The sequence below is a fragment of the Kocuria turfanensis genome, from assembly GCF_001580365.1.
In the GTDB taxonomy this organism is placed as follows: domain Bacteria; phylum Actinomycetota; class Actinomycetes; order Actinomycetales; family Micrococcaceae; genus Kocuria; species Kocuria turfanensis.
The window spans coordinates 3,490,337-3,605,679 of the sequence record NZ_CP014480.1 but is presented as its reverse complement, the minus strand read 5'-3'; the positions used below and the strand labels follow the sequence as shown (position 1 = coordinate 3,605,679).

The following is a 115,343-nucleotide window of genomic DNA, read 5'->3' as shown; positions in this document are numbered from 1 at the left end:
GTCTTGGCCATCCAGGCCGTGAGCTCGTCGATGGAGAAGACGTCCTCCAGGGAGTACATCCGGGCGAGGTGGGTCACGGGCGTGAACGCCGCGGAGACCTCACCGCCGACCTCCTGGGTGGGCGAGTCGTTGGCCACCAGCTCGGGGTTCAGCGCCTCGACCTCCTCGAGCCGCCGGTAGAGCTCGTCGTACTCGGCGTCCGAGATCGTCGGGGCGTCCTCCACGTAGTACGCGGTGCGCGCGGCGCGCACCCGGTCCACGAGCTCCGCGTACTGCTCCTTGAGGTCCTCGCTCGGCGGGGCCGGGTTGAGGTCCTGGCCGGTGGCGTCGACGGGGCGGGCGTCTGTCCTCTGCTGTGGGCTCACCCGACCATTGTGGCCCACGGGCCGGACAGGCCCGGCGCGGCGCGGCGGTGCCGGTGCGCCACGGGAGTGCCGGCCCGGCGGCGCCGGCCCGGCGCGAGGCCGGGTCAGCGCGGGTCGTCCAGGCGCAGCGGGAGCCCGAAGCCGGTGCGCACGCCCGGGGAGCACAGGACGCTGTCCGGGGGGCGGGCGGCGAGCTGCCCGAGACCCGTGGCCCGCACCAGGTCGTCCTCCAGCGCCAGGAGCCCGCCCCGGTGCAGCGGCCACGGCCCGTGCGTGTTGGGCACCCACAGGGGGCGGCCCCACCACGGGGTGTGCAGGCCGAAGCGGGCGGTGAGGAACACCTCGAGCGGGCCGGGGCGCTCGATCCGCTCCCCCACGGCCACCCGCAGTCGGCTCGCCGGCCGGGGGCGCCCGGGCAGGCCGCGGCGCCGGCTGCGGTACTCCAGCACGGTGCGGCCGGCGCCGTCCCGCTCCCGGGCGCAGCGCATCCGGGCCCAGCGGTAGGGCACCCGCAGCAGAGCCCGGGCACCCAGCACGACCGCCGCGCGTTCGGCCTCGAGGGTGAGGAACACCACGCCGCGGCGGCCCTGCTCGTCCACGGAGTAGGTGCGGACGTTGAGCTCGAGGAAGCTGCCCAGCCACGGGACGCCGCCGCGGCCGAGCAGCCCCGCCCCCTCCATCCGGAACGGGATCAGGCCCACCCAGGTGGAGCCGTCGTACAGGTCCGGCCGGACCCCGCGCGGCAGCAGCGGGGCCACCAGGGCCGGATCGGTGCGCCAGTGCACGAAGCAGGCGTCCCGCCACTGCTGCTCCGAGACCCGGGGCGTGGGCAGGGGCGGGCCCTGGGGACTCAGTGGGCGGGCCGTCACGGTCCGAGCCGCTCGACCGCCCCCGTGAAGTGCGGGCGGCCGCGGCGGGGGTCCCAGCCGGCGTAGTCCGAGCGCCGCCACTGCGGGCCGCGCCCGGCGTCGCCGACCGCGACCGCCACCGTGCCCGGGAGCAGGACCGGGGCGGCGAACTCGACCGTCCAGCGGAAGCCCGTCCCGGCCGGCACCCCGACCTCGGCCAGCGCGCGGGAGGCGCAGTACATCCCGTGCGCGATCGCCCCCTTCATCCCCAGCGCCCGCGCGGAGGGCCCGGAGAGGTGGATGGGGTTCCAGTCCCCGCTCACGGCCGCGTAGTCCCGTCCCGTCCGGGCCGGCAGCCGCCAGCGCCCGGTCGGCGCCGGGGGCACGAACTCCCGGCGCGGCCCGTCCTCGACCGGCCCCGGCACCCGCGCCCCCTTGGCGAGGTAGGTGGAGCGGCCCGTCCAGACGAGCTCGCCGTCCTCCCGGGCCAGCCGGACGACGAGGTCGACCTGCGCCCCGGCCCGGTGCGGGCGCAGCCGCTCGGCGTGCGCCGTGACCGTGAGGTCCTCCCCCACCGTGACGGCACCGCGGTGCTCCACCTCGTTGGCCAGGTGCACCATGCCCAGCACCGGCAGCGGGAAGTCGCCGCGGGTGAGCACGCTCATCGCCACGGGGAACGCCAGGGCGTGCAGGTAGCCGGAGAAGGCCTCCGTCCCGCGGGCCCCCTCCCGCAGGGGCGCCCCGACCGTGCGGGAGAACGCCTCGTGCGCGGGGGCGTCGACGGCCACGCCCTCGACGACGTGCTCCACCGCGGGCAGCACCGGCTCGACCCCGCTCCGGCGCCCGGGCCGGCCCGGGAGCCGGCGGGTCAGGGTGCGGCCGGCGGCCCCGGCGGCCGCACCGGCGGCGGCGCGCGCGTAGAGCCCGCCGAGGGAGGGGACGTCGGTGAGGACCACCTGCTCGCGCGCCGCGCCGTCCATGCTCACGCCCCCACCAGGTTCTGCCCGCACACCCGCAGCGTCTGGCCGTTGACCCCGCCGGCGGCGTCCGAGGCGAGGAAGAGCACGGCCTGGGCGACGTCCTCCGGCAGCCCGCCCTGCTGCAGGGAGTTCAGCCGGCGGGCGACCTGCCGGCGGGCGGCGGGGATCCGGGCGGTCATCTCCGTCTCGATGAACCCGGGGGCCACGGCGTTGACGGTGCCGCCGCGGGCGGCGAGCAGCGGTGCCGTGGCCGCGACCATCCCGATCACCCCGGCCTTGGAGGCGGCGTAGTTGGTCTGTCCGCGGTTGCCGGCCACCCCGCTGGTGGAGGCCAGGCAGACGATCCGCGGGGCCTCCCCGAGCCCCTCGCCGGCCAGGAGCTGCTCGTTCATCCGCAGCTGGGACTCGAGGTTGACGGCCAGCACCGAGGACCAGCGGGACGCGTCCATGTTGGCCAGCAGCTTGTCCCGGGTGATCCCGGCGTTGTGCACCACCACGTCCAGCCGCCCGAAGCGCTCCCGGGCGAGCCCGAGGATCCGCTCCCCGGCGCGCGGATCCGTGACGTCGAGCTGGAGGGCCACGGCGCGCAGCTCGTTGGCCAGGGCGGCCAGGGGCTCGCCGGCGGCCGGGACGTCGACGACGACGACGCGGGCCCCGGCCTCGGTGAGCGTGCGGGCGATCTGGGCGCCGATGCCCCGCGCCGCGCCGGTGACGGCGGCCACCTTGCCCCGCAGCGGGGCCTCCCAGTCGGCCGGGAGCCGCCCGGCGTCGTCGCCGACCGTCACGAACTGTCCGGACACGAAGGCGCTGCGCCCGGAGAGCAGGAACCGCAGGGCCCCCAGCGCGCTCGGGGCCTCCGGGGCCACGCCCTCCGCGAGCAGCACGCCGTTGGCGGTCGCCCCGCCGCGCAGCTCCTGGGCCACGGAGCGCAGCAGGCCCACCACCGCCTGCCGGGCCGCGGCCACGGCCGGGGCGATCGGCTCGGCCGCCGCCGGGGTGGCCGAGGCCGCGCCCGTGCCGATCCCCGGTGCGGGCCGGGACACCGTGACCACGCGCCCGCCGGGGGCGAGGGAGCGCAGCACCGCGCCGAGTCCGAGGGCCGGCTCGGCCAGCTCCCCCGGCTCCGCGAGCTCGGTCAGAGCGAGCACGACCGCCCCGAACCGGTGGACGTCCTCGGGGTGGCGGCGCACGTCGAGGTCCCAGCCGAGCAGGGCGGCCGCGATCCGGTCGGCCTCCTCCCCGCGGCCCAGCACGAGGACGGGGCCCGGGACCAGCGGGGCGCCGGGCCGGTGCCGGCGCAGCCGGGCCGGGGCCGGCAGGCCGAGCTGCCGGGCGAGCTTCCCGCCGGGGGCGGAGCTGACGAGGTCGAGATAGGTGTCTGCCATGGGGTGGGTCCTTGCTGTGCGGGTCGGTGGAGGGAGTGAGTCAGCGGGCTTCGAGGACCGCGGTGACGCCCAGACCGCCGGCGGCGCACACCGAGATGAGCCCGCGCGCCGGGCGCCCGGTCTCGTCGGCGCGCTCGCGCAGCAGCTTGGCGAGGGTGCCCACGATGCGCCCGCCGGTCGCGGCGAAGGGGTGCCCGGCGGCCAGCGACGAGCCGGTGACGTTGAGCCGGCTGCGGTCCACGGTGCCGAAGGCGCCGGCCAGGCCGAGGCGCTCGCGGCCGAACTGCTCGTCCTCCCACGCCGCGAGGGTGGCGAGCACGGTGGCGGCGAAGGCCTCGTGGACCTCCACGAAATCGAAGTCGGCCAGGGCCAGGCCCTGGCGGGCCAGCAGCCGGGGCACGGCGTAGGCGCCGGCCATGAGCAGCCCCTCGTCCCCGTGCACGAAGTCGACCGCGGCGGCCTCGACGTCCACGATGTCGGCGAGCACGGGCAGGGAGCGCTCGGCCGCCCACTCCTCGGAGGCGAGCAGCACGGTGGAGGCGCCGTCGGTGAGCGGGGTGGAGTTGCCGGCCGTCATCGTCGCCTCGGCGTCGAGGGACTTCCCGAAGACGGGCTTGAGCCCGGCGAGCTTCTCGACCGTGCTGTCCGGGCGCAGGTTGTTGTCCCGGGACAGCCCCCGGAAGGGGGTGACGAGGTCGTCGAAGAACCCGCGGTCGTAGGCGGCGGCGAGGTGGCGGTGGCTCGCGGCGGCGAGCTCGTCCTGGGCCTCGCGGGAGATGCCCCAGCGAGCGGTGGTGAGCGCCTGGTGCTCGCCCATGGACAGGCCCGTGCGCGGCTCCCCGGTGCCGGGGGCCACCGGCTTGAGGTCGGCCGGGCGCAGTGCGGCCAGGGCCTTGAGCTTCTGCTGGGTGGTCTTCGCCCGGTTGAGCTGGAGCAGGGTCCGGCGCAGCCACTCGCTCACCACGATCGGGGCGTCCGAGGCGGAGTCCACGCCTCCGGCGACCGCGGAGTCGATCTGGCCCAGCCGGATCTTGTTGGCCAGGGTGGAGACGGCCTCCATGCCGGTGGCACAGGCCTGCTGCACGTCGAAGGCGGGGGTGCGCGGGTCCAGGACGGAGCCGAGCACGGACTCGCGCGTGAGGTTGAAGTCCTTGGGGTGCTTGAGCACGGCGCCGGCGGCCACCTCGCCGATCCGCTCCCCGGCCAGGCCGTAGCGGGCGGCCAGGCCGTCGAGGGCGGCGGTGAGCATGTCCTGGTTGCCGGCGCTGGCGTAGGCGCCGTGGGCGCGGGCGAAGGGGATGCGGTTGGCCCCGACGACGACGGCGCGCCGGGCCACGCCGGTGCGCCCGGCGCCGCTGGGGGTGGTGTGCTCGGCGGTGGGGTCGGCGGTCTGCTCGGGGGTGGACTCGGTCACAGGGAACTCCTCGGTGGTGGTGTGATGATGATCACGTCATGGACGATATTACCTGATACCCTGGGTATCGTGAAACACCTCGACACACCCGAACCGGCCCCGGAGGGTCCCGCCCCGGGGCCGGCCCCGGCCGTGGACGGCCGCTCCTCCCGCTGGGCCCGGCACCGCGCCCAGCGGCGGATCGAGCTGATCCGCACGGCCCGCAGCGCCGTGGACGAGCTCGGTGCGCAGGCCTCCATGGAGGAGATCGCGTCCGCGTGCAAGACCTCCAAGTCCGTGTACTACCGGTACTTCGGGGACAAGGCCGGGCTGCAGCGGGCCGTCGGCGAGTACACGGTGACCCGGATGCGGGACCGGCTCGAGGAGGCGGCCCGCGCGGCCGGCAGCTTCGAGGACACGGTCGAGGCGATGGTCGCGGAGTACCTGCTCAGCATCGAGCGCTCCGCCGCCGTCTACCGCTTCGTCGTCGCCCTGCCCCCCGACACCGGACGCTCCCGCCACGAGCGCCACCGCGCCGAGCGCGGCCGCGGCGACCGGGCCCGCGGCGAGCGCCCCGGCACGGAGGAGACCCCGGCCGAGGCGGCCGGGGAGCGCTACGTCATCCAGGAGTTCGTGGAGTCCGTCACCGCCCTGCTGGCGCAGGCGCACGTGCGCCACTCCCCCGCCGACCGGCGCCTGGCCGAACCGGTGCTCGGCTACTGGGCGGCGTCCACGATCGGCATGGTCCGCGGCGCCGGGGAGGCCTGGATGAGCACCCCCGCCGGGACGGGGCGCCCGTCCCGCGAGCGGATGACCGAGCTGATCGTGGGCTGGGCCGTCAACGGCCTGCGCCCGCCGGGGGCCCCCGTGCCGCCCTCCACCTGACCACCGTCCCGGGCCGGGCGGACCCCGGCCGGCCCCACCACCCCGTGACCGCACCGGCCACCGCCGGTCACCCACGACAGGAGCGAGCATGACCACCACCGTCGACCGACCCGCCGACACCGACCGCACCGATCACCCGGCACCCGCCGTGGACGTCGCCGCCCTGGGCGAGGTCCTGCTCGGGCGCTGGGCCGACATCCGGCGGCAGACCCGCCGGATGCTGCTGGACGAGCGGCTGCACCAGCAGGAGAACCTCACCTACCAGGAGCACCGCGAGCGCGTGCTGGGCCAGCTGCACCTGCTGGTCGAGCACGGCGCCATGAGCCGCGGGCTGCCGGAGGAGTACGGCGGGCACAACGACCCCGGCGGCAACGTCTCCGGCTTCGAGGAGCTTCTGCTCGGCGACCCGTCCATGCAGATCAAGGCCGGGGTGCAGTGGGGCCTGTTCGGCTCCGCCGTGCTGAACCTGGGCACCGAGGAGCACCACCGCCGGTGGCTGGCGGACATCCGCGACCTGCGGACCCCGGGGGTCTTCGCCATGACCGAGATCGGCCACGGCTCCGACGTCGCCTCGATCGGCACCACCGCGACCTACGACCCCGCCACCGAGGAGTTCGAGATCCACACGCCCTTCGCGGCCGCGTGGAAGGACTACCTCGGCAACGCCGCGGTGCACGGGCGTGCCGCCGTGGTGTTCGCGCAGCTGGTGACGCTGGGCGTCAACCACGGGGTGCACGCCTTCTACGTGGACATCCGCGACGAGGACGGCCGGTTCCTGCCGGGCGTCGGCGGCGAGGACGACGGCCACAAGGGCGGGCTCAACGGCATCGACAACGGCCGGCTGCACTTCACCCGGGTCCGGGTCCCGCGCACCCACCTGCTCGACAAGTACGGCCACGTGGCCGCCGACGGCTCCTACAGCTCGCCGATCGCGAGCCCGGGGCGCCGGTTCTTCACGATGATCGGCACCCTGGTGCAGGGCCGGGTCTCCCTCGACGGAGCCGCGGTGCTGGCCAACAAGGCCGCGCTGACCATCGCGGTGCGCTACGGCAGCGAGCGGCGGCAGTTCAACGCCTCCTCCGACGTCCAGGAGGAGGTGCTGCTGGACTACCAGCAGCACCAGCGCCGGCTGCTGCCCCGCCTCGCCGAGACCTACGCCATGAACTTCGCCCACCAGGAGCTGCTGGACAAGTACGACGCCGTGTTCTCCGGGCGGGAGGACACCGACGAGAACCGCCAGGACCTCGAGACCCTCGCCGCGGCGCTCAAGGCGCTGTCCACGTGGAGCGCCCTCGAGACCGTGCAGGAGTGCCGCGAGGCCTGCGGCGGGGCGGGCTTCCTGACGAAGAACCGCCTGACGTCCCTGCGGCACGACCTCGACATCTACGCCACGTTCGAGGGCGACAACACGGTGCTGCTCCAGCTCGTGGCCAAGCGGCTGCTCTCCGACTGGGCGGACGAGTTCAAGCAGGTGGACGTGGGGGTGATGGCCCGCTACGTGGCGGGCCGGGCCACCGAGGCCACCTTCCACCGCTCGGGCCTGCGCAAGCTGGGGCAGGCGTTCCGCGACACCGGGGACGTGCGCCGCTCTGTCAACGCCCTGCGCGAGGAGTCGGCCCAGCACGCGCTGCTGACGGACCGGGTGGAGACCATGGTCGCCGAGATCGCGGAGAACCTGCGGCCCAGCGCCAAGCTGCCCCGCGCGGAGGCCGCGGCGCTGTTCAACGAGAACCAGCACCGGATCATCGCCACGGCCCGGGCGCACGCGGAGCTGCTGCAGTGGGAGGCGTTCACCCGGGGGCTGGCCCAGGTCGAGGACCCGGGCACCCGCACGGTGCTGACCTGGCTGCGCGACGTGTTCGGGCTGCGTCTGATCGAGAAGAACCTCGCCTGGTACCTCTCCTACGGCCGGCTGTCCATGCGGCGCGGGCGCAGCCTCGACGAGTACATCGACCGCCTGCTGGCCCGGCTGCGCCCCCACGCGCTCGACCTCGTGGCGGCGTTCGAGCTCGCTCCGGAGCACCTGCGGGCCGAGATCGCCACGGGCATCGAGGCACGGCGCCAGGAGGAGGCCGCCGAGCACTACCGCCGGCTGCGCGCCTCGGGCGACGCCCCGGTCAAGGAGCGGGCCCCGCGCCGGGAGGCCGTCACCACCGGGGCCGGGGCCGCCGGCGAGAAGACGGCGGAGGAGGCCAAGGACGAGCGGCGGAAGGAGCGCCGCGCCGAGAAGCAGGCGGAGCGGCGGACCGAGCGCAAGCACGAGCGCCGGCTCGAGCTCAAGCCGCGGAAGGTCGCGGCGAAGCGGGCCGCGGGCGCCGGGCCCGCCGAGGACGAGGCGCCCCCGGTCCCGGAGGACCGGTCCCCGGCGGACGTGCCGGCGGCCGGGGGTCCTGAGTCCGCCGCCGAGGTGCCGCAGCAGGCCTGAGCCGGGCGCCCGGGTCCCGGCGACGGAGCTCAGCGGCGGGTCGCGTCGCTGCCGCTCCGCGCCGCCCCGGCGAGGAGGCCGTCGATCTGGCCCATGGCCTGGCGCATGCCCTCCTCCATGCCCATGGCGAGCATCTGCTCGAGCTGCCCGGCGCTCTCGAAGGTGGAGCGCGTGGTCATGCGGGTGCGTCCGCCGACGTCCTCGAGCGTGACGACCGCATGGGTGGCACCCAGGGCCGGGTCGGGCTCGCCGTGCTCGTCGGCGAAGCCGTCGTCGAACTCGAGCCGCCGCGGGGCGTCCACGGCGGTGACCGTCCACCAGCCGGCGGCCTTCTCCCCGTCGGGGCCGGTCATGTAGTACCGGCACCGCCCGCCCTCCCGCAGCTCGTGCTCGACGAAGGTGGCGGGCCACTCGGGCGGCCCCCACCAGCGCTCCAGCCGGCGCGGGTCCTCCCACACCTGCCAGACCTGCTCGACACTCGCGTCGAACTCGGCCACGAAGGTGAGGGCCAGCGCCTCCACGTCCTTGTGCACGTCGATGACCGGCATGTCCTGGTTCCTTCCTACTCGGCCCCCCGGTCCCCGGGGGGCACCTCCTCGGCGAGGAGGTCGTCGATGCGGCGTGCGCGCCCGCGCCAGAGCTCCTCGTAGGACTCCAGCAGCCGGGCCGCCCGGCGGAGGGTGTCCGGCGCGGCGTGCACCACCTGCTCGCGGCCGCGCCGCTGCTTGGTGACCAGCGAGGCCCTCTCGAGCACCGCCACGTGCTTCTGCACCGCGGCGAAGCTCATCGCGTAGTGCCCCGCCAGCGCGGAGACCGACTGCTCCTGCCGCAGCACCCGCGTCACGATGTCCCGCCGGGTGGCATCCGCCAGGGCCTGGAAGAGGCGGTCGACCTCGTCGTCCGTCAGCTCATGTTCTACAACCATTTGGTTGTAGGTTAGGCCGGGTCTCCCCGGCGGGCAAGGGGTCCTGCGTCACGGTTCGGGAACGGCGGCCCGGCGCAGAGGCCCGGAACAGGGACCCGGAAGGGTGGCGCGGATCGGTGGCTCAGAACAGTCCCGCCGCTCCGGTGAGGTGGCGGTGCAGGCCGTGGGCCACGAGCGTGTTGCCCAGGGCGTTGAGGTGCTTCCGGTCGCCGGCGACCACCGAGCACGGCGGCAGGCCCAGGGCCAGCCACCGCCGGTCCTCCGGCGACTCGCCGATCCGGTAGGGGCGCAGCGCGGGCAGCGCCCACAGCCGCGGGTCGCGCAGGTCCGTCATCGTGTCGTGGTAGGCCGGGCCGTACTCCGCCCGGTAGGCGGCGTTGACGGTGCGCACCTGCTCCCAGCCGGCCGTGCCGCGGCGGTCCCGCCAGGTGTGCCAGTGGCCCATCACCACCGACTGCGCCGGCTCCACCGCCCAGGCCGCCCGGGTGTCGGCGAGCACCCGTCCGGGGTCCTCGATGTTGTTCTTGCCCGTCCAGAAGAGGTGCACCTGTCCGCGGTGGCGGTTCTCCAGGTCGGTGTGCCACCAGCTGCGGGGGCCGGGACCGAGCTCGACGGCGGGCCCGGGCACGTGCCGCCGCAGGACCACCGAGCCCTCCCGGCCCGGCACGGCCCGGATCGAGCAGGCCACCCCGTCGACGGTGCCGGGCAGCGGGGGCGCTCCCCGGGGCCCCCGCCCGTCCGCGGTGGGGACGATCAGCTGCCCCTGGACCGGCAGCCGCCAGCCCTCGGCGCTGAGGTCCGGGCGGTAGGGGTGGTCGTAGCTGCGCATCGCCAGGGTGTGCCAGGACTCGTCCCCGCCCACCGCCCGGCAGGTCCCGGGCACGCCCAGCAGGCGCGACAGGAGCGCGTCGATCCGCACCGGCCCGTAGCCGGGCGGGTGCTCGCGGTGGAGCGCGCTGGCGGCCGAGGACGAGCCCCAGAGCACGAAGCCGGGACCCTGCGCCCCCGGCCGGACCAGCGCGCCCCCCAGCGCCCCGGAGACGGCCAGCAGCGCCCCGGAGCGGACGAGGGAACGGCGGGAGACGACCATGTTCCCCAATGTAAAGAGTGTTCCCGGCCGGGTGGCCCGGTGTGACGGTTCGTGATCGCCCCCACTTCCGGGGATGCGCCGGGGATGCGCCGGAGACCGGCCGGGCAGGTGCCCGGGACGTTCCGGGGGCACGGTGCCCGCGGCCGCTCAGCGGTCGGCGGCGCTCAGACCCAGGCGGCGTACTCCTCCGGGGACACCGCGTCGGCGACGATGACGGTGACGTTGTCCCGCCCGCCGGTCCGCAGCGCGGCCTGCAGCAGCACGTCGGCGGCCTCCTTGGGGTGCGGCACCGAGCCCAGCACCCGGGCCATGTGGGCGGGGCTGAGCTCGTTGGTCAGCCCGTCCGAGCACAGCATCAGCCGCTCCCCCGGCTGGGCGGGCAGCACCCACACGTCCGGCTCCCACACCTGGCCGGTGCCCAGGGCGCGGGTGATCACGTTGCGCCGCGGGTGCACCAGCGCCTGGGCGGAGGTCAGCTGGCCGATCGAGACCAGGTACTGCACCTCGGAGTGGTCCACGGTGAGCTGCGCCAGCCCGGGGGTGCCGTCGCCCTGGCCGGTCCCGTCCGGGGGCGGCAGGAGCCGGTAGGTGCGGGAGTCGCCCGTGTTGAAGACGATCCAGAACATCCGCCCGTCCAGCTGCGCCAGCCACACCCCGGTCACCGTGGTCCCGGCCCGGCCCTCGCACGCGCTCTGGATGTGCTGGTCCGCCTGCCACAGCACCGAGCGCACCCGCCGCACGGCCTCGATCGCGTCGTCGGGGATCTCCGGGTCCAGCCGCAGCTCCCGCTCCACGGTGGCGCGGAACCGGGCGATGTCCAGGGGCGGGTCCGGCTCCGACACCTCGAGCTCCCGGAAGTCCTCCAGCCGGAACAGCGGGGACGCCCCGAGCGTGCGCACGCACAGGGCGCTCGCGACCTCACCGGCCTCGTGCCCGCCCATCCCGTCCGCCACGGCGCACATCGTGGCGGTGACCACCAGGGCGTCCTCGTTGGACTCCCGGCGCAGACCGCGGTCGGTGGCCGCCCCGGCCCGGATGACGAGGGGTGCGCTCATTCGAAGTCGACCTCCAGCCCGGGGCCGGCGCCCTGGGCGAGCGCGACGGGCTGGACGTCGCCGAAGCCCCGGACGTTGCGCGTGGACTGCGGGAGGAGGATGAACCGGTCGTCGCCGGAGAGCACGGCGGCGGTCGAGGCGTCCACGAGCACGGAGCCCGGCTCGGTGAGGGCCACGAGCCGGGAGGCCAGGTTCACCGTGGGTCCGTAGATGTCGCCCAGCCGCGGCAGCACCCGGCCCCAGACGAAGGCCACCCGCGCCTGCGGGAGCTCGGGGTCGTCGCGGATGGCGCGCGAGAGGGCCAGGGAGATCTGTGCTCCGCCCTGCGGGGTCTCGGCCAGGAACATGACCTCGTCCCCGATGGTCTTGATCAGCCGGCCCCCGCCCACGGCGATCACCTCGGCGCAGCGCTGCTCGAAGCGCTGCACGAGGTTGGCCAGGGTGCGCTCGTTCATCTGCCGGGACAGGGAGGTGTAGGAGACGAGGTCGGCGAAGCCGACCCCACGGGCGAGCGGGAGGATGGAGGAGGGCCCGTCCTCGTCGACCGCACCGGTGGCGGTGGAGCCGTCCGGGCGCTCCACGCGCATCGCCAGCCGCTGCACGGCGGCGTTCATCTGGCGCCGCCACGAGTAGACGAGCAGGTTCTCGATCGCGTCGATCAGGTCCGGGAGCAGGTGCAGCAGCTGCCGGCGCGCGGCGGCGTCGGTCATGCCGCCGTGCACCACCATGTCCTCGACCAGGGCCTCGACCTGCCACACCACCATGCGGTCGGTCATCTGCCCGATCGAGCGCACCAGGGACAGGGCCGCCTCCTCGGTGACCTTCTCCTCGAGCACCATGGTGGAGAGCACCCGCAGCGCCTCGGAGTCCTGCTCGGTGAACCACACGTCGTCGTCGGTGAGGTTCGGGAAGCCCAGGGCCCGCCACACCTTGCGCGAGGACAGCAGGGACAGCCCGCCCCGGCGCGCGGCCTCGCGGCGGCGCAGGACGCGCTCGGAGCCCAGGAGGGTGCGCTCCAGGGCCTGGACGGCCGCCTTGGACTCGTCCGAGCGGTAGAGGTTGGCCTGCACCGGGTTGTGCAGGTTGAGGTTCAGCTGCTCGGTCTGGGGGCCGAGCGCCGGCTCGCCCCGGTCCTCCGGGTCCTCATTGGCCACGCGTCACTCCTGTTCCTGGGGGACGGTCCGCCGGCCCCACGGCCGGCGCGAAAGGACGGACGGGCCCGGGCGTGGTGCCACGACCTCGTCCTGCCCCACTCTAGTGGGACGCCGGTCCCCCGCGCCCCCGCCGGATCCGCCCGCGCGCTGGTCGTCCGCGGCCCGCCGGATCAGCTCGGCCAGCCGGTCGGCCTCCGGGGCGTGCTCCAGGCGCAGCCCGCCCAGGGGACCGAAGTCGGCCACGACGCGCCCGTCGCGCCGGCCCAGCGACGGGCCCCGGGGCCGCTCCACGGCCGCCCGGCGCAGCTGCTCCAGCGGCAGGGCCACGTCCCGCCGCGGTCCGCCCGGGCGCACCAGCACCAGATGCCGGGTGGTGAGCACGTAGCGCGTGCGCCACCAGCGCAGCAGCGGGCGCAGGCACCAGCGCAGCAGCCCGGCGGCCGCGGCCACCAGCAGGACGAGGTCCAGGGCGGCGTGCACCGTGATCCACGGCTCCGCCACGGGGCGCCAGCGCAGCTCGAGCGCCCGCTGCGCCAGCGAGAGCGCGAAGACGACGAGCAGCAGCACGAGGAAGGGGCGCAGCAGCCGCGCGCCGTGGGCCCGGGTGGCGACGAGCACCCGCTCGCCGGGCTGCAGGGCGGGCCGGGCGGGCACGGTCAGGCCTTCCCGGGGGCGGCCGGGCGCAGGTGCACGACGTCGCCGGCGGTCACCTCGTGCTCCGCGCCGGCGTCGTCGCGCAGCAGCAGCCCGCCGTGGGCGCCGAGACCCACGGCGGTGCCCGTGACGGGCTCGGCGCCGCCGGGCAGCTCGGCGCGCACCGAGCGCCCGAGGGTCTCCATCCGGTCCTCGACCAGGCGGCGCAGCGGCCCGCCGGGCCCCGTGGCGGCGGCCGGGTCCGCGCAGAACTGCCGGTAGCGGGGCACGAAGGCGGCCAGCACGGCCTCGAGGACGGCCGCGCGCGCCACGTCCCGGCCGGTGGCCCGGCGCACGGACGTGGCCGTGGCCACGGGCAGCTCCTCCTGGGAGACGTTGATCCCGGTGCCCAGGACCACGGCCGGGGCCCGGTGCGGGTCCAGGACCAGGCCCGCCAGCAGGCCCGCGACCTTGCGGCCGTCGACGAGCACGTCGTTGGGCCACTTGATCCGCGCCCCGGCGCCCGCCACGCCCGCCAGGGCCTCGACCACGGCGGCGGCCATCAGCAGGGTCAGCCACGGGAAGTACTGGGTGGGCAGCGGCCTCCCGCCCGCACCGGCCGGGCGCAGCAGGACGCTGAAGGTCAGGGCGGTGCCGGGTTCGGTGGTCCACACCCGGTCCAGCCGGCCGCGCCCGGCGCTCTGGTGGCCGGTCAGCAGGAGGGAGAGGTCCGTCCACGGCCGGGCGGGGGCCGCTCCGCGCGCCTGCCGGGCGACGGCCGCCGTCAGCTGCTCGTTGGTGGAGCCGACCTCGTCGAGGACGTCGATCCGCCCCGCGCCCAGGGCCTGCAGGGCGGCGAGCACGGCGGGGTCGCGCAGATCGGCGGCAAGGGGGTCGGGCACGGCGCTCCTCGGGTCGGCGGTCTCCGGCGACGCGGGCGGCCCGGTGCTGTCCGCCCGGGCGCGCTCCGCGTAGTGTCGGGTTCCGTCCACACTAATAGCCGCGTTCCCCGGGAGCCGCCTGGGCGCTTCCCCGCCCGGTGGCGGAGAGCCGCGGCACGTCCCGCAGGAGTCATCGTGAGCGCAGCCGAGAACCCCACGACGTTCGCCGTCACCTACGTCTACGGCGGCCCGGCCGACGTCCTGGCCGCCCGCCGGCCAGAGCACCGGGAGTACCTCGGCGGGCTGGTGGCGCAGGGCCTCCTCCTGGCGTCCGGGCCGTACGACGACGACGGCCCGGCCGGGGCGCTGCTGGTCTTCGCCGCCGAGGACGCGGCCGCGGTCGAGCGGCTCACCGACGAGGACCCGCTGGTGCGCCACGGGGTGGTCACCGAGCGGACGGTCCGGCCCTGGAAGGTGGTCCTCGGCCGCGTGGGCTGAGGACCCGGCGTCCCGGACCGGATTTTGTAGGACTCCTACAACAGGGGGTGCCCCGGCCGCGGACTAGAGTGAGCAGGTCCCCTGGCCGCCCCGACCGGGCCGCTCGGCCCGCCGGCTCGGCCGCGTACCAGACCACGAGGTGCTTGTGATCCACGACCTGACGACCACCGCCGGCAAGATCGCCGACTTCCACGACCGCCGGGCCCGCTCCGAGGCCCCCGCGGGGCAGGCGGCGATCGACAAGCAGCACGCGCGGGGGAAGAACACCGCCCGCGAGCGCGTCGAGCTGCTCCTGGACGAGGGCTCCTTCGTGGAGTTCGACGCGCTGGCCACCCACCGCTCGACCGCCTTCGGGATGGACGCCAAGAAGCTGCCCGGGGACGGTGTGGTCAGCGGCTACGGCACGGTGGACGGGCGCCTGGTGGCCGTCTACTCCCAGGACTTCGCGGTCTTCGGCGGGTCGCTGTCCCAGGTCAACGGCGAGAAGATCGTCAAGGTGCAGAAATTCGCCCTGCGCAACGGCTGCCCGGTGATCGGCATCAACGACGGCGGCGGGGCGCGGATCCAGGAGGGCGTGGCCTCCCTGGCCATGTTCGCCGACATCTTCAACATGAACGTGCGCTCCTCCGGGGTGGTCCCGCAGATCTCCCTGATCATGGGCCCGTGCGCCGGCGGCGCCGCCTACTCCCCGGCCCTGACCGACTACATCGTGATGGTCGACAAGACCTCGCACATGTTCATCACCGGCCCCGACGTGATCCGCACGGTCACGGGCGAGTCGGTGGACATGGAGACCCTCGGCGGGGCGCGCCAGCACAACTCGACCACGGGCACGGCCACCTACCTCGCCGAGGACGAGCAGGACGCCTTCGACTTCGTGCACGAGCTGCTCGAGTTCCTGCCGGCCAACAACCTGCAGGAGGCCCCCCTGCTGGACCACGACCAGGAGGACGAGGTCACCGACCTCGACGCCGCCCTGGACACCCTGGTCCCGGACTCCGCCAACCAGCCCTACGACATGCGCACGGTGATCGAGGCCGTCGTGGACGACGGGCACTTCCTGGAGATGCAGGCGCTCTACGCCCCCAACGTGATGATCGGCTACGCCCGGGTCGAGGGGCACACCGTGGGCATCGTGGCCAACCAGCCCCTGCAGTTCGCGGGCACCCTGGACATCGCCGCCTCCGAGAAGGCCGCCCGGTTCGTCCGGCACTGCGACGCGTTCAACGTCCCGATCCTCACCCTGGTGGACGTGCCCGGCTTCCTGCCGGGCACCGACCAGGAGTTCAACGGGATCATCCGCCGCGGCGCGAAGCTGCTCTACGCCTACGCCGAGGCGACCGTCCCGCTGGTCACGCTGATCACCCGCAAGGCCTACGGCGGGGCGTACATCGTGATGGGCTCCAAGAAGCTCGGGGCGGACGTCAACCTGGCCTGGCCCACCGCGCAGATCGGCGTGATGGGCGCCCAGGGCGCCGTGGAGATCCTCTACCGCCGCGACCTCAAGGCGGCGGCGGACAGCGGCGAGGACGTCGAGGCGCTGCGCGCCGAGCTGGTGCAGAAGTACGAGGAGAGCCTGCTCAACCCCTACCAGGCGGCCGAGCTCGGCTACGTGGACGCGGTGATCTCCCCCTCCGAGACCCGGGTCCAGGTGCTCAAGGCCCTGCGGGCGCTGCGCGACAAGCGCGCGACGATGCCCGCCAAGAAGCACGGGAACATCCCGCTGTGAGCGCCCCCGAGCCCGTGCAGGGCACCCCGGCGCTGCGCTTCGTGGCCGGCAACCCGACCCCGGAGGAGGTCGCCGCCGTCACGGCGGTGCTGCTCGCCCGCGGCACCGGGAGCGGGTCCTCCGCCGCGGGCTCCCCGGGGCGCCGGGACCAGTTCCGCCGGATGCGGCTGGGGCTGCGCCTGCGCCCGGGCCGCGGCGCGTGGCGGCGGAGCAAGCCGGAGGAGTGAGGGCGGAGCAGTGACGCCGGAGCAGTGGCCCCGGGGGGCCGCTCCCGGGAGCGCGCCCCGGCAGTGAGCCCCGCCGGTGAGCCCTGGCGGTGAGCCCCCTCCCGGCCGGGAGCTGCCCGGACCGTCCGGAACCCGGCGCTACTGTGGCGTGCATGAGCACTTCACGGCCCGACCCCCCGTCCTCCGCCGGCCCGGCCCCGCTCGGCGCCGGGCGCCGTGAGCCCACGGCCGTCGACGCCGTGGCCGAGCGCTGGTTCGGGCGCGCCATGGAGCTGGACCCGGCCCAGGCCACCGTGCACGGCTTCCCCGGCCGCGAGACCGAGTACCGCGACTACGGCCCCGAGGGTCTCGAGGCCCGCGCCGAGGCCGTGCGCGAGACGCTGGCGGAGCTGACCGGCGCGGTCCCCGCCGACGACGTCGACCGGGTGACCGTGCACGCCCTGCGCGAGCGGCTGGGCCTGGAGCTGCTCCTGCACGAGGAGGGCCTGCGGGGCGGGGAGGTCAACAACATCTCCTCCCCCGTGCAGGAGATCCGGGACGTGTTCGACGACCTGCCCCGGCGCACCCCCGAGGACTGGGCCCACATCGCCGGGCGGCTGCGCAACGTGCCCGCGGCCGTGGACTCCTACGTGGCGGGTCTGCGCCAGGCCCGCGCCCGGGGCCGCTGCGCCTCCGTGCTCCAGCTGCGCAACGCCGCCCGCCAGTGCGAGGGCTACGCCGCCGACCGGGGCTTCTTCGCCCGGCTCGCCGGCGGCCCGCACGTGCCCGAGGGGATGCACCGGGAGCTCGCCGAGGCGGCCGCGCAGGCCCGGCAGGCCTACCACCGCCTGGCCCGGGTGCTGGGCGAGGAGCTCGCCGCGCACGCCCCGCACGCGGACGCGGCGGGCCCGGACGTCTACACCCTGCGCCTGCAGGAGTTCCTCGGCGCCGTCGTGGACCCGGCGGCGGTCTACGCGTGGGGGGTGGAGCAGCTGCGCACGGTCGTGGCGGAGCAGGAGGCGCTGGCCCGGCGGATCGCCCCCGGGGCCACCCCCGCCCAGGCCATGGCGGCCCTCGACGCGGACCCGGACCGGCAGCTGCACGGCACCGACGCCCTGCAGGCGTGGATGCAGGACCTCTCCGACGCCGCCGTGGACGCGCTCGCGGGCACCCACTTCGAGATCACCGCGCCGATGCGCCGGCTGGAGTGCCGGATCGCCCCCACCCACGACGGCGGCATCTGGTACTCGATGCCCAGCGCGGACTTCTCCCGCCCGGGGCGCATGTGGTGGTCGGTGCCCGAGGGCACCGGGACGTTCACCACGTGGGAGCAGACCACCACCGTCTACCACGAGGGCGTCCCGGGCCACCACCTGCAGTTCGCCACGGCGCTGGCCAACTCCGGGGAGCTCAACCGGTGGCGGCGGATGGGCGTGTGGGTCTCCGGCCACGGGGAGGGGTGGGCGCTGTACGCCGAGCGGCTGATGGACGAGCTCGGCCACCTCCAGGACCCCGGGGACCGGATGGGCATGCTCGACGCGCAGCGGCTGCGCGCCGCGCGGGTGGTCTTCGACGTCGGGTTCCACTGCGGGTACCGGATCCCCCGGGAGCTCGGCGACGCCCTGGGCGGCGCCCGCGCCGGTGAGGTGTGGACGCCCGAGGACGGCTGGCGGTTCCTGCGCTCGAACATCGTGATGCAGGACCCCATGCTGCGCTTCGAGTGGATGCGCTACATGGGCTGGCCCGGCCAGGCCCCCTCCTACAAGGTCGGCCAGCAGCTGTGGGAGCAGGCCCGGGACGCCGCCCGGGCCGCCGCGGGCCCCGGCTTCCGGCTCAAGGACTTCCACTCGCGGGCCCTCCGGCTCGGCTCCGTGGGCCTGGACACGCTGGCCTACGCCCTGGACCTGTGAGGTCCGTCATAAGGACGTCATATTTCGTCATCGTCATTCGGTGTTGTATATTCCGCGGGCCTATCGTGGGCACATGATTTCCGCAGAAAGCAATCGACGCCTGCCCCGGTGGCTGACCTCCTTCGGGCCGCAGATCGTGATCGCCCTCCTCCTGGGCGTGGTGCTGGGTACCGTCGCCGACACCCTCGGCGGCGACCCCGACACGGACCCGAACTGGCTCATGACCGCCCTGGACACCATCGGCACGAGCTACGTGAGCCTGCTCAAGGCCGCCGTGGTCCCTCTCATCGTGACCGCGGTGATCTCCTCGATCGCCAACCTGCGGGAGGTCTCCAACGCCGCGCGCCTGGCCTGGAAGACCCTGCTGTGGTTCGGCATCACCGCCCTGATCGCGGTGACGGTCGGGCTGGCGCTCGGCCTCGTCGTCGAGCCCGGCGCGGGCACGGGCGCCACCGCCCCCGCCGAGCAGTACTCCGGGACCCAGGGCTCGTGGCTGGCCTTCCTCACCGGCCTGGTCCCCGCCAACTTCCTGGGCCTGCAGGTCTCCTCCTCCGTGGTGGACCCGGAGACCGTGCAGACCGCCCTGAGCTTCAACGTGCTGCAGGTCCTCGTGGTCTCGGCCGCCGTGGGCATCGCCGCCCTCAAGGTGGGCGAGCCCGCCGAGCCGTTCCTCGCCGTGGTCCGCGCCGCGCTGGCCGTGGTGCAGAAGGTCGTCTGGTGGATCATCCGCCTGGCCCCGCTGGGCACCCTGGGCCTGATCGGCCGGGCCGTGTTCGAGTACGGCTGGACCTCGATGGGCGGGCTGCTGAGCTTCGTCGCCACCGTCTACGCCGGCCTGCTGATCGTGGCCTTCGTGGTCTACCCGGTGCTGGTCAAGGCGCACGGGCTCTCCGTCCGGCAGTACTTCTCCGGTGTGTGGCCGGCCGTGCAGCTGGGCTTCGTCTCCCGCTCCTCGGTGGGCACCATGCCCCTGACGCAGCGCATCACCGAGCGCAGCCTCGGCGTGCCCCGCGCCTACGCCTCCTTCGCCGTGCCGCTCGGGGCGACCACCAAGATGGACGGCTGCGCCGCGGTCTACCCCGCGATCGCCGCCCTGTTCGTCGCGCAGTTCTACGGGATCGAGCTGGACGTCACGCACTACGTGCTCATCGCGCTCGTGTCCGTGCTGGGCTCCGCGGCGACCGCCGGCACCACGGGCGCCACCGTGATGCTCACCCTGACGCTGTCCACGCTGGGCCTGCCGCTGGACGGCGTGGGGCTCCTGCTGGCCGTGGACCCGATCATCGACATGGGCCGCACCGCGCTCAACGTGGCCGGCCAGGCCCTGGTGCCCACGATCGTCGCCCACCGCGAGGGGCTGCTGGACCGGGAGCTCTACGACGCCCCGCGCTCCGGCGACCCCTTCGTCCCCGAGGACGCCGCCCCCGAGAACGCGGCTCCCGAGGACGCCACCCCCGAGGAGGCCGCGGCGACCGGGGCCCGCTGAGCCCCGGCGCCGCCGTCCCCACCGCGAGGGGCGGGGAACTGCGAGAATGCTCGACGCATTCCGGCAGTTCCCCGCCCCTCGTTGTTCCTGGACGCGTCACGGGCTACCCTGGGACGGGCATGAGAGCTGGGTCACAGCACGGGACAGGAGGCGGCGCGTGGGCGCACCGGCGGACGGACCGACGACGACGGACCCGCTGCTGCGACTGTCCTGGGCCCGGTCGCTGGACCACCTCTCGGCGCCCGAGCGCTGCACCCCGCGGGTCGTGCTGGACGGCTCCGACGTCCGGGAGGCCCGCTCCCCGCTGCGGCTGCTGATGCCCGTGCTCGACGAGCTGCTCACCCCGCTGGCCGAGGACACCGGGCTGGTCGTGGCCGTCACGGACCCCGGCGGCGTGATCCTGCGGGTCCGGGGCAGCGCCGCGACCCGGCGGCGGGCCGAGTCCATGGGCTTCGTCGAGGGCGCCGACTGGTCCGAGCCGGCCGTGGGCACCAACGCCCCGGGCACCGCCCTGGTTCTGCGCCGGCCCGTGACCGTGCACCGCGAGCAGCACTTCTACCCCGAGGCCCGGCCCTGGACCTGCACCGCCGCCCCGCTGCTGCACCCCGTCACGGGGGCGCTGCTGGGAGCCGTGGACCTGACGGGCGGGGACGCCGCCGCGGCCCCCGCCACCCGGGCGCTGGTCGGCGCGGCGGTGCGCGCCGCCCGGGCCGAGCTCGCCCTCGCCCTGCGCTCCGCGCGCCGCTCCGAGGCCGCCGCGGCGGCACCGCCCGCCGCCCCCGCCCACGGCGCGTTCCTGCGCGTGCTCGGCGACGCCCCGCCGGCGCTGGTGCTGGACGGGCAGGCCCTGGAGCTCACCGAGCGCCACGCCGAGATCCTCCTGGCCCTGTCCCGCGCCGGCAACGGCCTGTGCACCGCGGAGCTGTCGGAGCAGCTGTGGGCCGGCCGGGCACAGGAGACCACGGTGCGCGCCGAGGTGCTGCGGCTGCGCCGGCTGCTCGAGTCCCGGGGCGGGCCGGCGATCGCCTCCCGCCCCTACCGGCTCGAGACCCCGCTGCCCTCGGACGCGGGCCGGGTGCTCGAGCTGCTCGCCCGGGGCTCGCACCGGCGGGCGCTGCGCGAGTACACGGGGGCGCTGCTGCCCCACTCCGAGGCGCCGTCCCTCGTGGCCCTGCGCCACCGCCTCACCGGGCTCCTGCGCGAGGCCGTCCTGACCGACGGCTCGGCCGAGGCGGTGCGCGAGTACCTCACCCTGCCGGAGGCCGCCGACGACGCCGAGGCGTGGGCGCTGCTGCTGCGCCTCCTGCCGGCCCGCTCCCCCGCCCGCGCCGAGGCCGTGCTCGAGCTGGAGCGGCTCCGCCGCTGACCTGCCCCGTCGCCCGCCGCACCGTGCGTGCAACGTGCGTGCAACGTGGCCCCCCGTAGCGTGATCCGCATCACACGATGGTGCGGACGAGGCGGTCCGCACCCGTGCCACACGCACCGTCACGCACCAGGAGCAGGTCACCATGAGCGTTGAAACCCAGTCCCTCACCACCGTCTACGCGCAGCCGGGCACCGAGGGCTCGCAGGTCACCTTCAAGCCCCGCTACGAGCACTGGATCGGCGGGCAGTGGGTCCCGCCCGTGCAGGGCCGCTATTTCGAGAACATCTCCCCGGTCAACGGCAAGCCCTTCACGGAGGTGGCCCGCGGCACCGCCGAGGACATCGACGCCGCGCTCGACGCCGCGTGGGCCGCCGCCCCGGCCTGGGGCAAGACCCCGGTCGCCGAGCGGGCGCTGGTGCTGCACCGGGTCGCCGACCGGATGGAGCAGAACCTCGAGATGCTCGCCGTGGCCGAGACCTGGGACAACGGCAAGCCCGTGCGCGAGACCATCAACGCGGACATCGCCCTGGCCATCGACCACTTCCGCTACTTCGCCGGGGCCATCCGCGCCCAGGAGGGCACCCTCTCCCAGCTCGACGACAACACCACGTCCTACCACTTCCACGAGCCCCTCGGCGTGGTCGGGCAGATCATCCCCTGGAACTTCCCGATCCTCATGGGCGTGTGGAAGCTGGCCCCGGCCCTGGCCGCGGGCAACGCCGTGGTGCTCAAGCCGGCCGAGCAGACCCCGGCCTCGATCATGGTGCTCATGGAGCTGCTCGCGGACATCCTGCCCCCGGGCGTGGTCAACGTGGTCAACGGCTTCGGCGTGGAGGCCGGCAAGCCGCTGGCCTCGAGCCCGCGGATCCGCAAGATCGCCTTCACCGGGGAGACCACCACCGGCCGGCTCATCATGCAGTACGCGTCCCAGAACATCATCCCGGTGACCCTCGAGCTGGGCGGGAAGTCCCCGAACATCTTCTTCGAGGACGTCGCCGCGGCCCAGGACTCCTTCTACGACAAGGCGCTGGAGGGCTTCGCGTTCTTCGCCCTCAACCAGGGCGAGGTCTGCACCTGCCCCTCGCGGGCCCTGATCCAGGGCTCGATCTACGACCGGCTGCTGGCGGACGGCGTCGAGCGGGTCAAGGGAATGGTCCAGGGCAACCCGCTGGACCTCGACACCCAGGTCGGGGCGCAGGCCTCCAACGACCAGCTGCAGAAGATCCTCTCCTACATCGACATCGGCCGGCAGGAGGGCGCGAAGGTCCTCGTGGGCGGCGAGCGCAACGTCCTGGACGGGGACCTCGCCGAGGGCTTCTACGTCTCCCCCACGGTGTTCGAGGGCGAGAACTCGATGCGCATCTTCCAGGAGGAGATCTTCGGGCCCGTCCTGTCGGTCACCCGCTTCGCCGACTACGCCGACGCCATGGCCACCGCCAACGACACCCTCTACGGCCTCGGCGCCGGGGTCTGGGCCCGCAACGGAAACCTGGCCTACCGCGCCGGCCGCGACATCCAGGCCGGGCGCGTGTGGGTGAACCAGTACCACAACTACCCCGCCCACTCCGCGTTCGGCGGCTACAAGTCCTCGGGCATCGGCCGCGAGAACCACCTCATGATGCTGGACCACTACCAGCAAACCAAGAACCTGCTGGTCTCCTACTCCGAGGATGCCCAGGGCTTCTTCTAAACCGCCCTCACCCGTCCCGACCGTCCGTCCCGTTCCAGGAGGAGCACAATGAACGCCCAGCAAGCCCCGACCGTCCAGGAGTCCGCGGCCACCGCGGTCCCCGGCACCATGACCGCCGCCGTCGTCACCGCCTTCGGGCAGCCCCTGGAGGTCAAGGACCTCCCGGTCCCCGAACCCGGCCCCGGCCAGGTCCTCGTCAAGCTGATCTCGACCGGTGTGTGCCACACCGACCTGCACGCCGCCCACGGCGACTGGCCGGTCCAGCCCACCCCGCCCTTCGTCCCGGGCCACGAGGGCGTGGGCACGGTCGTGGCCCTCGGCCCGGGCGTCACGGAGGTGCAGGAGGGCGACCTCGTGGGCAACGCCTGGCTGGCCTCGGCGTGCGGGCACTGCCGCAACTGCCGCACCGGCTGGGAGACGCTGTGCGAGGAGCAGGTCAACGGCGGCTACAGCATCGACGGGTCCTTCGGCCAGTACATGCTGGTCGACGCCCGCTTCGCCGCGCAGATCCCCGCGGGCGCCGACCCGTACGAGGTGGCGCCGGTGCTGTGCGCCGGGGTCACCGTCTACAAGGGCCTGAAGATGACCGAGGCGCGGCCTGGGGAGTGGGTGGTGATCTCCGGCATCGGCGGCCTGGGGCACCTGGCCGTGCAGTACGCGGTGGCCATGGGCCTGCGGGTCGCGGCGGTCGACGTCGCCGACGACAAGCTGGCCCTCGCCCGCAAGCACGGGGCGGAGATCACCGTCAACGCGTTCGCGGAGGACCCGGCTGAGGCCGTGCTCGCGCAGATCCCGGGCGGCGCGGACGCCGTGCTGGTGACCGCCGTGCACCCGGCCGCGTTCGGCCAGGCGATCGGCATGGTCCGCCGCGGCGGGACGATCGTGTTCAACGGCCTGCCGCCCGGGGACTTCCCGGCGCCGATCTTCGACATCGTGCTCAAGGGCCTGACCATCCGCGGGTCCATCGTGGGCACGCGCCAGGACATGGTCGAGGCCCTCGACTTCTACGCGCGCGGTCTGATCCACCCGACCTACAGCACCCGTCCGCTCGAGGACGTCAACGCCGTCCTCGACGAGATGGAGAAGGGCAAGATCGAGGGCCGCGTGGTCGTCGAGTACTGAGCCGGGCGGACGCGAGGGGTCGCGTCCTGTCCCGGGCGATCGTGAGGGGTCGCGTCCTGTCGGTGGGAGAACGTCTCATCAGCAGGACGCGGCCCCTCGCGCGTGGGCGAGGGGCGCAGCGCGGCCCCTCGCGCGCACGGCCTGCGTATCCTGGGACGGTGACTCCCCGCCTCGTCCTCGCCTCCCGCTCCCCCGCCCGCACCAAGCTGCTGGCCGACGCCGGGATCGGCCACGACCGGCTCGTCTCCGACGTGGACGAGGACGCCGTGGTCCGGGAGCGCGGGGTGACCGGCGCCGAGGAGACCGCGATGGTCCTGGCCCGGGCCAAGGCGGAGGCCGTGGCGGCGCTGCCCGAGGCCGCCGGCGCCCTCGTGGTGGGCTGCGACTCGGTCTTCGAGCTCGACGGCGAGGTGCACGGCAAGCCCTTGGACGCCGCGACGGCGACCGCCCGGATCCGGGCCATGCGCGGGCGCTCGGGGGTGCTCCACACGGGCCACTGGCTCGTGGACACGCGGAGCCCGGCGGACGGCGGGAGCGGCTGGAGCGGCGGCGCGCCCGCCAGCGCCGAGGTGTTCTTCGCGCAGATGTCCGACGACGAGGTCGCGGCCTACGTGGCCACCGGCGAGCCCCTGGAGGTGGCCGGGTCCTTCACCATCGACTCGCTCGGCGCGGCATTCGTGGAGCGGGTGGAGGGCGACGTGCACGCCGTCGTCGGCCTGAGCCTCAGTACCCTGCGCACGCTGCTCGGCCGGGCGGGCGTCGGCGTGCCCGAGCTGTGGACCGCCGGCCGCTGAGAACCGCTCCCCGCCGGAACCGGTCTGCGCTTTGTAGGACTCCTACAGAAACGGCGTCGCATTTCCGGTCCGCCGCCGGGTGGTTGGGCGATTGCTCACGACGGGGAATACAGTGCATCGGAGGATTCGACAAGGAGTGAGACGTGACCGGTAAGAACCCCGCGGACGGCGCCATCCGCCCCATCACCAAGGTGCTCGTCGCCAACCGCGGCGAGATCGCGGTGCGCGTGATCCGCGCCGCCCGCGACGAGGGCATCGCCTCCGTGGCCGTGTACGCCGACCCCGACCGCGACGCCGTGCACGTGCGGATGGCCGACGAGGCCTACGGGCTGGGCGGGTCCACCGCCGCGGACTCCTATCTCGTGGTCGAGAAGATCCTCGACGCCGCCGCCCGCTCCGGCGCCGACGCCGTGCACCCGGGCTACGGCTTCCTCTCCGAGAACGCCGACTTCGCGCTGGCCGTGCTCGAGGCCGGCCTGACCTGGATCGGCCCGCCGCCGGCGGCGATCGCCAAGCTCGGGGACAAGGTGGCCGCCCGGCACATCGCCGAGAAGGTGAACGCCCCGCAGGTCCCCGGCACCACCGACCCCGTCGGCTCCGCCGAGGAGGTGCTCGCCTTCGCCGACGAGCACGGGCTGCCCCTGGCCATCAAGGCCGCGTTCGGCGGCGGCGGCCGCGGGATCAAGGTCGTGCGCGACCGCGCCGACATCCCGGAGCTCTACGAGTCCGCCGTGCGCGAGGCCACGGCCGCGTTCGGGCGCGGCGAGTGCTTCGTGGAGCGCTTCCTGGACGCCCCGCGGCACGTGGAGACCCAGTGCCTCGCCGACGCCCACGGCAACGTGGTGGTCGTCTCCACCCGCGACTGCTCCCTGCAGCGGCGCAACCAGAAGCTCGTGGAGGAGGCGCCCGCCCCGTTCCTGTCCGAGGAGCAGAACCGGCTGCTCTACGAGTCCTCCAAGGCCATCCTCCGGGAGGCCGGCTACCAGGGCGCGGGCACCTGCGAGTTCCTCGTGGGCCGCGACGGCACCATCACGTTCCTGGAGGTCAACACCCGCCTGCAGGTCGAGCACCCCGTCTCCGAGGAGGTCACCGGCATCGACCTGGTCCGGGAGCAGTTCCGGCTGGCCCGCGGGGAGGTCCTCGGCTACGACGACCCGCCGGTCCGGGGCCACTCCATCGAGTTCCGGATCAACGGCGAGGACCCGGGCCGGCACTTCATGCCCTCCCCGGGCAGCATCACCGCCCTCGCCCTGCCGGGCGGGCCCGGGGTGCGCGTGGACTCCGGTGTGCAGGCCGGCGAGACCGTGGGCGGGAACTTCGACTCCATGCTCGCCAAGCTGATCGTCACCGGGGCCACCCGGCAGCAGGCGCTCGAGCGCTCCCGCCGCGCCCTGGCGGAGCTGCAGATCGAGGGGATGCCCACCGTGGTGCCCTTCCACCGCGCGGTGGTGGCCGACCCCGCATTCGCCCCGGCCGGTGACTCCCCCTTCAGCGTGCACACGCGCTGGATCGAGACCGAGTTCCACAACACCGTCCCGCCGTTCGAGGGGGTCCCGCTGGCCGGGCCCGAGGCCGAGGAGCGCCAGGCGATCGTCGTGGAGGTCTCGGGCAAGCGCCTCGAGGTCGTGCTGCCCGCGCTGCCCGGCACGGCCAAGCCCAACGGCACCGCGGCCAAGCCCCGCAAGTCGCGGTCCTCGCGCGGGGGCTCCGCCGCCGCGGGCGGGGACAGCCTGAGCTCCCCGATGCAGGGGACCATCGTGAAGATCGCGGTGGACAACGGGGACGAGGTGGCCGAGGGCGATCTCGTGCTGGTGCTCGAGGCCATGAAGATGGAGCAGCCGCTGACCGCCCACAAGTCGGGCACGGTCTCGGGGCTCTCCGTGAGCCCCGGCGACACCGTCTCCGCCGGCGCCGTCCTGGCGACCATCTCCTGATCCGGGCGGCCCGGCCCCGATGAGCACCCGACCGACCGGCGCCCCCGGGCGCTGCCTCGTGGACCTCTCCGCGCAGGACCGGCTGCGCAGCGGCGCCCCCGCCAGGACGCCCCGGCTGCGGGTGCTCTGCTGCCCGCCCTCGGGCGCGGCCGCCGGGTACTGGCGGTTCCTGGTCCGCGAGGACGTGCACGTCCTCGGCGTCCAGTACCCCGGCCGGGAGAGCCGCTTCCGGGAGCCGCCGGCGCCCTCGGTCGCCGCCCTCGCCGCGGAGGCGGCCGAGGCCGTCGCCGGCGCGCCGTGGGCGGCCTCGGACGTCCCGCTCGTGGTCCTGGGCCACAGCATGGGCGCCTGCGTCGCGGCCGAGCTCGCCTCCCTCCTCGAGCACCGGGAGGGGATCCGGGTGTCGCTGCTCGCGCTGTCCGCGAAGACCGCCCCGGGCGCCGCAGACGCGGCGGACGACGGGGACGAAGACCTGCGGGCCGGGCTCGACCCGCAGGACCCGGGCGCGGACGAGGCGCTCGCCCGGTGGCTGCGGCGGCTGGGCGGCACCCCCGAGGCGGTGCTGGCGAACCCCGAGCTGCTGGCCCTGCAGCTGCCCGCCCTGCGCGCGGACCTGCGGGTCTCGATGGCCCACGACCGGCTCCCCGCCCCGGTCGGGGCGCCCCTGCTGCTGCTGCGCGGCAGCGAGGACCACACGGTGGACGCCGCCGGCATGGACGCCTGGCGTCCCGTCAGCACCGGGACCGTGCAGCGGCGCGAGTACCCCGGCGGCCACCACCCGCTGGCGGAGAACCGGCACCGCCTGCTCGAGGACCTCGAGGCGTGCGCCGTTCCCGGCGGAGCCTCGCGCCCGGCCCGGTGAGCGAGCCGTTGTGAGCGGTCGACTGTGACGGAGGTCCCGGCGTGGTCCTGGGGTCCGCTCCCTTCGCCCTGGACCGCGCTGCCCGCGCCCCGCCGGGCCGGTGACGTGGCCGTGGTCCAGGCCCACCTGCCCGACCTCGTGCCGTGGGCGCGCACAGTCGAGGCGTTCTGGCTGGACCCAGCGGAACAGGCCCGTCGGGACAGGTTCCTGCGCGAGGCGGACCGCGACGCGTTCCTCGCCCGCCGCTGCCTGCTGCGCGCCGCGCTGGCCGAGCGGCTGGGCATCGAGCCGGCCGCGGTGCCGCTGGCACCCGCCCCTGGGGCCGCCGGGCGGCATGGCAAGCCAGCCGTGCCCGGTTTGCACTTCTCGCTCTCCTCCAGCGGTGGGCACATCCTGATCGCCATGGGCCCGCGGGATCTCGGGATCGACGTCGAGCGCGTCCCCGACTTCGTCGGCGGCGAGCAGATGTCCGCGATCCTGCACCCGGCCGAGCGGCGCCGTCTCGCCTGGACGAGCCGACGGCGCCGGCCCGCCGCGGTCGCCAGGGTATGGGCGCGCAAGGAGTCCCTGCTCAAGGCCATGGGCGTCGGGCTCTCCCGCGACCCCTCAGTGGACCGGGTGGGCGCCGGCCGGTTCCCCGGGCACCCGCTGCCGGGCTGGCGGATCCTGGACCTCCCGCTGGGGTCCGGCGGCGAGGACGCCCGGGCGGCGCTCACCGTCAGCGAGCCCTGGACCGACCGGCGTTCCAAGATGTGAGACGAGCCACCCGCCATGCGGACGGCCCGGCGTACTATCGGGATCTTGTCCCCACCCACTGCTACGACCGAGGTTTCCCCATGTCCTCTCCGGTGACCGGGCAGGACGCCACCGGCGCGTCCTCCCCCTCGCTCCCCCTGTCCGACCGCGTGCCCCGCAGCCGGGTGATCCTGGCCTCCCTCGTGGGCACCACGATCGAGTTCTACGACTTCTACGTCTACGCCACCGCGGCCGTGGCCGTGTTCCCCGCCCTGTTCTTCACGGGCGAGGACGAGACGGCCAAGCTGCTCGCCTCCATGGCGACCTTCGCCGCGGCCTTCGTGGCCCGCCCGATCGGCTCCGTGATCTTCGGGCACTTCGGCGACCGGATCGGCCGCAAGGCCACCCTGATCGGCGCCCTGCTGACCATGGGCGTCGCCACGTTCCTCATCGGCCTGCTGCCCACCTACTACTCGATCGGCATCTGGGCCCCGCTCATCCTGACGATCCTGCGCTTCTGCCAGGGCCTGGGCCTGGGCGGCGAGTGGTCCGGCGCGGCCCTGCTGGCCACCGAGTACGCCGAGGAGGGCAAGCGGGCGCGCGCCGCCATGTGGCCGCAGCTCGGCGCCCCGTTCGGCTTCATCCTGGCCAACGGCTTCTTCCTGGTGCTGACCATCGTGATGGGCTTCGTCTCGGTCGCCGAGCAGGGCACCGACCACCCGTTCCTCACGTGGGGCTGGCGCGTGCCGTTCCTCGCCTCCGTGGTGATGGTGGTCGTCGGCCTGTACGTACGGTTCAAGCTCGAGGAGACCCCGGTCTTCCAGAAGGCGCTGGACCAGGGGCAGAAGGTCCAGACCCCGCTCGTCGAGGCGTTCCGGGGCTCGTGGCTGCAGATGGTCCAGGGCACGTTCATCATGCTCGCCACCTACATGCTCTTCTACCTGATGACCGCGTGGATCCTCTCCTACGGCATCGGCAGCCCCGCCAACGGCGGCCTCGGCATCCCCTACCGGGACTTCCTGGTGCTGCAGCTGCTCGCCGTGCTGCTGTTCGCCGCCATGGTGCCCGTCTCCGGGTGGGTCGCGGACCGCTTCGGCCGGCGCAGCTCGCAGCTGGTCATCACCTCGGTGATCCTGCTCTTCGGGCTGAGCTTCGGCCTGCTCATGGACCCGGCCGCGGTCGGCACCGGTGCGGACGTCAGCACGGGCCGCGTGCTGTTCTTCCTCGTGGTCGGCATGACCCTGATGGGCCTGACCTTCGGCTCGATGTCGGCGATCCTGCCCGAGCTGTTCCCCACGAACGTGCGCTACACCGGCTCCGGCGTCGCGTACAACACGGCGTCGATCCTCGGTGCCGCCATCACCCCGTACGTCGCCGTCACCCTCAACGCGAGCTACGGCGTGGGCTCCGTCGGCCTCTACCTGGCGTTCGGCGCCGTGCTGACCCTCGTGGCCCTCTGGTTCTCCCCGGAGACCAAGGACGTCGACATGGAGAACGTCGTCACCCGCCGCTGACCCGCTCCCGTCGGCGCCGGCACGCGCAACGGCCGCATCCCCTGCAGCGGGGGATGCGGCCGTTGTGCGTGCCGGCGGGGATCAGACGTGCACGTGCAGGCGCCGGGCCGCCTCCGAGATCGACCCGGTGAGGGACGGGTAGATCGTGAAGGTGTCGGCGAGGTCGTCGACGTGCAGCTTGTGGGTCACGGCCAGGGAGATCGGGAAGATCAGCTCGGACGCGCGGGGACCCACCACCACTCCCCCGATCACCGTGCCGGAGCCCTTGCGGGAGAAGATCTTCACGAACCCGTCCTCGACCGCCATCATCTTGGCGCGCGGGTTGGTGGAGAGCTTCAGCATGATGGTGTCCGCCTGGTAGGTGCCGTCCTCGATGGACTTCTCGCTCACGCCCACGGACGCGATCTCCGGCGAGGTGAAGATGTTGGAGGCCACCAGGTGGGTGCGCAGCGGCTTGACGGCGTCGCCCATGAGGTGCGCCACGGCGATCCGGCCCTGCATGGCCGCCACCGAGGCGAGCGGGAGCACGCCCGTGCAGTCGCCCACGGCGTAGACGCCCGGCACGGTGGTGCGGGAGACGCCGTCCACCTTGATGTGCCCGGACTCGGCGCGGGCCACCCCGACCTCCTCCAGCCCGAGGTCGTCGGTGGCCGGGATCGCGCCGACCGCGACCAGGCAGTGCGAGCCGGCGATCTTGCGCCCGTCGGAGAGCGTGACGACCACCCCGTTCTCGCTGCGCTCCACCGAGTCGGCGCGGGAGCGGCTGAGCACGTTCATGCCGCGGCGCTCGAAGACGCTCTCGAGCACGGCCGCGGCATCCTCGTCCTCGCCGGGCAGCACCTGGTCCCGGGAGGAGACGAGCGTGACCTCGGCCCCGAGACCCCGGTAGGCCGAGGCGAACTCCGCGCCGGTCACGCCGGAGCCCACCACGATCATGTGCTCGGGGACCTCGGTGAGGTGGTAGACCTGCTTCCAGTTGAAGATCCGCTCCCCGTCCGGCTTCGCGGACGGCAGCTCCCGAGGGTAGGCCCCGACGGCGAGCAGCACGGCCTGCGCGTCGAGGGTGTACTCCAGCCCGTCGTCGGTGGTGACCTGCACGCAGGTGGGGCTGAGCAGCCGGCCGGTGCCCGCGATCACGCGCACCCCCACCCGCTCGAGCCCGCGCTTGATGTCCCGGGACTGGGACGCCGCGAGGCGCAGGAGACGGGTGTTGACCTTCTCCAGGTCCACGGCGAGGTCGTTGATCTCGTCCCCGTCCTTGCTGCCCCCGCGCACGTGCACCCCCAGGTCCGCGGCCTCGGCGAAGCGGGTCATCGCGTCGGCGGAGGCGATGAGCGTCTTGGAGGGGACCACGTCCGTCAGCACCGCGGAGCCGCCCAGGCCCTGGCGCTCGACGACGGTCACGTCCGCCCCGAGGCTGGCGGCGACCAGGGCGGCCTCGTAGCCGCCCGGACCGCCCCCGATGATGACGAGCTTCTGGATGGAGAATTCGCTGTGTGCAGTCACCCGGCCATTCTTGCAGGTGCCGCTCCGGCGGCGGAACCGGCCCGGCCGCACCGGACGGCTCGGGACCATGCGGTAGCTTGGGGCGGGTGGACACAGAGCACAGCGCTGACCGGGCCGACCCCTTCGAGCTCGCCCAGGAGGCCGCGGACGCCCTCCGCCGGGCCACCGGGGTCGACACGCACGAGATCGCCCTGACCCTCGGCTCCGGCTGGGGCCAGGCCGCCGATTTGATCGGCGAGACCGTCGCCGAGATCCCGGCCGCGGAGATCCCCGGCTTCACTCCGCCCGCCCTCGAGGGCCACGTGGGCACGCTGCGCTCCGTGCGCACCGCCGCGGGCCGGCACGCGCTGGTGATCGGCGCCCGCACCCACTACTACGAGGGCCGGGGCGTGCGCCCTGTGGTCCACGGCGTGCGCACCGCGGCCGCCGCCGGGGCGCGCACCATGATCCTCACCAACGGCTGCGGCGGGCTGAACCCGTCCTGGGGCCCCGGCACCCCGGTGCTCATCAGCGACCACCTCAACCTCACGGGCCGGTCCCCGCTCGAGGGTGCCACGTTCGTGGACCTCACCGACCTGTACTCCCCGCGGCTGCGCGAGCTGGCCCGCGGGGTGGACCCCACCCTCGACGAGGGGGTCTACGCGCAGTTCCCCGGCCCGCACTACGAGACGCCGGCGGAGGTGCGGATGGCCGGGGTGCTCGGCGCCGACCTCGTCGGGATGTCGACCGCCCTGGAGGCCATCGCCGCCCGGCACGCCGGCATGGAGGTCTTCGGGATCTCCCTCGTGACCAACCAGGCGGCCGGGATCTCCGCGACCCCGCTCTCCCACGAGGAGGTCCTCGAGGCCGGGCGCGCCGCGGGCGCCCGGATCTCCGGACTGCTCGCCCGCATCGTCGCCCAGCTCTGACCGGCCCCGGGCCGGGACGGGTTCCCGGCCCGGCACCCCGGCGCACCGGACGCCCCCAGGAGGCCGCGCCATGACCACCGCCCACCGCACCGACCCGCAGCTGCTCGACGCCGCGCGCGCGTGGGGCGCCGCCGACCCGGACCCCGCCACCCGCGCCGAGCTGGCAGCCCTCGTCGAGGCGGCCGCCGCCGGTGACGCCGCAGCACGGGCGGAGCTGGCCGACCGCTTCTCGGGCACCCTCCAGTTCGGCACCGCCGGGCTGCGGGCGGCCCTGGGCGCCGGGCCGATGCGGATGAACCGGGTGGTGGTGCTGCGCGCCGCGGCGGGGCTGGCCGCCCACGTCCTGGCCGTGCAGACCCCGGCGGACCGTGCGGCGGGCTCCGTCCGGCCCCGCGCGGTGGTCGGCTACGATGCGCGGCACGGCTCCGAGGTCTTCGCCCGGGACACCGCCGCGGTGTTCACGGCCGCCGGCATCGAGACGCTGCTGCTGCCCGCGCCGCTGCCCACGCCCGTCCTGGCGTGGTCGGTGCGGGCCCTCGAGGCGGAGGTGGGCGTCATGGTCACCGCCAGCCACAACCCGCCGGCGGACAACGGCTACAAGGTCTACCTCGGCGGCCGGGCCGTGGAGCCGGAGGCCCGCGGCTGCCAGATCGTGGCCCCGCACGACCGGATGATCGCCGAGCGGATCGCGGCCGTCGGGCCCGTCGAGGACATCCCCCGGGCGCAGGACGGGTGGACCGTCCTGCCCGCGAGCGTCGAGCAGGACTACCTCGACGCCGTGCTCCCCGCCGTGGTCCCCGCCGTCGCGGGCGCCGGACGTCCCCTGCGGGTCGTCCTCACCCCGCTGCACGGGGTGGGCGGGCGCACGACGACGGAGGCCCTGCGGCGGGCCGGTCTCGCCGACGTGCACATGGTCCCGGAGCAGGCGGAGCCGGACCCGGACTTCCCCACGGTCGCGTTCCCCAATCCCGAGGAGCCCGGCGCCCTGGACCTGGCCCTGACCACCGCCCGCGCCGTGGGCGCGGACCTCGTCCTGGCCAACGACCCCGACGCGGACCGGGTGGCCGTGGCGGTCCCGGTGCCCGGGGCCGACATCGAGGATTCGGCGCAGGGCTGGCGGATGCTGCGCGGCGACGAGGTCGGCGCGCTGCTCGGCCACGCCGCGGCGGCCCGGTGCGCGGGCCGCGAAGGCGCCGTGTTCGCGAACTCCGTCGTCTCCTCCCGCCTGCTGGGGCGGATCGCCGCCGCGGCGGGGATCGCGCACCAGGAGACCCTGACCGGCTTCAAGTGGATCGCCCGCGTCCCGGGGCTCGCGTTCGGCTACGAAGAGGCGCTGGGCTACTGCGTGGCGCCGGAGGTGGTCAGGGACAAGGACGGGATCAGTGCGGCCGTGGCGGTGGCGGTGCTCGCCGACGAGCTGCGCGCGCAGGGCCGGACCCTGCTGGACGTGCTGGACGACCTCGCCCTGGCCCACGGGCTGTACGCGACCGACCAGCTGAGCATCCGCGTGGCGGACCTGAGCCGCATCCCGGTCATGGCGGCCGCGCTGCGGGACGCCCCGCCCGCGGCGCTGGGCGGCTCCGAGGTGGTCGAGGTCGCGGACCTCGCCGCCCCGGGGACGGGGCGGCCGCCCACCGAGGGCCTGCGCCTGCTGACCGCGGACGGCACCCGGGTGATCGTGCGCCCCTCCGGGACGGAGCCGAAGCTCAAGTGCTACCTCGAGGTGGTCGCCCCGGTGGCCGGCCGGGCCGCGCTGCCCGCCGCCCGCGCCGAGGCGCAGGAGCGGCTCGAGCGGATCCGCGCCGAGCTCGAGGCCGCACTGGGTCTCTGACGGCGCACGGGCTCAGGTGGCCGGCGGCCGTGCCCCGTCCCCGCCCCGGGCGAGGACCCGGCCCGAGACGGCCTTGGTCGACCGGGTGACCACCTTCTCCAAGGGGCCCTGGCCCAGGGTCCGCCGCCACAGCAGGGCGAACACCGTGAACGCCACGATCTGGCCCGCGGTCCACGCGGCGGGCGCGAGGTCGTAGTACTCGGGCCAGAGGATGAGCAGGTGTGCCGTGTAGAGCGTGAACGTCATCGCACCCGCCGCGGCGAGCGGCGCGAGGACCCGGCCGGCCACGCGCTCCAGGAGCAGGCAGACGCCGAGGACGGACAGTGCCAGGCCCACGTTGAGCGCCAGGAAGAACGGGGTGTTCGTGTGCGGGGTCGAGATCAGCAGCCACCACAGGGTGTCGGTGGGCAGCGTGGGGTCCCCGCCGAAGACGAGCACCTCGTCGATCTCCGACTCGTCCATCCAGGGCGTGCCCTCGGCGATGGCCTCGTAGCCGCCGAGCACCCGCAGCGCGAGGGCGGAGGACGACCACACGAGCAGTGCGACCGCCGCCCCGACCGAAGCGAGCAGGGTCTGGACCCTCCGACTGGTGAGGTCCGTGCGTCCCACGGCGAGTCCGGCCAGCAGGAACGCCATCCAGGGCAGTGCGGGGTAGACGCCCGTCAGGAGCAGCTGGGAGAGCACGGTGCCCGGGTTGACGACCAGGTCCACGAGGCTCGGGTTCTCGTACTCGAGGCCGGGCAGCACGTCGATGGACCACTGCATGAGGAAGGGCGCGACGAGCGCGAAGAGCGCGGCGCACACCAGGAGGGACCGGGTCCGCAGGCGCAGGAAGGGCACGGCGAGCAGGAAGAGCATCCCGTAGTAGATGAGGATGTTGCTCACCGGCAGCTCGAGGAAGCCGAGGAGGAAGCCGACCAGGGCGATCACCCCCGCCCGTGCGGCCAGGGCCCACCGGGAGGCCGTCATCCGCAGCCCGGCACGGGGGGTGCGCCCGCCGGAGGCGAAGGCCAGGCTCACGCCGGCCAGGGTGGCGAACAGCGCGGCCGAGTGGCCGGCGAACAGGGTCCAGGACAGGTTCGCCTCGCCCGTCTGCTCGTCCCACGAGGGCAGCGTGTGCACGGCGACCATCCCGAACAGGGCCAGGCCGCGGGCGGCGTCGACGCCGAGGAGGCGGCGGGTCGTCCGGGGGGCCCCGGCGACGTCGCGCCCGGGTCCTTCCGTCGGGACACCGGTGGCGGTGGCCGTCCCGGCCGGCGGCGTGCGTTCTGCGGACATGCGGTTCCCCCAGGGATCGATCGGCTCGTGCACCCGTGCCGCTCCCGGCCCCGTCCGCGCCCCCCGGCACGGCGCCCGGCGCGCGCCCGCCTGTCGTGGACGACGGGCTCGCGGCGCACTGGTGCACGCCTGAGCTTACTAGAGCAAACGCGGAGCGGGCCTCCGGCCGGGGAAGAACTCAGGATCCGGGGCGAAGGGCACGTCAGGACTGCTCCTGGGAGTCCTCCTCGGCGGCGTTCAGCGCGCGCTGGAGGATGCGGGCGTACGGCAGCCCGAAGTGGTCCACGCCGTCCCGGTACCGGATGCGGGCACGCTCGAAGCCCTGTTCCTCGTACCAGTGGTGCCCGTCCCACGCCGCGGACAGGGCGTCGAAGTCTGCCTGCGGGCCGGTCCCGTCGTCCTCCGTGCCCACGTCCCAGCGCAGGCGCAGCTCCTGCAGCTGCTCGGAGGTGGGCTCCGCGGAGGGCCGGTCCGGGGCCTGTCCGCCGCCCATCATGATCGCGCCGCCGCCCGGGACGAGGTCCACGTGGTCCGCCAGCAGCTCCTGGCTGATGAACTGGGCCCCGCCGGAGTACCCGGTCAGCCAGGTGCGGGAGCGGTCGATGTCGTACTCGGGCTCGAGCCGCTCCTCGACGAGCGAGAGGAACCACTGCGCGTTGAGGTCCCGCTCCTCCCACCAGGTGATCTCCCCCGCACGATCGGGGGTCCGCGGGACCACCAGCAGCATGTTGTGCTCCCGCGCGACCTCCGCCAGGCAGGAGGCGGTGTACTCGGGGCTCTCGTACTCGAAGGCGCCGTCCCCGTGGAAGTGGTACACGACGCCCACCGGCCGGTCCCAGTCCAGGTCCTCGGCGAAGACGTGGTAGGAGCTGGTGATCCCGTCGTGCTCGTGCTCGAGCTGGAAGCGGTCCTCCCGCTCCTCCCCCGGGCCGAACACGCGTGCGTCCAGCACGGCCCCGTCCGTGGGCCCGCCGGGACCGCGGGCCGTGACCCGGACGCCGTCGAGGCCGTAGCGGGCGCACGAGACCGTCTCGGGGGCCTCGGCCTCCGGGGTCACCTCGTCCCGGCCGACCAGGAGCGCCACGGTCGTGACGAGCAGGAGCACCAGCGCCAGGGCGCCGGCCCCGAGCAGGCGCAGCCGCCGCCGGGCGCCCCGGGACGTCGCGCCGCGGTGGCGGTGCCCATGCGGCAGCCAGGACCAGGTCCACCGGGGACCGCTCCGAGGGTGTTGTCGTGTCACCCGGTCATCTTACGAAGGAGTACCTGGGAGAACCCCGGCGACGTGCCGTCAGCGGGGCAGCCCGACGAGCACCCGCCCGTCGCGCACCTCGGCCGGGTGCACCGGCAGGGCGGGACCGTCCCCGCTGAGGCACCGCCCGGTCGCGAGGTCGTAGACCTCCTTGTGCAGCGGCGAGGCGACCGTGACGGCCGAGCCGCGGGAGCCGAGGATGCCGCGCGCCATGACGCAGGCCCCGGTGCGGGGATCGCGGTGGTCGGCCGCGAGCACGGTGGTGGCGTCCACCCGGTACAGCGCCACCTGGCGGCCCGCCACCCGGGCGGCCTCGCCCCACAGGGGCTCGAGGTCCGTCAGGGCGCACACGTCGTGCCACTCGGTGCCGGCGGCACGGCTCGCCGCGTCCACCGCGGTCGTGGTCGCGGTCGCGGTCGGGGTCGTCATGAGGGGCCTCCTGCGGCTCGGCGGAACGTCGTGCTCGACGTTAGGCGGGGCGGATGACGGGCGCGCTCCGGGGCCGTTTCGCCCCGGTCAAAGCCCGCTCACACGGAGCCGGGGTCCCGGTGAGGGAAGCGAAAGACGACCGGAACGGCCGGGCAACGGCGGGGCAATCCCGTCTCCCTAGAGTCGGAGCAACGCCCCAGCCGCCCGCCAGCTCCCGGAGGTCCCCGTGCCGCGCTCCCCCTTCTCCCCGCAGTCCCCCCAGCACGTCGTCGTGGTCGGCGGCGGCCCCGCCGCCCACCGCTTCGCGGAGGCGGTGCTGTCCGCGGAGGACCACCACGTGCGCCTCACCGTGTTCGCCGACGAGCCGTGGGTCCCCTACGACCGCGTCCAGCTGTCCAAGGCGCTGACGGGCCCCGCGGGCGCGGTCGACCTCACCCTGGGCGGGGGCACGGTGTGGCAGGACCCGCGGGTGGACCTGCGCCAGGGCGTGAAGGCCCGGGAGATCGACCCTGCGGCCCGCACGGTCGCCGCGGCGGACGGGACCGTGACCGGCTACGACGAGCTCGTCCTCGCCACCGGCTCCGACGCCGCGCGCCTGGACGTCCCCGGCGCCCACCACGCCTTCGTCTACCGCACCCTCGACGACGTCGCGGCCATCCGCGCCGAGGTCGAGCGGCTGCGCGCCCGCTACGGGCGCACCCCGCGCGGCGTGGTCATCGGCGGCGGTCTGCTGGGCCTCGAGGCCGCGGGCGGGCTCCAGGAGCTCGGTGCGGAGGCCACGGTGGTGCACTCCCGCAAGTGGCTGATGAACGCGCAGCTCGACGAGGGCGCCGGCCGCTCCCTCAACGCCCTCATCACCGCGCGCGGCGTGCGCCTGCACCTGGGCGAGCGCCCCTCCGGCGTGGGGCTGCGCAAGTCCGACGGCGAGGTGTGCGCCGTCGAGTTCCGGGACTCCGCCGACCTCGAGGCGGACCTGGTCATCGTGGCCACCGGCATCCGGGCGCGGGACCGGCTGGCCTTCAACGCGGGCGTCGCGACGGCCCCGCGCGGCGGCGTGGTCATCGACGAGGCCTGCCGCACCTCCGCGGAGCACGTGTGGGCGATCGGCGAGGTCGCCTCCTGGAACGGGGAGTGCCTGGGGCTCGTGGCCCCCGCGAACACCATGGCGGAGATCGTCGCCGACCGGCTGGCCGGCGGGCGCTCCACGTTCGACGGCTTCGACACCGCGACCAAGCTCAAGCTCTCCGGCGTGGACGTGGCGTCCTTCGGCGACGCCTACGGCGAGACCGAGGACTGCCTCGAGGTCGTCTACGCGGATCCCGCCCGCGGGATGTACCAGAAGGTCGTGGTCACCCAGGACGCGCGGACCCTGCTGGGCGGGGTGTTCGTGGGGGACGCCGAGCCGTACAACGCCCTTCGCCCGCTGCTGGGCCGGGAGCTGCCCGGTGAGCCCGGCGCCTACCTCTCCGCCTCCGGCGTGGACGCCCCGGCCGGGGACCTGCCCGACGACGCCGTGATCTGCTCCTGCAACAACGTCACGACCGGGGCCGTGCGGGAGCAGATCTCCTGCGGCGTGCACGAGATCGGCGAGCTCAAGAAGTGCTCCCGGGCCGGCACACAGTGCGGGTCCTGCGTCCCGATGCTCAAGAAGACCCTGGACCTCGAGCTGGCGAAGGCCGGCGTGGAGGTCTCCAGGGCGCTGTGCGAGCACTTCGAGCTCTCCCGCGCCGAGCTCTTCGAGGCCGTGCGCGCCCTGGACCTGTCCTCCTGGGACGAGGTGGTGGCCCGCTTCGGCACGGGCCTGGGCTGCGACATCTGCAAGCCCGTGGTCGCCTCCGTGCTCGCCTCCCAGCGGGACGAGTACGTGCTCGACTCCGGCCGGGGCGCCCTGCAGGACACCAACGACCGGGCGCTGGCCAACATGCAGAAGGACGGCACGTACTCCGTGGTCCCGCGCGTGCCGGCCGGGGAGATCACCCCGGAGAAGCTCATCGTGCTCGGCGAGGTGGCCCGGAAGTACGGGCTCTACACCAAGATCACCGGGGCCCTGCGCGTGGACATGTTCGGGGCCCGGCTCGAGCAGCTGCCGGAGATCTGGCGGGAGCTCGTGGACGCCGGCTTCGAGTCCGGGCAGGCCTACGGCAAGGCGCTGCGCAACGTGAAGTCCTGCGTGGGCTCCACGTGGTGCCGCTACGGGGTGCAGGACTCCGTGGGCATGGCCGTGCGGCTGGAGCTGCGCTACCGGGGGCTGCGCTCGCCCCACAAGTTCAAGATGGGCGTCTCGGGCTGCGCCCGCGAGTGCGCCGAGGCCCGCGGCAAGGACGTGGGCATCATCTCCACGACCGACGGCTGGAACCTCTACACCGGCGGCAACGGCGGCGCGAACCCCGCCCACGCCCAGCTGCTGGCCCAGGGTCTGGACGACGAGACCCTGGTCCGATACATCGACCGGTACCTCATGTACTACATCCGCACCGCGGACCGGATGCAGCGCACGGCCCGGTGGCAGGAGGAGCTCGACGGCGGGATCGACCACGCGCGCGCCGTCGTCGTCGAGGACTCCCTGGGCATCGGCGAGGAGCTCGAGGCCGCGATGGCCCGGCACGTGGACCGCTACGAGGACGAGTGGGCCGCGACGCTGAAGGACCCCGAGCGGCTGCGCCGCTTCCGCTCCTTCGTCAACGACGCCGCCCCGGACGACTCCCAGGACTACGTGCTCGAGCGCGGCCAGCGCCGCCCCGCGACCGACGCCGAGCGCGCGGCCGCCGAGGCCGGCGCCGGGCCGGTGCTGCTGACCGGTCCGCGCATCCCGGTGCGCGAGGGCGCCGCGGGCGGGACCCCGGCCGGGGTGTGAGCGCGGCGGGCCGGAGACGGCCGGACGGAGGTGCGCCGGTGGAAACACGCGGAAACACGGCGGTCACAGGGCGGCCATATCCTCGGGCCATGACCGCTGCCCCCTCCGCCCCCGCGCTCGGCGAGCTGACCGGGTTCCGCGTGGGCGTGACCGCCCACCGCCGGGCCACGGACTTCATCTCGGCCCTGGAGCGCCGCGGCGCGCAGGTGGTGCACGCACCCGCCCTGATGATCTCCCCCGTGGCCGAGGACACCCGGGTGGTCGAGGACACGCGCACGCTGCTGGCCCACCGCCCGGAGGTCTTCGTGGTGACCACGGCCTACGGGCTCCGCCGGTGGTTCGAGGCCGCCGACGCCGCCGGCCTGGGCGAGGAGCTGCGCGACGCGTTTCGGGCCGCCCGCGTGCTCACCCGCGGCGCGAAGGCCCGCGGCCAGGTGCTCTCCCTGGAGCTCGACGACCCCGAGGTCTCCGCCGACGAGCGGACCTCCTCCGTGGTGGACCGGCTGCTGGCCGACGGCGTGGCCGGGACCCGCGTGGCCGTGCAGCTGCACGGGCTGACCGACGAGCTGCAGCTCGAGCGGCTCGTGGCCGCCGGCGCGCACGTGGACACCGTGGCCCCCTACCGCTGGCTCTCCGCCGACGACGGCGAGCGCCTGCCCTCCCTCATCCGGGACGTGTGCGAACGCCGCCTCGACGTCCTGACCTTCACGGCCGCCCCGGCGGTGGACTCGCTGTTCAGCACCGCGCAGGAGACCGGGCACTACGACGAGCTCGTGGACGCCCTGCGCACCGACGTCACGGCCGCCGCGGTCGGCCCGGTGTGCGCCGGGCCCCTGCTGGAGGCCGGGGTGGAGCCGCTGGTGCCCGAGCGGTTCCGGCTGGGCGCCCTGGTCCGGGCCGTGTGCACCCACGCCGTGGAGGAGCGCACCGTGGTGCTGCCCACCCGGTACGGGACCCTGCGGCTGATGAGCACCGGCACCGCGCTGGACGGCGTGTTCGTCCCGCTCTCCGACGCGCAGGTGGCGGTGCTGCGGGCGCTGGCGGCGAGCCCCGGCGCGGTGGTGTCCCGGGCGCGGCTGCTCTCCGCGGTGCCGGGCCTGGACACCGAGCACGCCCTGGAGATGGTGATCTCGCGGCTGCGCAAGGCCCTGCCCGCCCCGGTGGTGGAGACGGTGATCAAGCGCGGCTACCGGCTCTCCCCCTGACCCGCCCCGCCGCTCCCCACACCCGCACCGCCCCCCCCTCCCCCCAGCGCCGCCGAATCCCCCATGTGCTGCCAGTTTCCCCCGATCGATCAAGGGGGATTGCGAGCGCAGAGGGGACTCACCGGGACGAAGGGGGACTCGACGTTCCCGGGGCCGGCACGGGACGGGGGACTCGACAGAGGGGTTGGGGGCTCGGCGGAGTGGGTGGGGCCCGGGCCGCCGGGGGGCCGCGGTGGGGTCAGGCCGGGGCGGGGGTGTGGGCGTCGATGATCCGGGCGACCGCGGCCTTGCAGCCCCCGCAGCCCGTGGCGGCCCGGGTGGCGCGGCCGACCTCCTCGACGGTGGCGGCGCCCTCGGCCACGGCGTCGGTGATGCGGCCCCTGCTCACGCCCGCGCAGTGGCAGACGGTCGTCTCGGGGGTCGCGGGCCGCTCGCCGGCCCCGGCGTCGGGTCCGTCCAGGCGCAGCAGGACGCTGGGGTCCTCCGGCACGGCCTCACCGCGGTCGTGGAGCAGGCCGATCTCCGCCGCGGCCCGGGGCAGGCCGAGCACGACGTAGCCGGCGAGGGTCCGGTCCGGGCTCAGCACGAGCTGGGCGTAGGTCCCGGCCGACCCGTCGGCCCACTGCACCACGGACCCGCCGTCGGTCCGCGGCTCCCACGGCGGTCCGCCGACCGCTCCGGCGCAGGCGAGCTCCACCTGGTGCGCCTTGAGCCGCACCGCCCCGGCGGGGCCCTCGGTCAGCGGCGCGAGCACGGTGGTGCCGCCCTCGGCCACGGCTTCCAGCTCGGCGCGCACGCGGGCGGCCAGCCACTCCGCCTGCCGCCACCCGGGGCCCACGAGCCCGGAGGGACCCCGGCCGGCCCGGCCGGGGCAGACCTGGCAGGACGGGTCCGGGCAGAGCACCTCGGCGCAGTCCCCGATGGCGAAGACGCGCTGCTCGACGTCGGCCTCCAGCTCGTGGTCGACCACGATGCCGCGGGCGGTGCGCAGCCCGGCGCCCTCGGCGAGCTCGGTGCGGGGTGTGACCCCGACCGAGAGCAGCAGCAGCTCGCCGGGCACCTCCCGGCCGTCCTGCAGGAGCAGGCCGCGGAAGCGCCGGTCCTCGTCCAGCAGCACCTCGCGCGCCTGGGCCCCGGAGACCACCTCCACCCCGGCCTCGGCGAGTGCCCTCCCCAGCAGCGCCCCGCCGGCGGCGTCCAGGGAGCGGGTCATCACCCACGGGGCGTGGTGGACGACCGTCACCGGGCAGCCGACCTCGCTCGCCGCGAGCGCGGCCTCGAGTCCGAGCACTCCCCCGCCCAGCACCACCACGCGGCCGCGGCGCTCGACGACGGCGCGCACGGTCCGGGCGTCGCGCAGGTCCCGCAGCGCGGTGACCCCGGCGGGCAGGTGCTCGTAGGCCTGCGGATCGGGGTTGAGCCCGCGCAGCACCGGCAGGTTGGGGCGGGCGCCGGTGGCCAGGACGAGGCGGTCGTAGCCCAGCCGCCCGGAGCCGCCGGTGGCCCGGTCGGCGACGTGCAGCAGCCGGCGGGCGCGGTCGATGCGGGTCACCTCCGTGCCGAGCAGGACGTCGATCCCGCTCCGCGCCAGGAGCTCCGGGTCGGCCAGGCCCATGGTGGCGAGCTCGGCCCGGCCCATGGCGTGCTCGCCCACGAGCACCCGGTTGTAGGCGGGCTCGGCCTCCCCGCCGATCACGGTCAGGCGGATGGTGCCCGCGGCGGCGAGGTCGGCGACGTCGTCGACGAACCGGGCGGCCACCGGGCCGAAGCCGATCACGACCACGTGCTCGCCGGGGCGCATCGGGGTGCCGGTGGAACGGGTGGAGCGGGTGGGACGGTGCGCGCTCATCGGGTCCTCTCCTCGGGGTCGACCGCCCGGACGGTGACCGCGCCGGCCTTGAACTCGGGCATGGACGAGACCGGGTCCACGGCGTCCGAGGCCACGAGCCGGTTGGCGGTCCGGTCCCCGGCGTAGTGGAAGGGCAGGAACACGGTGTCGGGGCGGATGTCGGTGCTCAGCCGGGCCAGGGCCACGGCGCGGCCGCGGGCGCTGGTCAGCTCGACCGCCGCGCCGTCGCGGATGCCGAGGGCGGCCGCGGTGGCGGGGTGGATCTGCAGCCGGGACTCGGGGCGGGCCCCGTGCAGGGAGGCCACGCGGCGGGTCTGGTTGCCGGACTGGTAGTGCTCCAGGTACCGCCCGGTGGTCAGGGTCAGCGTGCTGGGCCCGTGCAGCGGTTCCCGGCGGTGTGCCCGCGGGCTCGGGTCGACCGCCCGGCCGGCGGCGCGGGCCCGGACCGGGACGAGCCGGGCCCGGCCGTCCGGGTGGCCGAAGCGGTCGAGGAAGGCCCGGGGCGTGCCTGTGGCGCTGCCGGCGGGACAGGGCCAGTAGCAGGCCTCGCCGGCGTCCAGGGCGGCCCAGTTGATCCCGGAGTAGTCGGCCGTGCCGCCGGCCGAGGCCCGGGCCAGCTCCGCGAAGACCTCCTGCGGGTCGGGGCTGAAGCGGCCCGGCGCCTCCAGCCGCCGGGCGAGCTCGGCCATGATCCACAGCTCGTCCCGGGCCCCGGGCGGCGGGTCCACCGCCCGGCGGCGGCGCAGCACCCGGCCCTCGAGGTTGGTCATGGTGCCGTCCTCCTCGGCCCACTGCGGCACCGGCAGGACGAGGTCGGCGTACTCGGCGGTCTCGGAGAGGAAGAGGTCGCAGACCACCAGGAAGTCCAGGGCCTGCAGCCCCCGGGTCACGGCGGCGGTGTCCGGGGCCCCGATCACCACGTTGGAGCCGTTGACCCACAGGCAGCGCACGCCGCCCTCGGTGCCCAAAGTGGTCAGCAGCTGGACCGCGGGGATCCCCGCGCCGGGCAGCTCCGCCGGGTCGACGCCCCACACCCCCGCCACGTGCGCCCGGGCGGCGGGGTCCGTGATCGAGCGGTAGCCGGGCAGCTGGTCGGCCTTCTGGCCGTGCTCGCGCCCGCCCTGGCCGTTGCCCTGGCCGGTGAGCGTGCCCCAGCCGGAGCCGGGAGCACCCGGCAGCCCGAGCAGCAGGGCCAGGTTGATCGCCGCGGTGGCGGTGTCCGTGCCGTCCACGTGCTGCTCCACCCCGCGCCCGGTGAGCACGTAGGTGCCGCGCCGCTCGCGGGCCAGCCGGCGGGCGGCGCGGCGCAGCTGCTCGGCCGGGACGCCGGTGACCTGCTCGACCCGTTCGGGCCACCACGCGGCGACGCTCGCGCGGAAGGCCTCGACGCCGGTGGTGCGCCGCTCGAGGTAGTCCAGGTCGGCCAGGCCCTCGTGCAGCACCACGTGGGCCAGGCCCAGCAGCAGCACCAGGTCGGCGCCGGGGGTGGGCTGCAGGTGGATCCCGCCGTCGTCGTCGGTCATCCGGGCCGTGGCGGAGCGGCGGGGGTCCACCACGATCAGGCCGCCGTGCTCCCGGGCGCGCTCCAGGTGCTGGACGAACGGCGGCATGGTCTCGGCGGGGTTGCTGCCGAGCAGCAGCACGGTGTGGGCGTCGTCGAGGTCGGTCACCGGGAACGGCAGGCCGCGGTCCGCCCCCAGGGAGCGGTTGGCCGCCGCGGCGGCGGAGGACATGCAGAACCGGCCGTTGTAGTCGATCCGGGAGGTCCGCAGGGCCACCCGGGCGAACTTCCCCAGCTGGTAGGCCTTCTCGTTGGTCAGCCCGCCGCCGCCGAAGATCCCGACCCCGTCCCGGCCGTACCGCTGCTGGGCGGTGCGGAACTCCTCGGCCATCCGGTCCAGCGCCGTGTCCCAGGAGACCTCCTGGAACACCCCGTCCGGTCCGCGCAGCAGCGGCGCGGTGAGCCGTGAGGGGTGGGCCAGCAGCTCCGCCGAGGTCCAGCCCTTCCGGCACATCCCGCCCCCGTTGACCGGGAACTGCCGGGGACGCACCTCGGGGAAGCCCTGCGCGGCGGCGGCGGCCGAGCCGGTGTCGAGGGTCATGGCGCACTGCAGCGCGCAGTAGGGGCAGTGGGTGGCCGTGGTGCTCATGGGGGTGGCTCCTTCCGGGAGGGCGGGGTGCCGGCTCAGATGTGGCTGTCGCCCATCTCCGTGCCCGGGCGCAGGTAGCAGGCCCAGGTCACCGCCAGGGCCACCACGTAGAAGACGACGAAGCCGTGGAACGCGGCGCTGTAGGCCCCGGTGGTGGTGTTCGAGAGGTTCAGCGCCTGCGGGATGAGGAACCCGCCGTACGCGCCGACCGCCCCGATCAGCCCCAGGGCGGCCGAGGCCTTGCGCTCGGTGGAGACCGCGACGTCCTGCTGCTGCCGCAGCCCCAGCACCCGGTAGATGGAGGGGATCATCCGGTAGGTGGAGCCGTTGCCCATGCCGGCCGCGGTGAACAGCAGCAGGAACAGGCCCAGGAAGAGCCAGAAGTCGGCCAGCGGCAGGGTCAGCACCACGGCCAGGGCGAGCAGCGCCATGACCGCGAACACGGCCACTGTCACCGGGGCGCCGCCGAAGCGGTCCGCGAGCCTCCCGCCGTAGGGGCGGGACACGGAGCCCACCAGCGGCCCGAGGAACGCCAGGGACAGCGCCGCCGCGCCCACGGTGAAGGAGGAGAAGCCGGGGAAGGTGTCCGCGATGAGCTTGGGGAACACGCTGGAGAAGCCGATGAAGGACCCGAAGGTGCCCACGTAGAGGAAGGACATCACCCAGAAGTGCGGCTCCCGCACCGTGGCCAGGGACCCGACCAGGTCGCCCTTGGCGTGGGAGAGGTTGTGCATGTACGTCCGGGCGCCCCACGCGGCGAAGAGGATGAACGGCACCCACAGCCACCCCGCGACCGAGAGCCCGGTCGCCCCGAGGGCGACGAGCGAGACGGCGATCGGGACGACCAGCTGCGCCACGGCCGTGCCGAGGTTGCCGCCGGCCGCGTTGAGCCCCAGCGCCCAGCCCTTCTCCCGCACCGGGTAGAAGAAGGTGATGTTGGCCATCGAGGACGCGAAGTTGCCGCCGCCGAAGCCGGCCGTGGCCGCCAGCAGCAGCATGACCCCGAAGGGCGTGCCGGGGTCGCCGACCGCCAGCGCCAGGCCCACGGTGGGCACGAGCAGCAGCAGCGCCGAGACCACGGTCCAGTTCCGGCCGCCGAAGCGGCCGACCATGAAGGTGTACGGGATCCGCAGCGTGGCCCCCACCAGCGAGGGGATGGAGATCAGCCAGAAGATCTGCGAGTCGCTGAAGGGGAAGCCCGCGCCCGGCAGGAACACGACCGTGATCGCCCACAGCTGCCAGACGGCGAAGCCGAGGAACTCCGCGAGGATCGACCACGTGAGGTTGGTGCGGGCGATCGGGCGGCCGGCGCTCTCCCAGAAGGCGGGGTCCTCGGGGCGGTAGCCGTCCAGCCAGCGGCCGGGCCGCTCGCGCAGCGCCGGCGGCGGCGGGACCGGCGCGGACGACCGTGCCGTCGTCGGGGACGGGTCGATGTGCAGCTCTGAACTCACGGGGACCTCCTGGCAGTGCGGGGGCGTGCGATGCCCCCACCGTAGGAATCCCGTGTTTCGCCCCCCGACGGCCGGGGTAACGCCCCGGTGCACATCTGCTCACGGCGCGCCCACCCCCCTGTGAGCCTGGGGCGCGCGGAGCCCCCAAGTCGGCCCCACCAAGCGCCGAGTCCCCCATGGGCTCGCAAGTCCCCCCGATCGATCCGGGGGAATTGCGAGCCCACGGGGGACTCGGTGATCAGACGGGCTGGGCCTGGGGGGCAGACTTTCAGCGGGCTCGGTCTGTCGGGGGGCGGGCCACCACCCGGCGGGTGATGCCCTTGGAGACGCGGGCCACGAGCTTCTCGAGCGGGCCCTGGCCCACCGCCCGCTGCCAGGCCACGGCCAGCAGCCCGAAGACCACCAGCTGCATCCAGAACCAGAACCCGGGCGCGAGGTCGTAGACCCCCGTGGCCAGGAACAGCAGGTGCAGCGTGTACAGCGTGAAGGTCATGGACCCGGCGGCCGCCAGCGGCGTGAGGGCCTTGCCGATCAGCCGGGCCAGCAGCAGGAAGGCGCCGAGGGCGAAGACCGCCATGCCCAGGCTGACGAACAGCGCCGCGGGGGTGTTGCTGTGCGGGGCCGGGACGGTCAGCCACCACAGGGTGGTGGTCGGCAGGGACGGCTCGGGGCCGAAGACCAGGATCGAGTCGATCTGCTCCTCGGACATCCACGGGGTGGCGGACCAGATCCGCTCGTAGACCCCGAAGACCAGCAGCGCGGCCGTGGACACCGTCCAGGCCAGCAGGGCGGTCGCCGCGCCCACGCCCACCAGCCACTGCTGCACCCGCCGGCTGGTGAGGTTCATCCGGCCCAGGGCCAGGCCCGCGAGCAGGTAGCTCATGTAGGGCAGGGCCGGGTAGGTCCCGGTGAGCAGCAGCTGGGAGAGGACGGTGACCGGCTCGGCGACCAGGTTCCACAGCGTGGGGTTGCCGTAGACGTGGGCGGGCAGGACGTCCAGGGACCACTGCATGAGGAACGGGGAGAGCACGGCGAACAGCACCGAGGCCGCCAGCAGGTGGCGGATCCGCAGGCCCAGGAACGGGATCGCCAGCAGGAAGAACATCCCGTAGTAGATGAGGATGTTGTTCACCGGCGGGGCCACGAAGCCCACGAGGAAGCCGACGAGGGCGATCACCGCGGCGCGGCCCACGAGCCCGGCCCGGTCCCCGGCCAGCCGCCGGCGCGTGTGCGGGGTGCGGCCGCCGGAGAGGAAGGCCAGGCTCACGCCGGCCAGGGTGGCGAACAGCGCCGCCGAGTGCCCGGCGAACAGGGACCAGCTCAGCGAGGCCCGCCCGGCCTCCTCGTCCCACACCGGCAGGGTGTGCACGGCGACCATGCCCAGCAGCGCGAAGCCGCGGGCGGCGTCCACGCCGATCAGCCGGCGCTTGGTGCGCCGCCCGGCGGGGCCGGGGACGTTGAGCACCGCGGTGCCCCCGCCCCGGGTGGCGGTGGGGTCGACGGCGCTCATCGGGCCGACTCCCCGCTGCCCACGAGCTCCCCGGCCGTCACATGCAGCGGCCGGATCGGGTTCCCGCCCCAGGTGCTGCCGGCGGGCACGGTCTCCTGGGCCATCACCAGGGAGCCGGGGCCCACGGTCGCCCCGGCCTCCACGGTGCTGCCGGGGAGGATGAAGCTGTTCGGGCCCAGGGTGGACCCGGCCTCCATGGACACCGGCTGCAGCCGCATGATGCGGTCGTGGAACAGGTGCGTCTGGAGCACGGTGCCGCGGTTCACGGACACGCCGCGGCCCAGGTGGACCAGGTCGAACTCCGGCAGCCACCAGGTCTCGCACCACACGCCGCGCTCGATCCGCGCGCCCATCAGCCGCGCCCAGACGTTGAACACCGGGGAGCCCACGGCCAGGCGGATCAGCCCGGGCACCGCCAGCGACTCGGCGAAGGTGTCGGCGAGCTCGTTGCGCCACACGAAGGAGCTGAACAGCGGGCGCTCGCCCTCGCGGAAGCGGCCCATGAGCGCCCACTTGACCATCACGGGCACCAGCGCGGCCAGCACGCCGGCGGCCAGCACCACGGGCGTGGCCCACAGCAGGGCCGCGACGATGCCGTCGAGCCCGCCCCCGGCGCGCATGTACACGGTGGTGAGGACGTAGACGATGGCCAGGTCGATCCACGCGGTGACCATGAACGGCACGGCCCGCAGGGACTCCACGAGCGCGCGGGCCACCAGCAGGCGCCGGCGCGGCCGGTAGGTGACGTCCTCGTCCGCGGCGTCGCTGACCCGGCTGATCGGCGCGGGCGTCCGGCCGAGCCAGGAGGTGCCGGCCTCGGCGTGCTCCGGGGCGGAGGACAGCACGGCGATCAGGGAGTCCGCCGGGACGTCGCGCCCGGGGCCCACGATCCCGGAGTTGCCCACGAAGGAGCGCTCCCCCACGGTGGAGCGACCCACGTGCACCCAGCCGAAGCCGGTGCGCGCGGAGCTGACCAGGGAGTGGTCGGCCATGAAGGAGCCGGACTCGAACGTGGTCAGGTGCGGCAGGGTCTCCACGGTGGAGATCTCCACCTGGTTGCCCACGCGGGCGCCCAGCAGCCGCAGGAAGAACGGGGTGGCGATCGAGGCGTAGACCGGGTAGGTCGACACGAGGCTCTTCTGCAGCAGCACCCCGGTCAGCCACACGGCCCAGGCCACGGTGCCGTCGGCGCGGTGGTGACCGGGCGTGATCAGCCCGGCGAGCAGGCGCACCACGGCCACGAGCAGCGCGAGGTAGACGAGGGCCGTGAGCACGGCGAAGACCGGCACCCACAGGGCCAGGACGGGGAAGACGCGCTCGTAGAGCTCGAGGCCCTGCACCTGGGAGAACACGATCAGGGCGCCGGGGACCACGGCCAGCACGGGCAGGAACCCGACGGTGCCGAGGCCCAGGGCGTAGAGCAGCCCGCTGCGGATCCCGTGGGCGTGCCCGGGGGCCGGCTCGGGCCAGGTCCCGCCGGCGGGGCCGAGGTCCTCGAGCGGGGAGCCGCCCTGCAGCCGCCCGGCGGGGACGGTGCCGGTGACGTGGGAGCCGGGGTCGACCTCCGCGCCGTCCTCGACCACCGCGCCGGGGCTGAGCAGCGTGCGGGTGCCGATCCGGGCGTGCGCGCCCACGGTGACCCCGTCGAGGTGGAGGACGTCGCCCTCGAGCCAGTAGCCGGCGAGGTCGACCTCGTGCTCCACGGCCGCGCCGGCACCGATCGAGGCGAGCCCGCTGACCGGCGGCAGGGTGTCGAGGTGGGCGCCGCGGCCCACCCGGTTGCCGAGCAGGCGGAAGAACAGCACCATCACGGGGGTGCCCATGAGGGGCTCGAACTTGTTGAAGATCAGCACGCGCTCGGCCATCCAGACCCGCAGGTGGGTCCAGGAGCCGCGGGCGTGGGCGCCGGGGCGCAGGCGGAAGGTCAGCAGCCGGATGAACAGGGCGGTGAGCACCAGGCGGCCGGGCAGGGCGAAGAGCAGCAGCCAGCCGACCACGAGCGGCAGCAGCGGCGGGTTCGGCACCCAGGTGGCGCCGAGCAGGTTGAACAGCAGCCACACCACGATCGCGGAGCCCAGCACGTAGCGCAGCCCCGAGACGGCGTAGAGGCCCGCGAGGAAGGGGACCTGCACGAGCCCGTTCCAGCGCGGGGTGTCGGCCACCAGCCGGGTGCGCGCGGCGTCCTGGGCGGCGGCGTCGACCGGGGCGAGCCCGGCGAGGTACTCGTGCATGCCGGCGAGGGTGGGGTGGCGGTAGATCTCGGCGATCTCCGCGTCCGGGTAGCTGCGGCGGATCTCGGAGACGAGCTTGGCCACGGCCACGGACGTGCCGCCGAGGGCGAAGAAGTCGCTGTCCTCGTCGATGGGCAGCGGGCCCAGCTGATCGGCCCACAGGGCGGCGAGCCACTCGAGCTCGGCGTCGACCTGGGCGTCCGCGGCGTCCGCGCCGGCGGCCGGCAGCGGCCAGGGCAGGGCCTTGCGGTCCACCTTGCCGGAGGTCTTCAGCGGCAGCTCGTCCATCAGCGCCAGCGCGGGCACCATCTGGCCCGGGAGGCGGTCGGCGAGCAGGCTGCGGGCCTCCGGGAGGTTCACCGAGCCCGGGGCATCGGCCACCAGGTAGCCGACGAGGATCTGGTTGCCGGCGGGGGTGGTGTGCACCGCCGCGGCGCCGGCCTGCACGCCGGGCAGGCGGCTCATCTGCTCGTCGATCTCGCCCATCTCCACGCGGCGGCCGGAGATCTTGACCTGGTCGTCGGCGCGGCCCACGAAGACGATGCCCTCGGGGTCGGCGCGCACCACGTCACCGGAGCGGTAGGCCCGCGCCCAGCCCAGGGTGTCCATCGGCGCGAACTTCTCGGCGTCCTTGGCGGGGTCCAGGTAGCGGCCCAGTCCCACGCCGCCGATGATCAGCTCGCCCTCCTCGCCCCAGCGCACGGGGTTGCCGGCGGGGTCGACGACGGCGAGCTCCCACCCGGGCAGCGGCAGGCCGATGCGCACGGGCGGCTCTCCGGTGAGCACGGCCCCGGTGGCGATGACCGTGGCCTCGGTGGGCCCGTAGGTGTTCCAGACCTCGCGGCCGGGGTGGACCAGGCGGGCGGCCAGCTCGTTGGGGCAGGCCTCGCCGCCGAAGATCAGCAGGCGGATGCGGCTCAGCGCCTCGGCCGGCCACATGGACGCCAGGGTGGGCACCGTGGAGACGGCGGTGATCCCCCGCTCGACCAGCCAGGGGCCCAGGTCGGTGCCCGAGCGCACGACCGCGCGCGGGGCCGGGACCAGGGCGGCGCCGGAGCGCCAGGCCAGCCACATCTCCTCGCAGGAGGCGTCGAAGGCCACCGAGAGCCCCGCCATGACCCGGTCGCCCGGGCCCAGCGGGCGCCGGGGCAGGTACAGCTCGGCCTCGGCGTCCACGAGGGCGGCGGCCGAGCGGTGGTTGATCGCCACGCCCTTGGGCTTGCCGGTGGAGCCGGAGGTGAAGATGATCCAGGCGTCGTCGCCGGTGCCGGGCTCGCGGCAGTCCGCCCCGGGGCGGACGCCCGTGCGGGCCTCCAGGGACAGGCCGGCGCCGTAGACGGCGCACACCGAGGCCTCCTCCCACACCGTGGCCGCTCGCTCGTCCGGGTCGTCGAAGTCCACCGGCACGTAGGCGGCCCCGGCGAAGATCGTGCCGAGGATCGCGACGTAGAGGTCCACGGACCCGGAGGGCACGCGGATGCCCACCCGGTCCCCGCGCCCGATGTCGAGGTCCCACAGGCGCTGGGCCTGGGCCTCGACGCGCTCGAGGAACTCGGCGTAGCTGAGCACCGTGGTCCCGTCGTCGACCGCCGTGGCGTCGGGGTGCCGGGAGACGGTGTCCATGACGACGTCCACCAGGGTGCGGGGCGCCGGGGCGGACGCGACCGGGAAGACGGCGCGGCCCGGGACCTGCGGCAGCGACTGCGTGTGCAGGGCCGGGTCGAGCAGCTCGGTGTCCTCCTGCGGGCCGTGGTCCGGGTTCCGGTCCTCCAGCACGTGCCGGCCGCCCCCCGTGCGGGTGGAGCCGCTGCGCATGGTCGAGCGCACTGTCATTGATGTCCCCCATCGACGTTCACGCCGCTGCGGATCTGGCAGCGGCTGTGTCGGCGGGACGCAAGAACCCACAGGGCCGGTGGAATCGGCGTGGAAGGCGCTCCGGGAGCGGGGCACCGGGTCGGCGCACCGCGAAAGAGTCGTTGTCTCGGCTCGATGCCCCCGCACCGGCCTTCCCCCTGAGTCGGTCCCCGCCGACATATTTCTTCTCTACCGCACCGTACGGGCGCTCATATGCTAATGCAAGCTCACGCCGGCGCCGCGCCCGGTGCGCGGCCGGCCGCACCCGCCCTCGGCCGCGTCGTTGCAGGCCACACCGGAATCGGGGAGAGATGGATCACGCGCCCGGCCGGGCCTGCCGCTCACTCCCCGGCCGCGGCGAGGACCTCGCCGAGCACCCGCGCCTCGGGCAGCTCGAAGTGGTCGACGCCCTCCCGGTAGCGCACGCTGGTCCGGCGGTATCCGGCGTCCTCGTAGCGGGCGTGGCCGGCAGCCGCCGCCGCGAGCGCGTCGAACGGGGCCTTCGGGTCGGAGCCGTCGTCGTCGAGGCCCACGTCCCAGTGCAGCAGCAGGTTCTCGAGCTGGTCCTCCGTGGGCCGGGAGGAGCCGGTGGACGGGGCTCCCCCGCCGCCGGTCAGCAGCGCACCGCCTCCCTGCAGGAAGTCCGCGCGGTCGGCGAGCAGCTCGTAGCTGATGAACTCCGCCCCGCCGGAGTAGCCGTGCAGCCAGGTGCGGGAGCGGTCGATGTCGTAGGCCGGGAAGATCTCCTGCTCGGCCAGGGCCAGGAACCACTCCGCGTTGCCGTCGAGGTCCTCCCACCACGTGGGCTCGCCCTGCCGGTCCGGGGTGCGGGGCGCCACGAGCACCGCGTTGTGGCTGCGCGCCACCTCCGCGAGGCAGGAGACCTTGTGCTGGGGGTTGTGGAACTCGTAGGCGCCGTCGCCGTGGAGGCGGAAGACCACCCCGACCGGCCGGCTCCAGTCCACGCCGTCGGCGAAGACGTGGTAGCTGCTGGTCACCCCCTCGTGCTCGAAGGTCGCGTTCATCCGGTCGGCCGGTCCCTCCTGCAGCCGCACGCCTCCGGAGAGCACCGGCCCGTCGCTCAGCGGTCCCCGCTCGCCGCGGGGCGCGACGCGCACGCCCTCCAGCCCGTAGGGGGCGCAGGAGATCTCGTCCTCGGCCGTCGGCGCGGGATCCCACGCCCAGCGGGCGCCGAGCGTCGCGGCGAGCAGGAGGAGGGCGGAACCGGTGAGAAGGGCCACAACGGCCGCCCAGCGGGACCGGTGGTGTGCCCTCTGCTGCCCCGGCCCGGTCTGCGATTCCACCCGTCCATCGTACGGGGGCGCCCCGCGGTGCGGCCCCGCGCCGATTTCCCCTCTGCAACGCCTGCCCCCATAATCGGCCAGGACCGTTCGGGGGGACGGCGCCACGGAACCTCCTCCTGCCGTGATCCGTCCACCGCACCAGAGGAGAAGATTCCGCGTGACCACCACCGCACGCCCTCGGGCCGAGCAGCACGCGCCTGCGACCCAGGCGCAGCTGCAGTCCCAGGAGAAGCTGCGCCGCAGCCTCAAACCGCGCCACCTGACCATGATCGCGCTGGGCGGGGCCATCGGCACCGGCCTGTTCGTGGCCTCCGGCAACACCATCGCCACGGCCGGGCCGGGCGGGGCGCTGCTGGCCTACGTCGTGATCGGCTTCATGGTCTTCCTGCTGATGCAGAGCCTGGGCGAGATGGCCACGTACCTGCCGGTCTCCGGGGCGTTCGAGGAGTACTCCACCCGCTTCGTCAGCCCCTCCTTCGGCTTCGCCATCGGCTGGAACTACTGGTACAACTGGGCGATCACCGTGGCCGCCGAGCTCGTGGCCGCCGCGCTGATCATGCGCTACTGGCTGCCGGACGTCCCGTCCTGGATCTGGTCCGGGGCGTTCCTGCTGATCCTGTTCCTGCTCAACGCCCTGAGCACCCGCGCCTACGGCGAGAGCGAGTTCTGGTTCTCCCTCGTGAAGGTCGTCACCGTGGTGATCTTCCTGGTGCTGGGCATCCTGATGATCGTGGGCATCCTGGGCGGGGAGTCCCCGGGCTTCGAGAACTGGACCACCGGCGAGGCGCCCTTCGTGGGCGGCGGACTGGGGATCCTGGCGATCTTCATGGTGGCCGGCTTCTCCTTCCAGGGCACCGAGCTGGTCGGTGTGGCCGCCGGTGAGGCGGAGGACCCCGAGAAGAACGTGCCCAAGGCCATCCGCACCGTGTTCGTGCGCATCCTGCTCTTCTACGTGGGCGCGATCACCGTGATCGGCTTCCTCATCCCGCACACCAGCCCCAACCTGCTCACCAGCGACGTCGAGGACATCTCCATCTCCCCGTTCACCCTGGTGTTCGAGAACGCCGGCGTGCTGGCGGCGGCCTCGGTGATGAACGCAGTGATCCTCACCGCCATCCTCTCCGCCGGCAACTCCGGGCTCTACGCCTCCACCCGCATGCTCTGGGCCCTGGCCGACGGCGGCAAGGCCCCGCGCTTCCTGGCCAAGGTCAACCGCCGCGGCGTGCCCATGAACGCGCTGCTCGTCACCACCCTGGTGGGCGGGGCGTCCTTCCTGACCACCTTCATCGGTGACGGGGACGCCTACGTCTGGCTGGTCAGCGCCTCGGGCCTGGCCGGGTTCATCGTGTGGATGGGCATCGCCTGGAGCCACTACCGGTTCCGCAGGGCGTACACCACCCAGGGCCACGACCTCGCGGACCTGCCCTACCGGGCGCGGTTCTTCCCGCTGGGGCCCGTGGTCGCGCTCGTGCTGTGCGCCGTGGTGATCCTGGGTCAGAACTACCAGGCCTTCCTCGGTGAGGTGGACCTGCTGGGCGCCCTCACCGCCTACATCGGCCTGCCGCTGTTCCTGGCCCTGTGGTTCGGCCACAAGCTGGTCACCGGCTCCAAGATGGTGCGCTACGAGGAGGCGGACCTCACCCGCGTGCGCGACTGACCGCAGCGCCGCGCCCTCCGCCGAGTCCCCCGTGGGCTCGCACTTCCCCCAGATCGGATCGGGGGAGATGTGAGCCCACGGGGGACTCGGCACATCGCCCGGGCGTCAGGCACACCGGCGCCTGCAGGGTTGCGCCAGGGGCACCCTGCAGGCCGGCGGCGGCGCCGGTGCAGGCGCAACACGGCGTCATGGATGCGCGAACTCGCCGTGACCTCGTGAGCAGTTGGGGGGACGCCACAGGATCGTGGCGTCCCCCTTTGTACCCACGAGGCGGGTGGATGTGCACTGTCCTGCACGCACCGGCGCGGCGACGTCGCGGAGTTGCAGGCGCGAAGAACATCGCTCTTCATGTTGAGTTCCTGGGTGCGGTGACCACGGTCACTGGTGAGGCCGGTGACGGCCCTGCCAGCATGCAGGCACGGGGTTCTGCACGGACATCAGCCTGGACGTTCGCCGGACAAGCGGATCTTCCGGGGACTGTACGAGCGACTCAAGACTTGGCACTTCGCGTGGCCCGTGGGAGCTGTCGCCCCCCGCGGTCGGAAGCACTGTCCCTTTTCCCGCAGGAGCCCGTCACTCCGTGAACCGCAAACCGCACACGACCGTGGGAGCCCTGAGGACCGAGATGACGTACAAAACGACCCTGCAGGGCCGTCTCTTCCCGCCACCCGACGGACAGAGGGGCGTCCCCTCTGCCACCCGAAGAAGCAACCGGTGACCTACGGCCGGCCAGAAGACCTGTTGGAGGAGACCACATCGTGAGCACGTCACAGATCGCACGGCCAGCTGAACCGCCCACACCGGGGCGCTCGAACGCCCCGCTGTTTCCCGACCACGTGCGGACAACGGCGAGCCGATGGACCGAGCGGCTGGCGCTGCCCTTCCTGGTCCTGCTCCAGGTGCTGCTGTCCTTGCGCCTCAGCAACACGGCGTTCGAGGACGAGGCACTTTACGTGCAGGCCGGCCGGGACCTGCTCGAGCACTGGAGGACCGGTGCCTACGTGGTGGAACTGGGGTCCTACTTCTCGGGCGCGCCGGCAGCCTATCCGGTCCTGGCTGGACTGCTGGACGAGGTCGGCGGACTGGAGCTGGTGCGGGCGTTCAGCCTGGCCTGCATCGTCGTCACGATGCTCTGTGTCCGGGCAATCACTGCGCAGCTGTTCGACCGGACAACCGGCGACCTGGCGGGCTTCGCCTTCGCGGTCACGGGTCCCGTGGTGCTGGTCAGCACCCTGGCGACCTTCGACGCACTCTGCCTGATGCTCCTGGCTGTCGCCCTCTGGCTCGGACTGACCCGGACGTCGGTCACCTCGTCCCTGCTGGCCGGGCTCGCGCTCGCCGGGGCAGCGGTGGTGAAGTACACCGGCGCGGCGTTCATCCCGGTCGTGCTGGGCGTGGCGCTGCTGGCCGCGCGCCGGCAGACCGGGACGAAGGCACTCCTGCGGATGGGGATCGCAGCCCTGGTGACAGTGACCACGCTCATCGTCCTGTACGTCCTGTGGGGCGAGAGAGTGCACGAGGGCATCTTCTTCACCACGACCGGCCGTGAGGCGCTCGATGCTGCCCCGCTCTCGTTGCTGCTCGACTACGTGGTGAAGGACATCGGCCTGCTGGTCGTGCTGGCGCTGCTCGGTGGCGTCTTCGTGACCCAGTCCCTCCGGTCGACCCTCTTCCTCCTGGGTCTTTTCGCCGGTGGTTCCGGGCTGGTGCTGAGCCAGATGTATCTGGGAGAAGCCGTGTCCTTCGAGAAGCACATGGCGTACTCGGCCCTGTTCCTGGCGCCCTTGGCAGGCCGGGCGCTGGCGGCCCTTGCGAAGCCCACGGAGCAGGTGATCCTCCTGGTGATGCTCATGGGCGCGCTGATGGTCTCCGGCGTGACCCGCTCCCACGCCATGTACGAGTGGCCGAACATGGAGCGCGTGCTGGCAGAAGTCGAGGCCCAGGATCTGCGTCCCGGCCAGTACTTCTCCACGCAGTCGTTGACGCTGGGCTACTACACCAAACCGGATCACCCTCAGGTCCAGTGGTCGGGCCACTACGACCTGGCGGCGGCAGATCTCGAGGCCGTGGAGAAAGCCGTGAACGAGCGCACCTACGAGATGATCATCGTGTCGGCGGACAGCTCCGGCAATTCCCGGATCGGCGCGCAGATGGAAGCGATGCGGGAGGCTGCGCTAGACAGCCCCCACTACGAACTCATCGCCGACCCCTTCCCGGTGGAGGGCTGGCTCGACGAGGACTGGTACATCTTCCAGCTGGACCGCTGACGGAGCGAGCCGACCGTGGACCTGCCTCCTGCAGGCCTCGCCCGCAGGAGGCGGGTCCACCACCGAGCGGTAGCGGGAGACCACCACGTCGACGAGCCCGGGCGGGACCTCATGGACCACACCGCTCAAGAGCGACCCCCGCCCCGCATCGGCGATCAGCTCACCCTCGGTCCCGACCGGTCAGCCGCACGGTGTTGCTAAGGTGGCTCGAACATGATGCGAGATCAGCCGCCACGGCAGACCATGTCGACCGGCGCACTGCCCACCCGCCGTTCGTTGCACGTATCGCGTCGCTCCGTCCTGACATGGGCCGCGGCGCTGTCCGTACTCACCGCCTGCGCCGAGCCCAAGTCTCCGAGCACCACGCTGCCCGTCCAGCCCCGGACCCGTCCCCTCGAGCATGGCGTCTACCTGACGGAAGGTCCCGCAGACGAAGCAGCGCTCCGCGCATACGAGGACCTGATCGGGTCCTCACCGCAATGGATCCTGCTCTTCTGCGACTGGACCATCGCTGCGCCACCGCTCCTCGAACTGGATGCAACCTTGGCAGCGGGTGCTGTCCCCGTTCTGACCTGGGAGCCTTGGCATGCTCCACACCCAGGATCTCCTGTGGCGGCCACCGACCAATCACAGTTCAGCCTGGCGCGCATTCTTGCCGGGGACCACGACAACCACATCCGGACATGGGGTGAAGCACTGGCCTCCTGGAACCGCGATGTCGTCCTGCGTTTTGCCCACGAGATGAACGGGAACTGGTACCCCTGGGGATTCGGCGTCCAGGGCAACACGCCGCGCCAGTATGTCCGGGCGTGGCACCACGTGCGCAGCATTTTCGCTGCTGCGGGAGCGTCCAGCGTGCGCTGGTGCTGGGCACCCAACATCCCATGGGCCCCCGACGACACATCAGACCATGCATCCTTCGAGGATTTTTTCCCGGGCCCCGGAGCCGTGGACCTCCTGGGAATCGACGGCTACAACTGGGCGTCCACGAACTCGGGGTGGACCGCGCCCGAAGAACTCTTCGGTGCGGGCCTCAAGGAGCTACGCGACCTCCGGGGTGCGCACCCGATCGTGGTGACGGAGACGGCCAGCTCCGAAGGCCTCGAACCGTGGCAGTCGAAAGCGGAGTGGATCCGCCAACTCTTCGACTATCTGGTGAACCAGCCGGACGTGGAGAGTGCCATCTGGTTCCACACCGACAAGGAACACAACTGGCAGGTCGACTCGTCCCAGGAAGCACTCGCTGCCTACCGAGAGGCAGTCGCATCGTTGCGTCCCTGAGGGAAGAGGCGGCTCGACAGCACCTCGAAGAGGTCGGCTCGAGAGGTGCTGGTGATGTGGGGTGGTACAGGACCACGTTGCGGGGCCCAGCAGAAGTGGCCCCCCTAGCGCAACCGCTCCGTTGACACACTTGGTCACGCACGAAGCACCGAGCGCCGTCCATACCACCATTCGGGGGACAAATTTCGCACTACCCCCACACGACCTGGGCTGATGACGCATCATCATTGCGGCACCCGGCTCGCTCCGGGCCGCGGTCAGCATGCTCGCCGCCGGTACAAATATGTGAGTAATCATAAAAAGCCGAGGTTGTGACAATCTTCACCGTGGCCGAGCACTGCCCTCGCCTGCCACCCTTGCACCTCGGGGGGATTTCATCTGACAGTGCATTCGCGCTCTCAGAGGCACGTCATCCGATCGTCCACGACATCGATGACACCACGCCGAAGGTTCCGGGGGGAACCTTCGCGTCGACCGGCCATGATCAGTGCACGCACGCTCATCGGACTCCGTCACCCTCCTAATCCGCTGTCACCGTTGGACGCGTTAGGACTGATATGACGAGCACTTCGTCCGTCGACATCATTGTGTCGCCACCCGATGATCAAGAGAAGTACAACTACCTCAGGGGCCCACAGCATCGTTGGTTCTTCGTCGCCCATGCAGGCGCATTCGCGGGCCTGGCCGTGAGTCTCGCGGGTTTTGCGACGATGACGTACTGGACATTGATCTTCCTCGTCCCGCTGGCTCTTCTCGCGGTGGAAACACTCGTCGGACTGCGCACTTCGACGTTCCGACGCCGAACGACCGAAGCGGAGCATCGTCGTCGATGCATGAGCTGGCGGCCGGACCGCGTTCCTTCTGTCGACGTCTTCCTGCCCACCGCCGGTGAGCCCTTGGAAATCCTCAACAATACGTACCGCTACGTCGCCCGACTCGAATATCCCGGGCGGGTCGACGTCTACGTGCTGGACGACATGGACCGATCGGAAGTCCGTGCCGCCGCCTCGGCGCATGGCTTCAAGTACATCGCGCGGCCTGGGTCGGAGTTCAAGAAGGCCGGCAATCTGCGTTACGCGTTCGACCGCTCGGACGGCGATCTGATCTTCATTCTCGACGCAGATTTCGTACCGCGCCCGGACGCCTTGACGGAGTTGGCGCCCTACATGGACGATCCGCAGATCGGCATAGTCCAGAGCCCGCAGTACTTCGCAACCCCCTTGTCGAAGAATTGGCTCGAGCGCGGAGCGGGGGCCACGCAGGAGATCTTCTACCGATTCATCCAAGTGAGCCGGGACGCGGTGGATGCGGCGGTCTGCTGCGGCACGTCGGCCCTCTATCGGAGGGCGGCCCTCGAGTGCATCGGAGGTTTCCCGAGGATCGCCCACTCCGAGGACATCTTCACCGGCATCCACATGGACGGCGCGGACTACCGCGTTCGATTCGTGCCGGTCAACGTGACCCAGGGCATCTGCCCCGACGACATCGATGGGTTCATTGCGCAGCAGTACCGCTGGTGCGAGGGATCCATGGAACTTGTCAAGGACTCCGGTTTCCACCGCCAGGAGACGTTGACCCTGCACCAGCGTCTGAGCTTCTGGAGCGGCTTCATCTACTACGTGACCACGGCCATGAACGCTTTGCTCGCTCCGCTGCCAGTGCTGATCATGGCGCTTTTCTTCCCCCAGCACATGCACCCCTGGAACATGTTGCCGCTGTTGGGCACAGCCGTGCTCTGGCTCGTGGTCTACCCGAGACTGATGAACTCGTCGTGGCGCCTCGACGTCCTCCGGGTACAGGCGATCTACAGTTTCGCCCACATCGTCGCCATCATCGACGTCTTCTCCGGCACGGTGTCCGAGTGGGTCCCCTCACATGGCAGGACGAAGGCCGCGCCTCTGGCCGGGCGAGTGCGCCGGCTGATTGTTGCCTACCTCGGCACGACACAGGTACTGGTCATCGCCGCCTTCGTCTGGCGGCTCGGCCAGCCGGAGTTCACGCTGGCAGGATGGTGGGCGGCCGGGCTGTTCCTCCTGGCGAACGTCTACGTTTTCGTTCCCGTGGTCCTCGTGGCTCTTGGAGTCAAGCCCTGGCCGGCCTCTCTCCTTCTGGTTCCCGATGGACAGTCGAGGTCTGACAGCCACGTCGGGCTCGAGAGCCGGCTGGTCAAGGAGAATGCGGCGTGAGCACCTCCACGATCGCCGGGACAGTGGACGCGCCCGTCTGGCGGCTGGCTCTGGCATCCGTACTCCCCACACGCCTCCGCCCACGAGCAGATCGGTGGATCCAACACTTCCCTCTTCTTCTCCTGGTCACTGTCCAGGGGCTGCTGTCCCTCCGACTGGGCAACACGGCGTTCCAGGACGAAGCGCTCTATGTTCTCGCAGGCCAAGAAATCCTTGCGCACTGGCTGACCGGGGCTCCCGTGATCGACTACGGATCCTTCTTCTCGGGAGTTCCGGTGGCCTATCCGGTCCTGGCGGGGCTCCTGCAATATGTCGGGGGCCTCCCCCTGGTCCGTGCGTTCAGCCTGGGCTGCGTCGTGGTGACGATGTTGTGCGTTCGGGACACCTCCAAGTACCTGTACGGCCAGGCGGCCGGCAATCTGGCCGGTTTCACTTTCGCGGTGACGGGTCCGGTCGTGTACACCTCTGCCCTGGCTACCTTCGACGCCCTCTGCCTCTGTCTCCTGTCAGTGGGTATATGGCTCGGAGTGACTCGAAGTTCGCGGAGTTCGGCCGCACTGGCTGGGGTGGCCGTCGCCGCAGCGGCGATCGTCAAGTACACCGGAGCAGCGTTCCTCCCGGTGGTGCTGGCCGCAGTGCTTTTCGGGGATCCGCAGCAGAAGGCCGCGAATCGTCTGCTCCGCACCGTGACCACCGCTCTGGTGGCTGCGGCTGTTCTCGCCGGCCTGTACGCCCTGTGGGGTGAGGAAGTCCGCGAAGGCATCCTCTTCACCACGACCGGACGCGAGGCACTCAGCCCGGCTCCACTGTCACAGCTGCTCGGCTATGTGGCCCAGGACATCGGCCTGTCAGCCGCCCTGGCCGTGCTGGGGGGTCTGCTGGTGGCGCGGTCACTGAGATCGTCGCTCTTCGTCCTTGCGCTTTTCGCCGGCGCTTCCGGTCTGCTGGTGGGTCAACTGCATCTCGGCGAAGCCGTGTCCTTCGAGAAGCACATGGCATATTCGGCGCTCTTCCTTGCCCCGCTGGCGGGCCGGGCGTTGGCCGAACTGGCGAGACCGTCGCTGCGAGGAATTCTGCTGGCGGCCATCATGTGGATCTTGTTGGTCTCCGGGCTGGCCCGCTCCCACACCATGCACTACGAGTGGCCCAATGTGGAACGTGTGGTGTCGCTCATGGCCGAGGACTCGCCTCCCGGCCGGTACCTGTCCACACAATCGCTACCGCTGAGCTTCTACACCCGGGACGAGTTTCCGGACATCCAGTGGGTGGAGCACTACGGCCTGTTCGACAGCGGGCCCGGAGCCATCCGGAATGCCGTGGAGAACCGCGCCTTCGAAATGATCGTGTGGCGCTCGGGCAGCACAGGAAACCCCACCGAGGATGCTCAGCTTGCTGTCCTGCAGGAAGCAGTCATCGGCAGCCCACACTACGACCTCGCGGCCGAGCCTTTCCCCGTTCGGCAGTGGTCAGAGCAGGACTGGTACATCTTCCAGTTGAACCGCTGACGGAGCGAGCCGGCCGTGGACCTGCTTCCTGCAGGCCTCGCCTGCAGGAAGCAGGTCACGCCACCGAGCGGTAGCGGGAGACCACCACGTCGACGAGCTCGGGCGGGACCTCCCCCTCCGGCACGGCCAGCGGCTCGGTGTCCACGTCGGCGCCGGCGGCGCGCGAGAGGTCCAGGAAGTAGCCGGGGGCCAGCAGGTAGTTGGCGACGACGACGCGGCCCCCCTCCGCCAGGCCGGCCCGGGCGGAGACCACCGCTTCTGTCACCCGGGGACGCGCGGCGGCCAGGTAGGACACGGTCACGGGCCGGCCCAGCTCCTCCCCCAGCAGATCCGCCACCGCGGCGCAGTCGACCACCGCGCGGCGGTCCGAGGAACCGGCCGTGGCCAGCACCACGGCGTCGCGCTCCCCCAGCGGGGCGCCGGCGGCCCCGCACGCCTCGTGCACCCGCCGGGCCAGCAGCCGGGCCAGCGCCCGGTCCGGGCCGAGGGCGGCGGAGACCCGGTGGAGCTCGTCGGCGGCCACCGCCTCGGCCACGTCCACGTAGACGTGGTAGCCGGCGGAGAGCAGCAGCGGCACCACCACGGCCGGGCGCCCGGCGTACTCCTCGGTGCGGGCGGCCAGGTCCGGGGCCTGCACGTCCACCCACGTGGGCACCACCTCGGTGCCGGGCAGCTGCGCGGCGACGGCGTCCACGAGACGGTTCACGGCCGTGCGCCCGGCCGGGAACCGGGTGCCGTGGGCGCAGGCCAGCAGGACGGGGGCGTCGGAGGTCGTCATGCTCCCAGCCTATGATCGAGGGGCGGGACGGGCAGGTTCCGTCACGGGACGTCACGGTGCAACGGCGCCGTAACACGGATGTCCCACTCTGGTAGGGGGCCCACCATGGCATGCGTGGTGCCCCGACCCCCGCTCTCCCCCTGGAGGACCCCATGCTCCTGACCGCAGACCTCACCGACGTCCCGGTGCTCGTCCTCGGTGATCCGCACGAGGCCCGCCGCGCCCACCACCGGTACGCCTCGGCCGGCGCCGACGTCCGCGCCGTGGCCGACCCCGCCCGGCTGTCCGCCTCCGACGTCGCCGGGGCCGCTCTCGCCGTGGTCGTCGGCCCCGCCGCCCAGCGCTGGCGGGACGCGCTGCGCGAGGCCGGAGCCCGCGTGCCGGTCGTCCAGGAGCCCTCGGCCCGGACCGGCGGACGGGTGACCCTGGTCGGCGGGGGCCCCGGTGCCGACGACCTGCTCACGGTGCGCGCCGTGACCGCCCTCCAGGACGCCGACGTCGTCTTCGTGGACCGCCTCGCCCCCGCGGGCGCCGTGGCGGCCGCGGCCCCGGGCGCCGAGATCGTCCCGGTGGGCAAGACCCCGGGCCACCACCCGGTCCCGCAGTCCCGGATCCAGGAGCTCATGGTCGAGCACGCCCTGGCCGGCCGGTCCGTGGTGCGGCTCAAGGGCGGCGACCCCTACGTGTTCGGCCGCGGCGGCGAGGAGCTCGCCGCGTGCGCGGCCCACGGCATCCCGGTGGACGTGGTCCCCGGGATCACCAGCGCGGTCTCCGTGCCCGGGGCCGCCGGGATCCCCGTGACCTTCCGCGAGGTCTCCCGGATGTTCACCGTCGCCTCCGGCCACGTCCCGTTCTCCGAGGCCGAGCTCGCCCACTTCGCCGGCCTCGGCGCCTCCGGCGGGACGCTGGTGGTACTCATGGGCGTGGCCACGCTCCCCCACCTCGTGGCCGGCCTCGTCCGCTCCGGCGCGGACCCCGCCACGCCGCTGGCCGTGGTGGAGCGCGGCTTCACCGACCGGCAGCGCTCCACGATCACGACCCTCGCCCGTGCGGTCAAGGACACCGCGGCGGCCGGCTGCGGTTCCCCCGCCGTCGTCGTCATCGGACCCGTGGTGCGGCTCGCGACCGCGGAACGGGACGCGTTCCTCGCCGAGGTGACCGCCCATGGCTGCTGAGGAGCTGCCGCTGGCGGGGCGGGTGGTGGGTGTCACCGCGCACCGCCGCTCCGAGGACCAGATCGCCGCGCTCGAACGGCGCGGCGCCCGGGTGATCCACGCCCCGGCGCTGAAGGTCGAGCCGGTCGGCGAGGACGCCGGGCTCGCGGCGGCCTCGCGGGCGCTGTTCGAGGCCCGCCCGGACCTGGTCCTGCTCACCACCGGCTACGGGCTGCGCCGGTGGCACGACGCCGCCGAGGCCCAGGGCTTCGACGCCGAGCTGCTGCTGTGCCTGCACGAGGCCGCCGTCTACGTGCGCGGGCCGAAGGGCCGCGGCGCGGTGCGCGGGCTGGGTCTCGAGGACGCGGGGATGTCCGCCGACGAGACCACCCAGGGACTCGTGGACCTGGTGCTGGCCGAGCACGACGGCGACCTCTCCGGGCGCACGATCGGCCTGCAGCTGCACGGGATCGCCGACGCCGCCCAGCGGCGTCGGCTCACCGACGCCGGCGCCCGGGTGCTGACCGTGACCCCCTACCGCTGGGCCTCCGCCGACGACGCCGGGCAGGTGCCGGTGCTGGTGCGCGAGGCCGCCGCCGGGCGGGTCGACGCGGTCACGTTCACCGCCGCCCCGGCCGTGGACGCGCTGTTCAGCACCGCAGAGGAGCTCGGGCTGCACGAGGAGCTGCTGGCAGCGTTCCGCCGGGGCATGCTCGCCGCGACCGTCGGCCCCGTCACCGCCGCCCCCCTCGAGGAGCTGGGGCTCTCCCCGCTGGTGCCCGAGCGGTTCCGGATGGGCGCGATGCTCAAGCAGCTCACGGACGCCCTCGCCCGCCCGGCCGATGCGTCCGAGGAGCCCGGTCAGCGCTGACCGTCCCCGGCCGGAGATGCCGGGCAGCAGGACACGGCGGGTGCGGCCGGTAGGCTGGGCGCGACCCGCTCGACCGTCGAAAGGCCGCCCGTGACCACCCCCCAGCTCGCCTCCTACATCGACTCCACGCTGCTCAAGCCCGAGGCGTCGCGGGAGCAGATCGCCGCCCTGTGCGCGGAGGCCAAGCAGTACGGCTTCGCCTCGGTGTGCACCAACCCGCTGTGGGCCGGCTTCGTGCGGGAGCAGCTCGCGGGCAGCGACGTGCTGACGTGCGTCGTCGTCGGCTTCCCCCTGGGCGCGTCCGCCAAGGAGGTCAAGGCCTTCGAGACCGCCACGGCCGTGGCCGCCGGCGCCCAGGAGATCGACATGGTCATCGACATCGCCGCCGCGCGGGCCGGCGAGGCCGAGATCCTCGAGCGGGACATCGCGGCGGTCGCCGAGGCCGCGCACGCGGGCGGGGCCGCGCTGAAGGTCATCATCGAGACGTGCCTGCTGGACGACGAGCAGAAGGTGCTCGCCTGCCGGGCCGCCGTGGCCGCCGGCGCCGACTACGTGAAGACTTCCACCGGCTTCTCGACCGCCGGCGCCACCGTGGAGGACGTCCGGCTCATGCGCGAGACCGTGGGCCCGGACATCGGGGTCAAGGCCTCCGGAGGGATCCGCACCCGCGAGGACGCCCTCGCGCTGATCGAGGCGGGTGCCTCCCGGATCGGCGCCAGCAGCGGTCCCGCGCTCGTCGGCTGAGGACGTCCGCACCGGCCCCCGTCCCGGGACGGGGCGGGGCCCGTCAGCCGCTCCCCGGCCCCGATGACGGGGACGGCGCGGGCAGACGGTGGAGGGCGAGGACGGTGAGGTCGATGGGGTGCCCCTCGGTCACGGCCCACGCCGTGGCCAGGTCCACCGCCTCGTCGGCCCCGATGCCGCCCGGATAGCGCCGGGCGACCGCGTCCAGGCCCCCGGCCGGCTGCGCGTCCGGGCTCAGGCCGAGGAACCCGTCGGTGAGCACCAGCAGGGTCTCCCCCGGGTCCAGCGCGGCCGTGCGCACGTCCCACCCGGAGCCGTAGGCCGGCGACAGCCCCAGGGCCGGCCCCGAGCCGGCCAGCCGTCGCACGCCGCCGTCGGCGCCGAGGACCAGGGCCGCGCCGTACCCCGCCAGGACGTAGACCAGGGTGCCGCCGGCCGCCTCCAGCGTCGCCGCGAAGGCCGTGACGAAGGCCCCGGCGCCGTCGGCCGCGGCCGGCGCCCCTACCGACGACCGCTCGACCGTCCGCTCGACCGGCCGGCGCCGGGGGCGCCCCGGACCCGTGGCCCGCAGCAGCGCGCGCAGACCGGAGGTGACCGCCGCGGACGCGGTCTCGGCGCCGAGGACGTCGGCGGCCTCGAGCTGGACCCGCCCGTCCTCGGCGGCCCAGTCGAAATAGCTCCCGCCGGCGCGCCGGGCCGGTGTGCACCGGCCGGCCAGCTCGTACCCGGGCACCCCCACGGATCCCGCGGGGAGCAGCACCCGCTGCGCGGCCCCGGCGGCCGCGAGCTCGCCGGTGGCGGCCAGCTCCCGCTCCACGAGCTGCCCGAACTGGGCGAGGACCTCCTGCTCGTCCGCGCTGAACGCCCGCGGCACGGCGTCCATGATGCACAGCGACCCGACCCGCTCCCCCGTGCGCGCCCGCAGCGGCTGCCCCGCGTAGAAGCGCATCCCCTGGCGCACCACCGTGGTGTCCACCGCCCGGGTCCCGCGTGCGGTGTCCTCCAGGACCAGGGCACCCGGCTGCTGGACCGTGTAGTGGCACGGCGAGTACCGGAGGGGCACCGAGACCCCGGCATCCAGCCCGGAGGCGGCCTTGACCCACTGCCGGTCCGCGTCGACGAGCGCGATGGCGGCCACGGGCACCTGGAAGACCAGGCGGGCCAGGGACACGATCCGCTCGAAGCGCTCCTCGGGGGCGGTGTCCAGCAGGCCGAGCTCGTGCAGGGCCGCCAGGCGGGCGAGTTCCTGGGCGTCCTGGGCGGGCGGGACGCCGGACGGCCCGCCCACCGGCGGAGTCGCGCCGGGAGAGCCCGTCACGGCGCCGACTCCCCGCCGGCCGGCGACTCCACCGGCGTTCCTGGGCATGCGCTGGACATCCGACCCCCCATGTTGACACCTCTACAAGAGAGTGCCAGCGTAGATCGAAAGCAGTCTTACGATCCAGTTCCGCGGAAGGAATCCCATGTCCGATCAGTACACGATGCAGGATCCCACGAAGCAGTACCCCGGTCCCGACGACAGCTTCGAGCAGCAGCAGGAGGGGCCGGGCCTGCAGCAGCAGATGCGGCCGAAGCCCGACTCCGGTGAGTCCTCCTACCGCGGCTCCGGGCGGCTCGAGGGCCGCAGGGCGGTGGTGACCGGTGCCGACTCCGGCATCGGCCGCGCCACGGCGATCGCCTACGCCCGGGAGGGCGCCGACGTCGTCCTGTCCTACCTCCCGGAGGAGGAGCCGGACGCCCGTGAGGTCGTGGAGCTCGTCGAGGCCGCCGGGCGGCGTGCCGTGGCCGTGCCCGGGGACGTCACCGACAAGGCCTACTGCGAGCAGCTGATCGCCACCGCCGTGGCCGAGCTGGGCGGGATCGACGTCCTGGCCAACATCGCCGGCAAGCAGCAGTACTGCCCGGACATCCTGGAGCTGACCGACGAGCAGTTCGACGAGACCTACAAGACCAACGTCTACGCCATGTTCTGGCTGTGCAAGGCCGCTGTGCCGCACATGCCCCCCGGCGCGGCGATCATCAACACCTCCTCGATCCAGGGCTACCAGCCGGCCCCGATCCTGCTGGACTACGCCTCCACGAAATACGCGATCAACGGCTTCAGCAAGTCCCTGGCCGCCCAGCTGGCGCCCAAGGGCATCCGGGTCAACGTCGTGGCGCCGGGCCCGGTGTGGACGCCGCTGCAGGTCGTGGGCGGACAGCCCCCGGAGAAGCTGCCCGAGTTCGGCGCCTCCGAGTCCCCGCTGGGCAGGCCGGGCCAGCCCGCGGAGATGGCGCCGGCCTACGTGTTCCTGGCCTCCCAGGAGTCCAGCTACGTCAGCGGCGAAACCCTCGCCGCGACCGGCGGGATGCCCACCCCCTGATCGGTCCGCGCGGGCGGGTCCGGCACCGGTCCCGGCTCGCCCGCCCCGCCGCACGGCCCCGCACCGCTTCCCAGCACTGCTTCCCTGACACCGCTTCCCCGACACCGCTTCCCGGCGCTCCGGATCGAGGTCCGGCAGAGGACCGGAGCGCACCCGACCCACCGTCCCCTGTGAGGAGACCCAGCCATGGCACTGTCCTATCCCACCCAGCCCGGTGACATCGACCACCTGATCGCCGACGACCACGCGATCGTCGAGCGCCAGTTCCAGCACCTCGAGGCCGGCCGCGGCGACCGCCGCACCCTCGTGGACCAGATCAGCTTCGAGCTGTCCCTGCACGCCTTCGCCGAGGAGACGGTGATGTACCCCCTCTGGCGCGAGCTCGGGATGGACGAGTTCGACGACGACGCCCGCGAGGAGCACGGCGACATCAAGGAGCTGCTGGTCACCCTCGAGAAGACCGATCCCGGGGAGGCCGAGTTCGAGGCCGCCCTGACCGAGCTGATCTCCGTGACCCGCCACCACGTGGAGGACGAGGAGCAGGAGGAGCTGCCGGCCTTCCGCGCCAAGGTCGGCGCGGAGCGGATGGCCGAGCTGGGCCAGAAGTTCCTGGCCGCCAAGCGCCAGGCTCCCCCGGCTCCGCACCCGCACGCCCCCGACGAGGGCCGGATAGAGAAGGTGGTCGGTGCCGTGGCCAAGCCGGTCGACGCGGCGAAGGCCGCGGTGACGGGCAAGAAGAAGCGCCTGGCCACCGACGCCTCCGGCCTGCTGGACCCCCAGGCCCAGGCGATCGTCGACGCCCACTCCTCGCTGGGCCCGCAGCCCTTCGAGATCCTCGAGCCCGAGCAGGCCCGCGCCCAGCCCGGTCCCGACGACGCCGTCAAGAAGGTCATGGAGGACCAGGGCCTGGAGGGGCCCGAGCCGGTCGGTTCGGTGACCGACCTGAAGATCCCCGACGCCGCCGGCGGCGAGCAGACCCTGCGCGTCTACACCCCCGCCGCTCCCGGTGAGGGCCCGCTGCCGATCATCATGTGGATCCACGGCGGCGGCTGGGTGCTCTTCGACATCGACACCTACGACGCCTTCTGCCGCGGGCTGACCAACAAGACCGGAGCCATCGTGGTCTCCCCCGACTACCGGCGGGCGCCCGAGGCCGTGTTCCCGGCCTCCCACGACGACGTGCTCGCCGCCTGGCGCTGGACCGTGGCCAACGCCGCGCAGATGGGCGGAGACCCGGCCCGGATGGCGATCGGCGGCGAGTCCGTGGGCGGGAACATGGCCCCGGCCACCTGCCTCCAGCTGGCCGAGGCCGGGGAGCCGCTCCCGGCCGCCCAGGTGTGCGTGTACCCGCTGACCACCCCCGAACAGTTCGGGGAGTCCATGGAGGACGCCGCCGACGGCCGCCCGCTCAACCGCGCCCTGCTGTCCTGGATGGCGATGCACGCGTTCGAGGGCGTCCCCGAGGCGGCGCAGGACCGCCGGATCGACCTGCTGAGCTGGCCCCGGGAGTCCCTGGCGCTGATGCCCCCGACGCTGGTGATCACCGACGAGCGGGACGTCCTGCGCAGCCAGGGCCAGCAGTTCGCGGCGAACCTCGAGGCCGCCGGCGTGCCCACCACGGCGACGTACTACGAGGGCGTGATGCACGAGTTCTTCGGCGCCTCCGCTGTGCTCGACAAGGCCGAGGCCGCCCAGCAGGAGGCCGCCGCGCACTTCGCCGCGGCCCTCGGCGGCTCCGCCCGGGGCGCCGGCCTCAGCTGAGCCACCGGCCTCGGCTGAGCCACCGGCACCGGCCGAGGCCCCGGCACCAGTGGCCCGTCCGCCGCGGCCCGCCCGGAACCACCCGGTTCCCGGCGGGCCGCGGCACGCCCGTGTCCTGCCCGCCGACCGCCGGCGGCGAACGACTAGACTGACCGCGAACGTCTCCGCGGCCCCGTCGAGCGGCCGCTCCGAACCGCCAGAAGGGTGCCTCCCATGGACCACCGAGCCCACTCGTCCACCAGCGTTGCCGCGGACGCCTCGACCGGCGGCCGCGGCAACGGCACGCGCTCGCACTCGGGCCAGGGCCGGACCGTCAACAACCTCCTCTTCCTCGCCGCCTGCCTGGCCATCATGGTCGGCAGCTTCTGGGCCTTCGCCAGCTACCCCAACAGCCCGCTGCTGTGGATCGTCGGCCTGGTCCTCTACTCCCTGGCCCTGCTGATCCCCGTGAGCATCCTGCAGAGCAGCACCGCCAAGAAGATCCGCGGCGGCCGCACCCTCGCCATGGCCGTCCCCTCGAGCACCGAGGTGGCCGGTGTGGACATCACCGCGCAGCGCTTCGACGACGGTCCCCGCGACATCGGCGCACGTGACGCCGAGGTCCACTCCGAGCACAAGGACGACAAACTCGGCCGGGCCACCCAGTAGGCCACGACGACGGGCGGCCCCCTTCCCGACCGGGAGGGGGCCGTCCGTTATCGGAACTCCGGTGGGCCAAGGGGTCCGGGCAACCTACTAGAATGGGTTCCGACGTCTCCGCGGCCCCGTGACCGGCCGCCCCGAACCGCCAGAAGGGTGCCATCCATGGCCAACCGAGCCCACTCGTCCACCAGCGTGTCCGCGGACGCCTCGACCGGCGGCGCCAGCGTGCGCTCGCACTCGGGCCAGGGCCGGACCGTCAACAACCTCCTCTTCCTGGCCGCCTGCCTGGCCATCATGGTCGGCAGCTTCTGGGCCTTCGCCAGCTACCCCAACAGCCCGCTGCTGTGGATCGTCGGTCTGCTCCTCTACTCCCTGGCACTGCTGATCCCCGTGAGCGTCCTGCAGAGCAGCACCGCCAAGAAGATCCGCGGCGGCCGCACCCTCGCCATGGACGTCCCCTCGAGCACCGAGGTGGCCGGGGTGGACACCACCGCCGCAGACTTCGGCCAGGGCGCCCGCGACGTCCGCGAGCGCGACGCGCGGACGACGTCCGTGCACCGCGACGACAAGCTCGGCAAGACCGTCGAGTAGGCGCTGCCCGCCTCGCGCAACGACGTCGGCCCCCTCCCGCACCGGGAGGGGGCCGACGTCGTTGCGCAGGGCCGTGCTGCCCGCTCAGGCGGCGGCGGGCTCCCTGGCGAAGACCGCCTCGACCACGCCGCGCGCCCACTCGAGGATCTCGCGGTCGACGAGGTCCTTGCCGCCGATCCGCGCGGTCTTCGGCTTGGGGATGAGCACCTGGGCGGTGTCCGTGCCGGGCACCGCCTTCACCTGGGCGCCGGGGTAGAGGCGGGCGAGGCGCATCTGCCGGGACTCGGGCAGGTCGGCCGGGGCGAAGCGGACCGTGTTGCCCTGCGCCGCGACGTCCGTCAGGCCCGCGGACCGGGCGAGCACCCGGAAGCGGGCGACGTCGAGGAGGTTCTGGACCGGCTCGGGGACGTCGCCGTAGCGGTCCACGAGCTCGTCGGCGACCTCCTGGATCGCCTCCTCCGTCGTGGCGTTGGCGAGGTTGCGGTAGGCCTCCAGGCGCAGCCGCTCCCCCGGGACGTAGTCGTGCGGCAGGTAGGCGTTGACCGGCAGCTCGATCTTCATCTCGGTGGGCCGCTCGTCCTCCTCCCCGCGGTACTCGGCGACGGCCTCGCCCACGAGCCGCAGGTACATGTCGAAGCCCACGCCGGCGATGTGCCCGGACTGCTCCCCGCCCAGCAGGTTGCCGGCCCCGCGGATCTCGAGGTCCTTGACGGCCAGCTGCATGCCTGCGCCGAGCTCGTTGTGCGCGGCGACGGCCTTGAGCCGCTCCAGGGCGGTCTCGGAGAGCGGCTTCTCCGCCTGGTACAGGAAGTAGGCGTAGGCCCGTTCGCGGCCGCGGCCCACGCGCCCGCGCAGCTGGTGCAGCTGGGAGAGCCCGTACCGGTCGGCGCCGTCGACGATGAGCGTGTTGGCGTTGGCGATGTCGAGGCCGGTCTCCACGATCGTGGTGCAGACCAGGACGTCGAACTTCTTCTCCCAGAAGTCCACGATGATCTGCTCCAGCCGGGACTCGGACATCTGCCCGTGGGCCACGGCGATCCGCGCCTCGGGCACGAGCTCGGCGATCTCCTTGGCCGTGCGCTCGATCGAGGACACCCGGTTGTGGATGTAGAAGACCTGGCCCTCGCGCATGAGCTCGCGCCGGACCGCCGCGGAGACCTGCTTGTCCGTGTAGGCGCCCACGTAGGTCAGCACGGGGTGCCGCTCCTCCGGCGGGGTGGCCAGGGTGGAGGTCTCGCGGATCCCGGTCAGGGACATCTCGAGGGTGCGCGGGATCGGGGTCGCGGACATCGCCAGGACGTCCACGTTCGTCCGCATGGCCTTGAGCTTCTCCTTGTGCTCCACGCCGAAGCGCTGCTCCTCGTCGATGACCACGAGGCCCAGGTCCTTGAACTGCACCTCCTTGGACAGCAGCCGGTGGGTGCCGATCACCACGTCGACGGATCCGTCCTTGAGCCCGGCGAGCGCCTCCTTGGTCTCCTTGGCGGTTTGGAACCGGGAGAGGGCGGCCAGGTGCACCGGGAAGCCGGAGAAGCGCTCGCTGAACGTCTCGGCGTGCTGCTGGGCGAGCAGCGTGGTGGGCACGAGCACCGCCACCTGCTTGCCGTCCTGCACGGCCTTGAAGGCGGCGCGCACGGCGACCTCGGTCTTGCCGTAGCCCACGTCCCCGGAGATCAGCCGGTCCATGGGCACCTCCCGCTCCATGTCCGCCTTGACCTCGTCGATGGTGGTCAGCTGGTCGGGGGTCTCGACGTAGGGGAACGCCTCCTCCAGCTCCCGCTGCCACGGGGTGTCGTCCCCGAAGGCGTGGCCCCGGGAGGCCATCCGTGCGGAGTAGAGGCGGATGAGCTCGTTGGCGATGTCCTTGACGGCCCGCTTGGCGGCGCGCTTGGTCTTGTTCCAGTCCGCCCCGCCCATCCTGGACAGGGTCGGCGCCTCGCCGCCCACGTAGTTGGTGACCTGGTCGAGCTGGTCGGTGGGCACGAACAGGCGGTCCCGCGGGCCGTTGCGCTTGGACGCCGCGTACTCGAGCACCAGGTACTCGCGCACGGGCTTCGGCTGCCCCGGCTTGGTCATGGCCCCGGTGATGGGCCGCTGGATGAGCTCCACGAACTGTCCGATGCCGTGCTGCTCGTGCACCACGAAGTCGCCCGGGGACAGCGAGAGCGGGTCCACGGCGTTGCGCTTGCGCCGCACGGGCAGCCGGCGCATGTCCTTGGTGGTGTACGGGCTGGCCCGGCCGAGCAGGTCCGCCTCGGTGAGCAGCACGATCCGCGGGCCGTCGAGGGCGAAGCCCTTGCCGGCCACCGCGGTGGTGAGCTCCACGACCCCGGGCTGCGGCTCCTCCACCAGCGAGTCCCGGCGGGACGCGGGGATGCCGGCGTCGTGCAGCAGCTCCGCGATCCGGGCCAGGGGTCCGGGGCCCTCGGTGACGGCGACGACGCGCCAGCCGTCGGCCACCCGTCCCTGGAGGAACTCCAGCATGGCCTCGACGTCGCCGTGGAAGCCGTGCGGGTCGCGGGCGGCCACCGTGAGGGTGTCGGCGTCGGAGTCGAGCAGCGCGATGTCCTCCGCCGCGGTGTCCGCGTCCACGTCCTGCCCGGCCACGGCGTTGACGTTGAGGGCGGTGACCGACCACCAGCCGAGCCCGGCGTCGAGGGCGGTGGAGCGGGCCTCGGCGAGGGTCTGGAAGGACCCGGAGGCCAGCGTGCGGCCCTCGTCGTCGCCCGTCTGCGCGGCGTGCTCGGCGGAGGTGATGTCGATGGGCGCGGACCGGCCGTCGGAGGCGGAGTCCCACGCGGCGAGGAGGAACTCCTCGTTGGTGGCCACGAGGTCGTGCGCCCGGGTCCGGACCTTCTCCGGCTCCATGACCACCACGAGCGAGCCCGGCGGCAGCAGGGAGAGCACGGGGACCATGCCGTCCACGAGCAGGGGCGCGAGGGACTCCATGCCCTCCACGTAGATGCCGCCGGCGATCCGCTCGAGCATCGACTCGGCGCCGGGCAGCGCGTTGCGCAGCGTCGCGGCCCGGGACATCACCGAGGGCGTGATCAGCACCTCCCGGCACGGCGGGGCCACGAGCCGGTCGGGGTGGTCCGTGCCGGTCAGGGTCCGCTGGTCCGCGACGGCGAACCAGCGCAGCTCGTCCACCTCGTCCCCGAAGAACTCGATGCGCACGGGGTGGTCCTCGACCGGGGAGAAGACGTCGATGATCCCGCCGCGCACGGCGAACTCCCCCCGGCGGGTCACCATGTCCACGCGGGCGTAGGCGGCCTGGGACAGGGCGGTGACGGCGGCGTCGAAGTCGAGCTCCTCCCCGCGGGCGAAGCGCACCGGGGTCATCTCGCCCAGGCCCTCGACGACGGGCTGCAGCACGGAGCGGACCGGGGCCGTGAGCACCCGCAGCGGGCGCTCGGGGTCCTTGCCGGCCAGCCGGCGCAGCACGTCCAGGCGGCGGCCCACGGTGTCCGAGCGGGGTGAGAGCCGCTCGTGCGGCAGCGTCTCCCAGGCCGGGAACTCGGCGATCTCCCCGGCGGGCAAGTAGGCGCCCAGGGCCGCGGCGAGGTCCTCGGACTCGCGGCCGGTGGCGGTGACGGCGAGCAGCACCGGCGCCCGGTCGCCGGCCGCTCCCGGGGCGTCCAGGGCCCCGCGCAGCTGGGCCGTGAGCACCGCGCGCATCCCGTCCGGGGCGCTGATCACGGTCTCGGGGCTGCGCTCCCCCGGCGGGAGGGCGGCCTGGGCGCGGAGGTTGGCGAAGGAGCGCTCCGCCCCGAGGGCGGCGAGCAGTCCGGACAAGGTCATGGGTGCACAGTCTCCTGGGACGCTGTGGGAAGTGCTGGCGGGGCAAAAGGGCTGCAGCAGCCGACGTTCGCGGGTTCCAGCTTACTCCCGGGCCCCGACAGCGCCCGAGGCCCGGAGGCCCGCCCACGAACGGGACCCGACGTCCACCACGTACCGACTTCACACTTCTTCACAAGTGCGAAATCCGCGGAAGGCCACGCCGGGCTCGCAGCTCGAGCTCCTGCCCCCACCACGGCGTCCACACGGCCTCGACGGCGGCCGATTCCCGGCACCAGCCGGCCCCTCCGGGCCCCTGAACGGGCGTCGCACGCGCCTCGGACGAACAGCGCAGAACACCGGGACATCCGCTCGGGCGCGCCTCACGAAAACCTGCCCACCCGCACAACGCCGAGCGCCGGTCAAGGGCGCAGAACGGGGGACAAACGGGAGAATCGAGCGCCGAGGGCTGCCCCGCGTTTTCATATATTTCCCTGACCAGGGGCGACGCTGCGTCTGCCGACCGTGCGCCCCTCTGTGGCCGCGCGTTGTGAATCCCATCACCGAGGTTGCTCCGGCATCCAGTGCGCGGAAATGACTTAGCTTTTGCACATCAGCCAGCTTCCGGGGGGAGGCTGCCGAGGCCGGGGAACATCGCGCATTCCTGGTCACGTCCCGAGCAACCGAGCCGGCCGCATCAGCTTCCACAGTGCTGCCGACGCCTCACGAACTCGTTCCGCACGTCAGGGGGAACCACCATGTCTGCATCGATCACCGGGAACTGGATTCTCCGATGCTCCCGCCGGCCCACGCCGGCCGGCGGAGGACGACGAGACGATCCGGCACGACGCCCGGTCCATGGTGCACCGGGGAGTCGCTCCGCCACGGCCGCAGCCGCGTCGTCCTGCTCGCTGGGGCTCCGGGCAGCACGGCGCCGGCACTGAGCGTCATCCGGTCGCCGCGCGCCCGGCCCATCACACAAGTACGTCATTCAGCAACCCTTGGGGGGGACCGATGGATGCTGTCCTGTACGCAGGTCTGTTTTCCTTGCTCGTCATCTTCGTCGCCGTGGCGCTGTTCGCCATTGCGGCGTCCACGCTCTACCTGAACACCTATGCCTGGTGGGATCCGCACACTCAGCAACGGACGCTCTACGGCGGTCTGCGGGCCCAGGATGCCCACTCGTTCTCGCTGATCATGCCGTGCCGCCACGAGCAGGAGACGGTCATGCGGGCCACTCTCGGGGCTCTGCTCGGGCAGTCGCACCGGCAGCTCGAGGTCATCATCTCGGTGGGCCACGACGACCCGGACACGGTGGCCGTCGCCCAGCGCCTCGCCGCGGAGCACCCGGACCGGGTGCGCGTGAGCGTGGACGAGAACGTGCCCAAGAACAAGCCCCGGCAGCTCAACACGGCCCTGGCCATGTGCCGCAACGACATCGTGGGCGTGTTCGACGCCGAGTCCATCGCCGCCCCGGACCTGCTGCGCAACATCGACAGCTGCTTCGTGAACCGCAACGCGGACGTCGTCCAGGGCGCCGTCCAGCTGATGAACTTCAAGGACACCTGGTACTCCCTGCGCAACTGCCTGGAGTACTTCACCTGGTTCCGCTCCCGCCTGCACGCCCACGCCAGCCGGGGCTTCATCCCCCTCGGCGGCAACACCGTGTTCGTGCGCCGCGACCTGCTGCTGCAGGTCGGGGGCTGGGACGCCGGCTGCCTGGCCGAGGACTGCGACCTGGGGGTGCGGCTCTCCACCCTCGGACGGGAGATCGTGGTGGCCTACTCCCCGGAACTGGTCACCCGGGAGGAGACCCCGGACAGCCTCAAGGGCCTGGTGAAGCAGCGCACCCGCTGGTCCCTGGGATTCATGCAGGTGCTGGCCAAGGGCGACTGGAAGCGGCTGCCCACCCGCCGCCGCCGGTTCATGGCCTGGTGGACGCTGATGCAGCAGCACTTCATGGCCTTCGCCGGGGTGGTCATCCCCTTCGCGATCATCGCGGCGGTGTGGGGCGGGTTCCCGGTCGCCGTCACGCTGATCGCGTTCCTGCCCCTGATCCCCACCGTCGCCACCATCGCCTTCGACGTGTGCATGCTCCACGAGTTCGGCCGTGACCACCGGGTCAGGATCAGCGCCTACGACTACGTGCGGCTCGTGGTGGGCACGCCGTTCTACCAGATGGTGCTGGCCTTCGCCGCGGTCCGCGCCCTGGTGAAGTTCCACCGCGGAGACTTCCGCTGGGAGAAGACCGCCCACTCGGGCGCGCACCTGACCGACGTACACCTGGCCGGAAAGCTGGTGGCAGCATGAACACGATCACCGCACCTCTGCGGGCACCGAAGTCCCACGCCCCGACCGCAGGATCCTCGCCGGCCGAGCCCGAGCACCGCGGGTTCCTGCGCGGCATCCCTGAAGCTTGGTACGACCGGGTGATCCTCGCGGTCCTGGGAACGACCGCGGCCGTGCTGAGCGTGTGGAACGTGAACGGCGCGACCGGCTACCAGGACGACGAGGGCACCTACACCACCCAGGCATTCAGCGTGCTGGGGGGCGAGCTGGCCCCCTACGCCTACGGCTACGACCACCCGCCGCTGGGCTGGGTCATGCTCGGTGCCCTCGTCTGGATCCCGGACCTGCTGGGCCTCGGCGGCGGCACCGACATCGGTGCCGCCCGATATGCCATGGCCCCGTTCTTCGTGGCCACCGCGCTGCTGGTCTACCTGATCGCCCGGCGGCTGCGGATCCGCCGGCCCGTCGCCGCGCTGACCGTGCTCCTCCTGGTCCTCTCCCCGCTCTCCCTGACCATCGGCCGCCAGGTGTACCTGGACAACATCGGGACCCCCTGGCTGCTGCTGGCCTTCTACCTGGCCCTGTCCCACCGGGACGCCCTGTGGCACCACGTCGGCGCCGGCGCGTTCTTCGCCGTCGCCGTCCTGTCCAAGGAGACCCTGGCGATCTTCGGTCCCGCCCTGATGGTCGCCCTGCTCAACCGGCCCTCCTGGTCCAACCGGGCGTTCTCCCTCGTGGGCTTCCTGACCGTGGGGGGACTGGTGCTCGGCTTCTATCCGCTACTGGCCCTGCTGCGCGCCGAGCTGGTGTCCGGTCCGGACCACCTGTCCCTGCAGGACGGACTGGCGTACCAGTTCCTGAACCGCTCGGGCTCGGGCTCGGCCTGGGAGGCCGGTTCCGGTCGCGCCGAGCTGCTGGAGGGCTGGCTGTACTTCGACACGTACCTCATCACGGCCGGCATCATCGCCGCGCTGATCTGTCTGGCCCGGCGCAGGACGGTGTGGATCCCGGTCGCGATCGCCAGCTTCTCCGTGCCGGTGGTGATAGGCAACGGCTACCTGCCGGCCATGTACATCATCGGTGTGGTGCCGTTCCTGGCGCTGGCCGTCGGCGCCGGGCTCAACGCGCTGCTGGACGCGCTCGAGCAGCTCACCACGACGCTCCCGGCGGGCCGGCGCACAGCGTTCCGGCTCCTGGCCGCGGGAGGTGTCGCCGTCGTGCTGCTCCAGACGGCCGTTCCGCACTGGTGGTCCCAGGACAGGGACCTGCTCGGCCGGCAGGTCAACGGCGACTGGGCGTCCGCCCTGGAGTGGGTCGAGGAGAACGTCCCGCGCGACGAGACCGTCCTGGTGCCCTACTCCCTGTGGCAGGACCTGAACCCGGACGGCACGAGGAGCCCCTGGACCGTGGTGGCGACCGAGAAGGCCGATCTCGACCCCCAGTTCCTGCTCGAGCACCCGGAGGGCTGGACGGCGATCGACTGGGTCGTCCAGGGCCCGGACACGGACACGAACATCGAGATCCACGACCTCACCATGGCCGGCGAGGCCCTGGAGAACTCCGTGCCGGTGCAGACCTTCGGCGAGTGGAGCGTGCACCGCGTGCGGACCGGCTAGGCCCCGGAGCGGGCAGGAACCAGGGGTCCCGCCACCCGGGCGGGTACACTGGCCGGTGCCCTCGTCCTCCGGCACCTGTACCGCGCGCACGTGGTCCACCGTCCGGCTCCTCCGCCGCCCTCCCCGCGGCCTCCGTCCCCCTGCTGCGTGCCGAGCCCCTTCGCAATGTCCAGCCGCAACCGATGGGAGTGCTCCGTGCCTGCCGAGCACCAGCCGACACCACGGCCCACCGGCCAGGGACCGGTCGAGCCCGCCCACCGCGCCTCTCCGGCCGCGGGCCTGCCCCGGCCGATCATGACCCGCCGCGGTGTCCTGTCAACAGCGGCCCATCTGGGCGTCGGGGCGCTGCTGGCCGGCTGCGCGACGGACGGCGCAGATGCCACGGTGGACTTCGCGGCTGCCCGCGACGGCTCCGAACTGAGCGAGGTCTCCTTCGGATCGTGCATCTCCACCTACTCCGGGGACGGGGAGAACGTCAACATCGTCAAGGGCTCCGCCGCCGACTCCGCCGCCTGGCGCGCCACGCTGGGCGGGCTGGGTCCGCTGGTCTGGCGCATCCCGCTCGCCTGGCACGGCGGCAGCCCGGGATCGTCCGCCGGGGGCGCGCGCTCCTACGGTGACGCCGGCGACTACGTCTCGGCGATCAGGTCCATCGGCGGCACCCCCGTGGTGGTCGTCGGCGGCACCACCGGGGACAACGACATCCTCGCCGACGACGCCGCCGCGCTCGTCCGCTACTTCAACGACGACGGCGGGCGGCACGGCGGCCCCGTCGACCACTGGATCATCGGCAACGAGCCGGACAACGGAGGGGACGCGGCGTTCGGCATGGCCGCCTACATCCACGGCGGCAAGGGCGGCTCCGGGTTCAGCACCATCGTGGGCGCGATGCGCGCGGCCACGAGCCGGACGCTGGAGATCGCCGGCCCCTCGCTGGTCAGCTACGCCTCCTGGAACAAGGACCTCTACGACGCCTTCCTCGACGCCTGCGGCCACGACGTGGACGTCGTCGACTTCCACCTGTACGAGGGCGCGGACCTCCCCCGCTACTCGGACGCGGTCACGGGGCTCCAGCAGGCCGTCGCCTCCCGGCCCCACACGGCCGGACGGGTGGGGGTGCAGCTGGGTGAGTACAACTGGATGTGGCGCTACGAGGAGCCCCACCACGGAGCCGGCCAGTTCTACACCTCCCGGAACACCGTGGCCGGGGCCTGCACCATCGGCCGCCTCGTGGAGCAGGGCGGCCGGGCCTACCAGTACTCCGACAACAACGGGCCGCTCGGGCTGATCACCCCCGGCGGCGCGAACAACGGCGCGCCCGCCAGCCACCGGCTGCCGACCCCTGCCTACTACGGCCTCAAGATGTGGACCGGCGGCGACCTGTTCCGCCGGCCCACCGGGTCCATGGCCGCGTGCACCACTGCACTGCCGGAGGTGGAGCTGTTCGCCTCCACCGGGCAGAAGAACGTCGTCCTCGTCAACAAGTCGCTGAGCCGGGCCCACGACGTCGTGCTCGCCGTCCGCGGCGTCCCTGCCTCGGGGAGCTACGAGGTGTGGCAGACCGTGCGCGGTATGGACCCCTCCGACAGCGCAGGAGCCCAGTGGCAGGATCCCGTCCGGGTCGACTCCGGCTCCTACCGGAACGGGCGGATCGCGTTCCCGTCCCCCGCGACGACGGTCACGACGGTCCTGATCGACGGATGAGGGGAGCCGGTACGAGGTGCTCGGTCCCCACCCCGGCCCCGGAGCCCGCCTACCATGGGAGCACGCATCCGCCCCTACCGAGGAGCCCCATGGCCGTCACCGCCTCCACCACCGTCCCCGCCACTGTCGAGCAGGTCGTCGCGACCTTCGCCGACGAGGCCTTCGTCCGCCACGTGGCCGGCAAGGCCGGCGCCACCCTGGAGTCCTTCGAGCGCTTGGGCGAGACCACCGGGGCGTTCACCGTCACCACGGTCCGCGCCATGCCCGCGGACCGGTTGCCGGACGTCGCCCAGCGGTTCGTCGGGCCCGCCCTGCACGTGACTCAGACGGACGCCTACGAGGCCCCAGCCGCGGACGGCTCCCGCGTGGTGCGCAGCGACATCAAGGTCGCGTCCCTGCCGGTCTCGGGCAGCGCCCACCAGACCCTGCGCCCGCAGGGCGAGCAGACCGAGGTGCACGTGGACTGCACCGTGGAGGCGAACATCCCGTTCGTCGGCAAGCAGGTCGCCGCCGCCGCGGAGCCCTACGTCAGCAAGGCCCTGTCCCTGCAGTCCCGGGAGGCGGAGGCCTGGCTCGCGAGCCGCTGAGCCGTCGGCCTCGCTGAGCCACAGGCCTCGCTGAGCTACGGCGCCGGGCGGCCGGGAAGCGCGATCGTCATCATCGCATTCGTCTACACCGACGACCTCAGGGTGCTGTACCTGCTCCTGGCGCTCGTCCCGCTGGGGCTGTTCGCGTTCCTGGCCCAAAGGTTCCCGGAGTTCTTCATGGAGCACCACTGGGCCGCCTGGGTCGTCCTGCTGCCCATCGGCATCGTCACCTGGCTGTTCGTGCTCGAGGCTGGCATCCACGCCACCATCGCCGGGGTGCTGCTGGGCTTCGCGGTGCCGGTGAAGAAGGTCACCCCACGGGTGATCCGGCAGGAGGACCCCGAGCTGGGCCTTGCCCCGGCCCCGGAGCACCGCTTCCGGCCGCTGTCCAACGGCCTGGCCATTCCCGTGTTCGCGTTCTTCGCCGCCGGCGTGGCCGTGGGCGGGCTGGGCGGTGTGCTGGCGTCCCTGTCCGACCCCGTGGCGATCGGCATCGTCGTCGGCCTGGTGCTCGGCAAGCTGATCGGCATCTTCAGCGCGGCCTGGCTGATGGACCGCTTCACCCCGGCCGCGAAGGACGACGACTACACCTGGCTGGACCTCGGCGGCCTGGCCATGGTCGCCGGCATCGGCTTCACCGTCTCCGTCCTCGTGGCGGAGCTCAGCTTCGGCCTGCGCAGCCCGCACGACGAGCACGCCAAGGTCGGCATCCTGACCGGCTCGGCGATCGCCGCGGTGGTCGGGGGTCACTGCTGGCCGTGCGCAACACCCACTACAAGAGGCTGCGCCTGGAAGGTGGGGTCGTCGACAAGATGGACGCCCTCTCCTGATGTCTCAGGCACGAGGAGCGCGGCCCGACGGGCATGAGCCGCCCGCCGGAGGGTTCCGGCGGGCGGCTCGATGCTTCGGGGACCGGCCACCCCGGTCGGCCGTTGCCGAGCTCTGCGCTCCGTCCGAGGTCGGGTTCTGCCACGACCAGACTTGGGACCGTTCCTGGGTGGCCTCGAGTGCCCGTCCCCACACCCGGCTACAGGCACTCCGTGCTCTTGCCTGCTGGCTCGAGATGTCTCCACCGGATGAACAAAATGTAAAGACTTCGACATCTTGCGCACCCCTCGCCGGGGCCGCCGATCTGCCGAGCTGCTGCCAGAAGACCATCCCTCCCCACCACTGCCCGCCGGACAGGGGCGGAGCCTTCGCCTTCAGCCCGGCAGAGCCTGCAACACAGCGTCATGGAGCATTTTCACCAGATCCGCTCCTGTGGGCTTTTCAACCGACAAGCGGCAACGACTCGTCCCCACTTGTGGTGGATCGTTCCGCGCAGTTGCATCGTGCGGCGCAACCAGACCTCCGCAGCACCAGCTTTTTGCTTTAGACAACGCATGCAGAGTCACAGTCACAGCGGATTGTGAACTGCAGATGTCCGTCTACCGCCCCTCCGCGCCCATCTGTCAACCTGTGCCCACGGGCCCGCCCGAAGGGGACGAACCAGCCGATCCGCCGGGGGACGGATCCGGTGCGGTTCATCGGGGCCTCCCTTGATCCGACCACTCTGCTCCGTCCTGACCCACCGCCGCGCCCGTTGGATCGCCGCACTCCGCTGTGCACATCGTTCCCGGACGATGCCGACCCCTGTTGCTCACCCGTCTCACGATTGGATCCACCATGCGTGCACCGCTCACCGGCGCAGCCGGCTCTCCCGGCTCCCATCTCTGGAAACCGCCGGTGGAGCGTTGCGACGTCGTGCTCCGCGCCGGCCGTCCGCTCCTGCGCCGGCTGTTCGGCATCCGCTGCCGAACCGACCGGGCCGGCCGGTCCCGCCACCGGGCCACCACCGTGGCCGGGCCGTCCTGGAGCTCGGCGGCCTGCCGACGGTGACAGGAGACCGGCCACCGGCCCAGGTGGTGCGGCACCGGCGCTGTGGGTGTTCGGGGCCGCCTCGGATCTCGGCGGCCAGCTCTTCGGCCCGGCCTCTGTCTCCGGCGCTCGGCCACCTCTCCGCCAAGCATCCCGTCGTCTGCACGTCCTTCAGCACCTCGTAGGGGAAACCGATGCATGCTCTCTTGTTCTCCGCACTGATCATCTTCATCGCCCTGGCGCTGTTCACGATCGCTGCGTCCACGCTGTACCTCAACACCTACGCCTGGTGGGATCCCAAGACTCAGGAGCGCACCTTCTACGGCGGCGTGCTGGCCGAGGAGCAGTACTCCTTCTCCTTGATCATGCCGTGCCGCCACGAGCACGAGATGGTCATGCGGGCAACTCTCGGAGCTCTGCTGGACCAGAGTCACCGGCAGGTGGAGATCATCATCTCCGTCGGCCACGACGACCCGGACACGGTGGCCGTCGCCCAGCGCCTCGCCGCGGAGCACCCGGACCGGGTGCGCGTGAGCGTGGACGACAACGTGCCCAAGAACAAGCCGCGGCAGCTCAACACAGCCCTGGCCATGTGCCGCAACGACATCGTCGGGGTGTTCGACGCCGAGTCCATCGCGGCCCCGGAGCTGTTGCGCAACATCGACAGCTGCTTCGTGGGCCGCAACGCGGACGTCGTCCAGGGCGCCGTCCAGCTCATCAACTTCAAGGACACCTGGTACTCCCTGCGCAACTGCATGGAGTACTTCACCTGGTTCCGCTCCCGCCTGCACGCCCACGCCAGCCGGGGCTTCATCCCGCTCGGCGGCAACACCGTGTTCATCAAGCGGCACCTCCTCAACGAGGTCGGCGGGTGGGACCCCGGGTGCCTGGCGGAGGACTGCGACCTCGGGGTGCGGCTGTCGACCCTGGGGCGGGAGATCGTCGTCGCCTACTCCCCGCACCTGGTCACCCGGGAGGAGACCCCCGACTCGATCCGGAACCTGGTCCGGCAGCGCACCCGCTGGTCCCTGGGGTTCATGCAGGTGCTGGCCAAGGGCGACTGGAAGCAGCTGCCCACCCGCCGGCGGCGGGCGCTGGCCTGGTGGACACTCATGCAGCAGCACTTCATGGCGTTCGCCGGCGTGGTCATTCCGATCGCCATCATCGCGGCGGTGTGGGGTGACTTCCCGCTGGCCGTCACGCTGTTCGCCTTCCTGCCGCTGATCCCCACCGTGGCCACCATGGCCCTGGACGTCTGCATGCTGCACGAGTTCGGCCGCGACCACCACTTCGAGGTCAGCGCCTACGACTACGTGCGGCTCGTGGTCAGCACGCCCTTCTACCAGATGGTGCTGGCCTTCGCCGCCGTCCGCGCACTGGTCAAGTTCCGTCTCGGGGACTTCCGCTGGGAGAAGACCTCCCACTCGGGGGCGCACCTGGACTACGTGCAGCAGGCCGGAAAGCTGGCACAGGCATGAACGCCGTCATCGCGCCCGAAGAGGCACTCCCGGCGCGGAGATCCCAGACCTCTCCTCGTGGAAGCAGGAACGTCCCCCAGCAGTGGGGCGGATTGCTGCGCAACCGGACGAGCGAGTGGCACGACCGGGTGGCCCTGGCGGTGCTGGGGACGGCCGCAGCGGTGCTGAGCGTCTGGAACCTCAACACAGCCCCCGCATACCGCGACGACGAAGGAACCTACACCGCCCAGGTCTTCAGCGTCTACGAGGGCACCTTGGCCCCCTACACCTACGGGTACGAGGATCCGCCCCTGGGCTGGATGCAGCTGGGAGCCCTGGCCTGGCTGCCGAACGTCCTGGGTCTCGGCGACGGCACCTACATCGGCGCCACCCGTTACGCCATCGCCCCGTTCTTCGTGGCCACCGCGCTGCTGGTCTACCTGGTCGCGCGCCGGCTGGGCGTCCGCGTGCCCTTCGCGGCGCTGGCCGTGGCCTTCTTCGTCCTCTCCCCACTCTCACTGGTGTTCGGACGCCAGGTCTACCTGGACAACGTCGGCATGCCCTGGCTGCTGCTGGGCTTCTGGATGGCGTTGTCCCCCCGCACCGCCCTCTGGCACCACATCGGTGCCGGGGTCTTCTTCGCCGTCGCGGTGCTGTCCAACGAGACCCTGGTCCTCTTCGGACCGGCGCTGGTGGTGGCCCTGCTCAACCGGCCGGCCTGGGCCAACCGCGTCTTCTCCGTCGTGGGATTCGTAGTGGTGGGCGGGATCGCGATCATCTTCTACCCGCTCATGGCGTTGTTGCGCGGCGAGCTGCTGACCGGACCCGGTCACGTGTCCCTGCAGGACGCGCTGGTGTACCAGTTCGTGACCCGCTCGGGATCCGGCTCGCTGTGGGAAGCAGGGTCCGACCGGGCCGAGCTCGTGAACGGCTGGTTGTACTACGACCAGTTCTTCATCGCGGCCGGTCTGACAGCCGGCCTGCTCTGTCTGCTCCAGCGCGGGACGGTCTGGATCCCGGTCGCCGTGGCGTCCTTCGTCGCACCGGTGGCGATCGGTGCGGGGTACCTGCCCCCCATGTTCATCATCGGTGTCCTTCCCTTCCTGGCCCTGGCCATCGGCGTGGGGTTCGACACCCTGTGGAGCTGGTGGAAGGCCTACACGCCCACGCTCGGCACTAAGGAGCGGGCATGGACCAACGGCTACGCCGTGGCGTGCGCAGTACTGGGCGTCGTCGTGGTGTCGAGCCTCCAGTGGTTCGGACCGGGCCGGGCCCAGCTGACACAGGAAGCCAATGCGGAGTGGGCCACGGCGCTGGCATGGGTCCAGGACAACGTGCCCGAGGACGACACCATCCTGGTGCCCTACGTCATGTGGCAGGACCTCAGCTCCCACGGCAGGGAGGACCCCTGGACCGTGGTCCCCACCGAGAAGGCCGATCTGGACCCCGAGTTCCTGAGCGAACATCCGGAGGGCGCGGCCGCGATCGACTGGGTGGTCGTGGGCCCGAACACGGACGAGACCATCGAGAGCCTCGGCCTGACCATTGCCGGCCAGGCCCTGGACAACTCCGAGACCGTGCAGACCATCGGTAGCTGGAGCGTGCACCGCGTCCAGCGCGAATAGGTCCGGCAACCAGAGCCAGGAAGTGCTCACCCGCTCGGCAGCGGCGGCAACATCAGAGGGGAAGACCACCATGGAACTGTCTGTCATCGTGCCCACCTACAACGAGGCACCGAACGTCGCCGAACTCGTCCGCCGGGCCGAAGCGGCCTGCACGGGGATCAACGCGGAGATCGTGTTCGTGGACGACTCCCGGGACCACACCCCAGACGTCATCCGGGAGACGGCGTCCCGCAGTGCCGTCCCGGTGCGCCTGATCCACCGCGACGTCCCGGTGGGTGGCCTGGGCGGCGCGGTGATCGAAGGCGTCCGCTCCAGCAGGGCCGTGTACTGCCTGGTCATGGACGGGGATCTCCAGCACCCGCCGGAACTGATCCCTGCGATCCTGGCGCGCCTGCGCGACGCCGCCGCCGATGTGGTCGTCGCCTCGAGATACTGCGGCAACGGGGGCAGCGCCGGCGGACTGGCCAACGGGGTGCGGAGGCTCGTCTCCTCCAGCTCCACCCTGGTGAGCCGGAGCCTCTTCCCCGTCCGGCTGAAGGACTGCAGCGACCCCATGACCGGCTTCTTCGGCTTCCGGCGTTCGGCCGTCGAGGTCGAGCGGCTCAAGCCCACGGGCTTCAAGATCCTGCTGGAGATGCTCGCCCGGCACCGGCTCCGGGTGGCCGAGGTGCCCTTCGTCTTCGGTGAGCGATTCGCCGGTGAGTCGAAGGCGTCGTTCAAGGAGGGCGTGCGCTTCATCCGTCAGCTGGCCGGTCTGCGTTTCGGCCGAATCGCCAGTTTCGGTGTGGTGGGCGGCCTCGGGGCGGTGCTCAACCTCCTCATCATGGGCGTGCTCATCATGCTGGGGGTCCACTACGTCCTCGCGGCCGTGATCGCGGCGGAAACCACCATCCTGACCAACTTCCTGATGCAGGAGCGCATGGTCTTCCAGGCGGACCGGGCCACCGCCCATCCGCTGCGTCGCCGGTTCCTGCAGTCCTTCAGCTTCAACAACGTCGACGCGGCAGCACGCCTCCCGCTGCTCTGGGTACTGGTGGAGTTCGCGGGGGTGGGGAGTCTGACCGCACAGGCCGGGACCCTCGTGGCCGCTTTCCTGCTCCGGTACCTCTACCACTCGCGAGTGGTGTACGGTACGGCGCCCCCGGCCACGGTGGTCGGCGCCGATGCCGTCCAACGGCCGGTGACCGGACTGATCGGCGTCTTCAGGCGCCAGCCGGTAGGCCTGCCTCCGGCCTAGGGCCCGCTGCCGCCCGCGCCGGTCCGCCTCCGGCGCAGGACGTCCTGCGGGGAGAACCCCCGCCAGGAGCGCACCTGACCTCTGATACAGCAAGCCGGAAAGCTGGTCCCCGAGCATGAACCCCACCCTGGCGCCCACGAAGGCACCGTCGGAACGGCCCACGTCCCCCGCACGGCGTATCCGATCCGCGCCGACGTCCCGATCGGCTCCTGCACGGGGAGGCAGCGCCGGGCAGGGTCCGTCCTGGTTCCTGCACGGCCGTTCCGAGCAGTGGTACGACCGGGTGGCGCTCGTCGCCCTGGGGATCACCGCGGTGGTGCTGGGCGTGTGGAACCTCAACGGCGCGGCCATCTACATGGACGACGAGGGAACCTACACCGCCCAGGCGTTCAGCGTGCTCGAGGGCCGTCTCGCTCCGTACACCTACCGGTACGACCATCCGCCCGTGGGCTGGATCCAGCTGGGAGCCCTGGCGTGGATCCCGCAGCTGCTGGGTGTCGGTGACGGCACCGTGATCGGCGCCACCCGGTATGCCATGGTCCCCTTCTTCGTGGCCACCGCGCTGCTGATCTACCTGATCGCCCGCCGGCTGGAGCTCCGTCGCCCGTTTGCGGTGCTGGCCGTGGTCCTGTTCGTCCTCTCCCCGCTCTCGCTGGTCTACGGTCGTCAGATCTTCCTGGACAACATCGGGGTGCCGTGGCTGCTGCTGGCCTTCTGGATGGTGATGTCCCCCCGGGCAGCCCTGTGGCACCACATCTGGGCCGGTGCCTTCTTCGCCGTCGCCGTGCTGTCCAAGGAAACGCTGGCCGTCTTCGGACCGGCGTTGCTGGTCGCCCTGCTGAACAGGCCCACGTGGTCCAACCGGGCCTTCTCCGTCATGGGATTCCTGGTGGTGGGCGGTACGGTCCTCAACTTCTATCCGCTCATGGCCATCCTCTCGGGCGAGCTGTGGTCCCGTTCGGATCACGTGTCCTTGCAGGACGCCTTCGTGTTCCAGTTCCTGAGCCGAGCAGGATCCGGATCCCTGTGGGACCCGGCTTCCGTTCGTGCCGAGCGGCTGCAGAGCTGGCTGTACTACGACCAGTACCTCATCACCGCCGGTGTGGTGGCGGGAATCGTGTGCCTGCTGCAGCGCCGGACGGTCTGGATCCCGGTGGCCCTTGCGACCTTCGCCGTCCCCGTGGTCGTCGGTCAGGGTTACCTCCCCGGCATGTACATCATCGGGGCGCTGCCCTTCCTGGCCCTGGCCGTCGGCGCCGGGCTCGAGACGCTGTGGGAGCGGTTGGAGAAGTACACGGCGACACTTGCCGCGCAGGGGCAGGTCTGGGCTCGGAGAGCGGGCGTGGCGTGCATCGTCGTCGGGCTCCTGCCGGTGGCACATACGCAGTGGTTCGAGCAGGACCGGCGCCTGCTCACCCGGCAGGTCAACACCGACTGGGCCTCCGCGCTGGAGTGGGTCCAGGGCAACGTCCCGAAGGAGGACACCGTTCTGGTGCCCTACGTCATGTGGCAGGACCTGATCGCCACCGACGGCAGGAACGACCCGTGGTCCGTGGTGGCCACCGAGAAGGCGGACCTGGATCCCCAGTTCCTGGTCGAGCACCCGGGCGGCTGGAAAGAGATCGAGTGGGTCGTCGTGGGACCCTCCACGGACGAGACCATCGACGGCCTCGACCTCGGCACGGTCCGCCAAGCCCTGGACCACTCCGTGCCGGTGCACACCGTCGGCGAGTGGAGCGTGCACCACGTCCAACGGGACTGAGGGCAGGGGCCCGGAGGACCGGCGCTACGACGACGGACAGACGGTGCGGGCGTCGGCTCCCCGCCGGACGAGCGCTGCACGGCCGGACCCGTCGCCCTGTCGTGGAAGCGAATTTCGAGACCTTTGTCCATTGCTTCCCCGAAGTGCTGCCATCCACACTGTGGCAGGGGCTCCTGATCGATCCGCAATCGGTCTGCTGCCCCCGGTGCGCCCCCACGCCCCGTCACCTCAGAGGAACCCCCCATGCTCGGACGACCGTCCTTTCCCCGGCCACGGGCGAGAGTCGCCTCGGCCGCAGTGCTTGCTGTTGCGCTCGGCCTCGCCGTTCTCCCAGCGGAGGCGGGCATCCTGAGTGGCATGGGACTGCGCGACGACCGGCCGAGCCACGTGCAGGAGGCGCTGCGGCAGTCGGCCCAGCTCGAGGCCTCCGGCGACCACGCATCTGCGGAGGCCCTGCGCGCGCTGGCGTCGACCCCGCAGGCGGAGTGGATGACCACGGGCACGCCCGGGCAGGTGCGGCAGCAGGTCCGCCGGGCGATGGAACGCGCGCAGAGCACGGACCTGCCACCGGTGCTGGTCGCCTACAACCTGCCGTTCCGGGACTGCTCCCAGTACTCGTCCGGAGGTTCCTCCGGCGTGGCGGAGTACAAGGCCTGGATCGACGGCTTCGCCGAGGGCATCCGGGGCGAGGCCGTGGTGGTCCTGGAGCCGGACAGCCTGGGTCTCATCCCCTGGTACACCGGTGCCCACGGCGAACCGGATGCGTGTCGGCCCGCCGGGGCCGATCCCGCGACGGCGGCGGAGGACCGGTTCGAGATGCTCTCCTACGCCGTGGACGCCCTCACGACCCTGCCGGACACCCGCGTGTACCTCGACGGGACCAACAGCGGCTGGCTCGCCGTCGGCGACGCCGCGGACAGGCTCGTGCGGGCCGGTGTGGAGCGCGCCGACGGCTTCGCCCTGAACGTCTCCAACTTCGAGACCACCGAGAAGCAGCTCAGGTACGGGACCTGGATCTCGAAGTGCATCCACTACGGCACCGCCGTCGACCCGGGTGACTTCGCCGGGTGCGGGAGCCAGTACTACCCCGCCACCGCGGACGACGTGTCCACCTGGGGACGGACGGACGCCTGGTACGCCGAGCACGTCGACAGCGCGCGGAACGGCCCTTCGGGTCCCGGGGACCTCGCCCGCTTCGTGGTCGACACCAGCCGCAACGGGCAGGGCCCCTGGACGCCGGAGCAGTCCTTCCCGGACCCGCAGCCGTGGTGCAATCCTCCGGGGCGGGGACTGGGCTCGCCGCCCTCGACGGACACGGGCCACGAGCTGGCCGACGCCTTCCTGTGGGTCAAGATCCCCGGGGAGTCCGACGGCGAGTGCCATCGCGGGCGGGGCTCGGAAGTGCCCGATCCCGCGTGGGGCAGGGTCGCACCGCCGGCCGGAGCCTGGTTCCCCGAGCAGGCGCTGGATCTGGTCGAGAACGCGGACCCGCCGCTGCGGCGCTGACCCGGGAGGAGCTCGAAGGCACGGAGAACGCAGATTCGCGGCCGCTCGGTTGGCGAATGCAACACACGGTCACGAAAGCTCCGTGGACCGAGAAAAACTGTGCCCTGTTCTGGGGACGTCGTTGCCGATGCCATCCCCCGATCGGCCCACACGCCCGATGGCTAAAGCAACCATTCACTATGGCAATAACGCGTTTTTCCGCACGCCGACAGGGCCACGAACGCATGCTTTTTCACAGGGTGCCCCAGATATGTGCGAACGCTTTGATTAGCAATCGACCGATCTCCTTGAGAACCTGGGTTCACCGGATCGTCGGGGGAACGGCGCGCAGAACGCGCCGGCGGCGAATCGGGACATCGACAGCATTGCCCGGCGCGGTGGCTCGGCATGGCGGCGCACCGCGCCGTCAGCGCCGGAGCTTCGCGACGTGACCACCGAGTCCACGTCGTGAGCCGACGGGGCGATGCGGCGGTCGATCCGTCACTCAGGGGGAGTTGCTGTGCATGCATCGATCGATCGGACGAGGAACCGCACTCCGGGTGCCGCCTCGTCCGTTGCCGTGAACCGCTCCATCAGCTCGCGCGTCCCGGGTTCGGGGGAATCCGCGCACGAGTCCTGAGGGTCGCCGACCGGCGACCTCCGGAGGGCTGCAGCGCGGCCCTCCCCAGATCATTCATGTCATCAGCACCTCCGGGGGGAGAGAACCATGCTTGCTGTCCTGCTGTCCTTACTGGTCGTGATGATCGCGCTCGTGCTTTTCGCGATTGCCACGTCCACGCTGTACCTCAACACCTACGCCTGGTGGGATCCCAAGACGCAGGAGCGCACCTTCTACGGCGGTGTGCTGGGCGAGGAGCAGCACTCCTTCTCGCTGATCATGCCGTGCCGCCACGAGGAGGAGCCCGTGATGCGGGCGACGCTGGGGGCGCTGCTGAACCAGACGCACCGGGCTGTCGAGGTGATCATCTCCGTGGGTCACGACGACCCGGGGACCGTGGCCATCGCCCAGCGTCTCGCCGCGGAGCACCCGGACAGCGTCCGGGTGAGCGTGGAGGGCAGCGCCGTGAAGAACAAGCCCCTCCAGCTCAACGCGGCACTGATGATGTGCCGCAACGACATCGTGGGTGTGTTCGACGCCGAGTCCATCGCCGCCCCGGACCTGCTGCGCAACATCGACAGCTGCTTCGTGGGCCGCAATGCGGACGTCGTCCAGGGCGCCGTCCAGCTCATCAACTTCAAGGACACCTGGTACTCCCTGCGCAACTGCCTGGAGTACTTCACCTGGTTCCGCTCCCGCCTGCACGCCCACGCCAACAAGGGGTTCATCCCGCTGGGCGGCAACACCGTGTTCATCAAGCGGCACCTCCTCAACCAGGTCGGCGGCTGGGACACCGACTGCCTCGCGGAGGACTGCGACCTCGGGGTGCGGCTCTCCACCCTGGGCCGGCAGATCGTCGTCGCCTACTCCCCGGACCTCGTCACCCGTGAGGAGACCCCGGACAGCCTCAAGGGCCTGGTGAAGCAGCGCACCCGCTGGTCGCTGGGATTCATGCAGGTGTACGCCAAGGGCGACTGGAAGCAGCTGCCCACCCGCCGCCGCCGTGCGCTGGCCTGGTGGACACTGATGCAGCAGCACTTCATGGCCTTCGCCGGGCTGGTGATCCCCATCGCCATCATCGTCGCGGTGTGGGGCGACTTCCCGATGGCCGTGACCCTCATCGCGTTCCTGCCCCTGATCCCGACGCTCGCCACCATCGCCTTCGACGTGTGCATGCTCCACGAGTTCGGCCGCGACCACCACTTCCGGGTCAGCGCCTACGACTACGTGCGCCTCGTGGTCAGCACCCCCTTCTACCAGCTGGTGCTGGCCTTCGCCGCCGTCCGCGCGCTGGTCAAGTTCTACCGCAGGGACTTCCGCTGGGAGAAGACCTCCCACTCGGGGGCCCACCTCACCTACGTGCAGCACACCGGAGAGGTCGTCGGGGCATGAGCCGGACCATGACCGTCGTGGCGGCGGAGCCCGCGACCGCCCCCTCGGTGCTCTCGCAGCACGTGACGGGCCCCGGGAAGTGGGGCCGCATGCGGGACGGCGTGCGCCGGATCCCGCACGACCGTGCGGTCCTCGCGGTCCTCGCGGTCCTCCTCGTGGCACTGGCCGTGCTGAGCGTGTGGAACATCACCGAGTCCTCGGCCTTCCAGGACGACGAGGGCACCTACACCTCCCAGGCCTTCAGCGTGCTGGAGGACGGGAGGCTGGCCCCCTACACCTACTGGTACGATCACCCTCCCCTGGGCTGGATCCAGCTGGCGTTCCTGGTGTGGCTGCCCCAGCTGCTCGGGCTGGGCGGCGACACGCACATCGGCGCGGCCCGCATGGTCATCGCCCCGTTCTTCGTCGCCACCGCCACCCTGATCTACCTGATCGCCCGCCGGATGGAGGTGCGCCGCCCGCTGGCCGTCGTGGCCGCGGCGCTGTTCGCGCTCTCCCCCCTGGCGCTGACGATCGGCCGGCAGGTCTACCTGGACAACATCGGCGTGACGTGGCTGCTCCTGGCGTACTACCTGGTGCTCTCACCGCGCAACGCCCTGTGGCACCACATCGGCGCCGGAATCTTCTTCGCCGTGGCGGTGCTGTCCAAGGAGACCCTCGCCATCTTCGGCCCCTCGCTGCTGCTCGCCCTGCTGAACCGTCCCACCTGGACCAACCGTGCGTTCTCCGTGGTCGGCTTCCTGGTCGTCGGGGGCGCAGCACTCGCGCTGTACCCGCTCATGGCCCTGCTCCGGGGAGAGTTCTTCTCCGGAGGCGGGCACGTGTCCCTGCAGGACGCGCTGGTGTACCAGTTCCTCACCCGCTCGGGCTCCGGATCGATCTGGGAGGCCGGCTCGAGCAGGGCCGAGCTCCTGCAGGGCTGGCTGTTCTACGACCGCCCGCTCGTCGTGGTGGGTCTGGTGGCCGCCGTGCTCTGCCTCGTGCAGCGCCGGAGCATGTGGATCCCGGTCGGCATCGCCTTCTTCTCCGTGCCCATCGTCACGGGCGAGGGCTACCTGCCGGCCATGTACATCATCGGCATCCTGCCCTTCCTCGCCCTGGCCGTCTGCTGCGCCCTCAACATGGCCTGGGGATGGCTGGAGCGGGTCGCGGACCAGCAGACACCGTCCGTGCGGCGCGCGGTGCGCGCGGCGGGGGCGGTGACGCTCGCCTTCGTCATCCTGGTGACGGTCGCCCCCCAGTGGGTGGGCCAGAACAGGACCCTGCTGACCCACGAGACCAACCAGGACTGGTCCTCCGCCCTGGCGTGGGTCGAGGAGAACATCCCTCGCGACGACACGGTCCTGGCACCGTACGCGATGTGGCAGGACCTCAGCGCCAGTGGCTGGTCCGACGCCTGGAGCGTCGTGGCCACCGAGAAGGCGGACCTGGACCCCGAGTTCCTGAACCAGCACCCGGAGGGGGCGGACGCCATCGACTGGGTCGTCGTGGGTCCCTTCGTCGAGTCGAACATCGACCAGCTCGGCCTCACCACGGCCGGGGAAGCGCTCGAGAACTCGGTCCCGGTGCAGACCTTCGGCGGGTGGAGCATCCACCGCGTGCTGAACGACTAGATCCGCTCCGGCTCCACACCGACCGCCGCACGCAGCCACATCGTCCAGGGGGAGAACACCACCATGGAACTGACCGTCATCGTGCCCACGTACAACGAGGCACCGAACATCGCCGAACTCGTCCGCCGGGCCGAAGCGGCCTGCTCGGGCGTCGACGCCGAGATCGTCTTCGTGGACGACTCCCGGGACCACACGCCCGACGTCATCCGGACCACCGCCGCCCGGAGCACCGTCCCGGTGCGCCTGATCCACCGCGACGACCCCGTGGGCGGCCTGGGCGGCGCCGTGATCGAGGGCGTCCGCTCCAGCCAGGCGGTGTACTGCCTGGTCATGGACGGGGACCTCCAGCACCCGCCGGAGATGATCCCCGTCGTCCTGGACCGCCTCCGGGCGTCCGACGCCGAGGTCGTCGTCGCCTCGCGGTACGGCGGCAACGGCGGCGACGCCGGCGGACTCGCGAACGGCACGCGGCGACTCGTCTCCTCCGGTGCCACGCTGCTGTCCCGGACCCTGTTCCCGCGCCGCCTCGAGCACTGCAGCGATCCCATGACGGGCTTCTTCGGCTTCCGGCGCTCGGCCGTGGAGGTCGAGCAGCTCCGGCCCACGGGCTTCAAGATTCTGCTGGAGATCCTCTGCCGCCACCGGCTCCGCGTGCTGGAGGTGCCGTTCGTCTTCGGCGCGCGCTTCGCCGGGGAGTCCAAGGCCACGCTGACGGAGGGACTCCGGTTCCTGCGCCAGCTGGCCGGCCTGCGCTTCGGCAGGATCGCGAGCTTCGGCATGGTGGGCGGGATCGGCGCGGTGCTCAACCTCCTGATCATGGGCGCGCTCGTGGCCCTGGGCGTCCACTACGTCGTCGCGGCGATCGTGGCCGCGGAGATCACCATCCTGACCAACTTCCTGATGCAGGAGCGGATGGTGTTCCGCGCCGAGCGGCAGGGGGCGGGCAGCCTGCGCCGCCGGTTCCTGCACTCCGCGGGCTTCAACAACGTCGACGCGGCCGCCCGCCTTCCCCTCCTGTGGCTGCTCGTGGAGTTCGCGGGCGTGCCCAGTCTGCTGGCCCAGGCGGGCACGCTCGTGGGGGCCTTCCTCCTGCGGTACCTCTACCACTCGCGCGTGGTCTACGCCGACGTCTCCGCTGCGGCGCAGCCGGTGCCCGTCCGGGTCCCGGCGACCGGTCGTCGCCGTGCGGGCGTCCGGCCCGGGGCCTTCGAGCACCCGTCCGGCGGCGGGCGCTCCGCGCTCCTCCTCGACGGGACCGCGTCCTGATGGCCACGCAGACACCGGTCCGCGCCGGAAGGCTCATGTCGCTCGTCTCCACCCGGCCCGAGCGGATTCCGCTGCGTCTGCCCGTGAACCGCTCCCTTCCGGGCTTCGACGGCATCGCCGTGCTGGTGCTCGGCGTGGTCGCCGCCGTGCTCGGCGCGTGGAACCTGACGGGCGCCTCGCCCTACATGGACGACGAGGGCACCTACACCGCGCAGGCCTTCAGCGTGCTCAGGGGCGATCTGGCACCGTACACCTACCAGTACGACCATCCTCCGCTGGGCTGGATCCAGCTGGGCGTCCTGGCCTGGATCCCCCAGGCACTGGGCCTGGGCGACGGCACGTACGTGGGCGCCACGCGGTTCGCGATGATCCCGTTCTTCGTGGCCACGGTCGTCCTGACCTACCTGATCGCCCGGCGGATGCGGGTCCAGGCGCCCCTGGCGGTGCTGGCGGCCGCCCTGGTGCTGCTGTCCCCGCTGTCGCTGACCCTGGGGCGGCAGATCTACCTCGACAACATCGCGCTCCCCTGGCTGCTGCTCGCCTTCTACCTGGCCCTGAACGAGCGCAAGGCCCTGTGGCACCACATCGGCGCCGGCGTCTTCTTCGCCCTGGCCGTGCTCTCGAAGGAGACCATGGCCGTCTTCGGCCCGGCCCTGCTGGTGGCCCTCGTCAACCGGCCCACCTGGTCCAACCGCTCCTTCTCCGTGGTGGGCTTCCTTGTGGTCGGTGGACTGGTCCTCACCTTCTACCCGCTCATGGCCCTGCTCAACTGGGAGCTGCTGGCCGCCCCGGGCCGCGTGTCCCTCCAGGAGGCGGTGGCCCTCCAGCTGATGGGGCGCACCGGCTCCGGTGCGGTCTGGGCGGACGGCTCCGACCGCGCCGTCCTCCTGCAGGGCTGGCTGCACTACGACCAGTACCTCCTCGTCGGCGGTGTCCTGGCAGGGCTCGTGTGCGCGACCCGCCGCAGCAGCGCGTGGCTGCCGGTGGCAGTCGTGATCTTCTCCCTGCCCGTGCTCCTTCCCGACGGATATCTTCCGGCGATGTACGTCATCGGCATCGTGCCCTTCCTGGCGCTGTCCGTGGGGGTCGCCCTCCAGATGCTGTGGGGCTCGCTGGTGCGCACGACGCCCCCCTGGCGGTGCCGGGCCGGTGCGGCAGTGCGGGGCACCGCCGTGGCGGCGCTCGTGGGGACCGTGGCGCTGGCCCTCGCGCCGCAGTGGATCGCGCAGGACCGCGTCCTGCTCACCCAGGAGGCGAACACCGACTGGGCCTCGACCCTCGCCTGGGTCCAGGAGAACGTGCCGGCCGAGGACACCGCCCTGGTCCCCTACGCCCTGTGGCAGGACCTCAACGCGGGCGACCGTGAGGACCCGTGGGAGATGGTGGCGATCGAGAAGGCCGACCTCGACCCGCAGTTCCGCGTGGAGCACCCGGGCGGGTGGAAGGACGTCGAGTGGGTCGTCCTCGGCCCCGCGACGGAGCGCACCGTCCAGGACCTCGGCCTCGACACCGCGCAGCGGGCGCTGGACAACGCCGTGCCGGTGAAGAGCTTCGGCGACTGGACCGTGCACCGCGTCCAGGGCTGACGCCCGAGGGGTCTCGCGGCGCGACCCGCCCCGCGGACTGCACCCGGGCGTCCCGTCCGCACGGCACCGCACAGCACAGCACGACACACCAGGAAGCCCCGCGAATCCGAACGGTTCGCGGGGCTTCCTCGTGCTGCGGAGCGGTCGGTCGCCCCGGCCTGCCGGTTCCCGGTGCCGTCCTCGTCCGTGTCCAGGCCCGGCGGGCCCGCCCCGGCCCGCGACGCCGTCCGCCGGAGGGGGTGCACCCCGGCACGGTGCCGGTGGTGCGCAACGGAGCTGTCCGTTCCAGCCCGCCTCCTCCATGTCCTCGAGGTGCTCGGTGAGGCAGCCGTCGGCAGCGGTGCCCGCCTCGCCGCACCCCTCGTCCGGTTGCCGGCGGGACGCCTCCGGCAGCACGACCGCACAGCAGGAAGCCCCGCGAACCGGAACGGTTCGCGGGGCTTCCTCGTTCTGCGGAGCGGTCAGTCGCCTGCGCTGCAGGCAGTGCCGTCCTCGTCGGCGTCCAGGCCCTGCGGGTCCACCCCGGCCTGCCGGACCACGATGCCGTCCGGGAAGAAGGTGCGCACCTCCTCACAGTCCCAGTGGTGCGGCATGGAGCTCACGTCCTGGCCCGCCTTCTCCATGTCCCGGACGTGCTTGGCCAGGCTGGGCGGGACCGTGGGCAGGCACTGGCCCGCCTCGCCGTACTCCGCGAGGCAGCCGCCCGGGGCGAGGTCCGCGTCGTGCACCTTGTCGGGTGCCACGTCGGCGCGCTGGGTCAGGCCCTTCGTCCGGTCCAGCGCTTCGCCCGACCGGCCCCGCGCCCCCTCGCCGTTCTCCGGCTTCTGGCCCGCGGCTCGTTCCAGACCGTGGGCCGGGGGCTCCTTCGCCCGCGGCGACGACGGCTCCCGAGCCGCCACCGCCGCCAGGCTGCCGGCCGACTCCCGGGCCGCACCCTGCCCTGGAGACGTCGGCGGCGTCCGGTCACCGGCATCGGTCTCGGCACGGGCGTCGGCCTTCGGGGCCGCGGCCTTCTCGTCCGCCGCCCCCGCGCCCTGGCCCGTGCCCCGGCCCGGAGCGTCGGCAGGGCCTGCTCCCGGCGCCGGGCTCGGACTGCGGTCCGCGGCCACGGTCGGCGGCAGGCCGCCCGGCCCGTCCGGCTCCGCGGCGACCACCGTGGCGCCGACCGCCAGCGGCACCACCAGGGCCGCTCCGGCCAGCACCGCCAGCCGGCCACCTCTGCGCTTCTGTGCACTCATGAGATCCACACCCACTTCGCTTCGCTGGGAACGCCCTTGGCGTCGAGCACCGTCAGCATGTAGGGACCGGGGGGCAGCAGGTTGGGGTTGTCCGGCACCTGCACCGTCCTGGTGTTCCCTTCTCCTGCCAGGGGCAGGTCGACGAGCCGGGCATTGGTATCGGTCTGGTGCGTGGCGGACATCGGCGCCATCAGGGACGCGGAGACCACCTCGCCCTCCACGCCGAGTTCGAGGACGTCCCCGTACCCGGCCGACTCCGGAGCCTGCACGACCTGCGGCCTGGCGCCCTGGAACAGGTACGGCGGGCTGTAGACGGAGATCCGGAAGTCGAAGGAGTTGTCAGCAGGGTTCGAGCCGAACACCGCCACGCGGCCGTCGGGCAGCAGGATGGAGGACGAGTGGTAGTTGCGTCCCACGGGGTCCGGGTTGATGGACGTCCAGCTGTTGGCGTCCGGGTCGTACAGAGCGGCGGTGAGCACGTCACCGCTGCGGTTGTACTGGGCCCCGTTGGCCGCCAGGACCGTCCGGTCGGGCAGGTTCACCAGGTTCACGTACGCCTTGCCCGGACCGGGCAGGTCGGGCCCCGGCACGTACGCCGGGGACTCCTGGTTGAGGTCGATGATGTCCACGAGGTTCGTCGCCGGCAGGTTGGTGTCCGTGTTCCCGCCGCCGACGATCATGACCCGCTGGTCCTGGGCCGGCCCGATGAACACGGAGCCCGCCTGGTCCCGCAGGTCCTTCTCCCGCAGCCCGGGAACGTCCCAGATCGCCGCGTCCTGCCAGTCGTAGATGGAGGCACCCGTGCCCGGCAGCCCGTTGCCGAAGGTGTGGCCGCCGCTGTAGAACATCTTGCCGTCGTCCAGCAGGTACATGTGCGGGTAGGTCCCCCAGTAGCTCCAGGTCTGGGGAACGCTGTTCTGCGGCAGCCAGCTCATCGAGGAGTGGTCGAACATCTCGGTGAGCACGGTGCCCTCGGCCTTCTCGTCGAGGCCACCGGCAGCCCAGATGTTCCCGTTCCCGAGCTTGGTCAGCGACGGGTACCAGTGCGCACCGGCCATGTCGCTGGTCTTGTGGAACGTGTTGTCCGCGGGGTCGAAGTAGTAGCTCTGCTTGGACCCCTTGAACGTGTTGGGGCCCGCGTCCTGCTCCGGGAAGGCCATCGTGCCGCCCGCGAGCAGCACCTTGCCGTCGGGGAGCGTGACGTGACCGGCGCAGAACATGTCGTACGGCACCGGGATCTCGGTGAACCCGTTCGTGTCCGGATCCCAGACCACCGCGCGGAAGGTGCCGGCGGCGAACTGGTTGCCGTCGTTGCCGGACCCGGCGATGAGCAGCAGCCGCCCGTCGTGCAGCAGGGTGGTGTGGATGGCCCGGATGGGCAGCTCAGTCTCGAGGACGTCCCACTGACCGGCGAGCTCGGCCGACTGGGGCGCAGGCTGCGCCTCGGTCTCCACGGGCTGCAGGGAGTAGTTCGTGGTCTTCAGCTGGCCGTCGCCGGAGAGGGAGATCCCGAAGGACACCCGGTCCACGCCCGCGGGCAGGTCCTTGATCCGGGCCTGGGCGGTGGTCCACTCCGGGCTGGGCGGGAGCATCTTCAGGTCCGTGTGGTACTTCCACCCCTCCGCCGTGTGCACGAACACGGTCACGGAGTTGCGGTCGCTGGTGGACTTGTAGTCGATGGACAGGTCGTAGTCCGTCCCCTCGGCCACGGTGGGCGCGCACCCGTCCGTCTCGGCCTGCAACAGCTTGGCGTCACCGGAGGCGTAGCCGCTGACCTGCAGGGAGTAGGACCGGGCGCCCGTGGGCGACCCCGCCGGCACGTCGGTGTCGAGCTCCTGCTGGAGCGTCCTGTCCCCCCAGCCCGCGGGCAGGAAGCAGGTCGGGACGCCCTCGCCCGTGGCCAGGGCCCCGTTGACGACCAGCTCACCGTCGGCCGGCGCCGGCGGTGGCGCTTCCACCGGCACCGGCTGCAGCGAGTAGTTGGTCGTCTTCAGCTCCCCGTCGCCGGAGAGGGAGATCCCGAAGGACACCCGGTCCACGCCCTCGGGGAGGTTCTCGAGCCGGGCCTGGGCGGTGGTCCACTCCGCGCTGGCCGGAAGCATCTTCAGGTCCGTGTGGTACTGCCACCCGGTCGCCGTGTGCACGAACACGGTCAGCGAGTTGCGGTCGCTGGTGGACTTGTAGTCGATGGACAGGTCGTAGCTCTGCCCCGCCGTGACCGCAGGGGCGCACCCGTCCGCCTCGGCCTGCAGCAGCTTGGCGTCACCGGAGACGTGGCCGCTGACCTGCAAGGAGTAGGAGCGGGCACCCGCAGGAGAACCCGCCGGCACGTCGGTGGACAGGCCTTCCTGCACCGCCCGCTCGCCCCAGCCGGCCGAGAAGAAGCAGCTGGGAGTTCCCGTCCCCTCCGCGAGGGAACCGTTCACCACCAGTTCCTCGGTTCCAGCCGCGGTGGTCTCGGCCGCCGGCATGACCGGCGGCATGACGGCGAGCGCCCCGGTGAATCCGGTCGACGTCAGCGCGACGGCGGAGCCGGAGATCACCGAGGCGGCGAGCCACACGGAGCGGGAGGCCCCCGCGTTCCTCCGGTACGGGCCCCGCAGGCCCTTGTTCTGAGCGCGTCCGCCGTGCGGCAGGAGGAGTGGTTCCCCTCCGCGACCCACGGACGGACGTACGAATTTCCGTTGCATCCGGAATCCCCCGATTCCCTTGACGACAAGACCCGGGCGTGCACAGGATGCCCCCGCGCCCAGGATCATGAAACGGCCACAATGGCCTGTGCGAATGCTACTTCACTTCCGGGAACGTGAGCCAGCGCCATACGTTATGCGTCGTCGCCGGCACGGGAGGACGTCCGGCGCGGCCCGGCTACGGGCGGGAGGCCGTGAGACGCAGGGCCTGGACGAGCAGCAGCGTCATGGTCAGCAGCTTCACGGCGATCCGCACCAGCGCGACCGCCTCGCCCTCGGGGCCGACGACCAGACCGGGCCTGGCGACACCCAGCAGCACGTAGCCCACGGCGACGAGCACGAACGGCACCACGGTGACCAGCAGCCTCCAGGAAGCGGACTGTGCGGCCGGCGCGCTCCGGCGGTGCAGACGGATGAGCCCGTCCACCAGCAGGAGTCCGGACACGGCCCAGAAGAGCAGACCGCCGAGCTCCTGGGCCGTGGTCGCGCCCAGCGAGGGCACCAGCCGGTCCAGGGCGAGGCGGGCGCCCACCCGCTCGTGGATCCGGAACTGGTCGTCGGCGAGCAGGAGCAGGAGGATGCCGCCCCACGCGGCGAGCACGCGGCGCGCCGGGCCGCGCAGACCTGCCCTCAGGAGCAGGACGGCCGCGGCCCCGAGCTGCAGGAGCCCGAAGAACTCGACGAGGGAGCCGTCCTGGCCGCCGTTCCACAGCGCGGCGCGGCGGAAGGGGAAGAACCAGCTGCCGTCCGGGTCGAGCACGGAGGCGCTGCGGTGCAGGACGTGGGCGATCAGGAGCAGCGCGTCGACCACCATGGCCACGGCCGCGACGCGCACGGGCCAGGACTCAGCGGGTTCCCGCGGCCACGGCTCGCGGGCGGGCGTCACCGCGCGTGGAACTTCTGCTGCGCCTCGAGCAGCCCGTGGTCGAGGAGGTGCTCGACCGCGTCGGCGGCGTCGTCGAGCAGGAAGGGCAGCTCCTTGGCCTCGGTGGAGGAGAAGGGCTTGAGCACGTAGGAGGCGGCGTCCATCCGGCCGGGCGGCCGGCCCACACCCACGCGCACCCGGTGGTAGTCCTTCGTGGACAGGGCCTTGGACATGTCCCGCAGGCCGTTGTGCCCGCCCTCTCCCCCGCCGATCTTGAGCTTGAGCGCGGCGAAGGGGATGTCGATCTCGTCGTGCACGGCGACGATCCTCTCGGGGGCGATGTCGTAGAACTTCGCCAGCCCGGCCACGGGCCCGCCGGAGGTGTTCATGTAGGTCATCGGCTTGGCCAGGACCAGCCGCGGCCCGCCGGGGCGCAGCCGCGTCTCGAGCACCTGGGCGCGGGCCTTGTGCGCCTTGAAGCCGCCGCCGAGCCGGGAGGCCAGCTCGTCGAGGACCATCTGTCCCACGTTGTGCCGCGTGCGGGCGTACTCGGGGCCGGGGTTGCCCAGGCCCACCACCAGCCATGCGTCGGACATCGGTGCCTCCAGAAAATTGGGGTCGGGAAGTCGGAACGGTGCGGTCATGCGAAGTGCGGGGCGGCCGGCAGGCCGCCCCGCACTTGCGGGATCACGAGGATCGGTCGAGCAGTGGAGCTCAGGCCTCGTTCTCGGGGACGACGTCGCCCTCGGGGGCCTCGGCGGCCTCGTCGGCGGCCTCGGCACCCTCCTCCGGGGTCTCGCCCAGGTCCTCGGCCTGCGGGGCGGAGACGTTGACCACGAGCAGCTCGGGGTCGGAGACCATGGTCACGCCCTCGGGCAGGCGGACGTCGGCGGCGTAGACGTGGTCGCCCACGCCGTGGCCGTCGAGGTTGATGGTCACGTGCTCGGGCGTGTTCAGGGCGTCGGCCTCGACGGTGAGGGTGTTCTCCTCGACGTTGTGCACGGCGCCGACCTCGACCTCGCCGATCACGTGCACGGGGATCTCGACCTCGACCTTCTCGCCGCGGCGCACGGCGAGCAGGTCGATGTGCAGGATCTCCGGGCGGGTGGCGTGACGCTGGACGTCCTTGACCATCACGAGCTCGGTGCTGCCGTCGAGCTGGAGCTCGAGCACGGCGTTGCGGTTGCGCACGGCCAGCATGGTCTCGTGGCCGGGGATGATCACGTGCTTGGGCTCGGCGCCGTGGCCGTAGACGACCGCGGGGATCTGGTCCTTGGTGCGGATGCGGCGGGCGTAGCCCTTGCCGAAGTCGCTGCGGGTCTCGGCGGGGATGCGGATGGTGTCGGCCATGGGGAACTCCTCGGAATCGGGTCTGTGGTCATTTCGGCCAGGCGATACCGGCCGCAGACCCTCCCCCAGCGTCCTGGGCGGGACGTCCTTCCGGACGCCGCCACCGCGCGGGGCGGGAACGTTCAACCAGCCGTCGTCGATCACGGGACACAGGGGTCCCCTCGCCTTGGCAACCGCACCAGGGTAGCACGCGGCCCCGGATGGACCGCCCGCGCCGCCGGGGGCCTCACGCACCGACCGGCGTGCCCGCCCCTCGCCGGGCGACCTTGGCCGCCAGGAGATAGGCGAGCAGCCACGGCTCGACGACGTAGCGGTGTCCCAGCCGCCGCGGCTGCGTCACCAGCCGGTAGGCCCACTCCAGGCCCAGCGGCCCGAGCCAGCGCGGCGGCGGCTTCTGGATGCCGGCGTACTCGTCGATCCCGCCGCCCACGGCCGCGTAGATCGCCGGGGGCAGCTCCGCCCAGCGCCGGCTCAGGAACTCCTCCTGCAGCGGCATGCCCAGGCCCACGATCACGAAGTCCGGCCGGTACTCCTGGAGCTCCTGCACGATGCGCTTCTCCAGCATGGGGTGCCAGCCCTCGCCCGCCCAGCCCCGGACCTCGCCGGAGCCGGCCCCCGCACGCAGCAGCTGCACCGTGCGCGCGTTGCCCGCAGGAGTGGCTCCGACGACGGCGACGCGCCGCACCGGGGTGCGACCCATCAGACCGGGCAGCCAGTCCAGGGTGCCGAGCCGGTGCCGCTTGGCGCTGAGCGGCCGGCCGGAGCGCCACTTCGCCAGCTTCAGGACCGGGAAGCCGTCCGTGAGGACCACGTCGGCCTGCTCGTAGAAGGCGCGGAACGTGGCGTTGACCTCCCAGGTGTAGAGACTGTGCAGGTTGTGGGCCAGGACGGCGGCCTTGCGGCCCTCCTGCCAGGTCGCCGAGATCCACCGGTGCAGCTCGTCGGCGTCCATGGGCGTGACCTTGACTCCACTGACCGGGATTTCGATCGGGCCCGTGCTCTCGGCGCGGGACTGGTGCTTCAACATGCGTGCTCCCCCTGTGCGACGCCGGTGCGGCGCCTCGCTCTCACGCCGGGCCCGGTGACCGGGCCGGCGGCTGTCGACAGGGAGCACCGGCCGTGATGCGGCGGGATCCCCCCGGATCCCGCCGGCGCACCGGCGCCCCCTGGAGTGCACGTCCCGCAGTCCCGAGCCCGTGGGTCCGCAGTCGTGCACGTGCGTTTACATGCGCAAAGCCTACGGCTTACCGCACCCCTGGAGCTGCGGGACGGTGTCCCCAGTTAAGGGACTGTTTGCATGAATGTGCGCTTGTAAACTCGGGGACGGGGTCGGGACCGCGCCGGGGGGCGCAGGGGAGAGTTCCGACCCCCGCACACTCGGGGGGAGTGAGTCTTTCGTGCTCAAGAGGAACATGACCGTGCGGCCGGCCGCCTGGCGGGACACGCACATCCGGAACCTGCGCCAGGTGGACGCGGCCGCCCTGGCCGCCACGCTCCTGCTGACGCAGCTGGTGCGCTTCGGCCTCGAGCAGGAGCAGCTGCTCCTCGGCGGGCTCACCGTGCCGTACTGGCTGGTGGGTGCCGCGCTCGGTGTCGCGTGGTGGGCCTGGCTGGAGCTGCGCGGCGCCCGCGACGTCCGGCTGATCGGCTACCCGGTCGACGAGAACCGGCAGGTCGTCACCGCCACCCTGGTGCTCTTCGGGGCCATGGCCATCCTCTCCTACGTGTTCAACGTGCCGATGGCCCGCAGCTACGTGGTGCTGGCCCTGCCGCTGGGCATCCTGCTCCTGCTGGCCGGGCGCGGCCTGGTCCGGAGGGGGCTGACGCGCCGGCGGCTGTCCGGGCAGGCGATGGCCCGCACCCTCGTGGTGGGCCGCGTGCCCGGGGTCGTGGAGATGCTCAAGACGCTGCAGGAGCACCCGGCCGCGGGCCTGGACCCGGTGGCGGTCTACGCCCCGTCGTCGGGCACGGCCCTGCCCCGGCACCTGGCCCGGGTGCGGATGCCGCAGAACATGCTGGCGGCCGGCGAGCGCCCCTCGGTGGAGGGAATCGTGGCCGCGTGCCGGGAGCACCGGATCGAGACCCTGGTGCTGGCCGCCTCCGCGCCGCTGAGCTCGGAGGAGGTGCGGCACCTGTCCTGGCACCTGGCCGACGCGCACATCCGCCTGGTGCTGGACACCGGGCTCACCGACATCGCCGGGCCGCGCATCCACACCCAGCAGCTGGCGGGCCTGCCGCTGATCCACGTCTCCACGCCGCGGCTGAGCCGGTCCCGGCGGATGCTCAAGCGCCTGGTGGACGTGGTGGGGGCCGCCGCCGCGCTGGTGCTCCTCTCCCCCGTGCTGCTCGTGCTGGCCGCGATCGTCAAGAACCACGACGGCGGGCCCGTGCTCTTCGCCCAGGAGCGCACCGGCCGGGACGGCACCACGTTCAAGATGCTGAAGTTCCGCTCCATGTACGCCGACGCCGAGGAGCGCAAGGCCGAGCTGATGGCCGCCAACGACGCCAAGGGCGGGGTGCTGTTCTTCATGGAGAACGACCCCCGGGTGACCGGACCGGGGCGGTGGATGCGCCAGTACAGCCTCGACGAGCTGCCCCAGTTCCTCAACGTGCTGCGCGGGGAGATGTCGCTGGTCGGCCCCCGGCCGCCGCTGCCGAGCGAGGTCGCCCAGTACGAGGACTACGTCCACCGCCGGCTGCGGGTCAAGCCGGGCATCACCGGGCTGTGGCAGGTCTCCGGGCGCGACGACCTGGAGTGGGAGCAGGCCGTGCGCCTGGACCTCTACTACGTGGAGAACTGGTCCCCGGTCCAGGACTTCGTGATCCTGCTGCGCACCGTCAAGACCGTGCTCGCCAAGGAGGGCGCCCACTAGCCGGACGGTGTCAGGCCTGTACGGTCCAGGCGAGCACGTCCTCGGCGTCCGGCGTCCAGAGCCGGGGTTCCCCGTGGTGGTGCAGGACGTCGGTGAGCCACCACGTGGCGTCGGGGTCCCAGCCGGCCAGCACGGTTTGGCCTCCGGGGACCGGCAGCGCCCGGCCGTTGGTGGCGAGGTAGCCGGCCACGCTCAGGTGTACCCCGTCGTAGTCCGCGGCCACCGCCGGCCAGTCCGGGAGGAACCACCGGCCGGTCACCCCAGTGATGGTCGGCCAGTCCAGGCCCTTGGACGCGGTGAGCTCCAGCGGGTAGGCGGAGACCAGACGCACCCAGTCCTCCGGGCCGGTGATCTCGTACACCCGCGCCCGGCTGTCCACGGCGACCGGCCAGATGCGGGCCGGCTCCGGACCGAAGCTGTCCTCCACCGCCACCAGGCCCAGCGCCTCCAGACCCGGGGCGGGTCCGGTGGTGGACAGCAGCGCCGAGACGCTGGGGGTCGACCACCACTCTCCGCTGTCCGGCGGCTGCCGGGAACTCGTGGCCGCGCGGCACTGGGCCTCCATGTCCAGGGCGGCGGCGCGCCACCGCGCGAGTTCGCCGGCCGCTCCGCGCCACAGCGGCGGGCCGTCCCGGGACATGCCGGTGAACTGCACCCAGCGCTGCTGCAGCCGGGCGACCGGCCGGGACCACCAGCCCAGTGACGGGGACGCGCTCAGGGCCTGCGCGACGGGCGCGAGGGCGGCCTGGAGCTCGGGGCCGGCCAGGGCCCGGTCGATCTCGTCGGGCGGCTGCCAGTACCGGGCGGCGTCGACGGCCTGGACCAGGGCGCGCAGCACGGCCCGGGCGTCGGCGGCGAGCGCCGGCGCGTCCACCCGGGCGAGCTCCTGGCTCGCGGCGCGGAGCCGCGCCGGGGTTGGGCGCTCCTGCAGCTGCCAGGCCCAGCCGGGGGTGTCCTGGTCCGCGGGCACGGTCAGTTCCCAGCACAGGCGCCGCCCGCGCGGGCCGACCAGCAGCTGCTCGCTCGTGACGGTCATGAGGCGGAGCTTAGGCGTTCCCCCGGGAGGACGGCGCGCGGCACGAGTACCGCCCGATCATTCGAGCGAGTACGGCCGCTCCTGCACCTTCGGCGACCCCGTCTCGCTGTTCGATGCGCCCTCGTCGGCTCGGGGAGCGACGCAGCGGTCGGCCCCACATCCGGCGGCGCATCGTTCAAGCGGCGGGGAACAGGGGCGTGCCGGGCTCGCACGAACCGGGCTCGAGCAGCTCGGCCCGGGCCGCGGCGTACTCGGCGACCACGGGCAGCAGGTCCACGCCGTGGAACCCGGTGATCCACCCGTGGTCGAGCTCCGCCTCGTGCTCGGTGTCCAGCAGGCAGACCGGTACCAGCTCCACCGGCACCTGGTAGTCCGTCCACCGGTAGGTGTGCCCGGGCCGGCGCCGGCCCTCGGTCAGGGACTCCAGCACCACCGGCAGGCCGGGGTCGTGACCGGCCGGCAGCTGGTAGGAGAACAATCGGGCCCACTCCACCGCCCCGGCGGGCGTCTCGGCAGTGAGGATGCTGAGGGTCACGGTCATCGTGCGGGGTCCTTCCGGGACGCTGCGTGGACCGGCCGGTCAGCCGCCCTCCTCCAGCCTCCGTGAGCCGCGTAACAGGGGCGTGTCCCCCACCTGCCAGCTTCCCGTGCCTTCCGTACTACACCGCCCCTGGCTACGGTGAGGCAGGAGCACCACGGGACAGGACCGGGAAAGGACCCCTCATGGCCGACTATCCGCACCTGCAGAACACCGTGCTGGACACGACGGACGTCCGCGGGCTGGCCGAGTTCTACCGGCAGCTGCTGGGCCTGCAGTACCGGCCCGGGGACGAGCCGCCGGTAGACGGCGCCGACGAGCTCGAGTGGCTGGTGCTCACCGACGCGCACGGGACGCGGCAGCTGGCCTTCCAGGCCGTCCCGGCACTGCCGCGGGTGACGTGGCCCGATGCCTCCGGAGTGGCCCAGCAGCTGCACCTGGACCTGACCGTCCCGGACCGGGACGCGCTCGATCACCAGCGGGAGCGCGCCCTGGAGCTGGGCGCCGAGCAGCTGCTCGACCGCACGGACGACCCCGACGAACCGCTCTACGTGTTCGCCGATCCCGCCGGGCACCCGTTCTGCCTCTTCGTGGCCTAGGACCCCGCCGAATCCGGGCCCGCCGACGGCCGCGCCCGGACCGCCTGACCGGCGAGCACGAACAGTGCCAGGAGCAGGACCATCCCGGCGTAGCCGACCGCGGTGGGCACCAGGCCGACCCGGCCCGCCAGCGCGCCGGCGGCGACCGCCGGAATACTGTTGGCCAGGTAGCTCACCACGTAGATCGCCGAGAGCAGGCCCGCCCGCTCGCGCGGGGCGGCCTGGGGCAGCAGCGTGCGCAGCACGCCGAGGAAGCCGGCGCCGAAGCCGACCCCCGCCACCACCGTCGCGGCGAAGTACAGCCCCACGGACCCGGTGAGCAGTCCGGCCACGGTGGCGGCCATGCCCACCACCAGGGCGCTCATGCCGAGGACCAGGACGCGGGAGGCCCGGACCGATCCGAGCAGCAGCGTGGTCAGCCCGCCGGTGCCGGTCAGTGCCGCCACGAGCAGGCCGGTGAGGACCACGGAGTCCGCCCCGGTCATCGAGCGGACCACGCTGGGCCCCAGGGACAGGACCAGGCCGCCCAGGGACCAGGTGGCCGCCGCGGCCGGCAGCACCCACAGCGCGGAGCGCCGCACCGCCGGCGGGAACTGGACCCGCGGCCGCAGCGAGGCCAGGACGCCGGGCCTCCGCGCGACGGTCTCCGGGCCCAGCGCCGTGGCCACCACCTGCAGCACGAGCAGGACCAGCAGCACCACGTAGATCGAGTGCACCGCACCGGGCGCCGCGGCGACGATCAGGCTCGAGGCCACCGCCCCGGCGGCCAGGCCGAGCGTGGGCCCTGCCCCGTTGAGCACGGTGCCCAGCCCCGGACGGGCGGGCGGTTCCAGCTCGATGAGGTAGGCGCCCAGCGCTCCCATCGCGGTGCCGGTGGCCACGCCCTGCACCAGACGCGCCGCCACGAGCGCCGCCTCGCTGCCGGCCAGGGCGAACACCAGCATCGAGACGATCTCCAGGCCCAGGCAGGCGAGCACCACCGGGCGGCGCCCGAGGTGGTCGGACAGCGAGCCCACCGTCAGCAGGGCGGTGAGCAGGGCGAGGACGTAGGCGGCGAAGACCACCGTGATCACCACCGGCGGGAAGCCCCACAGCTCCTGGTACAGCGGATACAGCGGACTCGGCGCGCTGGAGGCGGCCATGAGCACCACCAGCACGGACGCCTGCACCCAGAAGGCGACAGAGGCGGGCAGCCCTCGACGACGGCGCGACGGGGCGGCGGACACGGAGGGCATGCAGGCCTTTCACGGCAGGAGGGCGGCGTGGGACACGCGAGAGCGCCAAGGATTTGCGAGGAGCTCAGGATAGTCCTCCCGAGCGCGAGGTCCTGACGGCCATGGTCCCGGGCGGATCCGACCGGGCCGCCTGGACGAAGGTCTACACCCGACCACTCTCCGCATAGGGACAAGGCCCTGACAATAGACGTTTGTCCGGTCCCGAGGGGACCATGTGGGGACAAAAACCCCCTGCCACATGCATTGTCATCCGGATACGCTCGTACCCAACCCACCCGCTCCGTATCCCCCTCGACGGACAAGCGAGAATCCGATGACCCCCACCCCCCTGTTCACCGACGCCCAGCGCTACCTGCACTCCGGCTCCCCCGCCGGCCTCACCGTCACCCGGTTCGAGATCGTCGACGACGTCGCCGAGCTCACCGTCGCCTTCACCCCGGAGGCCCTGGAGCGCGTGCTGCGCTCGCAGCTGGAGGCCGTGGAGGCCCCCGCCGACTGGGACTGCCCGCAGGCTCCCACGGAGGCCGGCTCCCCCACGTGGGCCTACGCCCTGGAACTGTCCCGGGTGTTCAACGAGCACTACTTCAGCCACGTGCTGCTGGAGCGCCACGAGGCCGGCTTCGAGGCCCTGCTCGCCGCGCACGGGCACGAGGGCACCCCCGTGGTCGCCAAGCCGGACTACACCCCCGCGTCCCTGCTCCCGATCCTGCGCCGCCTGAAGACCGAGCACCTGAGCCGCTCAGGAGACCGCTGGTCGGCACGCGCCGCCTGAGCTGAAAACCCATGGCGTCCCCCTGTTGGGGGACGCCGGACGGCCCTCGCTCCCGCGGGGGTCGTTCCCCCTGCCCGACGACGTGATCCCCGTCACCACTAGGGACAACGTCGCTCCGCGGATTCTCGGCAGCACTCAATGTAAATGCATACACGCTTCGTCATAGAGCTCTATTCATCGATTTGCGCCCCTAAACTTGGGGACAAGTGCAATGCAGCGCGCGGTCCACCGTCGCTCCCCGGGCCGGGAGTCGACTTCCTCAGGTGGCCGCGCGCTTTTTTGGGGAGGGAGCACCATCATGCTCAAGGCCAGCCAGGTCGCCCACACCACTGCCGACCACCACATCGAGGATCCGGTCGACCAGCTCCGGCGGGTCGACGCCGAGCGCACGCCCGCGTCCGAGACCGGGTGGCGCTCCGCGTACCTCACCCGGCTGCGCTGGGCTGACGCAACCGCCCTGATGGTCACCCTCCTGGGTACCCACCTGGTGCGGTTCCAACTGGAGCACGCCGGACTGCACCTGGGCCCGCTCTCGGTCCCGTACTGGATCGTCGGCATCGCGCTCGCCGCCTTCTGGTGGATGCACCTCGGACTGCGCGGCGCCCGCGACGTACGACTCATCGGCCACGGCCTCGAGGAGACCCGGCAGGTGGTCAGCTCCAGCCTGATTCTCTTCGGCGCGATCGCCATCATCTCCTTCGGCTTCGAGATCCCCACCGCCCGCAGCTACGTCCTCATCGCCCTGCCGCTGGGCATCGGCCTGCTCATGCTGGGCCGATTCCTCGTCCGGCACCGCCTGGTGAAGGCCCGCTACCGCGGCGAGGCCCTGTCCCGGACCATGGTGGTCGGCCGGCTGGGTGGGGCCACCGATCTCATCAAGTCCCTGCGCCAGCACCCCACCTCCGGGCTCGACGCCGCCGCCGTCTACGTGCCGGAGACCCGGCAGCCGATGCCGGCCGAGCTGCAGCGCATCAAGCTGCCCACCAACGCCCTCCCCGCGGGCGAACGGCCCTCCGTGCCGGGCATCATGGCGGCCTGCCAGGAGCACGACATCGAGACCGTGGTGCTGTCCTCCAACGTGCCGCTGAGCACCACGGAGATCCGCCACCTCAGCTGGGCCCTGGCCGACGCCCACATCCGCCTGGTCATGGACACCGGACTCACCGACATCGCCGGCCCCCGGATCCACATGCAGCAGGTGGCCGGCCTGCCCCTCATCCATGTGGCCACCCCGCGGCTGAGCCGCAGCCGGGCACTGACCAAGCGCTTCATGGACGTCGTCGGCTCCGCGGCGGCGCTGCTGGCTCTCTCCCCCGTCCTGCTCGCCCTGACGCTGATCGTCAAGGCGCACGACAGGGGCCCGGCCTTCTTCGCGCAGGAGCGCATCGGCCAGGACGGCTCCCGCTTCCGGATGCTGAAGTTCCGCAGCATGCGCACCGACGCCGAAGAGGTCTTGCAACGCCTCAAGGAGCGGAACGAGGGCGCCGGGCTGCTGTTCAAGATGAAGGACGACCCCCGCGTCACCGGCCCCGGCACGTGGATGCGCCGCTACAGCCTGGACGAGCTCCCTCAGTTCTTCAACGTCCTCAAGGGCGACATGTCCTTGGTGGGCCCCCGTCCTCCGCTCCCCACCGAGGTGGAGCAGTACGAGGACTACGTCCACCGCCGGCTGCGCGTGAAGCCCGGCATCACCGGCCTCTGGCAGGTGTCCGGCCGGTCCAACCTGGATTGGGAACAGTCGGTGCGTCTCGACCTCTACTACGTGGAGAACTGGTCGCCCGTCCAGGACATGCTGATTCTAGGACGCACTCTCAAGGCCGTCTTAGCCAAAGAGGGCGCCTACTAAGGCGCCGTAGCCTGTGCCCATTGGACGTTGTTCCGGACCACTTGGCAGGATTGTCGGTGTCCGAGCAATTCGAAGTGACGCACACCCCATCTATTCCATTGACGCCTATCCCCGTTTCCATCCGACCCATGACATCCACCCATATAAAGTAAGTGTGAACTCAAACACCATCTATTCGACGACTGGCCAAGGAAACCGCAGGACGATGAATACCAATGACGCATGGCAAGTCACGATCCCTTTTCTGCAAGCTGGCGTTCCAAGTACACCGAACACACGCTCTGCCTCTAGTGAAGGTAAACTCGACGACTATTATCAGGCCATGTTTGTGACGTTTGCCTCGTTAGCGCGTTTCAATCCAGATACTCAGCTCACCCTAGCGAGTAACCGACTGCTACCCGGGCGGTACCGAGATATGTACGCGTCAATAGGTGTTCACACGCAAATCGTGCCTTACACACGACACATTCCTCCACACATACCCCCAGCGTTCGTCGCGTCACTGTACTACTTAGATGTGATTCGGGAATTACGGGGTGACCAAAACGTGGTGCTTGACCCGGACATACTATGTGTGGACAAGCTCGACTTCATAGACAAACTTGCACAGAACCAGCTAGGTGGAATCCTGCTTGATTACGACCCCGTCCGCAGGGTCAACGGACTCAGTCAAGCGCAAGCATCTCACTTGCACTCCAAATTGGGGCTGCCCCTCCAAGTACCCGATTACTATGGAGGTGAAATCTATGTGCTGCCCTCTGCTCTGCTGCCAGAAATAAGCGGATACGCCGAGTCAGCCTGGCAGTACACCTTGGAGCAAAGCGATGGAAAAAATCCGTGCTTCTACACCGAAGAGCACATTATGAATTTCGTTCTGGCACACTTTTCCGTAGTAGATTTGAAGCGGTCCATCCGGCGTGTTTGGACCACTCACAGGCACCGAACAGTAACCGGGGATGAAAGCAATCTGTCCCTATGGCATCTGCCGGCCGAGAAGGGACGTGGATTTCGCAAGACGTTTCCATTCGCGTTGGATACCGAAAGCTGGTTCTGGCAGACAGAGCGTCAAGACTTCGTCAGGCGCTCCGCCTCTATTATGGGCATCGACCACCGATGTCTTAGCAGATGGATCCCTGACCAACTGGGAAACTTGGCCAACGTATTCCTCGGCGCTAAGCAGTAAGGCACTAATACCGAAATAAGCACTCTCCTGGATCCAACCACATCAATCGGAAGAACAAACCAATCTTGATCATCGTCTCGAACGCTGGCACGCATCCGGAACCCGCACATCTCACAGCTGGCCTGGCATCAAGTGGAACCCGGATCACATACATGACCAGTGCGTCATGGGCCTCCGACTCTAAATTAATGGTCAGGGCCGACAGCACAACAGCTCGAAAATTAAGGTTTGCCGCCCAGATTAGGCGACGAAAACTGCCGCTTCCCATCGAGGCCGCTGATGTCAAGGTGACCACCCCCGCCTTGGATGCGCTGTTTCAAATCCTGATGAAAGCGGACCTAAACAGCAGAGACCTGGTGCTGGCGCAGCGCAATCAGCGTCATCGCAGGAAAGTCGCCGCGGCGGTAACTAATGCTGACGGTCTTAACGCCATTATCGCCCAGTATCATTCCGGCCTTGAGCCGTTCCAGGCGGCCGCTGAACGCACGACGAAAATACTGATGTATCCAATAGCCCACCACAGCTGGATGCAGGAAACCATGCGGACGGAAGCGGAAAGTAATCCGGGATGGGCGCATTTCCTTCAGGGTTACAGAATGCCGTTGTGGAAACAAACACTCCTGGACGCGGAAATTCAGCTCGCGGACAAAATTATGGTCCCTAGTTCGTTCGTAAGGTCCACTTTCATGCACGCGGGAGTTGACGCCGAGAAACTCGTGGTTCAGAACCTGGGGGTAGATCTGCCGCCCACAGACACGCCGTCAATGGACCGCTCGCAGCATTCATCTCGTAAAACCACCTTCCTCTTCGCCGGTCAGGTCAACCAGCGGAAGGGAATTGGGTACATCTTGGACGCCTTTGCGCAGATGGAGACCAAGGACACGGAACTGCTGATTGCAGGACACGCCAGCGCCGAGATGCGCGACCGGCTGTCCAGGTATGCCCGCGTCACCTACCTAGGCACGATGCCGCGTCAGGAGTTATTTGCCGTGATGGCACAGGCAGATGCGCTGCTATTGCCCAGTTTTGCCGAAGGATTCCCCTTGACGGCTCTCGAAGCCATGGCCAACCAGTGCGTACCTATCGTGAGCCAGTTTACATTCGCCTCGGACGTCATTCGGGATGGAGAGAACGGTTTCGTGGTGGACGCAGGCTCCGTTGAGCAGCTGGTGCAGCGTATGACCGACGTCGTAGACGATCAAAAGCAGACCCGAGCCATCAAACTGAACGCCCAACAGACAGCAAGGGAGTACTCTTGGTCGGCCTATGAAAAAAACTCGGCTAGTGCAGTTCAGCGTTTAATCCGCGAAGGCGGCGCCGGATTGCGCGATTAGAAAGGCATCTTCCATCTTGTCTCATCTTTCGCAGTTTTATGCCCTGATTCGTGACTGGACACGTGTCATTTCGGACGCCCGACAGGACAGCCAGCGATCTGGGGGAAGCCGCTATGTGTATGTAATGATGCTGCTCTACAGAGCCCAGCATGAGTTCCAGACAGAAAATTCCAGCCGTGGCTGTGTCGCTATATGCCAGATCATGCAGAACGTCCTCGTGTACTATCCACGTCACATCGAATTGCCCTTCTCCACGGTCGTCGGCGTTGGTTTGAGACTCCCACACCCCAAAAACATCACTGTTAACAGTTCGGCGAGGATTGGAACCTCATGCACCATCTATCACAACGTGACTATCGGAGCCCTTGAAGGTGATGCAAACGCCGCTCCGACCATTCAAGACGACGTCATTATCGGTACGGGAGCTGTCGTCCTCGGCCCGGTGACGATCGGCTCAGGCGCACAGGTTGGGGCGAATGCCGTCGTGACCCGCGACGTACCGGCTGGCGCCACCGTGATAGGTACCAATCACCTTTTGCGGAAATAGGACGGCCTATGTTGCAGGCCAGAAAATTCTTCAGTGGCAAAAATGCCACGCTTTTACTGGACCAGGTGGTATGCAGTGCGAGCAATGCAGC

General features: G+C 72.2%; 87 protein-coding genes (2 of these 87 running past the window's edge). 53 read left to right on the top strand and 34 right to left on the bottom strand.

Features of this window, described 5'->3' with window-relative positions; genetic code table 11:
- The 5 genes from ligA to AYX06_RS16385 form a co-directional block, all read right to left on the bottom strand.
- A protein-coding gene (gene ligA / locus AYX06_RS16405; RefSeq protein ID WP_084271689.1) for an NAD-dependent DNA ligase LigA crosses the window boundary here: on the bottom strand, window positions 1-365 show its 5' end (the start). It extends 1,999 nt beyond the left edge of the window; the window shows 365 of its 2,364 coding nt (coding positions 1-365); the start codon lies at window positions 363-365; the stop codon falls past the left edge of the window.
- A gap of 104 nt (window positions 366-469) precedes the next feature.
- Entirely contained in the window at window positions 470-1,234 is a 765-nt protein-coding gene (locus AYX06_RS16400; protein ID WP_062736681.1) for a YqjF family protein, read from the bottom strand.
- Window positions 1,231-2,193 carry a MaoC/PaaZ C-terminal domain-containing protein gene (locus AYX06_RS16395; RefSeq protein ID WP_062736680.1) on the bottom strand — a complete coding sequence of 321 codons (963 nt, stop codon included), beginning with the start codon at window positions 2,191-2,193 and terminating at the stop codon, window positions 1,231-1,233. Before AYX06_RS16395 ends, AYX06_RS16400 begins: the two co-directional genes overlap by 4 nt.
- 2 nt (window positions 2,194-2,195) lie before the next feature.
- Window positions 2,196-3,578 carry a 3-oxoacyl-ACP reductase gene (locus tag AYX06_RS16390; protein WP_062736679.1) on the bottom strand — a complete coding sequence of 461 codons (1,383 nt, stop codon included), beginning with the start codon at window positions 3,576-3,578 and terminating at the stop codon, window positions 2,196-2,198.
- A 40-nt stretch (window positions 3,579-3,618) separates the two neighbouring features.
- Window positions 3,619-4,992: an acetyl-CoA C-acetyltransferase gene (locus AYX06_RS16385; protein WP_084271688.1), complete on the bottom strand. Its 1,374-nt coding sequence runs from the start codon at window positions 4,990-4,992 to the stop codon at window positions 3,619-3,621.
- A 69-nt stretch (window positions 4,993-5,061) separates the two neighbouring features.
- Here AYX06_RS16385 and AYX06_RS16380 point away from each other — a divergent pair, with 69 nt between their 5' ends.
- Complete coding sequence (locus AYX06_RS16380) at window positions 5,062-5,856, top strand: TetR/AcrR family transcriptional regulator (protein ID WP_062736678.1); 795 nt, start codon at window positions 5,062-5,064, stop codon at window positions 5,854-5,856.
- Window positions 5,857-5,944: 88 nt separating this feature from the next.
- The gene (locus AYX06_RS16375) at window positions 5,945-8,281 is read left to right on the top strand and encodes an acyl-CoA dehydrogenase family protein (protein ID WP_062736677.1); all 2,337 of its coding nucleotides are present in this window, start codon (window positions 5,945-5,947) and stop codon (window positions 8,279-8,281) included.
- Between the two features lie 29 nt (window positions 8,282-8,310).
- On the opposite strand, the gene AYX06_RS16370 is transcribed toward AYX06_RS16375, so the two are convergent.
- The 7 genes from AYX06_RS16370 to AYX06_RS16340 all read right to left on the bottom strand — a co-directional run bounded on the left by AYX06_RS16370 (window position 8,311) and on the right by AYX06_RS16340 (window position 14,040).
- Window positions 8,311-8,829 carry an SRPBCC family protein gene (locus tag AYX06_RS16370; protein WP_062736676.1) on the bottom strand — a complete coding sequence of 173 codons (519 nt, stop codon included), beginning with the start codon at window positions 8,827-8,829 and terminating at the stop codon, window positions 8,311-8,313.
- Between the two features lie 14 nt (window positions 8,830-8,843).
- A complete protein-coding gene (locus AYX06_RS16365; RefSeq protein ID WP_062736675.1) occupies window positions 8,844-9,206 on the bottom strand; it encodes an ArsR/SmtB family transcription factor in 363 nt (120 codons plus the stop codon).
- A gap of 121 nt (window positions 9,207-9,327) precedes the next feature.
- Window positions 9,328-10,296, bottom strand: coding sequence for a hypothetical protein (locus AYX06_RS16360; RefSeq protein ID WP_062736674.1), 969 nt, complete (start codon window positions 10,294-10,296; stop codon window positions 9,328-9,330).
- Between the two features lie 164 nt (window positions 10,297-10,460).
- A complete protein-coding gene (locus tag AYX06_RS16355; protein ID WP_062736673.1) occupies window positions 10,461-11,351 on the bottom strand; it encodes a PP2C family protein-serine/threonine phosphatase in 891 nt (296 codons plus the stop codon).
- A complete protein-coding gene (locus tag AYX06_RS16350) occupies window positions 11,348-12,505 on the bottom strand; it encodes an adenylate/guanylate cyclase domain-containing protein (RefSeq protein ID WP_062736672.1) in 1,158 nt (385 codons plus the stop codon). The genes AYX06_RS16355 and AYX06_RS16350 overlap by 4 nt, the downstream gene beginning before the upstream one ends.
- 3 nt (window positions 12,506-12,508) lie before the next feature.
- The gene (locus AYX06_RS16345; protein WP_062736671.1) at window positions 12,509-13,159 is read right to left on the bottom strand and encodes a hypothetical protein; all 651 of its coding nucleotides are present in this window, start codon (window positions 13,157-13,159) and stop codon (window positions 12,509-12,511) included.
- 2 nt (window positions 13,160-13,161) lie between these two features.
- Window positions 13,162-14,040 carry a biotin--[acetyl-CoA-carboxylase] ligase gene (locus tag AYX06_RS16340; protein WP_062736670.1) on the bottom strand — a complete coding sequence of 293 codons (879 nt, stop codon included), beginning with the start codon at window positions 14,038-14,040 and terminating at the stop codon, window positions 13,162-13,164.
- A 174-nt stretch (window positions 14,041-14,214) separates the two neighbouring features.
- On the opposite strand from AYX06_RS16340, the gene AYX06_RS20290 reads away from it, so the two are divergent.
- The 13 genes from AYX06_RS20290 to AYX06_RS16275 all read left to right on the top strand — a co-directional run bounded on the left by AYX06_RS20290 (window position 14,215) and on the right by AYX06_RS16275 (window position 29,865).
- The gene (locus AYX06_RS20290) at window positions 14,215-14,517 is read left to right on the top strand and encodes a YciI family protein (RefSeq protein WP_062736669.1); all 303 of its coding nucleotides are present in this window, start codon (window positions 14,215-14,217) and stop codon (window positions 14,515-14,517) included.
- A 145-nt stretch (window positions 14,518-14,662) separates the two neighbouring features.
- Window positions 14,663-16,246: an acyl-CoA carboxylase subunit beta gene (locus AYX06_RS16330; protein WP_062736668.1), complete on the top strand. Its 1,584-nt coding sequence runs from the start codon at window positions 14,663-14,665 to the stop codon at window positions 16,244-16,246.
- Window positions 16,243-16,473 (top strand): acyl-CoA carboxylase subunit epsilon, encoded by a 231-nt coding sequence (locus AYX06_RS16325; RefSeq protein ID WP_062736667.1) that lies wholly within the window; start codon window positions 16,243-16,245, stop codon window positions 16,471-16,473. Before AYX06_RS16330 ends, AYX06_RS16325 begins: the two co-directional genes overlap by 4 nt.
- Before the next feature lie 152 nt (window positions 16,474-16,625).
- The gene (locus AYX06_RS16320; RefSeq protein ID WP_084271687.1) at window positions 16,626-18,362 is read left to right on the top strand and encodes a DUF885 domain-containing protein; all 1,737 of its coding nucleotides are present in this window, start codon (window positions 16,626-16,628) and stop codon (window positions 18,360-18,362) included.
- A gap of 73 nt (window positions 18,363-18,435) precedes the next feature.
- Complete coding sequence (locus AYX06_RS16315) at window positions 18,436-19,848, top strand: dicarboxylate/amino acid:cation symporter (protein WP_062736666.1); 1,413 nt, start codon at window positions 18,436-18,438, stop codon at window positions 19,846-19,848.
- A gap of 157 nt (window positions 19,849-20,005) precedes the next feature.
- On the top strand, window positions 20,006-21,214 hold the full coding sequence (locus AYX06_RS16310; protein ID WP_062736665.1) for a sigma-54-dependent transcriptional regulator family protein: 1,209 nt from the start codon (window positions 20,006-20,008) through the stop codon (window positions 21,212-21,214).
- Between the two features lie 142 nt (window positions 21,215-21,356).
- A complete protein-coding gene (exaC, locus tag AYX06_RS16305; RefSeq protein ID WP_062736664.1) occupies window positions 21,357-22,904 on the top strand; it encodes an acetaldehyde dehydrogenase ExaC in 1,548 nt (515 codons plus the stop codon).
- A 48-nt stretch (window positions 22,905-22,952) separates the two neighbouring features.
- A complete protein-coding gene (adhP, locus tag AYX06_RS16300) occupies window positions 22,953-24,026 on the top strand; it encodes an alcohol dehydrogenase AdhP (RefSeq protein WP_062736663.1) in 1,074 nt (357 codons plus the stop codon).
- A 158-nt stretch (window positions 24,027-24,184) separates the two neighbouring features.
- The gene (locus AYX06_RS16295) at window positions 24,185-24,820 is read left to right on the top strand and encodes a Maf family protein (RefSeq protein WP_035926461.1); all 636 of its coding nucleotides are present in this window, start codon (window positions 24,185-24,187) and stop codon (window positions 24,818-24,820) included.
- Between the two features lie 143 nt (window positions 24,821-24,963).
- On the top strand, window positions 24,964-26,754 hold the full coding sequence (locus tag AYX06_RS16290) for an acetyl/propionyl/methylcrotonyl-CoA carboxylase subunit alpha (protein WP_062736662.1): 1,791 nt from the start codon (window positions 24,964-24,966) through the stop codon (window positions 26,752-26,754).
- 19 nt (window positions 26,755-26,773) lie between these two features.
- On the top strand, window positions 26,774-27,616 hold the full coding sequence (locus AYX06_RS16285) for a thioesterase II family protein (protein WP_084271685.1): 843 nt from the start codon (window positions 26,774-26,776) through the stop codon (window positions 27,614-27,616).
- Between the two features lie 24 nt (window positions 27,617-27,640).
- Window positions 27,641-28,372, top strand: a complete 732-nt coding sequence (locus tag AYX06_RS16280; protein WP_147017416.1) for a 4'-phosphopantetheinyl transferase family protein — start codon at window positions 27,641-27,643, stop codon at window positions 28,370-28,372.
- 80 nt (window positions 28,373-28,452) lie between these two features.
- Window positions 28,453-29,865, top strand: a complete 1,413-nt coding sequence (locus AYX06_RS16275) for an MFS transporter (protein WP_062736659.1) — start codon at window positions 28,453-28,455, stop codon at window positions 29,863-29,865.
- An 81-nt stretch (window positions 29,866-29,946) separates the two neighbouring features.
- On the opposite strand, the gene AYX06_RS16270 is transcribed toward AYX06_RS16275, so the two are convergent.
- Window positions 29,947-31,371, bottom strand: a complete 1,425-nt coding sequence (locus tag AYX06_RS16270) for an NAD(P)H-quinone dehydrogenase (RefSeq protein WP_017834223.1) — start codon at window positions 31,369-31,371, stop codon at window positions 29,947-29,949.
- An 86-nt stretch (window positions 31,372-31,457) separates the two neighbouring features.
- Here AYX06_RS16270 and AYX06_RS16265 point away from each other — a divergent pair, with 86 nt between their 5' ends.
- Window positions 31,458-32,279, top strand: a complete 822-nt coding sequence (locus AYX06_RS16265; protein WP_062736658.1) for a purine-nucleoside phosphorylase — start codon at window positions 31,458-31,460, stop codon at window positions 32,277-32,279.
- Window positions 32,280-32,349: 70 nt separating this feature from the next.
- A complete protein-coding gene (locus AYX06_RS16260) occupies window positions 32,350-34,110 on the top strand; it encodes a phospho-sugar mutase (protein ID WP_062736657.1) in 1,761 nt (586 codons plus the stop codon).
- Window positions 34,111-34,122: 12 nt separating this feature from the next.
- On the opposite strand, the gene AYX06_RS16255 is transcribed toward AYX06_RS16260, so the two are convergent.
- The 3 genes from AYX06_RS16255 to nirD form a co-directional block, all read right to left on the bottom strand.
- Window positions 34,123-35,388, bottom strand: coding sequence for a heparan-alpha-glucosaminide N-acetyltransferase domain-containing protein (locus AYX06_RS16255; protein ID WP_062737136.1), 1,266 nt, complete (start codon window positions 35,386-35,388; stop codon window positions 34,123-34,125).
- Between the two features lie 202 nt (window positions 35,389-35,590).
- Window positions 35,591-36,628 carry a hypothetical protein gene (locus AYX06_RS16250; RefSeq protein WP_062736656.1) on the bottom strand — a complete coding sequence of 346 codons (1,038 nt, stop codon included), beginning with the start codon at window positions 36,626-36,628 and terminating at the stop codon, window positions 35,591-35,593.
- Window positions 36,629-36,676: 48 nt separating this feature from the next.
- The gene (gene nirD / locus AYX06_RS16245; RefSeq protein WP_062736655.1) at window positions 36,677-37,066 is read right to left on the bottom strand and encodes a nitrite reductase small subunit NirD; all 390 of its coding nucleotides are present in this window, start codon (window positions 37,064-37,066) and stop codon (window positions 36,677-36,679) included.
- 226 nt (window positions 37,067-37,292) lie between these two features.
- Here nirD and nirB point away from each other — a divergent pair, with 226 nt between their 5' ends.
- Together nirB and AYX06_RS16235 are read left to right on the top strand one after the other, a co-directional pair.
- Window positions 37,293-39,920, top strand: a complete 2,628-nt coding sequence (nirB, locus tag AYX06_RS16240; protein ID WP_062736654.1) for a nitrite reductase large subunit NirB — start codon at window positions 37,293-37,295, stop codon at window positions 39,918-39,920.
- 89 nt (window positions 39,921-40,009) lie between these two features.
- On the top strand, window positions 40,010-41,125 hold the full coding sequence (locus AYX06_RS16235) for a uroporphyrinogen-III synthase (RefSeq protein WP_062736653.1): 1,116 nt from the start codon (window positions 40,010-40,012) through the stop codon (window positions 41,123-41,125).
- Between the two features lie 238 nt (window positions 41,126-41,363).
- Here the strand turns inward: AYX06_RS16235 and AYX06_RS16230 are convergent, their stop codons facing one another.
- The 6 genes from AYX06_RS16230 to AYX06_RS16205 all read right to left on the bottom strand — a co-directional run bounded on the left by AYX06_RS16230 (window position 41,364) and on the right by AYX06_RS16205 (window position 53,474).
- A complete protein-coding gene (locus AYX06_RS16230) occupies window positions 41,364-42,974 on the bottom strand; it encodes an FAD-dependent oxidoreductase (RefSeq protein ID WP_232319336.1) in 1,611 nt (536 codons plus the stop codon).
- On the bottom strand, window positions 42,971-45,124 hold the full coding sequence (locus AYX06_RS16225) for a molybdopterin oxidoreductase family protein (RefSeq protein WP_062736652.1): 2,154 nt from the start codon (window positions 45,122-45,124) through the stop codon (window positions 42,971-42,973). The genes AYX06_RS16230 and AYX06_RS16225 overlap by 4 nt, the downstream gene beginning before the upstream one ends.
- Before the next feature lie 35 nt (window positions 45,125-45,159).
- Window positions 45,160-46,575 (bottom strand): MFS transporter, encoded by a 1,416-nt coding sequence (locus AYX06_RS16220; RefSeq protein WP_084271684.1) that lies wholly within the window; start codon window positions 46,573-46,575, stop codon window positions 45,160-45,162.
- Between the two features lie 268 nt (window positions 46,576-46,843).
- On the bottom strand, window positions 46,844-48,085 hold the full coding sequence (locus AYX06_RS16215; RefSeq protein ID WP_062736651.1) for a heparan-alpha-glucosaminide N-acetyltransferase domain-containing protein: 1,242 nt from the start codon (window positions 48,083-48,085) through the stop codon (window positions 46,844-46,846).
- The gene (locus tag AYX06_RS16210; protein WP_232319335.1) at window positions 48,082-52,149 is read right to left on the bottom strand and encodes a Pls/PosA family non-ribosomal peptide synthetase; all 4,068 of its coding nucleotides are present in this window, start codon (window positions 52,147-52,149) and stop codon (window positions 48,082-48,084) included. The genes AYX06_RS16215 and AYX06_RS16210 overlap by 4 nt, the downstream gene beginning before the upstream one ends.
- A 362-nt stretch (window positions 52,150-52,511) precedes the next feature.
- On the bottom strand, window positions 52,512-53,474 hold the full coding sequence (locus tag AYX06_RS16205) for a hypothetical protein (protein ID WP_186815608.1): 963 nt from the start codon (window positions 53,472-53,474) through the stop codon (window positions 52,512-52,514).
- Window positions 53,475-53,688: 214 nt separating this feature from the next.
- Here AYX06_RS16205 and AYX06_RS16200 point away from each other — a divergent pair, with 214 nt between their 5' ends.
- The 5 genes from AYX06_RS16200 to AYX06_RS16180 all read left to right on the top strand — a co-directional run bounded on the left by AYX06_RS16200 (window position 53,689) and on the right by AYX06_RS16180 (window position 62,370).
- Window positions 53,689-55,131, top strand: coding sequence for an amino acid permease (locus AYX06_RS16200; protein ID WP_062737132.1), 1,443 nt, complete (start codon window positions 53,689-53,691; stop codon window positions 55,129-55,131).
- 758 nt (window positions 55,132-55,889) lie between these two features.
- A complete protein-coding gene (locus AYX06_RS16195; RefSeq protein WP_062736649.1) occupies window positions 55,890-57,398 on the top strand; it encodes an ArnT family glycosyltransferase in 1,509 nt (502 codons plus the stop codon).
- Between the two features lie 213 nt (window positions 57,399-57,611).
- Window positions 57,612-58,679 (top strand): glycoside hydrolase family 26 protein, encoded by a 1,068-nt coding sequence (locus AYX06_RS19430; protein ID WP_084271683.1) that lies wholly within the window; start codon window positions 57,612-57,614, stop codon window positions 58,677-58,679.
- A gap of 557 nt (window positions 58,680-59,236) precedes the next feature.
- Window positions 59,237-60,865, top strand: coding sequence for a glycosyltransferase family 2 protein (locus AYX06_RS16185; protein WP_062736647.1), 1,629 nt, complete (start codon window positions 59,237-59,239; stop codon window positions 60,863-60,865).
- A complete protein-coding gene (locus tag AYX06_RS16180; protein WP_062736646.1) occupies window positions 60,862-62,370 on the top strand; it encodes a glycosyltransferase family 39 protein in 1,509 nt (502 codons plus the stop codon). The genes AYX06_RS16185 and AYX06_RS16180 overlap by 4 nt, the downstream gene beginning before the upstream one ends.
- A 55-nt stretch (window positions 62,371-62,425) precedes the next feature.
- On the opposite strand, the gene AYX06_RS16175 is transcribed toward AYX06_RS16180, so the two are convergent.
- Complete coding sequence (locus tag AYX06_RS16175; protein WP_062736645.1) at window positions 62,426-63,148, bottom strand: sirohydrochlorin chelatase; 723 nt, start codon at window positions 63,146-63,148, stop codon at window positions 62,426-62,428.
- Window positions 63,149-63,300: 152 nt separating this feature from the next.
- Here AYX06_RS16175 and cobA point away from each other — a divergent pair, with 152 nt between their 5' ends.
- From cobA to deoC, 3 genes are all read left to right on the top strand, one after another.
- Complete coding sequence (cobA, locus tag AYX06_RS16170) at window positions 63,301-64,323, top strand: uroporphyrinogen-III C-methyltransferase (protein WP_062736644.1); 1,023 nt, start codon at window positions 63,301-63,303, stop codon at window positions 64,321-64,323.
- Window positions 64,313-65,173, top strand: a complete 861-nt coding sequence (locus tag AYX06_RS16165) for a uroporphyrinogen-III synthase (RefSeq protein ID WP_062736643.1) — start codon at window positions 64,313-64,315, stop codon at window positions 65,171-65,173. Before cobA ends, AYX06_RS16165 begins: the two co-directional genes overlap by 11 nt.
- A 90-nt stretch (window positions 65,174-65,263) precedes the next feature.
- Window positions 65,264-65,917 carry a deoxyribose-phosphate aldolase gene (deoC, locus tag AYX06_RS16160; RefSeq protein WP_062736642.1) on the top strand — a complete coding sequence of 218 codons (654 nt, stop codon included), beginning with the start codon at window positions 65,264-65,266 and terminating at the stop codon, window positions 65,915-65,917.
- A gap of 43 nt (window positions 65,918-65,960) precedes the next feature.
- On the opposite strand, the gene AYX06_RS16155 is transcribed toward deoC, so the two are convergent.
- Entirely contained in the window at window positions 65,961-67,235 is a 1,275-nt protein-coding gene (locus AYX06_RS16155) for a PP2C family protein-serine/threonine phosphatase (RefSeq protein WP_186815607.1), read from the bottom strand.
- Between the two features lie 145 nt (window positions 67,236-67,380).
- Between AYX06_RS16155 and AYX06_RS16150 the strand changes: the two genes are divergently transcribed.
- From AYX06_RS16150 to AYX06_RS16135, 4 genes are all read left to right on the top strand, one after another.
- Window positions 67,381-68,280, top strand: coding sequence for an SDR family oxidoreductase (locus AYX06_RS16150; RefSeq protein ID WP_062736640.1), 900 nt, complete (start codon window positions 67,381-67,383; stop codon window positions 68,278-68,280).
- A 186-nt stretch (window positions 68,281-68,466) separates the two neighbouring features.
- The gene (locus tag AYX06_RS16145; protein WP_062736639.1) at window positions 68,467-70,041 is read left to right on the top strand and encodes an alpha/beta hydrolase fold domain-containing protein; all 1,575 of its coding nucleotides are present in this window, start codon (window positions 68,467-68,469) and stop codon (window positions 70,039-70,041) included.
- Window positions 70,042-70,254: 213 nt separating this feature from the next.
- Complete coding sequence (locus AYX06_RS16140) at window positions 70,255-70,689, top strand: hypothetical protein (protein WP_062736638.1); 435 nt, start codon at window positions 70,255-70,257, stop codon at window positions 70,687-70,689.
- 156 nt (window positions 70,690-70,845) lie between these two features.
- On the top strand, window positions 70,846-71,274 hold the full coding sequence (locus AYX06_RS16135; RefSeq protein WP_062736637.1) for a hypothetical protein: 429 nt from the start codon (window positions 70,846-70,848) through the stop codon (window positions 71,272-71,274).
- Window positions 71,275-71,358: 84 nt separating this feature from the next.
- Here the strand turns inward: AYX06_RS16135 and mfd are convergent, their stop codons facing one another.
- The gene (gene mfd, locus AYX06_RS16130) at window positions 71,359-75,075 is read right to left on the bottom strand and encodes a transcription-repair coupling factor (RefSeq protein ID WP_062736636.1); all 3,717 of its coding nucleotides are present in this window, start codon (window positions 75,073-75,075) and stop codon (window positions 71,359-71,361) included.
- A 990-nt stretch (window positions 75,076-76,065) separates the two neighbouring features.
- Between mfd and AYX06_RS16125 the strand changes: the two genes are divergently transcribed.
- From AYX06_RS16125 to AYX06_RS16060, 14 genes are all read left to right on the top strand, one after another.
- Window positions 76,066-77,361, top strand: a complete 1,296-nt coding sequence (locus AYX06_RS16125) for a glycosyltransferase (RefSeq protein ID WP_062736635.1) — start codon at window positions 76,066-76,068, stop codon at window positions 77,359-77,361.
- Window positions 77,358-78,956 carry a glycosyltransferase family 39 protein gene (locus tag AYX06_RS16120; RefSeq protein ID WP_062736634.1) on the top strand — a complete coding sequence of 533 codons (1,599 nt, stop codon included), beginning with the start codon at window positions 77,358-77,360 and terminating at the stop codon, window positions 78,954-78,956. Before AYX06_RS16125 ends, AYX06_RS16120 begins: the two co-directional genes overlap by 4 nt.
- A gap of 195 nt (window positions 78,957-79,151) precedes the next feature.
- Window positions 79,152-80,660: a hypothetical protein gene (locus AYX06_RS16115; RefSeq protein ID WP_147017410.1), complete on the top strand. Its 1,509-nt coding sequence runs from the start codon at window positions 79,152-79,154 to the stop codon at window positions 80,658-80,660.
- Window positions 80,661-80,749: 89 nt separating this feature from the next.
- The gene (locus AYX06_RS16110) at window positions 80,750-81,247 is read left to right on the top strand and encodes a DUF2505 domain-containing protein (protein WP_062736632.1); all 498 of its coding nucleotides are present in this window, start codon (window positions 80,750-80,752) and stop codon (window positions 81,245-81,247) included.
- Window positions 81,248-81,349: 102 nt separating this feature from the next.
- Window positions 81,350-82,114 (top strand): Na+/H+ antiporter NhaA, encoded by a 765-nt coding sequence (locus AYX06_RS16105; protein WP_062736631.1) that lies wholly within the window; start codon window positions 81,350-81,352, stop codon window positions 82,112-82,114.
- Window positions 82,115-83,298: 1,184 nt separating this feature from the next.
- A complete protein-coding gene (locus AYX06_RS16100) occupies window positions 83,299-84,582 on the top strand; it encodes a glycosyltransferase (protein WP_062736630.1) in 1,284 nt (427 codons plus the stop codon).
- The gene (locus AYX06_RS16095; RefSeq protein ID WP_147017408.1) at window positions 84,579-86,186 is read left to right on the top strand and encodes an ArnT family glycosyltransferase; all 1,608 of its coding nucleotides are present in this window, start codon (window positions 84,579-84,581) and stop codon (window positions 86,184-86,186) included. Before AYX06_RS16100 ends, AYX06_RS16095 begins: the two co-directional genes overlap by 4 nt.
- Window positions 86,187-86,256: 70 nt before the next feature.
- The gene (locus AYX06_RS16090; protein WP_084271682.1) at window positions 86,257-87,423 is read left to right on the top strand and encodes a glycosyltransferase; all 1,167 of its coding nucleotides are present in this window, start codon (window positions 86,257-86,259) and stop codon (window positions 87,421-87,423) included.
- A gap of 283 nt (window positions 87,424-87,706) precedes the next feature.
- On the top strand, window positions 87,707-89,185 hold the full coding sequence (locus tag AYX06_RS16085) for a glycosyltransferase family 39 protein (protein ID WP_062736628.1): 1,479 nt from the start codon (window positions 87,707-87,709) through the stop codon (window positions 89,183-89,185).
- 357 nt (window positions 89,186-89,542) lie between these two features.
- Window positions 89,543-90,691, top strand: a complete 1,149-nt coding sequence (locus AYX06_RS16080) for a glycoside hydrolase family 6 protein (protein ID WP_232319334.1) — start codon at window positions 89,543-89,545, stop codon at window positions 90,689-90,691.
- A gap of 706 nt (window positions 90,692-91,397) precedes the next feature.
- On the top strand, window positions 91,398-92,681 hold the full coding sequence (locus AYX06_RS16075) for a glycosyltransferase (RefSeq protein WP_062736626.1): 1,284 nt from the start codon (window positions 91,398-91,400) through the stop codon (window positions 92,679-92,681).
- Entirely contained in the window at window positions 92,678-94,294 is a 1,617-nt protein-coding gene (locus tag AYX06_RS16070; protein ID WP_084271680.1) for an ArnT family glycosyltransferase, read from the top strand. The genes AYX06_RS16075 and AYX06_RS16070 overlap by 4 nt, the downstream gene beginning before the upstream one ends.
- A 63-nt stretch (window positions 94,295-94,357) precedes the next feature.
- Window positions 94,358-95,560, top strand: coding sequence for a glycosyltransferase (locus AYX06_RS16065; protein WP_084271679.1), 1,203 nt, complete (start codon window positions 94,358-94,360; stop codon window positions 95,558-95,560).
- Window positions 95,560-97,146 (top strand): ArnT family glycosyltransferase, encoded by a 1,587-nt coding sequence (locus tag AYX06_RS16060; RefSeq protein WP_084271678.1) that lies wholly within the window; start codon window positions 95,560-95,562, stop codon window positions 97,144-97,146. Before AYX06_RS16065 ends, AYX06_RS16060 begins: the two co-directional genes overlap by 1 nt.
- Before the next feature lie 461 nt (window positions 97,147-97,607).
- On the opposite strand, the gene AYX06_RS19950 is transcribed toward AYX06_RS16060, so the two are convergent.
- The 6 genes from AYX06_RS19950 to AYX06_RS16030 all read right to left on the bottom strand — a co-directional run bounded on the left by AYX06_RS19950 (window position 97,608) and on the right by AYX06_RS16030 (window position 104,316).
- Window positions 97,608-98,384, bottom strand: coding sequence for a hypothetical protein (locus tag AYX06_RS19950; RefSeq protein ID WP_157093471.1), 777 nt, complete (start codon window positions 98,382-98,384; stop codon window positions 97,608-97,610).
- Window positions 98,381-100,945 carry a kelch motif-containing protein gene (locus tag AYX06_RS16050; protein WP_232319333.1) on the bottom strand — a complete coding sequence of 855 codons (2,565 nt, stop codon included), beginning with the start codon at window positions 100,943-100,945 and terminating at the stop codon, window positions 98,381-98,383. The genes AYX06_RS19950 and AYX06_RS16050 overlap by 4 nt, the downstream gene beginning before the upstream one ends.
- Before the next feature lie 307 nt (window positions 100,946-101,252).
- Window positions 101,253-101,960 carry a hypothetical protein gene (locus AYX06_RS16045; RefSeq protein WP_147017406.1) on the bottom strand — a complete coding sequence of 236 codons (708 nt, stop codon included), beginning with the start codon at window positions 101,958-101,960 and terminating at the stop codon, window positions 101,253-101,255.
- Window positions 101,957-102,535 (bottom strand): aminoacyl-tRNA hydrolase, encoded by a 579-nt coding sequence (pth, locus tag AYX06_RS16040; protein WP_062736621.1) that lies wholly within the window; start codon window positions 102,533-102,535, stop codon window positions 101,957-101,959. The genes AYX06_RS16045 and pth overlap by 4 nt, the downstream gene beginning before the upstream one ends.
- A gap of 118 nt (window positions 102,536-102,653) precedes the next feature.
- Window positions 102,654-103,289, bottom strand: a complete 636-nt coding sequence (locus AYX06_RS16035; RefSeq protein ID WP_062736620.1) for a 50S ribosomal protein L25/general stress protein Ctc — start codon at window positions 103,287-103,289, stop codon at window positions 102,654-102,656.
- Window positions 103,290-103,515: 226 nt separating this feature from the next.
- Window positions 103,516-104,316, bottom strand: coding sequence for a WecB/TagA/CpsF family glycosyltransferase (locus AYX06_RS16030; protein WP_062736619.1), 801 nt, complete (start codon window positions 104,314-104,316; stop codon window positions 103,516-103,518).
- Between the two features lie 385 nt (window positions 104,317-104,701).
- Between AYX06_RS16030 and AYX06_RS16025 the strand changes: the two genes are divergently transcribed.
- Window positions 104,702-106,162, top strand: a complete 1,461-nt coding sequence (locus AYX06_RS16025) for a sugar transferase (RefSeq protein WP_062736618.1) — start codon at window positions 104,702-104,704, stop codon at window positions 106,160-106,162.
- 10 nt (window positions 106,163-106,172) lie between these two features.
- On the opposite strand, the gene AYX06_RS16020 is transcribed toward AYX06_RS16025, so the two are convergent.
- Both AYX06_RS16020 and AYX06_RS16015 read right to left on the bottom strand, forming a co-directional pair.
- Entirely contained in the window at window positions 106,173-107,198 is a 1,026-nt protein-coding gene (locus AYX06_RS16020; RefSeq protein WP_062736617.1) for a hypothetical protein, read from the bottom strand.
- Between the two features lie 175 nt (window positions 107,199-107,373).
- Window positions 107,374-107,739 carry a hypothetical protein gene (locus AYX06_RS16015; protein WP_062736616.1) on the bottom strand — a complete coding sequence of 122 codons (366 nt, stop codon included), beginning with the start codon at window positions 107,737-107,739 and terminating at the stop codon, window positions 107,374-107,376.
- 182 nt (window positions 107,740-107,921) lie between these two features.
- On the opposite strand from AYX06_RS16015, the gene AYX06_RS16010 reads away from it, so the two are divergent.
- A complete protein-coding gene (locus AYX06_RS16010; RefSeq protein ID WP_062736615.1) occupies window positions 107,922-108,335 on the top strand; it encodes a VOC family protein in 414 nt (137 codons plus the stop codon).
- Here the strand turns inward: AYX06_RS16010 and AYX06_RS16005 are convergent.
- Entirely contained in the window at window positions 108,332-109,570 is a 1,239-nt protein-coding gene (locus tag AYX06_RS16005; RefSeq protein ID WP_084271676.1) for an MFS transporter, read from the bottom strand. The genes AYX06_RS16010 and AYX06_RS16005 overlap by 4 nt on opposite strands.
- Before the next feature lie 313 nt (window positions 109,571-109,883).
- Between AYX06_RS16005 and AYX06_RS16000 the strand changes: the two genes are divergently transcribed.
- From AYX06_RS16000 to AYX06_RS19940, 6 genes are all read left to right on the top strand, one after another.
- Window positions 109,884-110,342 (top strand): hypothetical protein, encoded by a 459-nt coding sequence (locus AYX06_RS16000; protein WP_062736613.1) that lies wholly within the window; start codon window positions 109,884-109,886, stop codon window positions 110,340-110,342.
- Between the two features lie 298 nt (window positions 110,343-110,640).
- Window positions 110,641-112,188, top strand: a complete 1,548-nt coding sequence (locus AYX06_RS15995) for a sugar transferase (protein ID WP_084271675.1) — start codon at window positions 110,641-110,643, stop codon at window positions 112,186-112,188.
- A gap of 574 nt (window positions 112,189-112,762) precedes the next feature.
- Window positions 112,763-113,371: a hypothetical protein gene (locus AYX06_RS19945; RefSeq protein ID WP_147017404.1), complete on the top strand. Its 609-nt coding sequence runs from the start codon at window positions 112,763-112,765 to the stop codon at window positions 113,369-113,371.
- A 65-nt stretch (window positions 113,372-113,436) separates the two neighbouring features.
- Window positions 113,437-114,705 carry a glycosyltransferase family 4 protein gene (locus tag AYX06_RS15990; protein WP_147017401.1) on the top strand — a complete coding sequence of 423 codons (1,269 nt, stop codon included), beginning with the start codon at window positions 113,437-113,439 and terminating at the stop codon, window positions 114,703-114,705.
- A gap of 124 nt (window positions 114,706-114,829) precedes the next feature.
- Window positions 114,830-115,252 carry a serine acetyltransferase gene (locus AYX06_RS20795; protein WP_147017399.1) on the top strand — a complete coding sequence of 141 codons (423 nt, stop codon included), beginning with the start codon at window positions 114,830-114,832 and terminating at the stop codon, window positions 115,250-115,252.
- Between the two features lie 8 nt (window positions 115,253-115,260).
- On the top strand, window positions 115,261-115,343 hold the 5' end (the start) of the coding sequence (locus tag AYX06_RS19940) for an MATE family efflux transporter (protein ID WP_147017397.1). It continues 1,126 nt past the right edge of the window; 83 of the gene's 1,209 nt are visible here — the first part of the coding sequence; the start codon lies at window positions 115,261-115,263; its stop codon lies off the right edge, out of view.

Coding starts and splice junctions, on each gene's coding strand:
- AYX06_RS16315 (WP_062736666.1), top strand. CDS start 18,436: ATGATTTCCGCAGAAAGCAATCGACGCCTGCCCCGGTGGCTGACCTCC.
- AYX06_RS16235 (WP_062736653.1), top strand. CDS start 40,010: ATGACCGCTGCCCCCTCCGCCCCCGCGCTCGGCGAGCTGACCGGGTTC.
- AYX06_RS16185 (WP_062736647.1), top strand. CDS start 59,237: ATGACGAGCACTTCGTCCGTCGACATCATTGTGTCGCCACCCGATGAT.
- nirD (WP_062736655.1), bottom strand. CDS start 37,066: ATGACGACCCCGACCGCGACCGCGACCACGACCGCGGTGGACGCGGCG.
- AYX06_RS19950 (WP_157093471.1), bottom strand. CDS start 98,384: ATGAGTGCACAGAAGCGCAGAGGTGGCCGGCTGGCGGTGCTGGCCGGA.
- pth (WP_062736621.1), bottom strand. CDS start 102,535: ATGTCCGACGCATGGCTGGTGGTGGGCCTGGGCAACCCCGGCCCCGAG.
- AYX06_RS16125 (WP_062736635.1), top strand. CDS start 76,066: ATGGATGCTGTCCTGTACGCAGGTCTGTTTTCCTTGCTCGTCATCTTC.
- AYX06_RS16210 (WP_232319335.1), bottom strand. CDS start 52,149: ATGACAGTGCGCTCGACCATGCGCAGCGGCTCCACCCGCACGGGGGGC.
- AYX06_RS16030 (WP_062736619.1), bottom strand. CDS start 104,316: ATGTTGAAGCACCAGTCCCGCGCCGAGAGCACGGGCCCGATCGAAATC.
- AYX06_RS16175 (WP_062736645.1), bottom strand. CDS start 63,148: ATGACGACCTCCGACGCCCCCGTCCTGCTGGCCTGCGCCCACGGCACC.
- AYX06_RS16145 (WP_062736639.1), top strand. CDS start 68,467: ATGGCACTGTCCTATCCCACCCAGCCCGGTGACATCGACCACCTGATC.
- AYX06_RS16165 (WP_062736643.1), top strand. CDS start 64,313: ATGGCTGCTGAGGAGCTGCCGCTGGCGGGGCGGGTGGTGGGTGTCACC.
- AYX06_RS16355 (WP_062736673.1), bottom strand. CDS start 11,351: ATGAGCGCACCCCTCGTCATCCGGGCCGGGGCGGCCACCGACCGCGGT.
- AYX06_RS16120 (WP_062736634.1), top strand. CDS start 77,358: ATGAACACGATCACCGCACCTCTGCGGGCACCGAAGTCCCACGCCCCG.
- AYX06_RS16070 (WP_084271680.1), top strand. CDS start 92,678: ATGAGCCGGACCATGACCGTCGTGGCGGCGGAGCCCGCGACCGCCCCC.
- mfd (WP_062736636.1), bottom strand. CDS start 75,075: ATGACCTTGTCCGGACTGCTCGCCGCCCTCGGGGCGGAGCGCTCCTTC.
- AYX06_RS16135 (WP_062736637.1), top strand. CDS start 70,846: ATGGCCAACCGAGCCCACTCGTCCACCAGCGTGTCCGCGGACGCCTCG.
- AYX06_RS16395 (WP_062736680.1), bottom strand. CDS start 2,193: ATGGACGGCGCGGCGCGCGAGCAGGTGGTCCTCACCGACGTCCCCTCC.
- AYX06_RS16390 (WP_062736679.1), bottom strand. CDS start 3,578: ATGGCAGACACCTATCTCGACCTCGTCAGCTCCGCCCCCGGCGGGAAG.
- AYX06_RS16370 (WP_062736676.1), bottom strand. CDS start 8,829: ATGCCGGTCATCGACGTGCACAAGGACGTGGAGGCGCTGGCCCTCACC.
- AYX06_RS19430 (WP_084271683.1), top strand. CDS start 57,612: ATGATGCGAGATCAGCCGCCACGGCAGACCATGTCGACCGGCGCACTG.
- AYX06_RS16100 (WP_062736630.1), top strand. CDS start 83,299: ATGCATGCTCTCTTGTTCTCCGCACTGATCATCTTCATCGCCCTGGCG.
- AYX06_RS16225 (WP_062736652.1), bottom strand. CDS start 45,124: ATGAGCACCACGGCCACCCACTGCCCCTACTGCGCGCTGCAGTGCGCC.
- AYX06_RS16110 (WP_062736632.1), top strand. CDS start 80,750: ATGGCCGTCACCGCCTCCACCACCGTCCCCGCCACTGTCGAGCAGGTC.
- AYX06_RS15995 (WP_084271675.1), top strand. CDS start 110,641: ATGCTCAAGGCCAGCCAGGTCGCCCACACCACTGCCGACCACCACATC.
- AYX06_RS16010 (WP_062736615.1), top strand. CDS start 107,922: ATGGCCGACTATCCGCACCTGCAGAACACCGTGCTGGACACGACGGAC.
- exaC (WP_062736664.1), top strand. CDS start 21,357: ATGAGCGTTGAAACCCAGTCCCTCACCACCGTCTACGCGCAGCCGGGC.
- AYX06_RS16025 (WP_062736618.1), top strand. CDS start 104,702: ATGACCGTGCGGCCGGCCGCCTGGCGGGACACGCACATCCGGAACCTG.
- AYX06_RS16255 (WP_062737136.1), bottom strand. CDS start 35,388: ATGTCCGCAGAACGCACGCCGCCGGCCGGGACGGCCACCGCCACCGGT.
- AYX06_RS16000 (WP_062736613.1), top strand. CDS start 109,884: ATGACCCCCACCCCCCTGTTCACCGACGCCCAGCGCTACCTGCACTCC.
- AYX06_RS16020 (WP_062736617.1), bottom strand. CDS start 107,198: ATGACCGTCACGAGCGAGCAGCTGCTGGTCGGCCCGCGCGGGCGGCGC.
- AYX06_RS16140 (WP_062736638.1), top strand. CDS start 70,255: ATGGACCACCGAGCCCACTCGTCCACCAGCGTTGCCGCGGACGCCTCG.
- AYX06_RS16090 (WP_084271682.1), top strand. CDS start 86,257: ATGGAACTGTCTGTCATCGTGCCCACCTACAACGAGGCACCGAACGTC.
- AYX06_RS16285 (WP_084271685.1), top strand. CDS start 26,774: ATGAGCACCCGACCGACCGGCGCCCCCGGGCGCTGCCTCGTGGACCTC.
- AYX06_RS16075 (WP_062736626.1), top strand. CDS start 91,398: ATGCTTGCTGTCCTGCTGTCCTTACTGGTCGTGATGATCGCGCTCGTG.
- AYX06_RS16360 (WP_062736674.1), bottom strand. CDS start 10,296: ATGGTCGTCTCCCGCCGTTCCCTCGTCCGCTCCGGGGCGCTGCTGGCC.
- AYX06_RS20795 (WP_147017399.1), top strand. CDS start 114,830: ATGATGCTGCTCTACAGAGCCCAGCATGAGTTCCAGACAGAAAATTCC.
- AYX06_RS16060 (WP_084271678.1), top strand. CDS start 95,560: ATGGCCACGCAGACACCGGTCCGCGCCGGAAGGCTCATGTCGCTCGTC.
- AYX06_RS16375 (WP_062736677.1), top strand. CDS start 5,945: ATGACCACCACCGTCGACCGACCCGCCGACACCGACCGCACCGATCAC.
- AYX06_RS16275 (WP_062736659.1), top strand. CDS start 28,453: ATGTCCTCTCCGGTGACCGGGCAGGACGCCACCGGCGCGTCCTCCCCC.
- AYX06_RS16035 (WP_062736620.1), bottom strand. CDS start 103,289: ATGGCCGACACCATCCGCATCCCCGCCGAGACCCGCAGCGACTTCGGC.
- AYX06_RS16320 (WP_084271687.1), top strand. CDS start 16,626: ATGAGCACTTCACGGCCCGACCCCCCGTCCTCCGCCGGCCCGGCCCCG.
- AYX06_RS16065 (WP_084271679.1), top strand. CDS start 94,358: ATGGAACTGACCGTCATCGTGCCCACGTACAACGAGGCACCGAACATC.
- AYX06_RS16260 (WP_062736657.1), top strand. CDS start 32,350: ATGACCACCGCCCACCGCACCGACCCGCAGCTGCTCGACGCCGCGCGC.
- AYX06_RS16365 (WP_062736675.1), bottom strand. CDS start 9,206: ATGGTTGTAGAACATGAGCTGACGGACGACGAGGTCGACCGCCTCTTC.
- AYX06_RS16150 (WP_062736640.1), top strand. CDS start 67,381: ATGTCCGATCAGTACACGATGCAGGATCCCACGAAGCAGTACCCCGGT.
- adhP (WP_062736663.1), top strand. CDS start 22,953: ATGAACGCCCAGCAAGCCCCGACCGTCCAGGAGTCCGCGGCCACCGCG.
- AYX06_RS16080 (WP_232319334.1), top strand. CDS start 89,543: ATGGGACTGCGCGACGACCGGCCGAGCCACGTGCAGGAGGCGCTGCGG.
- AYX06_RS16215 (WP_062736651.1), bottom strand. CDS start 48,085: ATGAGCGCCGTCGACCCCACCGCCACCCGGGGCGGGGGCACCGCGGTG.
- AYX06_RS16005 (WP_084271676.1), bottom strand. CDS start 109,570: ATGCCCTCCGTGTCCGCCGCCCCGTCGCGCCGTCGTCGAGGGCTGCCC.
- AYX06_RS16230 (WP_232319336.1), bottom strand. CDS start 42,974: ATGAGCGCGCACCGTCCCACCCGCTCCACCCGTTCCACCGGCACCCCG.
- AYX06_RS16095 (WP_147017408.1), top strand. CDS start 84,579: ATGAACGCCGTCATCGCGCCCGAAGAGGCACTCCCGGCGCGGAGATCC.
- cobA (WP_062736644.1), top strand. CDS start 63,301: ATGCTCCTGACCGCAGACCTCACCGACGTCCCGGTGCTCGTCCTCGGT.
- AYX06_RS16015 (WP_062736616.1), bottom strand. CDS start 107,739: ATGACCGTGACCCTCAGCATCCTCACTGCCGAGACGCCCGCCGGGGCG.